The sequence below is a fragment of the Planococcus beigongshangi genome (assembly GCF_016820495.1).
Lineage (GTDB): Bacteria > Bacillota > Bacilli > Bacillales_A > Planococcaceae > Planococcus > Planococcus beigongshangi.
On sequence record NZ_JADHDU010000007.1, the window covers coordinates 1 to 97,358 of the forward strand.

The 97,358-nt window shown below is 45.4% G+C and carries 98 protein-coding genes, 1 tRNA gene and 1 pseudogene; 26 read left to right on the forward strand and 74 right to left on the reverse strand.

Translation table 11 applies throughout. From position 1 onward, the window contains the following. Positions 1–387: 387 nt before the first annotated feature. From IQ294_RS16460 to yiaA, 7 genes are all read right to left on the reverse strand, one after another. Positions 388–1,638 (reverse strand): S41 family peptidase, encoded by a 1,251-nt coding sequence (locus IQ294_RS16460; RefSeq protein ID WP_203334578.1) that lies wholly within the window; start codon positions 1,636–1,638, stop codon positions 388–390. A 65-nt stretch (positions 1,639–1,703) separates the two neighbouring features. Then, positions 1,704–1,919 carry a hypothetical protein gene (locus IQ294_RS13470; protein ID WP_203334579.1) on the reverse strand — a complete coding sequence of 72 codons (216 nt, stop codon included), beginning with the start codon at positions 1,917–1,919 and terminating at the stop codon, positions 1,704–1,706. A gap of 29 nt (positions 1,920–1,948) precedes the next feature. After that, complete coding sequence (locus IQ294_RS13475) at positions 1,949–2,761, reverse strand: hypothetical protein (RefSeq protein ID WP_203334580.1); 813 nt, start codon at positions 2,759–2,761, stop codon at positions 1,949–1,951. 371 nt (positions 2,762–3,132) lie between these two features. Continuing rightward, positions 3,133–3,726: a hypothetical protein gene (locus tag IQ294_RS13480; protein WP_203334581.1), complete on the reverse strand. Its 594-nt coding sequence runs from the start codon at positions 3,724–3,726 to the stop codon at positions 3,133–3,135. Positions 3,727–3,761: 35 nt separating this feature from the next. Further along, positions 3,762–4,271, reverse strand: coding sequence for a YcxB family protein (locus IQ294_RS13485; RefSeq protein ID WP_203334582.1), 510 nt, complete (start codon positions 4,269–4,271; stop codon positions 3,762–3,764). 25 nt (positions 4,272–4,296) lie between these two features. Further along, the gene (locus IQ294_RS13490; RefSeq protein ID WP_203334583.1) at positions 4,297–5,073 is read right to left on the reverse strand and encodes an Ltp family lipoprotein; all 777 of its coding nucleotides are present in this window, start codon (positions 5,071–5,073) and stop codon (positions 4,297–4,299) included. Positions 5,074–5,257: 184 nt separating this feature from the next. Further along, on the reverse strand, positions 5,258–5,719 hold the full coding sequence (gene yiaA, locus IQ294_RS13495) for an inner membrane protein YiaA (RefSeq protein WP_203334584.1): 462 nt from the start codon (positions 5,717–5,719) through the stop codon (positions 5,258–5,260). Positions 5,720–5,978: 259 nt separating this feature from the next. Here yiaA and IQ294_RS13500 point away from each other — a divergent pair, with 259 nt between their 5' ends. Further along, positions 5,979–7,451, forward strand: a complete 1,473-nt coding sequence (locus IQ294_RS13500; protein ID WP_203334585.1) for an aldehyde dehydrogenase family protein — start codon at positions 5,979–5,981, stop codon at positions 7,449–7,451. Positions 7,452–7,518: 67 nt separating this feature from the next. Here IQ294_RS13500 and IQ294_RS13505 read toward each other — a convergent pair whose 3' ends face one another. From IQ294_RS13505 to IQ294_RS13530, 6 genes are read right to left on the reverse strand one after another with little or no spacing between them, the layout of a single operon-like run. Further along, entirely contained in the window at positions 7,519–8,595 is a 1,077-nt protein-coding gene (locus tag IQ294_RS13505; protein WP_203334586.1) for an ABC transporter ATP-binding protein, read from the reverse strand. Further along, positions 8,567–9,415: an ABC transporter permease gene (locus IQ294_RS13510; RefSeq protein WP_203334587.1), complete on the reverse strand. Its 849-nt coding sequence runs from the start codon at positions 9,413–9,415 to the stop codon at positions 8,567–8,569. The genes IQ294_RS13505 and IQ294_RS13510 overlap by 29 nt, the downstream gene beginning before the upstream one ends. A gap of 1 nt (position 9,416) precedes the next feature. After that, a complete protein-coding gene (locus IQ294_RS13515) occupies positions 9,417–10,301 on the reverse strand; it encodes an ABC transporter permease (protein ID WP_203334588.1) in 885 nt (294 codons plus the stop codon). Continuing rightward, positions 10,285–11,532, reverse strand: coding sequence for an ABC transporter substrate-binding protein (locus tag IQ294_RS13520; RefSeq protein ID WP_203334589.1), 1,248 nt, complete (start codon positions 11,530–11,532; stop codon positions 10,285–10,287). The genes IQ294_RS13515 and IQ294_RS13520 overlap by 17 nt, the downstream gene beginning before the upstream one ends. A 46-nt stretch (positions 11,533–11,578) precedes the next feature. Next, the gene (locus tag IQ294_RS13525) at positions 11,579–12,208 is read right to left on the reverse strand and encodes a TVP38/TMEM64 family protein (protein ID WP_238942843.1); all 630 of its coding nucleotides are present in this window, start codon (positions 12,206–12,208) and stop codon (positions 11,579–11,581) included. Between the two features lie 11 nt (positions 12,209–12,219). Continuing rightward, positions 12,220–14,112, reverse strand: coding sequence for an FAD-dependent oxidoreductase (locus IQ294_RS13530; protein WP_238942844.1), 1,893 nt, complete (start codon positions 14,110–14,112; stop codon positions 12,220–12,222). 330 nt (positions 14,113–14,442) lie between these two features. Between IQ294_RS13530 and IQ294_RS13535 the strand changes: the two genes are divergently transcribed. After that, entirely contained in the window at positions 14,443–15,024 is a 582-nt protein-coding gene (locus tag IQ294_RS13535) for a CDP-alcohol phosphatidyltransferase family protein (protein WP_203334591.1), read from the forward strand. 12 nt (positions 15,025–15,036) lie between these two features. Beyond that, a complete protein-coding gene (locus IQ294_RS13540) occupies positions 15,037–16,128 on the forward strand; it encodes an FAD-dependent oxidoreductase (protein ID WP_203334592.1) in 1,092 nt (363 codons plus the stop codon). Positions 16,129–16,415: 287 nt separating this feature from the next. On the opposite strand, the gene IQ294_RS13545 is transcribed toward IQ294_RS13540, so the two are convergent. After that, positions 16,416–17,471 carry an LLM class flavin-dependent oxidoreductase gene (locus IQ294_RS13545; RefSeq protein WP_203334667.1) on the reverse strand — a complete coding sequence of 352 codons (1,056 nt, stop codon included), beginning with the start codon at positions 17,469–17,471 and terminating at the stop codon, positions 16,416–16,418. Positions 17,472–17,612: 141 nt separating this feature from the next. Then, entirely contained in the window at positions 17,613–18,122 is a 510-nt protein-coding gene (locus IQ294_RS13550; protein WP_203334593.1) for a YfiT family bacillithiol transferase, read from the reverse strand. Between the two features lie 388 nt (positions 18,123–18,510). Here IQ294_RS13550 and IQ294_RS13555 point away from each other — a divergent pair, with 388 nt between their 5' ends. Together IQ294_RS13555 and IQ294_RS13560 are read left to right on the forward strand one after the other, a co-directional pair. Beyond that, entirely contained in the window at positions 18,511–18,687 is a 177-nt protein-coding gene (locus tag IQ294_RS13555; RefSeq protein WP_203334594.1) for a sporulation protein Cse60, read from the forward strand. A gap of 26 nt (positions 18,688–18,713) precedes the next feature. Then, positions 18,714–18,896 (forward strand): hypothetical protein, encoded by a 183-nt coding sequence (locus IQ294_RS13560; RefSeq protein WP_203334595.1) that lies wholly within the window; start codon positions 18,714–18,716, stop codon positions 18,894–18,896. 89 nt (positions 18,897–18,985) lie between these two features. Here IQ294_RS13560 and IQ294_RS13565 read toward each other — a convergent pair whose 3' ends face one another. From IQ294_RS13565 to IQ294_RS13590, 6 genes are all read right to left on the reverse strand, one after another. Then, the gene (locus IQ294_RS13565) at positions 18,986–20,911 is read right to left on the reverse strand and encodes an FtsX-like permease family protein (RefSeq protein ID WP_349291367.1); all 1,926 of its coding nucleotides are present in this window, start codon (positions 20,909–20,911) and stop codon (positions 18,986–18,988) included. Then, entirely contained in the window at positions 20,889–21,704 is an 816-nt protein-coding gene (locus tag IQ294_RS13570) for an ABC transporter ATP-binding protein (protein ID WP_203334597.1), read from the reverse strand. Before IQ294_RS13570 ends, IQ294_RS13565 begins: the two co-directional genes overlap by 23 nt. A 101-nt stretch (positions 21,705–21,805) precedes the next feature. Beyond that, a complete protein-coding gene (locus IQ294_RS13575) occupies positions 21,806–22,828 on the reverse strand; it encodes a sensor histidine kinase (RefSeq protein ID WP_203334598.1) in 1,023 nt (340 codons plus the stop codon). A 14-nt stretch (positions 22,829–22,842) separates the two neighbouring features. Further along, complete coding sequence (locus IQ294_RS13580; RefSeq protein ID WP_203334668.1) at positions 22,843–23,520, reverse strand: response regulator transcription factor; 678 nt, start codon at positions 23,518–23,520, stop codon at positions 22,843–22,845. A gap of 346 nt (positions 23,521–23,866) precedes the next feature. Then, positions 23,867–24,154: a hypothetical protein gene (locus IQ294_RS13585; protein ID WP_203334599.1), complete on the reverse strand. Its 288-nt coding sequence runs from the start codon at positions 24,152–24,154 to the stop codon at positions 23,867–23,869. A 126-nt stretch (positions 24,155–24,280) separates the two neighbouring features. Continuing rightward, a complete protein-coding gene (locus tag IQ294_RS13590; RefSeq protein ID WP_203334600.1) occupies positions 24,281–25,030 on the reverse strand; it encodes an SDR family NAD(P)-dependent oxidoreductase in 750 nt (249 codons plus the stop codon). Between the two features lie 131 nt (positions 25,031–25,161). Between IQ294_RS13590 and IQ294_RS13595 the strand changes: the two genes are divergently transcribed. Further along, complete coding sequence (locus IQ294_RS13595; RefSeq protein WP_203334601.1) at positions 25,162–25,797, forward strand: TetR/AcrR family transcriptional regulator; 636 nt, start codon at positions 25,162–25,164, stop codon at positions 25,795–25,797. An 89-nt stretch (positions 25,798–25,886) separates the two neighbouring features. Here IQ294_RS13595 and IQ294_RS13600 read toward each other — a convergent pair whose 3' ends face one another. Beyond that, entirely contained in the window at positions 25,887–26,501 is a 615-nt protein-coding gene (locus IQ294_RS13600; RefSeq protein WP_203334602.1) for a TetR/AcrR family transcriptional regulator, read from the reverse strand. A gap of 16 nt (positions 26,502–26,517) precedes the next feature. Then, positions 26,518–27,267: a GTP pyrophosphokinase gene (locus IQ294_RS13605; RefSeq protein ID WP_203334603.1), complete on the reverse strand. Its 750-nt coding sequence runs from the start codon at positions 27,265–27,267 to the stop codon at positions 26,518–26,520. Positions 27,268–27,520: 253 nt separating this feature from the next. Between IQ294_RS13605 and IQ294_RS13610 the strand changes: the two genes are divergently transcribed. From IQ294_RS13610 to IQ294_RS13635, 6 genes are all read left to right on the forward strand, one after another. Further along, positions 27,521–28,513, forward strand: a complete 993-nt coding sequence (locus IQ294_RS13610) for an MsnO8 family LLM class oxidoreductase (RefSeq protein WP_203334604.1) — start codon at positions 27,521–27,523, stop codon at positions 28,511–28,513. A 132-nt stretch (positions 28,514–28,645) separates the two neighbouring features. Continuing rightward, complete coding sequence (locus IQ294_RS13615; RefSeq protein ID WP_203334605.1) at positions 28,646–29,215, forward strand: TetR/AcrR family transcriptional regulator; 570 nt, start codon at positions 28,646–28,648, stop codon at positions 29,213–29,215. 99 nt (positions 29,216–29,314) lie between these two features. Further along, a complete protein-coding gene (locus IQ294_RS13620; protein WP_203334606.1) occupies positions 29,315–29,662 on the forward strand; it encodes a DMT family transporter in 348 nt (115 codons plus the stop codon). 1 nt (position 29,663) lies between these two features. Then, positions 29,664–29,978 (forward strand): DMT family transporter, encoded by a 315-nt coding sequence (locus IQ294_RS13625; RefSeq protein WP_203334607.1) that lies wholly within the window; start codon positions 29,664–29,666, stop codon positions 29,976–29,978. Between the two features lie 124 nt (positions 29,979–30,102). Further along, entirely contained in the window at positions 30,103–30,282 is a 180-nt protein-coding gene (locus IQ294_RS13630; RefSeq protein WP_203334608.1) for a hypothetical protein, read from the forward strand. Between the two features lie 16 nt (positions 30,283–30,298). After that, positions 30,299–31,228 carry a serine hydrolase domain-containing protein gene (locus IQ294_RS13635; RefSeq protein WP_349291368.1) on the forward strand — a complete coding sequence of 310 codons (930 nt, stop codon included), beginning with the start codon at positions 30,299–30,301 and terminating at the stop codon, positions 31,226–31,228. Positions 31,229–31,281: 53 nt separating this feature from the next. Here the strand turns inward: IQ294_RS13635 and IQ294_RS13640 are convergent, their stop codons facing one another. The 4 genes from IQ294_RS13640 to IQ294_RS13655 form a co-directional block, all read right to left on the reverse strand. After that, positions 31,282–31,830: a DUF7010 family protein gene (locus tag IQ294_RS13640; protein ID WP_203334610.1), complete on the reverse strand. Its 549-nt coding sequence runs from the start codon at positions 31,828–31,830 to the stop codon at positions 31,282–31,284. A 68-nt stretch (positions 31,831–31,898) separates the two neighbouring features. Next, on the reverse strand, positions 31,899–32,714 hold the full coding sequence (locus IQ294_RS13645; protein ID WP_203334611.1) for a TspO-related membrane protein: 816 nt from the start codon (positions 32,712–32,714) through the stop codon (positions 31,899–31,901). Between the two features lie 37 nt (positions 32,715–32,751). Continuing rightward, complete coding sequence (locus tag IQ294_RS13650) at positions 32,752–33,753, reverse strand: YhdH/YhfP family quinone oxidoreductase (RefSeq protein ID WP_203334612.1); 1,002 nt, start codon at positions 33,751–33,753, stop codon at positions 32,752–32,754. Positions 33,754–33,922: 169 nt separating this feature from the next. Continuing rightward, entirely contained in the window at positions 33,923–34,201 is a 279-nt protein-coding gene (locus IQ294_RS13655; protein WP_203334613.1) for a toxin-antitoxin system YwqK family antitoxin, read from the reverse strand. A gap of 190 nt (positions 34,202–34,391) precedes the next feature. Here IQ294_RS13655 and IQ294_RS13660 point away from each other — a divergent pair, with 190 nt between their 5' ends. Beyond that, entirely contained in the window at positions 34,392–35,099 is a 708-nt protein-coding gene (locus IQ294_RS13660; protein ID WP_203334614.1) for an Ltp family lipoprotein, read from the forward strand. Positions 35,100–35,204: 105 nt separating this feature from the next. Here the strand turns inward: IQ294_RS13660 and IQ294_RS13665 are convergent. Together IQ294_RS13665 and IQ294_RS13670 are read right to left on the reverse strand one after the other, a co-directional pair. Then, positions 35,205–35,288, reverse strand: a tRNA-Leu gene (locus tag IQ294_RS13665). A 338-nt stretch (positions 35,289–35,626) separates the two neighbouring features. After that, positions 35,627–36,346 carry a vWA domain-containing protein gene (locus IQ294_RS13670; protein ID WP_238942845.1) on the reverse strand — a complete coding sequence of 240 codons (720 nt, stop codon included), beginning with the start codon at positions 36,344–36,346 and terminating at the stop codon, positions 35,627–35,629. Positions 36,347–36,574: 228 nt separating this feature from the next. Between IQ294_RS13670 and IQ294_RS13675 the strand changes: the two genes are divergently transcribed. Next, the gene (locus tag IQ294_RS13675; protein WP_203334615.1) at positions 36,575–37,813 is read left to right on the forward strand and encodes a dicarboxylate/amino acid:cation symporter; all 1,239 of its coding nucleotides are present in this window, start codon (positions 36,575–36,577) and stop codon (positions 37,811–37,813) included. Positions 37,814–37,894: 81 nt separating this feature from the next. Here IQ294_RS13675 and IQ294_RS13680 read toward each other — a convergent pair whose 3' ends face one another. The 3 genes from IQ294_RS13680 to IQ294_RS13690 all read right to left on the reverse strand — a co-directional run bounded on the left by IQ294_RS13680 (position 37,895) and on the right by IQ294_RS13690 (position 40,919). Continuing rightward, the gene (locus IQ294_RS13680) at positions 37,895–38,209 is read right to left on the reverse strand and encodes a heme oxygenase (RefSeq protein ID WP_203334616.1); all 315 of its coding nucleotides are present in this window, start codon (positions 38,207–38,209) and stop codon (positions 37,895–37,897) included. Positions 38,210–38,374: 165 nt separating this feature from the next. Further along, positions 38,375–39,499, reverse strand: a complete 1,125-nt coding sequence (locus IQ294_RS13685) for a M20 family metallopeptidase (RefSeq protein WP_203334617.1) — start codon at positions 39,497–39,499, stop codon at positions 38,375–38,377. A 28-nt stretch (positions 39,500–39,527) separates the two neighbouring features. Next, positions 39,528–40,919, reverse strand: coding sequence for a YfcC family protein (locus IQ294_RS13690; protein ID WP_432419963.1), 1,392 nt, complete (start codon positions 40,917–40,919; stop codon positions 39,528–39,530). A 306-nt stretch (positions 40,920–41,225) separates the two neighbouring features. Between IQ294_RS13690 and IQ294_RS13695 the strand changes: the two genes are divergently transcribed. Then, complete coding sequence (locus IQ294_RS13695; protein ID WP_203334619.1) at positions 41,226–42,275, forward strand: FUSC family protein; 1,050 nt, start codon at positions 41,226–41,228, stop codon at positions 42,273–42,275. Between the two features lie 221 nt (positions 42,276–42,496). On the opposite strand, the gene IQ294_RS13700 is transcribed toward IQ294_RS13695, so the two are convergent. The 3 genes from IQ294_RS13700 to IQ294_RS13710 all read right to left on the reverse strand — a co-directional run bounded on the left by IQ294_RS13700 (position 42,497) and on the right by IQ294_RS13710 (position 44,591). Continuing rightward, complete coding sequence (locus IQ294_RS13700; RefSeq protein WP_203334620.1) at positions 42,497–43,291, reverse strand: hypothetical protein; 795 nt, start codon at positions 43,289–43,291, stop codon at positions 42,497–42,499. 127 nt (positions 43,292–43,418) lie between these two features. Continuing rightward, on the reverse strand, positions 43,419–44,096 hold the full coding sequence (locus IQ294_RS13705) for an ABC transporter ATP-binding protein (protein WP_203334621.1): 678 nt from the start codon (positions 44,094–44,096) through the stop codon (positions 43,419–43,421). Beyond that, positions 44,097–44,591, reverse strand: a complete 495-nt coding sequence (locus tag IQ294_RS13710) for an ABC transporter permease (RefSeq protein WP_238942852.1) — start codon at positions 44,589–44,591, stop codon at positions 44,097–44,099. On the opposite strand from IQ294_RS13710, the gene IQ294_RS13715 reads away from it, so the two are divergent. Then, a complete protein-coding gene (locus IQ294_RS13715) occupies positions 44,591–45,610 on the forward strand; it encodes a sensor histidine kinase (RefSeq protein ID WP_238942846.1) in 1,020 nt (339 codons plus the stop codon). The two genes, IQ294_RS13710 and IQ294_RS13715, sit on opposite strands and share 1 nt — an antisense overlap. A 76-nt stretch (positions 45,611–45,686) precedes the next feature. Here IQ294_RS13715 and IQ294_RS13720 read toward each other — a convergent pair whose 3' ends face one another. The 3 genes from IQ294_RS13720 to IQ294_RS13730 all read right to left on the reverse strand — a co-directional run bounded on the left by IQ294_RS13720 (position 45,687) and on the right by IQ294_RS13730 (position 48,313). Beyond that, the gene (locus tag IQ294_RS13720) at positions 45,687–46,397 is read right to left on the reverse strand and encodes an ABC transporter permease (protein ID WP_203334622.1); all 711 of its coding nucleotides are present in this window, start codon (positions 46,395–46,397) and stop codon (positions 45,687–45,689) included. After that, positions 46,394–47,239 carry an ABC transporter ATP-binding protein gene (locus IQ294_RS13725; RefSeq protein WP_203334623.1) on the reverse strand — a complete coding sequence of 282 codons (846 nt, stop codon included), beginning with the start codon at positions 47,237–47,239 and terminating at the stop codon, positions 46,394–46,396. Before IQ294_RS13725 ends, IQ294_RS13720 begins: the two co-directional genes overlap by 4 nt. A 138-nt stretch (positions 47,240–47,377) precedes the next feature. Then, positions 47,378–48,313, reverse strand: a complete 936-nt coding sequence (locus IQ294_RS13730) for a LytTR family DNA-binding domain-containing protein (protein WP_203334624.1) — start codon at positions 48,311–48,313, stop codon at positions 47,378–47,380. A 250-nt stretch (positions 48,314–48,563) separates the two neighbouring features. Between IQ294_RS13730 and IQ294_RS13735 the strand changes: the two genes are divergently transcribed. The 4 genes from IQ294_RS13735 to IQ294_RS13750 all read left to right on the forward strand — a co-directional run bounded on the left by IQ294_RS13735 (position 48,564) and on the right by IQ294_RS13750 (position 52,420). Then, positions 48,564–49,280 (forward strand): hypothetical protein, encoded by a 717-nt coding sequence (locus tag IQ294_RS13735; RefSeq protein WP_238942847.1) that lies wholly within the window; start codon positions 48,564–48,566, stop codon positions 49,278–49,280. Between the two features lie 175 nt (positions 49,281–49,455). Further along, on the forward strand, positions 49,456–50,214 hold the full coding sequence (locus tag IQ294_RS13740; protein ID WP_203334625.1) for a hypothetical protein: 759 nt from the start codon (positions 49,456–49,458) through the stop codon (positions 50,212–50,214). Continuing rightward, the gene (locus tag IQ294_RS13745) at positions 50,214–51,440 is read left to right on the forward strand and encodes a glycosyltransferase family 2 protein (RefSeq protein ID WP_203334626.1); all 1,227 of its coding nucleotides are present in this window, start codon (positions 50,214–50,216) and stop codon (positions 51,438–51,440) included. Before IQ294_RS13740 ends, IQ294_RS13745 begins: the two co-directional genes overlap by 1 nt. A gap of 59 nt (positions 51,441–51,499) precedes the next feature. Beyond that, entirely contained in the window at positions 51,500–52,420 is a 921-nt protein-coding gene (locus tag IQ294_RS13750) for a hypothetical protein (protein ID WP_203334627.1), read from the forward strand. A gap of 169 nt (positions 52,421–52,589) precedes the next feature. Here the strand turns inward: IQ294_RS13750 and IQ294_RS13755 are convergent, their stop codons facing one another. After that, positions 52,590–53,081 carry an MFS transporter gene (locus tag IQ294_RS13755; RefSeq protein WP_203334628.1) on the reverse strand — a complete coding sequence of 164 codons (492 nt, stop codon included), beginning with the start codon at positions 53,079–53,081 and terminating at the stop codon, positions 52,590–52,592. Between IQ294_RS13755 and IQ294_RS13760 the strand changes: the two are divergent. Further along, positions 53,072–53,254, forward strand: a pseudogene (locus tag IQ294_RS13760) (amidase); the annotation flags it as partial. The gene IQ294_RS13755 and the pseudogene IQ294_RS13760 sit on opposite strands and share 10 nt — an antisense overlap. A 377-nt stretch (positions 53,255–53,631) precedes the next feature. Here the strand turns inward: IQ294_RS13760 and IQ294_RS13765 are convergent. Continuing rightward, entirely contained in the window at positions 53,632–54,486 is an 855-nt protein-coding gene (locus tag IQ294_RS13765) for a helix-turn-helix domain-containing protein (RefSeq protein ID WP_203334629.1), read from the reverse strand. A gap of 295 nt (positions 54,487–54,781) precedes the next feature. Between IQ294_RS13765 and IQ294_RS13770 the strand changes: the two genes are divergently transcribed. Continuing rightward, positions 54,782–55,279, forward strand: coding sequence for a hypothetical protein (locus IQ294_RS13770; protein WP_203334630.1), 498 nt, complete (start codon positions 54,782–54,784; stop codon positions 55,277–55,279). 80 nt (positions 55,280–55,359) lie between these two features. After that, entirely contained in the window at positions 55,360–55,941 is a 582-nt protein-coding gene (locus IQ294_RS13775; protein ID WP_203334631.1) for a YrvL family regulatory protein, read from the forward strand. Positions 55,942–56,217: 276 nt separating this feature from the next. Here IQ294_RS13775 and IQ294_RS13780 read toward each other — a convergent pair whose 3' ends face one another. The 9 genes from IQ294_RS13780 to IQ294_RS13820 all read right to left on the reverse strand — a co-directional run bounded on the left by IQ294_RS13780 (position 56,218) and on the right by IQ294_RS13820 (position 67,078). Next, positions 56,218–57,435, reverse strand: coding sequence for an ABC transporter permease (locus IQ294_RS13780; protein WP_203334632.1), 1,218 nt, complete (start codon positions 57,433–57,435; stop codon positions 56,218–56,220). Next, the gene (locus IQ294_RS13785) at positions 57,432–58,112 is read right to left on the reverse strand and encodes an ABC transporter ATP-binding protein (RefSeq protein ID WP_203334633.1); all 681 of its coding nucleotides are present in this window, start codon (positions 58,110–58,112) and stop codon (positions 57,432–57,434) included. The genes IQ294_RS13780 and IQ294_RS13785 overlap by 4 nt, the downstream gene beginning before the upstream one ends. Beyond that, entirely contained in the window at positions 58,096–59,289 is a 1,194-nt protein-coding gene (locus tag IQ294_RS13790) for an efflux RND transporter periplasmic adaptor subunit (protein WP_203334634.1), read from the reverse strand. The genes IQ294_RS13785 and IQ294_RS13790 overlap by 17 nt, the downstream gene beginning before the upstream one ends. Before the next feature lie 316 nt (positions 59,290–59,605). Beyond that, positions 59,606–60,322, reverse strand: a complete 717-nt coding sequence (locus IQ294_RS13795) for a class I SAM-dependent methyltransferase (protein WP_203334635.1) — start codon at positions 60,320–60,322, stop codon at positions 59,606–59,608. 48 nt (positions 60,323–60,370) lie between these two features. After that, positions 60,371–61,591, reverse strand: a complete 1,221-nt coding sequence (locus IQ294_RS13800; protein ID WP_203334636.1) for an ABC transporter permease — start codon at positions 61,589–61,591, stop codon at positions 60,371–60,373. Next, complete coding sequence (locus tag IQ294_RS13805; protein ID WP_203334637.1) at positions 61,578–62,477, reverse strand: ABC transporter ATP-binding protein; 900 nt, start codon at positions 62,475–62,477, stop codon at positions 61,578–61,580. The genes IQ294_RS13800 and IQ294_RS13805 overlap by 14 nt, the downstream gene beginning before the upstream one ends. A gap of 248 nt (positions 62,478–62,725) precedes the next feature. Then, a complete protein-coding gene (locus IQ294_RS13810) occupies positions 62,726–64,996 on the reverse strand; it encodes an excinuclease ABC subunit UvrA (RefSeq protein ID WP_203334638.1) in 2,271 nt (756 codons plus the stop codon). A 776-nt stretch (positions 64,997–65,772) separates the two neighbouring features. Next, positions 65,773–66,474, reverse strand: a complete 702-nt coding sequence (locus IQ294_RS13815) for a gamma-glutamyl-gamma-aminobutyrate hydrolase family protein (RefSeq protein WP_203334639.1) — start codon at positions 66,472–66,474, stop codon at positions 65,773–65,775. 277 nt (positions 66,475–66,751) lie between these two features. Further along, positions 66,752–67,078, reverse strand: a complete 327-nt coding sequence (locus IQ294_RS13820; protein ID WP_203334640.1) for a hypothetical protein — start codon at positions 67,076–67,078, stop codon at positions 66,752–66,754. A 223-nt stretch (positions 67,079–67,301) separates the two neighbouring features. Here IQ294_RS13820 and yfkAB point away from each other — a divergent pair, with 223 nt between their 5' ends. Beyond that, the gene (gene yfkAB / locus IQ294_RS13825; RefSeq protein ID WP_203334641.1) at positions 67,302–68,432 is read left to right on the forward strand and encodes a radical SAM/CxCxxxxC motif protein YfkAB; all 1,131 of its coding nucleotides are present in this window, start codon (positions 67,302–67,304) and stop codon (positions 68,430–68,432) included. A gap of 194 nt (positions 68,433–68,626) precedes the next feature. On the opposite strand, the gene IQ294_RS13830 is transcribed toward yfkAB, so the two are convergent. The 12 genes from IQ294_RS13830 to IQ294_RS13885 form a co-directional block, all read right to left on the reverse strand. After that, entirely contained in the window at positions 68,627–68,926 is a 300-nt protein-coding gene (locus IQ294_RS13830) for an AtuA-related protein (RefSeq protein ID WP_203334642.1), read from the reverse strand. Further along, complete coding sequence (locus tag IQ294_RS13835; protein ID WP_238942848.1) at positions 68,927–70,270, reverse strand: acyclic terpene utilization AtuA family protein; 1,344 nt, start codon at positions 70,268–70,270, stop codon at positions 68,927–68,929. 30 nt (positions 70,271–70,300) lie between these two features. Next, positions 70,301–71,590: a CitMHS family transporter gene (locus tag IQ294_RS13840; RefSeq protein WP_203334643.1), complete on the reverse strand. Its 1,290-nt coding sequence runs from the start codon at positions 71,588–71,590 to the stop codon at positions 70,301–70,303. A 410-nt stretch (positions 71,591–72,000) separates the two neighbouring features. Then, complete coding sequence (locus IQ294_RS13845; RefSeq protein WP_203334644.1) at positions 72,001–72,750, reverse strand: DUF2711 family protein; 750 nt, start codon at positions 72,748–72,750, stop codon at positions 72,001–72,003. Positions 72,751–72,874: 124 nt separating this feature from the next. After that, on the reverse strand, positions 72,875–74,395 hold the full coding sequence (locus IQ294_RS13850; protein WP_203334645.1) for a tetratricopeptide repeat protein: 1,521 nt from the start codon (positions 74,393–74,395) through the stop codon (positions 72,875–72,877). Between the two features lie 21 nt (positions 74,396–74,416). Beyond that, entirely contained in the window at positions 74,417–74,653 is a 237-nt protein-coding gene (locus IQ294_RS13855; protein ID WP_203334646.1) for a hypothetical protein, read from the reverse strand. 27 nt (positions 74,654–74,680) lie between these two features. Next, positions 74,681–74,728 (reverse strand): SEC-C metal-binding domain-containing protein, encoded by a 48-nt coding sequence (locus IQ294_RS16525; RefSeq protein WP_203334673.1) that lies wholly within the window; start codon positions 74,726–74,728, stop codon positions 74,681–74,683. 247 nt (positions 74,729–74,975) lie between these two features. Further along, on the reverse strand, positions 74,976–75,158 hold the full coding sequence (locus IQ294_RS13865; protein WP_203334647.1) for a hypothetical protein: 183 nt from the start codon (positions 75,156–75,158) through the stop codon (positions 74,976–74,978). Between the two features lie 586 nt (positions 75,159–75,744). Further along, positions 75,745–76,278 carry a hypothetical protein gene (locus tag IQ294_RS13870; protein WP_203334648.1) on the reverse strand — a complete coding sequence of 178 codons (534 nt, stop codon included), beginning with the start codon at positions 76,276–76,278 and terminating at the stop codon, positions 75,745–75,747. Positions 76,279–76,459: 181 nt separating this feature from the next. Continuing rightward, positions 76,460–78,739: an ATP-binding cassette domain-containing protein gene (locus tag IQ294_RS13875; RefSeq protein ID WP_203334649.1), complete on the reverse strand. Its 2,280-nt coding sequence runs from the start codon at positions 78,737–78,739 to the stop codon at positions 76,460–76,462. A 249-nt stretch (positions 78,740–78,988) separates the two neighbouring features. Continuing rightward, positions 78,989–79,327 carry an ASCH domain-containing protein gene (locus IQ294_RS13880; RefSeq protein WP_203334650.1) on the reverse strand — a complete coding sequence of 113 codons (339 nt, stop codon included), beginning with the start codon at positions 79,325–79,327 and terminating at the stop codon, positions 78,989–78,991. A 353-nt stretch (positions 79,328–79,680) separates the two neighbouring features. Continuing rightward, the gene (locus IQ294_RS13885) at positions 79,681–80,778 is read right to left on the reverse strand and encodes a GGDEF domain-containing protein (RefSeq protein ID WP_203334651.1); all 1,098 of its coding nucleotides are present in this window, start codon (positions 80,776–80,778) and stop codon (positions 79,681–79,683) included. Positions 80,779–81,254: 476 nt separating this feature from the next. Here IQ294_RS13885 and IQ294_RS13890 point away from each other — a divergent pair, with 476 nt between their 5' ends. Then, on the forward strand, positions 81,255–81,641 hold the full coding sequence (locus IQ294_RS13890; RefSeq protein WP_238942849.1) for an FAD-binding protein: 387 nt from the start codon (positions 81,255–81,257) through the stop codon (positions 81,639–81,641). A gap of 116 nt (positions 81,642–81,757) precedes the next feature. On the opposite strand, the gene IQ294_RS13895 is transcribed toward IQ294_RS13890, so the two are convergent. Further along, positions 81,758–82,273, reverse strand: a complete 516-nt coding sequence (locus IQ294_RS13895) for a hypothetical protein (protein ID WP_238942850.1) — start codon at positions 82,271–82,273, stop codon at positions 81,758–81,760. A 384-nt stretch (positions 82,274–82,657) separates the two neighbouring features. Here IQ294_RS13895 and IQ294_RS13900 point away from each other — a divergent pair, with 384 nt between their 5' ends. After that, complete coding sequence (locus IQ294_RS13900; protein WP_203334653.1) at positions 82,658–82,885, forward strand: DUF2188 domain-containing protein; 228 nt, start codon at positions 82,658–82,660, stop codon at positions 82,883–82,885. 778 nt (positions 82,886–83,663) lie between these two features. On the opposite strand, the gene IQ294_RS13905 is transcribed toward IQ294_RS13900, so the two are convergent. From IQ294_RS13905 to IQ294_RS13960, 12 genes are all read right to left on the reverse strand, one after another. Further along, entirely contained in the window at positions 83,664–84,392 is a 729-nt protein-coding gene (locus IQ294_RS13905) for an SDR family NAD(P)-dependent oxidoreductase (protein WP_203334654.1), read from the reverse strand. 755 nt (positions 84,393–85,147) lie between these two features. Next, positions 85,148–86,332 (reverse strand): sodium/glutamate symporter, encoded by a 1,185-nt coding sequence (gene gltS / locus IQ294_RS13910; RefSeq protein WP_203334655.1) that lies wholly within the window; start codon positions 86,330–86,332, stop codon positions 85,148–85,150. Between the two features lie 223 nt (positions 86,333–86,555). Beyond that, complete coding sequence (locus tag IQ294_RS13915) at positions 86,556–87,233, reverse strand: RraA family protein (RefSeq protein ID WP_203334656.1); 678 nt, start codon at positions 87,231–87,233, stop codon at positions 86,556–86,558. Positions 87,234–87,238: 5 nt separating this feature from the next. Next, positions 87,239–87,886, reverse strand: a complete 648-nt coding sequence (locus tag IQ294_RS13920; RefSeq protein WP_203334657.1) for an RraA family protein — start codon at positions 87,884–87,886, stop codon at positions 87,239–87,241. Positions 87,887–88,068: 182 nt separating this feature from the next. After that, positions 88,069–88,713 carry a GntR family transcriptional regulator gene (locus tag IQ294_RS13925; protein ID WP_203334658.1) on the reverse strand — a complete coding sequence of 215 codons (645 nt, stop codon included), beginning with the start codon at positions 88,711–88,713 and terminating at the stop codon, positions 88,069–88,071. Positions 88,714–89,163: 450 nt separating this feature from the next. After that, positions 89,164–89,676, reverse strand: coding sequence for a transposase (locus IQ294_RS13930; RefSeq protein WP_349291369.1), 513 nt, complete (start codon positions 89,674–89,676; stop codon positions 89,164–89,166). A gap of 712 nt (positions 89,677–90,388) precedes the next feature. Then, positions 90,389–91,855, reverse strand: a complete 1,467-nt coding sequence (locus IQ294_RS13935; protein WP_203334660.1) for a TerD family protein — start codon at positions 91,853–91,855, stop codon at positions 90,389–90,391. Positions 91,856–92,203: 348 nt separating this feature from the next. Beyond that, positions 92,204–93,589, reverse strand: coding sequence for a hypothetical protein (locus tag IQ294_RS13940; protein ID WP_203334661.1), 1,386 nt, complete (start codon positions 93,587–93,589; stop codon positions 92,204–92,206). Positions 93,590–93,998: 409 nt separating this feature from the next. After that, a complete protein-coding gene (locus tag IQ294_RS13945) occupies positions 93,999–94,397 on the reverse strand; it encodes a hypothetical protein (RefSeq protein WP_203334662.1) in 399 nt (132 codons plus the stop codon). A gap of 36 nt (positions 94,398–94,433) precedes the next feature. After that, on the reverse strand, positions 94,434–94,664 hold the full coding sequence (locus IQ294_RS13950; protein ID WP_203334663.1) for a hypothetical protein: 231 nt from the start codon (positions 94,662–94,664) through the stop codon (positions 94,434–94,436). A gap of 2 nt (positions 94,665–94,666) precedes the next feature. After that, positions 94,667–95,434, reverse strand: a complete 768-nt coding sequence (locus tag IQ294_RS13955; protein ID WP_203334664.1) for a helix-turn-helix domain-containing protein — start codon at positions 95,432–95,434, stop codon at positions 94,667–94,669. 537 nt (positions 95,435–95,971) lie between these two features. Beyond that, on the reverse strand, positions 95,972–97,358 hold a 1,387-nt coding region (locus tag IQ294_RS13960), incomplete at its 5' end, for a tetratricopeptide repeat protein (RefSeq protein ID WP_203334665.1).

Here is a 97,358-nt window from a genome sequence, read left to right on the forward strand (position 1 = left end):
CGCTTGCCTTCTTTTTTATGCATTTGAAGATTTATCGTCGATTATCATTTTATCAGCGATTTTTGATGGTTTATCAGCGATTTTTCCGGGTTTATCAGCGATTTTCCGGGTTTATCAGCGATTTATCTATAATAGCCTAAATCATTAGAAATCTCATAACCACCAATCCAATGGAACCGAAGAGCACATACAAATAACCAACAATAAAGCTGGTCCTGTTCTTCGATTTTTTCACTTTCAAAAAATACACTCCAAGTGAAATCAATAATAACGTTAACAGAACTGCTATTACTTCAAAAACGATCACGTTGATCCCCCATCCCGTTATAAAGAAAAATCCGATTGCCGAATCGTCAATTTATCACTTTCTGCTTCTGTAAAAACTAATCAAGACCTTTTCACTACCGATGCTTTTACTTCAATCTCCCCCATCACCCACTCCAAATCCTCATCCTCCACCAAATGCCCCGGCGTCCACGGGATATGGACATGCGGCGTCACGCCCGTTTCATTCGTATAGTACTTTTCATGCATTTTCGAAACGCTGTAGCCGAATTCATAGTCGCCATAATCCATCGTGACCACGTTGCAGAAATCCACGATTCCCATGGTTGGCCGGCCGACCACTTGGACTTTCGCCGACTTTTTCACGTTGCTCGCGAATGTATCGCCTGAACTCCCACACGTCACATCCGTTAAGACATAGACGTTTTGCGGAGCGGCCTGCCCTTGAATCGTATAATCCAAATCTTCCTGCACGGTCTGGAAACCTTTGCCTTTATTCTTTTCAAATAATGCAATTTCTTCCTTAGCCCACTTCTCAGTCTCCGCGTCCAGCTCCTGCTCCAGATATCCCTTCAATTCGTTCGTCCAAAGATTGCAGTTCCGCTCCGAATAATTCGTATACATGATTTCATCCGCCTGGAACAGGCTCTTGAATGAGGTCGGCCGGTCGAATACATAGTCGAAGATGGGGAAATAAAACATGTCATTGCCGCCATAATTTACGCGGACGTCAATAATCAGGTTGGCGGAATGGTTCAAATCCTCTTTATGCTTTTCCAGTAAATCAAGGATCGGTTTCTCCTGTGCAAAATCCGTCAGTTTCATATAGACCGTATCAGGGTTGAGTTTTTTCAATTCATAACTTGGTATGTAAGGACTTCGTTCATAATTAGCCAGTGACAGCCCGAACGCCCCACCATCACGAGCCACCAGAATATTCTCCGCTTTGCGCAAAGCCACATTCCAAAATTGCCGCTCAAGAACTGTGTCTTCCAGAACTTTCGAATGGCGATTTCCAAACTCCTCAATCGTCAATCCATCTATCTCAACAATTTGATCACCTTTTTGCAGACGCTTTTCTTCGATCGCTTCCGTCACATATAATTCGTTCTGATGCCGCCGCGCTTTGAATCCAAGGTTCGGAATGACCGCATCTTTGGCATTGAACGATAAATGGCCATCCTTGAAATCCAGCAGATAGGACTGCACCGTCTCAATAAAATCCCGCTCCTCCATATCGACTGTAATCCGGTAATCCTGTGGCCTGTTCACTTCTTGCTTTTCTGCTGCACCCGCATAATCCGTTTTCATGATTTGAATGATGTCATTGAAGATTTCTGTTTTATTGAACACATAAACACTCCATTCGTTATTATTCCAGCACTTCTGTATATAATAAAACTTCTTTGCCCTCGTGTTCAGCTCTTAGCAGATTTCGCTATGAGATAATCATTCACAAAAAAGAACACCAAACCGCCTATCAGGATATAAAAGGATGCATTGAGTGTGAAGCTATTATAGAACTCATAAATTGCATGAGCCAATAAAACCAGTAATAAGAAGGCGAATGTCCGCACACCCGCTTTCCTGGCATAATCGATTTTTTGCTGCCTTGCAGCTTTGGCTATTGTCATATTCCCCACCTGCTTCTGTTTTCTCACTTCTAATCCTTTATCCGTGCCATAAACAAATAACCGATGACCGCCAGAAGACGAACTTTGTCATCTTCCGTAAGCCCATCCGACAGCTTTACGATGTGATTATGGGAATCACTGAAAAGCTCCGTATACTCATGGGGGAAGAATCCTTTGGAGAAAGAGGCCCATTGCCTGCCCTCTTCGTCGCTCCAGCTGAAATTGCCGGAGAAGCCGGAAACTTTTATTGCCAGAAGGGTATTTCCCAGTTCATCGAATAATTCACCTTTGATATGAATGAACGCTTTCAGTTCTTCCTGTATGTATGTGCCGATTTTTCGCTGGTCCCCTTCGAAAATTTTCAGCTCCACCTGTTTCAGCCAGCCTTTTTTCCGGAAGGTGATCAGTTTTTCGCCGGTTTGCGAAAAGAATCCGAAGGTCAGCGGAAAAATTGAAATGAGCTCTGAATTTGCCGCAAGGAGGACACGCATCCACCAGTCAACATCGATCGGTTTTACTTCAGCGATCAGCTCCCCGCTTGGTTCAAACAGCAGAAGTCTCGGGAGAAGCGCCATGTCTTTCTTGACGACCACTTCAGTTACATCAAACAATTCCTTTTCTGACTCAAGAATCGGGATGTCTTTCACTTTATTGTATTGCTGGCGGCTGATGAAAATAATCGACAAAATCAGTCCGACCGGAAACAGGAAGAACAGCAGCTCCCACCATTCGCGCAGCGTTTCCGGAGTTTGCAAGATAAGGAATCCGATCATGACGGCCACTGTGAAAATCAAGAACAGCCTGCTGTGTTTTTCTCTTCTTTTATACATTTCAGCGAGCAAAGAAACGACTCCTTCCCCTAAATTTTGTTGAAGACAATCCAATATTGTAAGATTATTCTATCTTTAATCTTATCATTCACAGACAGTATACGGCAGAAATTTTTAAGAAGATAAAACTTCTTCTATATAACTATAAATGCGAAGAATTGAAGCTTCCTTTCACTTCGGTCGCGGTGATATTTTTTATCGTCGATTCTTGATGATTTATCGTCGATTTTCCAGCGTTTATCGTCGATTCTCCAGGATTCAGCCGATTCCCGCTCCCAGCCCAGACACATATAACAAAAAACACGCCCGCAGCATCATCGCTGCAGGCGTGTCCCTATATAAACTTTAGAATTCAAATCCAGAACGGAAACGAAATCCGCCCTTTATTCCAGCATCGAGGTTCCGCTGATTTTGAAGCCGAGGCCTTCGCGTGAAAAGGTGTATTTGGCGGTTTCGCCATTGGCGCCGGTGCCGACCACCAATTCATATGACGCGAATTTGCGTTCGAACTCCAGGATTTCCAGTTCGTCGAAACCGGTCGGGCGGGGATTTGTGCCATACAATGAAATCGCGTAAGCCGACTCTTTTACAGTGATATCTTCAGCCCTCGACCTGAGGATGTTGGGGCTAAGATCTTCTTCGCCCAGTTCGAACAGCTGATCCACTTTCTCCAGTCCGTTTTCTTTCAAATATTGCTCCGGGTAAAAATGGGAGGGAAACATCTGGTAGCTGAAAAACAGGATGAGCAGCAGAATCGAAGCAGTATGGATTGTGCTGTCAAAACGGCATTTTGCGATGAGGCTGTCCAATTTAATCGCTGCCCATATCGACCCGATGATGATCGCTACAAAATAGAGCGTATCCACGAATGAATTGATTAAAATAAAAGACAGGAAGTAGCTGAATTTCATCAGCAGAAAGAAAATCGTTGCACCTATTAAAAAGATGGACAGCGTTCTGATTGCGTCTTTCACCACAGCTTCTGCACCCCATTTTTCAGCAATAGTCTTTATTACTTAATCTTTCCGGCAAGAAAACTGCCGACGCCTGCGCTGTCTCCGAGTTCCCGTTTCGGGATGATCAGTGCTGACATGCCGCTGTTATACAAATAAAAACCGGAATCATCTTCCCCGTAATTCTCGATGCCGCTCCAGGAAACGCTCATTTCACCTTTCGGGCTGATTTCGCGCAGCCCCTGATCCGTGAAAATCATCGTATGCTCACCCAGCACCGCATCATTTTTGCCTTCCCGCATCATCTTCGTCGCATTCCGTTTGATCAGGCGATAAAAGTACGCCGGATAAAACAGGAACCACAAAACGGCTACAGCAACCAACGGGATAAACAGGACCAAAAACGGCACATCCAGAAAACTGGTAGCCAATACAGCCAGTACGATGTACATGAGCGGCACCAATATCCGCTGCAGCTTCACTTGTTTTTGAACCGCTTGTGAATGTTTCGCATGAAATACGTTGAAATCGATATAATCTTCTTCAGTGAGTTTGTAGTTGAGTTCCATCGCTCTATTGACCCCTATCTCTCTTTTAAAGTCCAGCCGCGTCGACGGCAAAAGTCGCGTCTGCGCTGCTGAATCCTTCATATATTAATTGTTCGATCAATCCCGATCTTGAGAAAGCTGTATATTCCAGGTAATCTTCTGCCATAATAACCGCTTGAGTCGTCCAATCGATCCCCAGTTGTTCGACTGCATAAGTTGCATCGGCATTGCTGAATCCTTCATAAACGAGTTGTTCCACTAGACCGCTCTTCGAGAATGCCGTGTAATCGATATAATCCTCTGCCATCGCGATGGCCTGTTGCTGTTCAAATGATTCGGCATCCTTTGCAGCTTGTGCCTTCGCTTCTTCATCCGCTTTTGCTTTCGCTTCGGCATCCGCCTTTTCTTTCTCTTTTGCCTCTGCATCTGCCCTAGCTTTCGCTTCAGCTTCAGCTTTTTCTTTGGCAGCAGCATCTTCTGCAGCTTTCTTGGCTTTTTCTTCATCTTCTTTCTTCTTAAGTTCAGCTTCCTTCGCTTCCCTCTCTTTTTCCTCCAGCAAAAAGAAAGGTTCTGCCTCTTTTACTTTCGCCTCCAATTCTTTTATTTTGATAGTGGATTCTTCTTCAGCAGCTTCGAGCGCTTCGATTTCTTTAGACAAATCCGCATTCGCTGTCTCGAGCTTTTCAACTTTCTTCTGGTTTTCATCTGTCGAGGCATCCACCTCGGACTGCGACGGGCCAAAACCCGCTCCAATGATTAAAGCGATCAATGCCACCAAGATATATGTCCATCTGCGTTTTATAAATGCCGTGACTTTCTCCATGCAAAATCACCTCTTCTCATTCATCTTTCCTATATAATAGTATACTTGTATTCGGATTCATACATTATTTTACAATAATCACGGTAAACTACTCATCCTTTCCTGAAACTTATCAAGCAATAAGTAAAGCCTTTCCTCACGGGAAAGGCTTTGGCGACAACATCTTCATAAAATTGAGGAAGACTTACGAATCTCCCATTTGCTTCGCTTCCTCGGTATCCCGCACGTTCTTCTGCACCGTTACGACCGCAAACAGGCTCAATACGAATGAAATGCCGTAAAACCCTTTTTCACTCAGCGTGATGCTGCCGGCGTTGAACAGGCCGATACCCATGAGCGCGATTGCGGAAATCAGCGCGAACCAGCTGATGCCGTAATACAGATTGGTGACACGGATGCCTTCATCCCGGTCACGCACTGCTTTTTGGAGCGAAACCGCCGAATACAGCCCGAGTATGATCAACACAATGTAATAGCCCTTTTCATTTAATTCCATGGCAGCATTATACAACCCGATCAAATATGCCGATACCCCAATCAGCAATGCGCCCCACGCCGCACCTTTGAATGCGCCTGTCGGTTCACCGAGCCTGCGCTTTTCCGCCGGTTTCTTCGTGAATACTTCTTCATCTCTGTCCCCTAACATATTATCCAACCCCTGTCTTATGATGTTCGCAAATCAGTGCGCGGCAGCTTCTTTGAATCTTCCATGAGCTTTTACATTTTATTTCATTATTAAGATTATTCTACCATATACAATAGCAGCCGGAACGCATGCGCAACAATTTTTATTCCCCTTCTGTTTTCTCTATTTGTTTAGGCGCACCGTCCTGCCGGGTAAAGTAGCAAAGTATGCTTCCTGACAAATGACGATTTACAAATCGAACAGAATGGAGAGATAGTACATGAAAACCGATTTTTCCAAGATTTATATAAATGGTGAATGGATCGATGGGTCCAGCGACAGCGAGATGAAAAACACGAACCCGTTTACAGGGGAAGAACTTGTGACCATCAAGGCCGCTGATAAAAATGATCTGGACAGAGCTTATAAAGCAGCGGCAGAAGCTCAAAGTTCCTGGGCAACAGAGATGCCGCAGAAGAAACGCGAAGTCATCGAAAAGGCATTGAAAATCATGCAGGAAAACAAGGAACTGATCATCGGCTGGCTTGTAAAAGAAGCAGGCAGCACAGTGGTCAAAGCGACCGTCGAATTCGGTGCTTCGGTCAATATCATGAAAGAAGCGGCTACTTTCCCTTACCGCATGGAAGGAAAAATCCTGCCGTCTGAACATCCCGGCAAAGAAAACCGCGTTTACCGCAATCCGCTTGGCGTCATCGGCATTATCAGCCCGTGGAATTTCCCGCTGCATCTGGCGCTCCGTTCTATTGCACCGGCAATTGCGACAGGTAACGCTGTCGTCGTCAAACCGGCTACGGATACACCTGTAACTGGCGGATTATTATTCGCAAGCATTTTTGAAGCGGCAGGATTACCGAAAGGCGTACTGAATGTCGTTGTTGGACGAGGATCCGAGATCGGTGACGACATCGTCAAACATCCGACGCCGCGCCTGATTTCGTTTACCGGTTCAACGCCTGTCGGCAAAGGAATCGGCGAACTTGCGGGCGGCGCTTTGAAAAAGACCGCACTTGAGCTCGGCGGCAATAATAACTTCATCGTCCTGGAAGATGCCGACCTTGAACAGGCTGTCGATTCAGCGCTGTTCGGTAAATTCTATCATCAGGGCCAGATCTGTATGGCGATCAACCGCATTTTTGTCCACGAATCGATCTATGATCAATTCGCCGATGAATTTATTGCCCGTGCCGAAAAGCTGAAATATGGTAACCCGGCTGAAAAAGATACGCAAGTCGGACCGCTCATCAACCGTGACCAGGTCGATCGTATCCTCAAGGAAATCGATGAGACCGTCGAACAAGGTGCAAAATTGCGTCTTGGTGGTAAAGCGGACGGCAATGTCCTGGAGCCGACCGTCCTTACCGGAGTCACCAATGACATGACGATGGCGGAAAATGAAATCTTCGGGCCAGTCGCCATTTTGATCCCATTCAGCAATGACGATGAAGTTGTGGAAATGGCGAACGCGTATCCATACGGGCTCAGCGGCGCCGTCCATTCCTCCAATATCGAACATGGGACGAATATCGCGCACCGCATCCACACGGGCATGATCCACGTCAACGACCAGCCGGTCAACGACGAAGCGCATATGCCGTTCGGCGGTGAAAAAGATTCCGGTCTCGGCCGCTTCAACGGCGAATGGGTGCTCGAGGAATTCACCACACTAAAATGGATTTCTGTTCAGCACAAGCCACGTGAGTACGGATCTTTTGTTGAGAATACGAAGAAATAAAATTGTAAAGGAAGAGGCGCTGATCCACGGATCAGCGCCTCTTCCTTCTATTATAATATGAAACCTTTTATTCCATCACAAACCTCACGTCACACTGACTGAAGAATACTTCCACCTGCTGCCCCGCTTCCAGTTGTTCCGACTGTCCGCGGAACAACTGACATTCGAGTTCATGATTGCCTGCCTGAACGATAGCTGTATAGAATCCCTGCAGGAATTTCACTTTCAGCACATGGCCTTTGATCCGGATGGCATCGCCCGGTACCTGTATATTGCCGTCTGCCACCTGCAGTGCTTCCGGCCGCAGGATGAGAAAGCGTTCGCCTTCAGGTTCCCCATTTTTTACATCCATCGTGATCGCCCCATCCGCAGAAACAAATCTGCCCTCCCCGATATTGCCCAGGATAATATTTTTTATTCCCAGAAATGCGGCAATTTCGGTACTGACCGGCTTTTCGTATAATTCTGTTCCAGCGCCCACTTGCAGCAAACGACCATCGCGCATGATGCCGATCCGGTCCGACAGTTCGAACGCCTCGTCCCGGTCATGGGTTACAAACAGAATGGTGACGCCGAGTTCTTTCTGGATCCGGCCGAGCAGCTCCCTCATTTCTTCGCGCAGGCCCGGGTCGAGTGCGCTGAACGGTTCATCCATCAGCAGGACGCGAGGATTTGCCACCAGCGCCCTGGCAAGTGCGACACGCTGTTGCTGACCGCCGCTCAGTTCGTCGGGGAATCGGTGATAAAATCCTTTCAGCCCCACTCCATCCAACATCGCTTCGGCTTTTTCGAGACGCTCTTTTTTACCGACTTTTTGCATCTTCAACCCGAAAGCCGTATTGTCGGCGACCGTCATATGCGGAAACAGCAGCGGCTGCTGAAAAACCATGGAAAATCTGCGCGCTTCAGGCGGCGTTGCTGTCAGATCCGAATTGCCGTACCACACCTTTCCGGAATCCGGCTCCAATAAACCCGCGGCCAATTTCAACAGCGTCGTCTTGCCGCAGCCGGAAGGACCCAGCAATGAGAAAAACTCCCCTTCCCGGATCGTCAAGTCGATGGACCGGAGTCCGAATGATTCCGTTTTATTGGCTGCCGTCTTACTGTATGTCTTTTCAATTTGGTCTAAACGAAGTTCCTTCATCGTTTCCAGCTCCCCTCCCATTTACGCTGACGGATTTTTTTCTTCTATAATAACTCTTCAGCGACAAGTCCATTCCGAGCAGCGCCAGAATCGCCATTCCGGCAAACAGGATTGAATAAGCGGAAGCTACAGCCGGATCACCGCCGCTGATAAATGGAAACAGCAGGACCGGCAGTGTGACGACCTGCCCCGAGCCGATGATGAATGTGATCAGGTATTGGCTGAGCGAAATGAGGATGCTCAATGATGCCCCTGCCGCAATTCCCGGCAGGAGATGCGGCAGCACGACGGCATAAAAGCGCTGGAACGGCCCCGCACCCAACATGCGTGCCTGATCTTCCCAGTCGACAGAAAGCGTGCTGTAACTGGTGATTAATGCGCGGACCATATAAGGAAGAGTCGGCGACAAATGGGCCAGTACGACGCCCAACACCGTTTCTGTCAGCCCGAGCCTGAGAAATGTCAGGTGGATGCCCATGACCGAAACGAAAGGCGGAATGATGATCGGCGCAAACAGAATCGCTTCTGCGAGCCATTTCCCTTTGATGCGGTAACGCACCAATGCGTTGGCTGCCGGCACTGCCAGAACGATATTCACAATCGTCACGATAAATGCGATCAGCAGACTGATGCCGATTGCCCGCCATGTGCCTGAACTTCCCCTTAACACATAATCCCATGAACGGAAGCTCAGGGAATCAGGCAATAGGTTCGGCCATTGCCAACCGACTGATACACTCGTCAAAATCAGCGCAAAAAACGGAATGCCGATCAAAAGCAGCGACAGCAGCAGAAGAATCCAAAAAGAGATTTTTTTCATATCACTGCCACCCTTTCAGGACATTCCAGCGTTTGCTGAAATAATAGACGATCAAGCCAAGAATGACAGTCAGTCCAGACAGCACCAGGTTGATAGCCAATGCTTCCGGTCTGTCGGCGAGTGTACCGCTCGTATAGAGCTGATAGGAATGGACAGACAGCATATTCGGATACGTGACACCCAGCAAAAATGGCACTTCGAACGCTGAAAAGGTGAAGACGAAGACGATGAAAACAGCGATCGTCCAAGACGGCATCATGACCGGCAAAGCAATTTCACGGATGAATTGCCGATTGTTTGCGCCAAATACGCGCGAAGCATCGCGCCAGGAACCGTGTATCCGCATCAGTACCGGATATACCATCAAAGACACAAAAGGCGCTTCTTTCCAGGCATAAGTCAAAATGATGCCCCAGCCAAATGGATCATTGACCAGTACCGGAAAATCACTGATCGTATCAATCAAGCCCATTGAAGCAAATAATTTCGAAAACAATCCACTCTGCATGAACAGCAACACAATGACATAAGCGCCTACCAGATGCGGAATGGTTAAAGGAAGCTGGAAGACACGATGCCATAATCCCGCTCCTTTGTTCTTGCCCGAATTATGCAGCATGAACAATGATATGGCGAGCACGCCGCCAAGTAAGCCGGAAATGATGGATGACAGGAATGCCACCCTGAATGTCAGGCCAAGCGATGACCAGAAACTCGACGAATTCCATAAATCCGTATAGGCGTCAAAACTGAAACCGACTTCCCCGATTGCCGGAAAGTAGCCCATACTTTTTAAAAGACCGTCAAAAAGCCCTCCAAAAAACAGGAGGACTATGGTGCCGGTGGCGGGCAGCAGCAAAAGATAAGGTTTACTCTTTTGCCACATTTTCCATCCACCCTTTTTCAATTATTTCGATATAATCCGATGACAATTCAGGCAGACGGTGATTTTCGAGCTCCTCCAGCGGCAGTGTCGCTTCGCCGAGGTCCACGTCATTCATCGCCTGTTGCTGGTCGGCAGACAGTTTCTCAAAAGTCAGTGCTGATAAATCACCCCAGTTTTCCGGTGACAATTTAGCGGTTTGCGCTTCAGGCGACATCAATTCATTGATCGCCACCATCGCCCCTGCTTTATCTGTTGAATTGAACGGGATTGCCAGGAAATGGGTGTTTGATAACGTCCCCACATCCAGCACGAACGTCCGGGTTGAGGCAGGGAAACGCCCCTTCAATACTTCACTGGCCGCAAGCGCCGGATCGTAGCTCATCGTCATGGAGACTTCGCCGCTGGCATAAAGCTGATCCAGTTTCGCAAGGCTTTCAGGATACGTCGACCCTTCGCGCCATAGATATGGTTCGATGTCATTCAAATAATCCCACATAGGCTGGAAGTGCTCTTCCAGATCCTCGATTTCTGCAGCAGGCTGGCCATATTGCTCATGTCCGCCGGTCGTTTCATACAGCACATGGCGGATAAAAGCGCTGCCGGTAAAATCAGGCAATGCCGGATACGTGAACTGGCCCGGATTTTCCCTTATCCAATCCGAAAGCTCCTCCATCGATTTTGGTGGATCCGCCACTTTTTCGGTATCATGGACGAATACGAATTGCGCTTTGCCCCACGGTGCCTGCAAACCTTCGACGGGCTCACCGAAATCCTCCGCAACTTCTGGTGCTTCCGGATCTATGTAATCAACGAAGTTCGGCAATTGGCCTGTAAAATCATCCCATAGCAAGCCGTTATCTTTCGCCGCTTTGAAATTTTCACCGTTGATCCAGATAATGTCCATGCTGCCATCAGTTTTGCCGGCAGTCTTTTCATCCAGTAATTGATTGATGATATCCTGCGCATCGTTCACCGGCACACGCGATAATTTGACGTCATATTCTTCCGCCATACGCGGAGCCACCCAATCATCCAGATAGCGGTTGATATTATCGTTGCCGCCCCACATGTACATATTCACTTCCTGCCCTTCGGCCGATTCGGCAATTTCCTGCCAGTCGCCGGTGAGAAGGTCGTCTGTCCCCTGTTCATCCTCCTGTTCAGATTGAGCCGAGCAGGCTGAAAGAAAGAGCGTCAGCGCAGCAGTTGCCAACAATAATTTATTCTTCATCTTTTCACGTCCTAAACCAAGAGATTCCTTCTTCATTCTATTCTGATTATACATTCACCCAGCGCTTACGGATAATAATTGGGACAATGGTCAGCACAATAAACACGCCGAGCCCCACCAGCAAGACGACCGGGTCTCCCGCTGCAAAACTGCTGCCGAGAAAATTATAGGCGAATGTGCCGGGGATTACCCCGATCAGCGTCGCGAGTGCAAAAGCGGCTGGCCGGACTTTTGCGAATGCGGCCAAATAACTGATCAGATCGAAATTGATGACCGGGATGAGCCGGAACAGCAGCACATACCAAAATCCGTTCTGCTCCAGCTGTTCCTGGATTTTTGCTGTTTTCCCGTTTTGCTCTTTAGTGAAAAACCGGCTTCCCAGCTTGCCGGCAACGGTAAAGGATAAGACGGCTCCTGCCACTGCGCCGGCAATCGTATAAATTGTACCGAGCCATGGACCGAAAATGAGTCCGCCCGCCAGCGACAGCAGCGACGCCGGGAAAAAGACCAGCGGCCTTATGGTATAGATGCCGATGTAGACGGCCGGTGCCCAAATGCCATATGACAGGATATAGTTCCGGATCATTTCAGGGTCCGTTTCAAAAAAACGGCTGCCGAGCCAGATGGCCAATCCGATGCCGATCAGCAGCAATAACCATTTACCGGCTGGCTTCATAGGAATTCTGGTCATCTTCTGCGGTTATGGGAGGCGATGCTCATATAACGGTTTTTCATCTCTTCATAGCGCTTGCGGTTGACTCCGTTATCCGAATAACCGACGCGTGATGCCGAACGGAATTCGATCTGCTGGTTCAGATCATTGAAATAAAACTCGATATCATCTTTGAACTTGAACAGGTTCGACTTCGCGACCGCATGGATGTAGCGGTCGTCATGCTGCACGATTTCAACGCCCTGATAGCCTTTCAGCATTCCCACCAGGCATTTCTCCGATTGCTGGCGGTCGCCCACATACGGGAAGGCCTGTACGAATTTACCTTTTGATGCCGTCTGTGAAGAAACGGCGTTCGGTGTTGACGGCACTTCTTTCAATCGGCCGTTTTCCACGCCAAGTTTCGGCTTTTTATTGTTCTTCACCGCCATATTGGCAATGCCGATCCCAGCAGCAGCCGCTCCTCCGTAAAGGGCGATTTTTTCAGCAGGCAATTCTCCTGCTCTCGCTTTGTTGAATGTTTTTACGACCGGCTGATTCAATAGGTTGTCGACATAGACTTTCTTGCCGATTTTCACCAGCACTTCGCTGTAGGTCGGATAAGGGTGGATGACGCCCGATAATTTGCCCATATTGATATGGAGGGTTTTCAGCGTCTGGATCTGGCTGATGATTTCACCTGCACGGTCGCCTAAAATGCTGGCACCAAGGATGAATCCTTTTTTATCCAAAATGACTTTCACATTGCCGATGCTGTCTTTTTTCGTATTGGCACGGTCGATCTCCGAATAATCATATTCGTAGACGCGGATCTCGTCTCCGTATTTCTCGCGCGCTTCCGCTTCCGACAGACCGGATCTGCCCAGTTCCGGATCTGTATAGGTGCACCATGTCACATGGGTGTAATCGATTTTTTTATTGATCGGCAGAATGGCATTTTGCGTAGCCGTGATTCCCTGGTAATTCGCCATATGTGACAGCTGATAAGGTCCGACGACATCCCCGATGGCATAAATGCCTTTTGCCGTCGTCTCCATATGCTCATCCACCTGGATGCTTTTCTTATCGTATGTCACGCCCGCTCTCTCAAGCCCGTAGCCTTCCACTCGGGCTTTACGTCCGAGCGCCACCATCAAGCCTTCGTTCGTGACCGTCTCTTCCTTGCCGTCTTTTTTGATGATCAGGTCGATTTCCTCCCCATTCTTCGCCGCTCTGACAGCCTCAGAAGAGGTTTTGATCTTCACGCCTTCATCGATAAGCCGCTGTTGGATCATGTGCGCATGATCTTCTTCGTCATTTCCGAGGATACGGCCGGACTTCTCGACAATCGTCACTTCCACTCCGAGACGGTTCAACGCCTGGCCGAGCTCGACGCCGATTGCGCCGCCGCCAAGGATCGTCATCGATTTCGGAAATTCCTTCAAGTTAAAAATCGTATCATTCGTCAGATAATCTACACTGTCTAGCCCTTCAATCGGCGGCACCAGTGGTGATGAGCCGGTCGACAGGATGAATTTCTTCGCTTCGATGCGTTCATTATCCACTTCCACCGCACGCTCATCGATGAATTTCGCATAGCCATTGATAAAATCAATGCCTGCTTCCTGCAGCACTTCCGGCGACTCGCCTTCATATACTTTTTGGATAACATCCCGAATGTCTTTCAGCACTTGCTTAGTATCGACTTTCAGATCCGGGGAATATTTTTTTGCATGATGGACTTCTTCTGCGATATTGATCAGCGATTTACTTGGAATACAGCCTGACCAGGTACATTCTCCCCCGGGAAGATTCTTATCGATCAATACGACTTTCTTAGAGAAACCTGCGGCAGTGAATGCGGCGGTCAAACCCGCTGCTCCTGCTCCAATAATTGCGATATCATATTTTCTAACCATTTCTATCATGTCCTTTCTTTCCTGTTAGTCTGAATCCAAAAACTGCAATGATTCTTTATTACCCTGTTTTCACTTTTTACAATCCGCATCACGCTATTTTTGCAAAAGCATTATAAGAGGGATTGGAAAGGATGTTAGTCTATACTGTTTATTATCTGAACATCCGGATTCAAAGATTCTGTCTATCCATCGCTCCGTCGCCCGAGTATGTCCTGCAGATTACTGGCTCTTACAGGAATCTTCTTTGCAATTAATAGTATAAAAACAGGCCTCAGCGACCAAGCGGAGTGCAGACCGGATGCTTCACTTCAATCCATCTCAATATGAAAAGGTGATTCCATGCTTGATACACATGCCCGAAAACATATTCAGCCTGTCATCGAAAAGTCGGCTGATCTTTTATTGACACGGGGCTTTACGGCTGATGGCGTGACCAAAACGGCGTTCGCCATCGGACTGAGCGCCGGGGTGCTGATTTATCTCGACCAGCCGATCCTTGCGCTCACGGCGCTTTGGATTTCGGGCTTTCTCGATGTGGTCGACGGCACCATGGCGCGGAAAACAAAACCGTCTTCGTGGGGCACGCTGCTCGACATCAGTTTTGACCGCACGGTGGAAATCGGCGTCATCCTGGGACTTGCCTTCCGCTATCCTGGCTCGATGTGGGCGCTGCTCCTGCTCAGTGTCTCAATCATCATCGCGATGACCATATTCCTGACCGTCGGCGCTTTATCGGATATACAAGGCGTGAAATCCTTCTATTATCAGGCAGGACTCGCTGAACGGACAGAGACATTCATTCTTTTCACGCTGATGATTTTATTGCCAGCGTATTTGACGGCAATCACGGTGTTTTTCGTAGCGATTCAGATCATCACGATTTTCCAGCGTATGACTGAAGCGAGACGATTATTGAAGTAAAGGGGCGTTTTCATGAAGACGTTGGTATTCGTTGGCGGCGGACATGCGCATCTGCATTGTCTCGGACAAATAAAAAAAGACCCGCTTCCCGATTGCCGGGTCGTGCTGATTTCCCCTTCGCTCCACCAGTATTATTCCGGCATGTTTTCAGGATTTGCAGAAGGGCTTTACAGCATCGACGATATCCGGATCGACCTTCGATGTCTAAGTGAAAGTGCCGGCGCCAGGTTCATCATGGATCGGATCGTCGCAATCGATCCGGCTGCGGGCCAGCTTACCGGAGCGAACGGCGCCATTTACGATTATGACCTCGTGTCTTTCGATATCGGTTCGGATGATTCCATACCGGAAGAAATGAAAGAGCTTTTGTCGCCGAATAAACCGAATTTCCTGTTTCCCGACCGTTTGCTCCAACTCAGGAAATCGGCTCAGCCCATCATTGTCGGAGGCGGTGCAGCAGGTGTTGAACTAGCATTTTCGATCAACGCCTGGCGGCAAGAGCAGGGGCTGCCGTTGAATACTATTCTGCTGAGTTCTTCTCCGCTTCTTTCCGGCCTCGGGGAGCGGGCGATAAAATCCGCTGAAGCGATTGCCTACCGAAAATCGCTGAATTTTTTCACAGGCTATCAAGTTGAAGTGATTGATCGCGGTTCAGTTGTGACTAGTGAGAGACAGGCATTTCCTTTTTCCGATCTTCTTTGGGCTGCCGGTCCGGCGAGTTTCAGGCTTTTTGAGGATGCCGGTCTGCCGACAGATGAAAAAGGCTTTCTCCTCGTCACGAATACGCTGAACGTGGTCGGCCATCCTGAAATTTTCGGTGCCGGCGATTGCGTGACCTTGGAGCATTATCCCGGACTTCCGAAAAATGGCGTCTACGCCGTCAGGCAAGGACCGGTCCTTTGGAGCAATGTAAAGAGTCGTTTGGCATCTGAAGAACTGGCTTCCTTCACGCCGCAAAAAAGGTTCACTTCCATTCTCTCTACCGGCAACGGTGAAGCCCTTCTGCTCAACGGCGGAATCACTCTGCATGGCCGTTTGCCGATGAAGGTGAAACAGTACATCGATCTTAAATTCATGAAGCGTTATAAAAAAATTTATGAATGAACCGATGCATTTATCAATACTAAAAAGAGGTGGAGAAAATTCTCTACCTCTTTTTATCTTCTTGCAGAAAATAACCTGCCTATCCTTTTTTCTTCTCCATAACTCCACTGCCCCATACTCCCAGGAAAACGATGAATACTGCAACCATGATGCTGATATCCATATTCTCACCTCCTATGGATGGATCCAAATCCGTGGACAAAACATTCTGAAATTTCATTTAATTAATAAATTATAGCATTTAAGACAGCCGTTTTCAATTCATCTACTCCATCCACTTTCTGTCTTCATTGGCCCGGCACAAAAAGAGATTTCTTCAATAAAGGCACGACTTCCGTCGCCAGCATTTCAATATTTTTCTCCACTTGGTGGAACGGTAACCCGCCGACATCGACCTGGGCCATGAAACGGGTGTGGCCATACAATTCGTGCTGACGCAGAATTTTGTCGACAATCTGCTGCGGACTCCCCACAAACAATGCCGTCTCCGGACTCGCCATTTGTTCGAAATCGGCTCTCGACATCCTTGTACCCATGCCGCGCTGGCGGTTCACGTAATTCCAATAGTTGGCGTAATAAGGGAAGAACTCATCTTTTGCCTGTTCAGCCGTTTCCCGGATATAGGTATGTCCGGTCACGCCAACATTCAGGCTTTCCGGTGCATGTCCCGCCGCTGCTCCCGCCTGGCGGTAAATATCCACAAGCGGCTTGAACCGCACCGGGTCGCCGCCGAGAATTGCCAACGCCATGCCGACTCCGAGTCTTCCTGCTCGAACAGCACTTTCCGGTGTTCCGCCAACCCCGATCCAGATCGGCAATTTGCCTTGCACAGGACGCGGCGAGATTTCCGCGTTTCTCAATGAAGGACGGAAATTTCCATTCCATGACACCACTTCGTTTTTATTCAACTGCAGCAGCAAATCCATATGCTCGTCGAACAGCTCGTTATAATCATTCGTGCTGTAGCCGAACAGCGGAAACGAATCGATGAAGGCGCCGCGGCCCGCCAGGATTTCGGCGCGGCCATCTGAAATCAGATCAAGTGTCGCGAAATCTTCGTAAAGACGGACAGGATCGAGCGTACTCAATACACTCGTCGTACTCGTCAGGCGGATATTTTTTGTTTCACGGGCAATCGCCGCGAGCACAACTGCTGGTGACGACACCGCGTAATCGAGCCGGTGATGTTCCCCGACACCGAATATATCAAGGCCGGCTTCATCGGCCAGTTTTCCTGCCTGAATGATTTCTTCCAACCGCTGTTTCGGCGAAATCGTTTTCACGGTTAGCGGGTCCGGCCCCATATCGGCAAGTGAATAGATGCCGATTTCAATGCCCTTCATTTCTGTTGGAGACAATTAAACCACTCCTTTTAGTTACTTTATGTAACTAAGTTTATAATTGTCACCTTTAATAGTCAAGGGTTCGTGTCGCCACATAAAAACCGCCGACGGAATTTCCGGCAGCGGCCCACTCCTTATAATTCAATTCTCTAACGCAATCTTGATATGCGCCAGATGATGCTCTTCGTGCCAGCACAGTTTTGCCAGTTTTGTCGCAACGCTGATTTCCCCGTTTACTTCATGGGTGAAAACGCGGCTCAAGTCCGAGTCGCTCACATGCTTCCCGATGGCGACAATCCGTTCATTCAGGCCTTCCAGAATGCGGATCGAACTTTCCACCGGCAATTCATTGTCCGGCAGCTCTGCCCATTTTTCCTGATCGAAAGCCGGTACTGTCGGGTTGTCATCCGTCAAGGCAAGTCGCAGACGCTGATACATCGTCACCTGCGAGTCCGCGATATGATGCACCAGCTGACGCACGGTCCAGGCACCTTCCCGGTATTTCTTTCCGAGTTGCTCATCGTCCAACCCATCGACCGCTTCCCGCAAACGGGCGGTATAACTACTGATTTTGCCGAGCCATTCTTCAATATGCTCAGGTTCTACGTGTTCAGGAACTTCCAATTTTCCAATAGGGAATTTCACATCCATTGTGCCAACCTCTTTTCCTTATCCGTATTTGTGGGGATCGCATTCACGCTCAATATACCAATCGGGCAGTGCTTTGTAAAATGAAAGGCATAGTCGGGACACGCTACGTTCTGCCATTTAATCCACAATTTTTTGACCGCTAAGAATTATGGTTAAATAAATTTTATCAGCGATTTTTTAAGGTTTATCGGCGATTATTTTCGGTTTATCAGCGATTTTCAGACGTTTATCAGCGATTTCTTACCTTTTATCAGCGATTCTTCAATTTCCAATGAAATTATTATAATACTTTAGTTCAAACACCAAATTACTCCACGGTGCTTTCACGAAACCAATTCCCCGCTCCCCCGTATAATAAGTAAGAAAAATAAAAAAGGAGTCATCCAAAATGAGAGTAAAAACTTTTTATGGCTGGAGCGAGACAGGATTAGACCGCAAAGTGAATGAGTTTCTGGAGAACAGTTCGGCAGAAATCGTCGACATCAAATTTTCCACTCCCATCTTTTTCTTCAGTGCGATGGTCTTGTATAAACCGGCTGATTCCGGAAAAAATATTTCATTCTAAAAGTCTTAAAAAGGGAGGCAACCTCTATGCGCCGTCTGGCCATCATCAGCATGATGCTTTCCGCAACCGTGCTGATCGTACATATCCTATTTGATTTGAATACGATGATGCCCGGATTGTTGGCGCGCATTTCAATCGGCGTCTTCTGCCTCGTGCTGCTTTCAGCCGGCATTTATTTGGTGCCGAAAAAAGAAAGAACCGCTGACTGACATGAATTATACAAAAAAGCACAGAGAACCCGCCCAGCAATGGTCTGCGGAATTCCCTGTGCTTTTTATATTCTTTCAAGCTTCGTTTATTATCTTAACGCCATTTTCACTGTCTTGCGGTAATAGCCGACCGTCAGCAGAGCGAACAGCAGATAAATGGCTGCGAACAAGCCCATCGCAATCACTGCGGGCACGAATATGCTCGTCAGGAAGAACGCCGATAATGCTTTCAGCGCGAAAACCGAATGCAGCAGGCTGATCGCTAGCGGCAGACCGAAAACGAAAGCCTGTTTGCGGATGATGCCTTTCATGATGTCATTCACTGAAAAACCTAGCTGTCGCAAAGTTGAATAGCTTTGTTTTTCCTGCTCCGCTTCCGTCATCTGTTTGAAATACAGAATGCTGCCGGTGGAAATCAGGAACACCAATCCCAGGAAGCCGGCGATGAAAATCATCAATCCATTGGACTGGAGCGCATCCCTGAAAGTTGAATAATAATCTTCGTGCAGGCTGCTTTCCGCGTATTTGGGCTGCTGGAAAAGAGCCGATGCAGTTTCCATGTCTTTTTCCTCTAAAATATGGAAACCGTCAAATTGCTTGATTTCCGCTGCTCCACTTGCCACGAGCTGCGCCTTCAACTGTTCGTAATAGGCATCCTTCACAACTACCTGGGTATAGAAAGATTCCCAGTTGAGGACGTTGCGGTCAGAGAATTCGCCAACTTTGATCATGGTTTTGTCATCACCGTGAATGATCAAATTGACCGGCAGCGATTTTTCATCCAGGAACATGGATAATGAGGCGGTTGTATGCAGACTTGCCTCATTCATGCCCGGTGCCTCCACATCAAGACCCGCTTCCTGCAATTGCTTGTCGCTGATGATGGCAATGAACAATTCCTGGCTGGCTACAGGCAGACTGCCTTCTTCCATGATTCCGTAAACGGAAAGGATTTCCACCACACCCTGCTGATAGCCGATGCCTTTTTCATTCATTTCCCCAGCAAGTTCAGCTGCATCAGCCGGCCGATTTTCAAACATGAAGTCGAATGGCATTTTGGCATCCGTTTCGTATTCCGTTGAATAGTAGAAGGAATAGGCTCCTGCAATCATCGACAAAGTCATGGCTGACAGCACCGTGATGATTGTCAGCGAATTCGCATTGCCTTTCAGACGGTGCATCAGCGGCGCAAGCGACAGGCTGTTTTTCAGGCCAAGGTGCCCTGCGCTCCGTTTGCGGATCTGATACAGAACCCAGCTGAGCGTTACTTTGAAAACCAGATAAGTTCCGAGAACCGTTGATATCAATACAGCAAAAAGACTCAAAAAGAAATTGCTTTCGAACATGATGCCTGACAGCCAATAGCCAAAACCGATCAATCCCACACCGAGCACCGCAAGAACCGCGGAAGATGTATTGCCCGGTTTTTCCGGATGTTCAGCTTTTTTATCGGAGTTGAACAATGACAGGAGCGTATTGCGGTAAACCGTCATGATCATCTGGATGGTCGTCAAAGCGAAAATGACGATAAATACAGCAATGGTCTGCAGAACTGCAACCAGCGAAAATGATACTGTCAGCGCCGTTTCAACTCCGATTAATTTTAATAGGATCAGCAGGAACACGCGTGACATCAGCATGCCGAGCGCGATTCCGATGATCAAAGCCCCGAAGCCGAGCAGTGTATTTTCAATGATCAGCATGCGGGCAACCGTGCTTTTCTTCAGGCCGATCAATTGATAAAGGCCGATTTCACGGCTTCTGCGCTGAAGGAAAATCGAGTTCGCGTAGACAATGAAGATGCCAGCGATGACCAGCAGCAGGATTCCTGCCGCCATGAAGCCGGTGCCGAGCATTTCATTGTCCTGTTCCAGGATTGCCGAATCATGCTGAAGTGTCGCGAAAACAAAATACAGCACAACACTGAGGATCAGGGCAAAGAAATAGAGATAATAATGCTTGATGTTTTTCCGCATGCTGCGGCGGACAAGATCAAAGAGCGTCAATGCTGTCACCCCCGAGCACGGCCTGCACTTTCAGGATCTCCTGGAAAAAGGCCTGTCTCGTTTTGTCCCCTTTATACAGCTCCGAATAGATATTGCCGTCTTTCAGGAAAACGACGCGGCTGCAATAACTGGAAGCGAGCGGATCGTGTGTGACCATCATGATCGTGACGCCCCGTTTTCCATTGACATCCGCAAGTGTCCCGAGAAGCGAAGACGCCGCTTTGGAATCAAGTGCCCCGGTCGGCTCATCCGCAAAAACCATCGATGGCTGATTGATCAGTGCGCGCGCCGCGGAAGTTCGCTGCTTCTGGCCGCCTGAAATTTCATATGGATATTTGTCAGCGAGTTCTGTAATGCCGAGAATATCGGCAATCGAACGGAATTCCGCTTCCGCCACTTTCTTTTTCATCTTGCCGAGTGACACAGGAAGCAGAATATTTTCTTTCACTGTCAGCGTATCGAGCAGATTATAATCCTGGAAGATGAAGCCGAGTTTGTCGCGGCGGAAAGCCGAAAGCTGCGCATCTTTCATCTTCGATATATCCGAGCCGCTGATCAGGATCGACCCTTCTGTCGCGCGGTCGATGGTGGCCAGCACGTTGAGCAGCGTCGTTTTCCCTGCGCCGGATGCGCCCATGATGCCGACGAATTCCCCTTTTTCAACGCGCAAGTCGATGCCTTTCAGCACTTGCTGCACATTGGCTCTCGATCCGTATGACTTGCGGACATTGAACGCCTGCAATACGGTATCTTCACTTACTGACTTTTTACCTTTTACTGCATCTCTTAATTTTGTGATCATTTGAATGCCTCCCTGTTTTCTGTTACCCCCATCTTATAACGTGAAAATACTCAGGTCGTTTGATTTACATGACAAACAGGGAGTCCAATGTGACAATGTCGTCACTTACGGATATGATCGAATTCATTTTCTAATGAAAATGCCATTTCCAGCGTCGTGCCTGCGCCTGGTACTGAGCTTACGTGCAAAGTGACGCCGATTCTGTCGGCAACCATTTTGGCTAAATAAAGGCCGAGGCCCGTCGCCGCGTTATGGATCCGCCCAGTTGAACCCGTGAAGCCTTTATCGAAAATCCGCGGCAGGTCGTGCGGCGCAATGCCCGGACCTTCGTCTTTAATGGAAAGAATGAGATGCCCTTCCGGTTCCCGGCGCGCGGCAATCGTAATCGTTCCGCCTTCCGGACTGTACTTCACGGCATTCGAAAGGATCTGCCGGAAGATGAAGCGGCTCCATTTTTTATCCGTGATGACGGCTTTATCCAGCTCGTCCGTCTCCACTGCGAGATTCTTTTCAAGGCACCAGGACATCAATTCCCTGACCTCGGGCATCACCATTTCCTTCAGTTCCGCTTCTTCAAGCGCATAATCCTGCTCCAGCGTCGGCAGGCGGGATATGTATAATTGCTGGTCGATCAGCAAATGGACGCGCAGCCATTCCGCCTCGACCTTCCGCATCGCGGGATGATCCCGGTTCGAGTCGATGACGAGCTTCATCGCAGTGAGCGGCGCTTTCGCCTCGTGAACCCACGCCGCCGTGTAATCCCCCTGCACGATACTGCTCTGCCGGATCGTGTGAAGCTGCTGCGAGTAGGCTGAAGCCACTTCCGTCAACAGCTCGTTGACCGTTTCGTCCTGTTTGAACCGGGTCTCCGGCAGCGCTTCGATCCAGTCCGTCCCGGCCGACTCTGCAAGTTTCGCCAATTCACGGATATAGGCTGTTTCCTTGTTGTAGCGCCAAATCAGAAACAAGCTGAAGGAAATGAAGAGCAGCGCATTTATATATAATAGAGAGAACAATTCCACTCCAATGCCCGGATCCAGCCACAGCAATCCATTCATGCCTGCCAAAAACAGCAGCACAAACAGGATCCAGCTCAGCCGATCACGCAAAAAGCCAATAATCATCGAATCATCCTTTCCTACAGGCTGAGCGCCACATAGCCGAGCCCTTTTTTCGTCAGGATCGCATCCCCGAGCCCCAGCTCAGCGAGTTTCTGCCGCAGGCGCGTGACATTCACCGTCAGCGTATTGTCGTTGACGAAGCGTTCGTCGTCCCATAATTTGCGGATCAACTCGTCGCGTGACACAATCTCATCTCGTGCTTCCACCAGCACGCTCAGGATGAAAAATTCATTTTTTGTCAATTCCACTTCTTTATCGTCGCGCCGGATGAGCCCGCGCTTCAAATCGATGGCGGCACCGTTCCATTCCATCACATCAGAAATTTCTTCTCCGTATGAATAGACCCGGCGGAGCGTCGCCTGGATTTTCGCCAGCAGCACATCTGCATGGAACGGCTTCTGCACATAATCATCCGCGCCCATCTGCATCGCCATCACCATATCCATCGGGTGATCGCGCGATGACAGGAAGATGATCGGCACTTTGGAATGTGCGCGGATTTCGCGGCACCAGTGGAATCCGTCATATACCGGCAGCTGGATATCCATGATGACCAACTGCGGCTTTTCTTCAATAAAATCGGCGACAACATCCTGGAAATTCGATGGTCCGACCACTTTCAGCCCCCATTTTTCGAGTCCCTCTTTCAAAGAGCCGAAAATTGCCTGATCGTCTTCCACCACAAAAATTTTCATCTCCATATCCCGTCCACACCCCTTCTTTGTTATCATTCTACTGGAAATTCGAGCCAACACGCAATTCGAAGCGGGAATAGAGCCGCGTTTTCGGGTGCGGCGGGTTCTATGAGCGGTTTTGCGGGTTCTATGATCACTCATCGGCGTTCTATGATCACTCGTTTGATTCTATGATCATTTAAACCGTTCTATGATCACTCGTTTGATTCTATGATCATTTAAACCGTTCTATGATCACTCAAACGATTCTATGATCACTCAAACAGTTCTATGATCACTCGCCCGTTTTTCCATCTAAAAAACTCCATCGCCGGAATCGTACATTCCCGGCGATGGAGCTGTTTCATCAATTATTCCAGTTTTCATTTTTCTCGAGTTCACGGTGGGTTTGCGGATAGCCCATCGAAACCCATTCGGACCGGTACGCGGCGTCCAGTTCGCTGAGGCCACTCTCGGCCGGGTCCATCTCGGCGTTCGGGCTTTCCCGCACGTCTGCCGCCACACTGTTCCGCAAATCATGGTCTTCATAAACCCAATATGTGTTCTGGCGCTTCTTATACGTTTTGACCAACATGTACAAACTGACTGCCGTCGCCCCTGTATACAGGATTAACTCCAGCGTATCTTTTCTCATAAAATCTCCTCCTAGGCAAAATCGCTGTTTCTACTGTTTTCCCTTTAGCCAGAGATTTAATCGTAAATAAAAACAAAAACCACGCCTGCAGCATTGAGAAGCAGGCGTGGAAAATGAAATATAAAATTATTTAGCTGTTACGCCGCCGTCCACTGGAAGTTCGATTCCTGTGATATGGCTCGCATCGTCTGACGCAAGGAACAGCATGGCATTCGCCACTTCCATTGCATTGCCAAGTTCAGGCAACGCGATTTGAGACAGGAAGTAAGGACGGAACTGCTCGCTTTCCATATATTCCTGGCTCATCGGTGTAACGATATAGCCCGGGTGGATCGAGTTGACACGGATATTCTTTTTGCCGTAGTCGACTGCCGCCGCTTTCGTGATTGCACGGACCGCTCCTTTGGATGCTGTGTAGACGCCCGCTCCTGACATGCCGATCAGTCCCGCGATTGATGAAATATTGACAATCGATCCGCCACCGTTTGATTCCATCTGTGGAATAACGGATTGCATGCCGAACATGACGCTGTTCGTGTTGATCGCGAAACCTTTCATGAAATCTTCTTCCGTCTGCTCCATGAAATCTTTTGAAACGGAAATGCCCGCATTGTTCACGAGGATATCAAGCTTGCCATATGCTTCCACAGTCTTTGCAATCACATTATCCCATTCGTTTTTGTCCGCAACATTATGTGCTACCGCAATGGCTTCGCCGCCTGCTTCACGAATTTTCGCCGCAACAGCTTCTACCGCTGCCAAATTGATGTCAGTCGCTACTACTTTTGCACCTTCTTTAGCAAATAAACCCGCGGCCGCTTCGCCCATACCTGATCCCGCACCTGTAATGATCGCTACTTTATTGTCCAGTCTCATCCAAAACACTCCCTCGAAAAATATTGATAGTAAGACTATCACTTTATAGTTTTATTATAATCCTTCATGTTCGATTTTACAATCATCCGAACCTAAAAGCGGTATACTGTTCATAAGGAGTGAACCCGTCCATGAAATCAAAACGCCAGGAAAACAAAGAACTGCAACGGCAGAAAATCATTGCGGCTGCGAAAGCATGCTTCAATGAATGCGGTTTGTCAGATGTGCAGATGAAAGATGTTGCCGCCCGGGCAGGCGTCGGAGTAGCCACTGTTTTCCGCTACTTTCCAAAAAAAGACGAATTGATCGTCGCAGTGGCCACCCAGTCACTCGACACGACGGAAGAAGAATTCCGCCGCATTGTGGCATTGCCACTTTCTGCCTTCGAACGGCTGGAAATGCTGCTCGACACGCTGCTCGGCTCCCAGCAGGCCGATTCCTATCAGGCAGGCCGGTTCCGTGAAGCTTTCGAAAGCTACGCTTCCTTCCAAACTGCGCCTTTGCCGGGCATCGAAGATTACCTCAATCGGCAAAATGATATTATGACCAGCCTGGCGCCGCTCATCGAAGCAGGACAGGAAGACGGTTCGATCCGGCGTGATATTCCGGCCAAGCCGCTGCTCATCACCATCATCAACAGCTATGCGAGCTTTATCAACAACGTTGCACTGAAATCGTCCATTTCCTATCTGGATGAAGATATCCAGCCATCCACCCAGCAGCAGGTGCTGAAGAAAATCTTCCTGGATTATTGCCGCGGGGACTGACTGTGGATATCAGACTTTCTTGTACTGCGTAAAAAAAGCCACACCCAGGAAGCTGATACTCCGGGTGTGGCTTTTTCCGTTTATGGAAGTCACTGAGTCGGCCGTACAAGCCCTCGTTTCAATAGGTTCAGCTCGGCTGTATAGTTGGCAATGGATTCTTCATTCGACAGATTCTTTGAAAACTTCTCCACTTGGTTGCGCATCGTGACCGCGAAAACGATTTTCAAAAGATGGATCAACTCTTCGTCATTCGACACATTCAATTGCCCGATATCGATCAGCGCTTCGATTTTCTGCATCGCTTCACCCATATTTTCCGTGATCAGAATTTTGGAGAATGTAGTCTCCGCCTTATCTGTCATATTCAAGAATACATTTCTTCTGAAACCGCTCAGATTCTCTTCTTCCTGTAAATTCTGTTTATAGAATTCGAGAATGGCTTCAAACAAATTGCGATTGCAGTTCAGGAGAATTTCTTCGAGCCGTTTCTTCCTTTCTTTCATCATCCCTTCAAGCAAAAATAGATACAGATCTTCCTTATCCTCGAAGTATTGATAAAAGCTTCCTCGCGGAATGCCTGCAGCTTTCACAATATTAGCAATCGACGCTACAGCGAGCGGGGCACTCGAAAATTCCGATTGAGCAGCAGCAATCAATTTCTGCTGCTTTTCTGCCGGCAAATTATAAAAGGTGACTTTCGGCAAATTTTTTCATTCCTCTCTACTCGTGTGTAAAGTTCAGCCCAGCCAATAGAAAATTCTCCGGCAATTGGAACCGTTCATCGCTTATTTCCAGTGTATGCAAATCTTCATCTGCACCCACCTGATTTTTCAGACGGTTCATTTCCCGATGGATACTCTCCATTTTGCGGTCCAGTTGAGCAGCGGAATCAGCTGCTTCCTTCAATTCATCCAAAATTTCAGACGGGATTTCCTTATGGTATTTATAATAGATCTTATGTTCCAGACTTGCCCAGAAATCCATCGAAATTGTCCTGATTTGCACTTCCACACAGACTTCCTGCACGCGATCGGACAGGAAAACCGGCACTTTCAACAATAAATGAAGACTTCGATAGCCATTCGGTTTCGGATTTTTGATATAGTCCTTAACTTCCAGCACATACAGATCGTCTTGCTTTTTCAGCATTTCGGCAAGTTTGTATATATCGGTTTCAAACGAGCAAGTGATGCGGATCCCCGCCACGTCCTTGATATTCTCTTCAATGACCGGCAGGGAAATTTCCAGCCCTTTTTTATAAAGTTTCTTCAAAATGCTTTCCGGTGATTTAACCCGTGAAGAGACATTCTCAATCGGATTATAATCATGTATAAAATGAAATTCCTGTTTCAGGATATCGATTTTCGTATTCAATTCATCCAGCGCAAATTTATAGCCCATCATAAAGCGCACCAGTTCTTTTTTCAGCCTTTTCATCTCTTGTAAGTCGGTTGCCAATTTAGCTTCCATTTTAAAATCTCCTTTTCCCAGCCATTAACTCGCCGCCGCTTTATTGGTGTGAATGTAAAGGCCAGATTTCCAGCTCGATATGACACCTTGTCACATCTCCTTGTTTATAATATTATATGACACTCTGTCACTTGTCAATTCCACGGGTTTCATTCTATATAGCCCGCTTGAAACAGATAAAATGATTTCGCTTTCCCAGCCTGCTATACTCCTCTATGTGAAAACCTGTAGGTAAAGAAAGGAAGTTATATAGATGAGATTGAGTGTATTGGACCAAGCGCCCGTCACTACGGGCAACACCGGAGAAGCGGCCTTGCAGAAAGCTGTGGAACTCGCCGTTCTAGCCGACGACTTAGGATACAGCCGGATGTGGATGGCGGAACACCACGGTTCAGGCGCGTTTTCGAGCTCCGCTCCTGAAGTCACTGCCGCCTATTTAAGCGCGAAAACGGACAGGATCCGCATCGGCACAGGCGGTGTCATGATGATGCATTATTCGCCGCTGAAACTTGCCGAAGTTTTTAAAACGCTGAGCGCACTGGCGCCTGGACGCATCGATTTCGGTGTCGGCCGAGCTCCCGGAGGCGACCACAATTCCATCTATGCACTGTCTGAAGGACGCCGTGCGATGACCGACGATATGTATGGGAAATTCGACACAGCGCTGAAACTCATCAACGACGAAACGCCGGAAAGCAATCTGTACAATAAAACCATCGCGGCTCCGACGCATATCCAATTGCCGCAAGCGTGGCTGCTCGGCTCGAGCGGCAACAGCGCAATCGAAGCCGGACGCATGGGCGTCGGCTATTCGTTCGCCCAGTTTTTCCAGGGCAGCATGTCGAAAGAAATCCTGAATGCATACCGGAATAATTTCACCCCTTCCGCCTTTATGGAGAAACCGCAAATTTCAGTGTCCTATTTAGTGACTACAGCAGAAACGGCCGAAGAAGCGGAATACGAAGCACTTCCTCAGGACATTTCCCGTCTCATGCTGACGCGCGGCCGCATCATGCCGCTCATGACACCGGAAGAAGCCCAAAACTCTGCGCTGACCGAAATGGACCGCATGCAGATCCAGGCAAGCCGCAAGATCCATTTGGTCGGTTCGGCAAAAGATATCGCTGCACAATTGCAGCAGGAGCAGCAGGAATACGGCTTTGAAGAAGCCATGATCTGCAGCATCCCCCATTCTCAGGAAAAGCGCCTCGACGTCTATCGTTTATTGGCACGGGAGTTGTTTTAAATAGAAGAAATAACCGCCGGTGCCTCTTCCAACAAGAGCACCGGCATTTTCATGCATTGCGTTTAATTGATTTCCAAGACAGCATCCGCTAAGATTAAAACTGAATGACGTTCATTCAGCAGGAGGTTCAGAATGGATAAAAGAGAAAAAATACTTACAGCAGCAATTGCCATCTTCAATAAAAAAGGCATCGAAAAGACGACCGTATCGGATATCGTGCGCGAAGCCGGCATCGGCCAAGGCACATTCTATTTGTATTTCTCATCCAAAATGGCGTTGATGCCAGCCATCGCCGAGGTGCTGGTGGAAAAAATGCATGTAGAGCTCAAAAGCCGCGTGAAGGCCAGTGAACTGGACAAGCAATTGGCTGAAACGATTGATGTCATGTTCTCGTTTACGGAGGAATACCGGGATCTGACGAAATTGATGTACAGCGGACTTACCCAAACCGAACACATAAAAGACTGGGAGACCATTTACGGTCCCGTCTACCAGTGGATGGAAGACCTCTTGTCCACCCATCAGCAATCCGGCGCGTTGCGGCATGATCTGAATCCCACCTATTCGGCCAAAATCCTGATCGGTATGATCGAAGCTGCGGCCGAACAGAACTACCTCTTCAACGACCAGGACCCTTCCCTCATTTCCGATTACCGGGAAGAATTGCAGAGATTTGTGACCTACGCTATTGGCAGGCGCTGATAGTGTACTTTTTTCGACAAAACTGAATGACGTTCATTCAGTCAATAAACAAATCAATTGGCTGTGAATGCACAGCCCATCTTAAAGGAGCACTTTTATATGAACAAAGCTTGGATTTTCGTGGCTCTTACCAGCCTGTTTGAATTGTTTTGGATTTTTGGTTTTAACGTCGCGAGCACCTGGTGGCATTGGGGCATCATCGTGCCGCTCATCCTGCTCGACTTTCTGTTCCTGTCGAAAGCCTGCGAAACGCTGCCGACCGGAACCGTCTATGCCATCTTCGCAGCCATCGGCACTGTCGGCACAGCGTTGATGGACATCTTCATCTTCGGCGGCGAGTTCAGCTGGGCAAAAGGCTTCTTCATCGCCGTCATCGTGAGCGGCGTCATCGCCTTGAAATTGGCAGATGGCCCGTCAGCAGTGCCGACAGATATGGAGGTGGAATAAGATGGGATGGATCTATGTCATCATCGCCGCCGCACTGGAATTGACCGGCGTCATCGGCTTGAATAATTTCAGCAAGAAAAAATCAGTGCTCAATGGGCTCTTGTTTTTTGGCGGATTCGGCGGCGCATTCGTCTTCCTCTACGCTTCCTTCAACCATCTGCAGGTCAGTATCGCCTACGCCGTCTGGATCGGCATCGGCACAGCCGCCGCTGTCATCGTCAACATGGTTTTCTACGGCGAATCCCGGAACATCGGCCGCATCATCAGCCTCATCGTCATCATCATCGGCGTCGTTGGGCTGAAGGCTGTTTCGTAACGGAGCACTTGCCTGCCCGAAGAAATAAATTGAATCATTTGTCCATCAGGGCATTTTAATTATCATTACTGTTGTATTTTTGAAAATATTCAGTCTAAATGATATCCTCAAAAAGAGGGGAGGAATGAAGCATGATACGTTATCAAATCTGAAGAACCTAATTGAATGTGTTTTGGAAGAGGCATTTAAAATCTTTGCAAAAACACATTCAGGAGGAACTTCAAATGACTACAAAAATGAGCTTGAACAGCCTGGCAAAAAAACAACAGGAATTGAAATTTTCGGGGAGCATACACGCATGTAAACATGGCAAGACTATCATGTCAGCAAGCTTTGGATATGCAAACCGTCCAGGAAAAATCCTAAATCAGCCCCACACTCGATTTTCAATTGCATCCGGCAGTAAGATTTTCACATCGGTTGCGATCTGCAAATTGGTGGAAGAAGGAAAAATCACTTTCCAGACGAAACTCACTGATTGCCTGGATATTGATTTTCCGCATTTTGATGAAGAAATCACCATCCATTATTTATTGACGCATACATCCGGTGTTCCGGATTATTTCGACGAAGATGAAATGAATGATTATGAAGTGCTTTGGGAAAGCCTGCCGATGTATCGGATCCGCAGTGTAAAGGACTTTTTGCCTTTGTTTCAAAACGAGGAAATGCAGGACAAACCCGGCAGCCCATTTGAATACAACAATACCGGCTATATCGTTTTAGGCCTTGTTATTGAGCATATCAGCGGCATGAGCTATACGGACTATATCGAAGCAAATATATTCAAGCCAGCCGGTATGACCCATTCTGGGTATTTTTCAATGGACGAATTGCCTGAGAACGCAGCAACCGGGTATATCGAAAAACCGGATGGCACGTGGAAATCAAATATTTATTCCCTTCCTGTAAAAGGCGGTCCCGATGGCGGTGCCTATGTCACTGCCTCTGATATGGGGATATTTTGGGAAGCATTAATGAACGGCAGACTGCTATCAGAAGAAATGACCCGCCTCCTGCTGGCTCCACGGGAAAATGTTACAGAAGATATCTTCTATGGCTATGGCGGATATATGGAAGTAAACGAACAGGATGTCGTGAAATATATCCAAATGGGTTATGACCCTGGCGTGAATTATCGTTCTGTACATTATCCGGATCAGGCTTTAACGCTCATAGTTTGCTCGAATCATGCGGAATATGCCTATGAGATGCTTAAGGAAATGGAAATTTTAACAGTAAATAAATAACGGATAAAAAAGGGCTAATTCTGCAATTAGCCCTTTTTTCTTTGTTTCCTCTCCTATACCATATGGGAAATCACCAGATATACAGCATGCAGCAGCAATAGGATTCCCGTAGCAAAACAGGCAGATGAAGCTGCGGCAGAACTCGGCCCGCTCCCTCCTCTTTTTATTCCATAGACGATTGCCAGGGCCACTGCGATCAGAACCGCCATGACGAGATACGAAAAGGTCTGGTAGAGCCAGGTGTACATGAGAAAATGAACCGCTCCGGCTGCGCTGAAAACGAATGGGATGAGTGGAAAATCGGATCGGATGAAGATGGCGATCAGGAGCGGAATGACCAGCAGCTGGCTCATCGCAATGATGATGACCAGCTCATCCACTATTCCTGTATCCGGCCGATTTTCGAAGGCACCGACCGAAAACATGATCCCAAGCGCGAGCGGCAACGCAAACATCCCCTGGAATAGGGTCGCCAGTGACGCAGTGCGCGAATCGAAGCGAAGCCACATCCATCCGCAAATATTCCAGGTGATTCCATAAGCTATGAGAAAGGGCGCACCGGAGTAATTCACGTCCGCCAATTGCTGGAGCAATTCTTCCATGTGGGTGCCTCCTTCACTACTGATTTACATGAAAATAACCGGCGCCCTCACTTGAGGATGCCGGTCTTTTAATATCTTGTACTTTCCCTCGAGAACAACGCATTTCCGTTCTTGATGAACCGCCACACTGCCGCGATCAAAAAGATGGCGATGCCGGCAATGAGGAACCCTTGAATAATGGTTGCTAATTCCGGATCGACGCGTCCGCTGTTATACGTGCTGTAGATGCCGAAGAACGCCCACGCCAACGGAAGCGGATAGGCCGCGTTTTTATAGCGCGAGATATAGATAAGGGCAAAAGCAATGGCAACTGCCAGGATGATCAGCGTCCAAATCGAAAAGGAGATGCCGAACCCGTTCCATTCCTGCTGCACCAAAAGAAGTGCGGTATTGACGACGGTCGCGATGGTCACCCAGCCGCAATAGAACGTGAAACTGATCCCTGCCAATGTCGATGGGAAATCAAAACGATGCGTATAGATTTTCCCGATGATGAGGAACAATGAAAACAGCATGCCGATGATCAATATCGTGGAAATGAACAGCTGCTCGTATGAGAAAGCCACGATCCAGCCCATATTGCAAAACGACAGCAGGATAAACCAGGGTGAGATCAAGACGATCAATTCACTCACGCGCGTATCTTTCCGTTTAAAGAATTGATAGGCCAGGGTAATCAGCACCAAAGTGTAAATGACGCCCCAAATGGAAAAGGTGAAGGGTGCCGGTGAAATCAGCGTCAAGTATTCATCCGAAATGTCTCCCTGGCTCTGGCCGTTGAAGAACCCGAAAGAACCAAGGTAGTTCACACCCAATGTCGCGAAAAATAAAATCAGATTCACTATCGAGAATATCTTCGCTTTCTTCAACCTGTTATCATACATAGCGGCTTCATCCTTTCAGTCGAAAAATTTTATTCCGTTAAGCTGAGAACTCTTGGATCTTCACGATTGTCCGTCCGAGATGCTTGCCGTTTTTCAGGTCATCGATGACAGCCGGCACATCTTCAAGTGAGATTTCGTTCACGAGCGTCGTCGCAGAAATATTCCAGTCGTCCGCGATCTGTCCCCAGATTGCCGGCCGTTTATCGATCGGCACGTTCACCGAATCGATGCCGAGCAGATTGACGCCACGCAAGATGAACGGCAGAACGGTCGCCGTCAGCTGAATGCCGCCCGCCATCCCGCATGTACTCACGCTGCCGCCGTATGAAAGCTGCGGGATGATGGCGGAAGCCACGTCCCCGCCGACTGTGTCCAAGGCATAATCGTATTTTTCACGGTTCAGCGGCTTTTTCACTTCGCCGAGATCGTCCGGGAAAATGACATTCGTTGCGCCGAGCGATTTGGCCACCTCCACCTGATGGTCTTTGCGGACAAGCGCTGTGATATTCCTATAGCCGATTTTCGACAGGATCTGCAAGGCGACACTCCCGACGCCTCCGGTGGAACCCGTCACCAGGATTTCCGGATCGTTTTCCGGCTTCATGCCGTTTTTCTCCAGGGCCATGATCGACAAAGCAGCTGTGAATCCTGCTGTCCCGAAAATCATTGCGTCCCGCAGACTCAATCTTTCCGGCAGCGGCACTATCCAATCCGCCGGAATCCGCGCATATTCCGCGAATCCGCCAGTATGGCTCATCCCCATTTCAAATCCGGTGACGACCACTTCCTGCCCTTCCTGAAAACGGGGGTCCTCCGACTTCACCACGGTACCGCTCAGATCGATCCCCGGAATCATCGGATATTTCCGGATTACGCCGCCGTTCTTCTGCACCGCGAGCATATCCTTATAATTGAGCGACGAATAGGCGACTTTGATCAGGACGTCTCCGCCTGACAGCGCGTCCTCGCCGATTTGTTCCACACCATACGTAAACTCTTCGCCTTGTTCTTTTATGACAACCGCATTAAATTTTCCCATGTCCATCCACTCCTTCCTCTTCTCTTCCCTTAATCACTCGGAGACAAAACAGTTTTACTTCAAATTCCTGTAAGAAATAAAAAACACACCCGCTGTTTTTCTCCAGAGAGTGTGCCGCATATGGGATTTAGGTTTTGAAGCGAGTTCAGTTTTTTGGCGGTTTCCGGATTTATTGATCCCGGTTCGTCGTCTTGTATTTTTCACCTTTATTGTCATAAGTGATCCATTCGCCGACTGGTTCACCTTTTTCGAAATGCCCGGACCGCTTGAGTGTTCCGTCTATGCGGTACCATTCCCAATACCCTTTCGGCTGGCCGTCAGCGATTTTCCCTTTTGACCAGACGGTTTTTCCGCCGGCATGATATTTGATCGTGTAGCCGTCGATGATGTCGATTTTCTTTTCTTTCACACTTTTCGTTTGGTTCAAATCGCAGTTTTCGTCTTTCATGAGCTGCCTCCTGGATTCTGGCTTTATCTTATTATATATCATTAAATTGAATAAAGACTATTTAACTAATTTATTTTCTGCATAATAAAACAATGTACATAATAAATTGTTTTATTTTATATAATTAGATGTCAATATTTGTAATAACATGTTATAAAGACATAAGACTAGATTGGAAAGGGTGTTTCATTTGGAAAAGAAATTGAAATCCAGAAAACCTGTCTATAAAAAATGGTGGGTTTGGTTAATTGCCATTATTATCGTTGCTGCCATTGCTTCCCCTGGAGATGACACTGAAAAAGCTGTTGATGCTGTTTCACCAGTTGAAACTGAAGCTGCTGACAAGTCAGAAGTCGCGGAAGAAACTGAAGTAACCGAAGCACCCGCGGAAGAAGCGGCGGAAGAAGCGGCGGAAGAAGTCGAGGAAGTTGTAGAAGATGATACACCAAGAGAACATCAAGCTGCTCTGAAAAAAGCGGAAATGTATGCCAAGACGATGCACATGTCCAAAACGGGCATCTATGAACAATTGACTTCTGAGTACGGCGAGAAATTCCCGGAAGAAGCTGCACAGTATGCGATGGATAACCTTGCACATGATTGGAATGTTAATGCTTTGGAAAAAGCGAAGACTTACGCCAGCACTATGTCTATGTCCAAGATTGGTATTTACGAGCAGTTGACATCGGAATACGGCGAGAAATTTACTGCTGAAGAAGCTCAATATGCAATGGACACCATCGAACATGACTGGAATGCGAATGCTTTGGAAAAAGCGAAAACCTATGCCGATACGATGTCCATGTCAACACCTGCAATTTACGATCAGCTAGTTTCTGATTACGGTGAAAAATTCACTGCCGAAGAAGCACAATACGCTGTAGATAATTTGGAATAAAGCTGCCGAAAAGATATGCGATCATTCGCATATCTTTTTTATATGTTGAATAAGTCTAGAAAAACTTAAAAAACCAGCTCCTATAAGAAGCTGGCCTTCTATTGATGCGGATGAAGGGACTCGAACCCCCACGATGTTGCCACCACTAGACCCTGAATCTAGCGCGTCTGCCAATTCCGCCACATCCGCAAAATTAATAGGGGGAAAATCATATCCATTAATATTTTGCCTTCTCTGAAACAAAATGTCAAAAAAATATCCGCGCGGATGTGTTTCATAGTATTTTCCAGCTTACTGGGGTTCCGTGAACGGTTATCAGGATTCTATGAGCACTTTTTGCGATTCTATGATCACTCAGACCATTCTATGAGCACTCGGCGTTTTCACACTCGGCAATCCGCCAAAATTCCAGCTGCTGCATCGATTTTTTATTGTCCCCATATTCAAAACTCCATTCCGAAAGGATTTCTCACCGGAATGGAGTCGCCTGACATTAAATTTCCGCTGGTTACGACAGGTACAAGCAGTTACCTTAAAATCCCCTTTTCTTTCGCTTCCTTCAGCCACATCGGGAATTCGTTCAATAGCTGATCGTATAATTCCGCGTCCGAGATTTTGCTGATGTCATCGACGTGGAAGAAATTCGCGTTGTCGACGACACGTCCGCCCATCGTATCGAGCTTACGCAACACGTCAAAATTTGAGTCGCCGATTCCGACGAACTGCCAAAAGATCGGCTGGTCCGAAGATTCCACGATGAACTTCTTGATGCCTGATTTGCACCCGCCGTCATTGATGAATACCAGAAATACCGGCTCGCCAGAAGGATCCTGCTTCGTATATTTGCGGATGACATCTTCCATCACTTTCGGCTCGTCGTTGCGGCCGAATTTATGGACACCGCTGTTCGACAGGATATTTTTCTCCACGTACCCCATGAACGTCGCTTCGGTCGCGCCGGGAAGGCGGGAGAATTCATTGTCATAGACCCAGACATCCAGCTCGCCGTCGTCATCGAACTGGCTTGCGACCGCCAGCACCCGCTCCACCACTTCCTGCACGACTCCATCGTTGTATAATTTCCGCATGGAACCGGAGATATCCAGCACAATGCCGACTCTGGCCCGCACGCCAGTCAGCTTTTTCTTCTCCAAAACGATCGTTGCCTCTTTTTTCTTCAATGAGATCCCGCTGATTTTCGCTTCTTCTTTTTCCGGCTTTTTAAAAATCTTATCAAATAAACCCATTATCTACGCCTCCTGCAATGTTCTTTTAGAGAATTATACCTGCTTGAAGTAATGAATAACAGTCTTTTCCAGCTGCTTCCATTTTATTTTCGTAATATTCACTGTAAAAAATCCCGAAAATATCCTCCATTAACCGGGACTACTGAAACTTTCCATATTCTTGCCCATCAGTTAAACTGAAATTTATCTGTTTTTCAATTTAAGTAGAGAGAGAAGGTTATCGATAAGATGAAAAAAAGAGGTTTAACATTTAAAGTGATCACTGCACTCCTTCTGGGTGCTGTTGCAGGTCTCTTACTGAATTTATATGCACCCGACGTTTTTAATATAGTGAATCCCTATCTGTTTGTGCCGCTCGGCCAGATATTCCTTGCGTTGATCAGCATGCTCGTCGTGCCGCTTGTATTTCTGTCTCTTGTTCTTGGTGTTGCCGGTCTTGGCGACCCTGCCAAACTGGGGAGAATGGGCATTAAGACCATTACATATTTTTTATTGACGACAACGATAGCCATTTTAATCGCGCTGTCACTGGCAGCCGTGGTGCAGCCGGGACTTGCGGGCGATTTCGATTTGGAAGCAGCCACTTTTGAAGCTGAAGAAGCGCCTTCGATCGCCCAGACGCTGATGAATATCATTCCGAAAAATCCCCTCGCTGCGATGATGGAAGGCAATATGCTGCAAATCATCGTCTTTGCCGTCTTTATCGGCTTGGCGCTGACCACTCTCGGCGAAAAGACGAAAGGCATTTTGAACCTTGTCGAGCAGGGCAACGAAATCATGATGTACCTTGTCGGCCTCGTCATGAAATTTGCCCCATACGGCACTTTCGGTTTGATTGCCACGGCGGTCGGCAGTCAAGGGCTTTCTGCGATGCAGGCGATGGGCTCCTATATGCTCGTCATTTTAGCCGCATTGCTGATCCATGCCGTTGTCACATATGGCGGAACCGTCTTTTTCCTGGCGAAGAAAAGCCCGGTTTGGTTCTTTAAGGAATTTTTCCCTGCGATGACTGTCGCATTCAGTACATCGAGCAGTACCGGTACTTTGCCGGTATCGATGGATATCGCCCAGAACAAATTGAATGTCCCGAAACCGATCTCATCATTCGTCCAGCCGCTCGGAGCGACGATCAATATGGACGGCACCGCCATCATGCAAGGTGTCGCGACATTATTCATCGCACAGGCTTACGGGCTTGAACTCACAACCGCGGAACTGGCCACGGTCGTATTGACTGCCGTCCTTGCCAGCATCGGCACCGCCGGAGTTCCTGGCGTCGGCCTCATCATGCTCGCGATGGTGCTCAGCAGCGTCAACTTGCCGGTCGCAGGAATCGGTCTAGTCATCGGGATTGACCGTCTCCTCGATATGTCGCGGACTGCGATCAACATTTCCGGCGACGCCGCATGCGCTTTATATGTAGCGGAAACGGAGAAAAAACGGGAATTGAAGATGGAAAAAGCTTAACAGTCAGATAGAAGAGACTCATTAAGTGCCCAAAAAAATAAGACCTGCATCCGGAAAACGGATGCAGGTCTTATTTTTCATTTATTTGGATAAAACAGCCGCCACTTCAGCAACGATCAATTCGCTCTTGATGACCGGCGATTCACCTTCGCCGCCGCCATCGCGTTTATGTGAGTTCTTGAAGTCATCGGAGTTGCGCCATACATCAAATTGCTCTTTGGAATTCCAGTACATCATCACTTGCATTTCATCGTAATCTTCGTGCTGTGTAGAAACATTCACTTCCACTTTTTCAAAGCCGTCAAATTCAAATAGACCTTCGTTCTTGATAAATGCAGGTGCCATTTTCATGCCGAAACCTTTTTTCACCTGAATGCGGTTCGTTACTGTAATCATGAATAATTCCTCCTCTTTATCTGATACTGAAAAACTCTGTCACCTAATTCTAATCCTCTTGGACAGCAGTTTGCAATTTCAGGGAAGCCGCGACACGGAATTGTACGATTTTACATAAATCAAAAATCAGCGGGCAAAGTGAATACACTTTGTCCGCTGATCCTGTTAGAGGCTCACAAGAAGTTTCGCAAACAGGGCTGCACGTTTCGGCAGCTCTGAAATGGTGATCTGTTCGTTGCGTGCGTGAATGCCGAGGCCGTATGCGCCCAGGCCGTCAAGTGTCGGAATGCCCATCGCTGCCGTCAGATTGCCGTCACTGCCGCCGCCGACCGATTCTTCGGTCAGCTCGAGTCCGATTTCCTTGCCGGCTGCCTGCGCCAATTCGAACAAACGCGCGGTTTGTTCCGTACGCTCCATCGGCGGACGCGAGATGCCGCCCTCCACCGTTAATTCCGTACCTTCCAGAAACGGCTCGAGCGCCTTGATCAAAGCATCGATGCGTTCCAGCTCCGCATTGGTGGAAACGCGGACGTCCACGCCAATTTCCGCCCGGTCCGATACGACATTCAATTTGCCGCCGCCTTTGAACAAACCGACGTTAACTGTCGTGCCGAGTTCGTAATCGGTCTGCAACTCGAGATATTCGACTGCCCGGGAAGCGGCGCGGATCGCACTTGCTCCTTCGTGATGGTTGTTGCCGGCATGTGCAGATTTTCCAGTAAACCGGATCATATAACGGGCAGAGCCTTTACGCGCAGTCTTCAGTGCCCCGCTGCCAACAACAGGCGGTTCCGTTACGAGCGCATAGCTGCACCCTTCCGCCTCCCTTTGGATCAGGTGCCGCGAGACCGGACTGCTGACTTCTTCCTCGCTGGTGAACAGGAAGACGATTTTCTTCTGCAGCGGGAGGTCCAGGTCCCTGATTGCTTTCAGCGCCCAGATCGCCTGGACCAGACCGCCTTTCATATCAAGGATGCCAGGACCATACGCAAGATCGCCTTCCACTTTATAAACCAGTTCATCCGGTTCCCATACTGTATCGAAATGTGAAAGGATGAGGATGCGCTCCTCCCCTTCACCGAACTCCAGCTTCAGATGATCACCATATGCTTTTTCCGGAATCACTTCCGGACGCTGACCGAGACGCTGTTCCAATAAATCGGAGATGCGCTCTCCGCAGAGATCCGTCAATTCTTTATTGAGTGAAGGTGAATCACTTTCAACGATCCGGCGAATATCTTCGAGCAGTTCTTTTTGATGTTCTTCCATATACTTCAGTAAGTTATCCAATAAAGACGCCCCCTTTTCGTTGTCTCGATCATTGGTAGCCTGTGACAACGGCGATGCCGATCATGATGATCCCGACAACCACCCACAGCCCCACAAGCGGCAGCACGAATTTGAACCATTTCGAATACGGAATTTTACCGACAGCCAGAACAGCCATCAGGATCCCGGAAGTCGGTGCAATGATATTCGTCGTTCCATCACCAAGTTTGAATGCAAGAACAGCCGTCTGTCTTGAAATATCAAGCATATCTGCCAATGGCACCATGAACGGCATGACGATTGCAGCCTGTCCTGTGCCTGAAGTGACGATAAGATTGAACAGTAAGTTGAAGATGAACATTGCCTGTGCTGCCAGGAACAGCGGCAATTCGGCCATCGGTGTGAAAGCGGCATTGACGAGTGTATCAAGTACTTTGCCGTTTTCCAGAACAATGACAACGGCTCTTGCCAGTCCGATGACCAGCGCTCCGTAAACGATGCCCTGTGCGCCTTTGATGAAAACTTCCACGTATTCGTTCATCCGGAAACGGCCGACAATCGCTGCTGCGATCGACATCATGATGAAGATTCCAGCAAGCTCGTTTGTGCTCCATTCAAATTGGAATACACCATAGATAAAGAAAGCCATGAACGCAAGAGACGTCAGCAGCACCAATTTATGGCGGCCGGTAAACGGTCCGAACTCTTCCACTTTCTGCTCATCCAGGCCGTCCGTATCCGAGAATTTGACGATGCTCTTCGACGGGTCTTTACTGACACGCTTTACATAGAGCAGGATATAAGTCATCGTAATCACCAAAAGCATAAAGAATGCGATCAGCCGGAGATGCCAGCCGGAAAACAGCGGCAGTTCCGCGATGGACTGGGCAAGTCCGGTGATGACCGGGTCAAACGTACCCGTCGCCACTCCGACATACTGGCCGAGGTACACCATCGCCACCCCGATAATCGGATCCAGCTTCAATGCCCGCGCAAGAATGATTCCGATCGGTATAAAAGCAATGATGGCATTTCCGCTGATGCCGATAAAATCCATCACCGCAAAAATCATGATAAATGCTGCAACTAAGATATATTTCTGGTTTTTAGCTCTGCCAATCAAGGCGTTGACGCCTGAATTGATGGCACCTGTATGATCAATGACCCCGACTGCACCGCCGATGATCAACACCATGAAAATGATCGGTGCTGAGTCGACCAGCCCTTGCTGAATCGATGTGAACGTCGTCAATATCGAAGCCGGCTGATTTTCGATCCGTTCGTATGTACCACTGATTACAATACTGCGTCCATCCACTTCTTCCCGCTGGAACTCACCGGCCGGCACGACATATGTCAATAATACCGCCAGCAATAGAATCGCGAAAATGATGACAAACGCATCCGGCATTTCAAAACGCTTTTTCTTTACCGTGTCCACATCCATATCCTCCTCATCGGATCTTCCGATTTCTTTTTCATTATTATAGTTCGATAACAATCGTAGCAATTACAAAATTTACTGTCAATTAACATTTTCTGTATTCTTATAATAATCTGATTACAAATTCTTTTTCTTTCCAGTCTTCTTTTTTGCAGGTGCCTTTATTCCTTTAATTGCCTCGGTAATGCTGTCTTCCCATCCATTTTTTTCAGCTCCACTCATATTTTTATAGAATTCCGAAGAAAATGGGTGCTATACTGAATTACACAAAAATATCAGCAGAAGGGAGACTGTGGCGCAAGTATGTTCCGATCTTTTCACTTTAACGGCAGCCGGATCCTGAAAACCGGTTTAGCCATCTTCCTAACCGCTTCGATCTGTCTCTGGTTCGGCTGGCCACCCGTCTTTGCGGTCATCACAGCTATCGTGACGATCGAGCCCACCGTCAGCGATTCCATCAAAAAAGGCCTGGTCCGTTTTCCGGCATCCGCTATCGGTTCAGCATTCGCGGTTCTCTTTATCACCTTATTCGGCAATTCGCCGATTACATACACATTGGCGGCGGTAGCTACGATTTTAGTCTGTTATAAACTTAAGCTGCATGCAGGGCTCCTCGTTGCTACATTGACTGCCGTTGCGATGGTCGAAGTCATCCATGACCATTTCCTGGTTTCATTTTTCATCCGCCTGGGCACGACAACCATCGGCCTCGTCGTCTCCACTGCTGTGAACATGCTCATCTTCCCGCCGGATTACCGGCGCGATATCCTGAAAAGTATCCGCAGCATCAGTGAACGCGCAGGCACGATGCTCGAACACACTTTCCATACGGTGCTCTTCGAAGGCGATGCAGACCTTCGCGAAGGCCGTGAACTTGTGAAGCAGCTCACGACGGAAATCCAAAAGACCGAAAACCTGATCCATTATCAGCGGGATGAGTTCAGTCTGTATTCAAAGGTGCGGAAACGGGAAGCCGAACTTCTGATGGCCGAAAGGCAGCTGCTCTTTTTACATAATCTCGAATTTCACCTGGATGCCCTGCTCCGTATCCCGCTCCATAACCTGAAGTGGTCACAAGCCGAGCGCAACATCATCATGCAGGCTGTGGCTGAATTGGCAGACGATCTTCAGAATTCCGTTGCCTACGATCATGAAACCCATCAGCGCCAATTAAAAATCATCACCGACTTCTTCTGGGAAGACAGCAAAGGCATCACGACCAGCGATGCCGTCCACCCCACCCTGTTTCCGCCCGAATTCAGGATCCTTTACGAACTCATCACCATTTACGATCTGGTGGATAATTTCTTCGATCCGAATAGCGTGAAAGCTGCGCAGAAGTCGGAGGCGTGATCCGCTGAACGCGGATATAATTTTTTGAACACGGATATATTCTCCTGAACGCGGATATAATTTCTCAACGGCGGATATATTCTCCTGAACGCGGATATCCTCCAATGGCGGATATCCGCTCATCCTAGCTTACTTTCAACCGAAAAAGCCCCGCTGAATCTTTCAGCGGGGCTTTTGTCCTTTAGAATTTCGTTGGTTTTATCTGAATGAAGACGGATTTCCTATTTTACGTCACGATAATGATACTGCCAATCAGCACTGTAGGTGCGGACGTCGGTTTCAAATGAAGAACGGCTCCAAATGCTCGACTTGTCAGACGTTTCTGCCGTCTCCACCAGTTTCAATTCGCCTGCCTCCAGCGTCATGACATCCGAATCCACTGTCTTCAGCTCATTCTGTTGCCTATCCTGTACGCGGATTTGCAGTTGGACCTCTTTTTTCGCATCCATATTATTCTTGACGAAAAACGTATTGCTATAAGGGATTGAATGGCAATTCGATGAAGTGGGCCTCATGCATTTCTTTTCAGAACCCATGAACACCACCGTTATATCTTCGTTGTCCTGTTTCTCTTCCGCTGCAGCCAAAGCTGTTTCGATTTTATTGATATAAGAAGCTTTTTCCGCAAATGGGTAAACCCATGCCGTGAAAAATAGCATGGTTCCGCCGAGTCCAACGGCGAGCAGCCAAACCATTTTCGGATTATGCACGGATTTTGGGGCGTTTTTAAAAAGGACACCCACTACAATATTGATGATGGCCACAACCACCAGCAGCACACCCGCAAGAATCAGGGCAATAATGGTTTCCGTGCCGTTCTGGAAAAATGAAAGTTCATATGTATCGGAAAGATAATAATTGACGAGGAAACTGCCAACAACCATTGCCAGAAAAACAGCAAGCGCCAATTTCCATTGTTTCTTCCCTGCCTTGGCGCTTTTTATATTCAGTAAAGAAACAAGCAGCCAAAGGTATGGAACGATAAAAATAAGAATAATAAATGCCGTGTAGCCCATAAAATCCAACCTTTCGTTATCGCTTATATTATACGGGACACGGTCCAAAAAGATTCAAAATTTCCAGATGAAAATTTCAACAAAAAGCACACCCGCAACTTTTCTGCGGATGTGCTTGTGTTCAGTTTCAGCTTTCCAGCGTCAACACGCCGTCTTCCATACGATATACTTTATCGCAGAACTCGAGCATGCGTTCATCGTGCGTTACCATGACAGCCGCTTTGTTGCGGTCTTTCACTTCTTTGCGAATTTGTTTAACGACTTCAAATGCGCGGTTTGAATCCAGGCTTGCTGTCGGCTCATCCGCCAGAATGATGTTGGAATTGTTGACGAATGCGCGGGCAATCGCCACACGCTGGCGTTCACCACCGGATAATTCATTCGGGAATTTATTGAATTTCTGCCCCAGACCCAAATCGGTCAGCAAAGTTTTTGCAAATCCGACTTCCTTGGAAGTGACTTTGCCCTTCATCTTACGCACCAGCAATAATTGATCCAATACGTTTAAATAAGGAATCAGGTTGGCGGTCTGCAAGATGAAGCCGATGTCTGTCAGACGGAATGATGAAAGATCTTTTTCTTTCATTTCGCCGATATTCGTACCATTCACCAGCACTTCACCCGAAGTTGGCTGGAGAAGCGCACCTGCGATTGACAGCAGCGTACTTTTACCGGATCCTGAGGGGCCGATAATCGCGATGAAATCGCCGGGCTTCACAGTCAATGAAACATTTTTCAGCGCATCTACTGTCAAGTCGCCTTCTTTAAATGATTTCGTAACATTTTTTAAAGTCAAACCTGTCATTTATTCCACTCTCCCAATTGCTGTTAATGGATCGATTTTCGTCACTTGACGAGCTGAAATGACAGAACCCAGCACAGAGACGATCAACAGAATCGCCCCATAGATCAAGACCATTTTAAAGTCCAGGTTAAATGGCATACCTTCCGGGAAAACTAGTGCTGTCAGATAGGTCAATGCGATACCCGCAATGATGCTCACCAATGACAAGACAAATACTTGTGAAACGATTGAATTTTTGATGAAACGGTCAGACGCGCCGATCGCTTTCATGACACCGAACTGTGGTGTTTTCTGTAGAATGAATACATAGAAGAACACAGCAATGATGACGGCTGAAATGACGAACAGGAAGGCAAGCATCATATAGATTGTTGCACTTTCTTCCTTATATCCCGGCATCCCCATCACGGCTTCTGATTTCATGAACGTTTCGACTGCATCGTAATTGCTGTTGATCTCTTCGCTTTCGATTGAATCACCTTGCAGTGCAATCATTGTCACCGGGTTTTCCAGGCCATTGTCCGAGCCTGGCGCTCATTGGCGTCCCGCTGCAGATCGAAAATCAGGACTACGCCCTCTTTATGCGACTCAATAATGACACTGCGTTTACAGAAATGCATTATTTGATCGTCGGTTTCCTGCTGATCAGCACCATCATCATCTTCATCGCGATGTTCTTCCTTGCCCGCCAGCTCGAAATACCGCTCAAGCAATTACAGCTCGCGACCGAGCAGATTGCCCAGGAGAATTTCGATATCGAGTTGAATATCAAGCGCAATGACGAACTTGGCCAGCTTGGTACCCGGTTCAAGGAAATGGCACAGCTTCTCGCGGAAAATGATCAACTCAAAAAAGACTTCATCAATAATGTGTCGCACGATTTCCAGTCCCCTCTGCTCAATATCCAGGGCTATGCCACTGTGTTGAAAGATGCGGACAATACAGAAGAAGAACGCATCCACTATCTCGAAGTCATCGAACAGGAAACGAAGCGGCTGTCTGCCTTGACCAAACAATTGCTGCTGCTGAGCTCCCTGGACCAAAAGAATCTGCCGATCGAAAAGACACGTTTTTCACTTGATCAGCAGCTGAAAGAGCTGCTGTTCGCCAAACGCTGGATCCTTGACGACAAGCAAATGGAGCTCGTTTATGAACTCGAACCGATCGAAATCTATGCGGATCAGTATCTGATGGAGCAGGTGTGGGACAATCTATTGTCGAATGCGATCCGCTACAGTGAGCCAAAAGGCAAAATCATCGTGACTTGCGCGCGCGATGCCGGATCGGATTCTGTCGTTGTAACGATCCGTGACCGGGGAATCGGCATTCCGGCAGATGCACTCCAGAAAGTGCAGGAACGCTTTTACCGCGTGGATCCTTCCCGCTCAAATCAAAGCAGCGGCCTCGGCCTTGCCATCGTAGGGGAAATCATCCGGCGCCACGAAGCCGAATTCATCATTGAAAGTGAATTGGGAGAAGGAACGACAGTAATCGTGAAATTACCGGCCCAATAAATAAACCCGCAGCGGCAGTCGATGCCATTGCGGGTTTTTGCGTTGATTGCCATGGAAAAATGAAATTGATATGACCTCAATAATCCTTCAATCGTTTTTTATACAGCACGAACGAAATCACCGTCAGCGCAACCGTCCAAATGGCGATGATGACAAGCGGCGAAGTCAATTCGCTGGTTGCCGCACCTGTTTCCAGTGCAACCATCAATTCACTCAACTGGCTGCTCGGCAAATAGTTAAGCACTTTTACAATCGGGTAATCTTCTTCAAAGACCAAAGCGAATGGTCCCATCGTGAAAATGATCAAGACCGGGAAAACTGCAAGCGACGCTTCGATCAATGACTTGGAATACAGGCCGCAAATGGTTCCGATGGCTGTGTAGAGCAGGATGGAAAGGGCCAGTCCTGCGATCAGCACAAGTATATTCGATGTATCGAATCCGAACAGATAGGTGGAAATCGCCAGCACTGCAGCGGAAATGATGAAGACAAGCGAGCTTTTACCGATCAATACGTCCAGCATCGAAGCAGGCGTCATCATCAGCGAACGGAGCGTATTGCGCTCTTTTTCCTCAGCAATCAGGCAGGCCTGGACGAAACTCGTGAGCATCGCCAGTGAGAAGTTCATGACAAACGCGTACATCACGGCTTGATCACTGCCTTCAGATCGATATAGCAGAGCAAAAAGCAGCGGGAACACAATCATCACTGAAATTGCGTAATTTCTCGAAAATTCTTTGTAATCTTTGATTAAAATGGCTTGTATACGTTTCACTGATACGTTCATACCAATTCACTCCCTGTCAGTTTAATGAAGATATCGCCCAAACTGAGCTCATTCGTGTAGATGCGTTCAATCTGACCCTGGCTCATCCAGTTGGCCACCTGCGCTGCCGAATCGCCGTCCATCGAAAGCCGCTCTTTCTCTCCCGAAGTCAACTCTACAGTCATTGTGCCGTCGCGATGTGTCTTTTTCAGTTCAGCCGGCGCACCGATGGCCCGGATTTCACCCTTGTGCAGAATCGCCACCCGTTCACACAGCGTCTCCGCTTCCGTCATGTCATGCGTCGTCAAAAAGATCGTCGTCCCTTTTTCATTCAGGTAGCGCAGCCCTTTATGGATATGAGCCGTATTCACCGGATCGAGTGCGGACGTCGGTTCATCCAAGAACAGCATTTCGGGCTCATGGATAATGGCACAGGCCAGAGTGACACGCTGGCGCATCCCTTTCGACAAGACGCTGATCCGCTTCTTGCGGTCAGCATTCAAATTGACGAAATCAAGCACCTTTTCAATGGAATATTTTGGAAGTTCGTATAACCGGCGGAACATATCCAGGTTTTCTTCTATAGTAAGGCGTTCATATAAACCGCTGTTGTCTGTGAGGATTCCGAACCGTTTCTTCTGTTCTGTTTTCTGCATCATTTTAGCCGGCTTGTCCAGCACCGAGGCACTTCCGCTCGTCGGATCCAGTTGAGCAGTCAATATTTTAAGCAATGTCGTTTTTCCGGAACCGCTTGGCCCGAGGAAACCGAAGATCTCACCTTTCGGAATTTCAAATGAGACATCTTTCAATGCCTGGTTGTCAGCAAATGTCTTCTGAATGTTTTTGACGGAAATCGTGTTCATATGCGCCACTCCTTTTCGTTGATAGCATAAGCTTATAAAGAAAAAGGAAAGCTCACCGCAGAATCCGGCTAAAATGTACCATTTAATCGCCGAACTGTACCCCAAAAGCGCCCATTTGTCCGAATATTTCCCGGGAAATTATATGTTCAGCAACTTTTTCAGTTCAGCAAGTTTGGTTCTGGATAGTGGCACAATCGAGTCCTGACCCGTTGTCAGGCGCAGACTGTAGCTGTTTTTGGTCCAAGTCACCAATTCCCGCACCTTCTGCAGATTGACGATATACGAACGGTGGCAGCGGAAAAATCCGAAATGCTGCAGACGTTCTTCCAATTCCGCCAATGTCAGCGCACAATTATAGGTTTCACCGCCGACATGTACCAGCGCCATGCTGTTGACGCTTTCTATGTAATCGATTTCTGGCGGATTGAACAGGATCACTTTATCATTCTTTTTCGTCGGAATTTTCTGTACCTTCAAATCTGTCTCTTCGATTTCAACCGGAACCGGCGGCTCGTTCTCCGATTCGGCTATGTCCAGCAGATGCAGCCCGGCGTCATCCAAGCGGTAAATTTCATCACAGCTGATCAGGGCATCTTCCAGGTTAGCGGTCATGATGATGACTCTTTTATCTTCCGACAACTCCTGCAGCATCCGGGCAAACAGCATGCGCTCCTGTTCTTCCAGCTGGAAATACGGCTCTTCAATGACAATCGTCTGCTGTTTTGCATAAAAAATGCGAAGTTGCGACAAATACGCTTTTTTTGAAGAAGTCAGATGGGCAATTTTCATCCTTTTCTGCTCCTCAAGCTGAAATTCTTTGAGCATCACTCCCACCGGCTTGCCATGTCCACTGATGTTTTTCATGAACCGCAGCAATTCTTCCACTGTCAAACGCATGTATTCGCCCTGATCCACTGTCGATAAATAGGTATCCGGGTGTTCGGCCAATTGGGTCAGCAGGATCTTTTTCCGCTGGACATTCGTTTGGATGCCGACCACTTTACGTTTTTGCGCATCGAATTCTAAAGATGGAATTATCTTCTGACCATTTACAATCACTGCTTGTATATTCATATGTGCCTCCTGCATGTCAATAAAAATGGAACTCCTGTCATTTATTGTATCGCTAAACCGGGCTCAGGAGACAGAAGAATTTGGAGAAGAAAGATATTTTGGAAAACCCGGCTATTTTGTGGAAATAAAGCACCTGTAACCTTGCAATATGACTGATGGCTTGACTTAAAACACTGCCAACAGGGTAAAAGATACCAACAGAGTTTTTCAGACAGAAGAAGCTAAAAAAAAAGAGAAAAGGGGTGTCAAGATGAAGATTTTAATGAGTTCGGGTGCCATGGTTCTATTACTGCTGTTGGGAGCTTGCGGCAATGAGGAACTGGAAGAGCCGGCGGTGCAGAGTCCTCCGGGTTCCGACACGGTAACGGGAGAAGATCCGGAAGAAACGGAGCAGCCTGAAGAGCCGGCTGATTCTGATCAAGAAGCTGCTGAAGAAGAGCCGGACAACGAGGCCCTTGATCCGCTGTCATTTTTCATGGCTGACGGTACGACCGCACATTTCGAAGGAGCCGGCAATGAGTTTGCTGCCCTCACGGTTCGCACGGAATACCTGGAAGAAGATTATGTCGCTCTTTACGAGGATAACGGAGGCACGACTTTTTTAAGGGTATACCGCATATCTGATGACCGGGTGGATCTCGTCAAAGAAGAAGGCGAATTCTATGATGACTACGCCCCTGCTACTGAAGAGCTGGACGCATTGGAGGCCATCTCCACTTACCTGGAATTCCCGCTTGAAGAAGGCGGTGCCGTCGGTGACAAAACGGTGATCCAAACGGGCGCAACGGTTGAAACGCCCTATGAAACCTTCGAAGACGCCATCGTCCTTGAAAAACAGGAATCCGAAACCACCACCAACACCTGGTATTTCGTCGAAGGATATGGTGAAGTGAAACGTGAATTTGTCACACAGGAAGAAGGCGAAGAAGAGTTTAGCGTCACTTCTTCGTTGGAATCGATCGAGTAGAGCTTGCCCGTGCAGTAGCTGCGCGGGCTTTGTTATGGTCGGTTTCATAAGTGACTTTAGACTATTTATTATTAAATTTATTATCCGTCTATCCACACTTGTTTACTCTATCCATCCAAAAGTATAGTACATAAGAACGTATTCAATCGCATTATTATAGTAAGGGTGAGATAAAATGAAAAATAATTTATTGTTCGGATCGCTTATTTTAGCGATTCTCACAACTGGCTGGGCCATGCTCTACTGGAATGCGCCTTTCCAATCCGTATCCCTGGTTATCTGTGCTGTTTCTACTATTATTATGGTCATCATCCATGAACGCTTCGTTTTTCTGTATGCCGTTACGGCCTCTCTCTTATTCGGGGGCTTTCTTACCGTCTACGCCTTTACCCGGCAGCAGAATTCAGATGTTCAACTATTATATATGTATGAGCATCTTTTGCTGACAGGTTTCCTACTGCTGTATTGGATTTTGATGAACTCCGTCAAAAAAGTCAGTTATGAAAATTCAGAGCTGAAACAGCAGGTGCAATTACTGCAAAAATACAATGGCACCACTAAACTGCTGACTCAACGGGAGTTCTTCGACCAAGCACAGTGGCTCATGAATTCTAGTGCACGTAATCAAGAAGAAGTATGGTTCGTAGAAATCTTGCTTCTTGATCGGAACAAACGGCTGAAATTAAACATGCAGGAGACCTTTGAAAAGCTGGCTCTCCAGACAATACGCCAGAAGTTCGACTTGATCACGAGCAATTCCGGAACCATTCACCTCTTATTGAAAAACACAGAAGCCGCCGGGGTACAGAAAGTCTTGGAACGCTTCAGCGAAAGAGTCCGTGCTGAACTGAATCTTGTCGAGCTTCCATATACTATAAGAAAAGAACGCGTAGTTGATGAAGATCACCTAGTAAGTTTGTCGGGGAAAAACTGATGACTTCCTTGATAATGATCATTATGGTTTTTTTCTGGTTGTTGCTTATTTTCTACTCGGCCCTGACAATCTCTGGCGTATGGTATCGGATTACATTCAAGGATGCGCCGAAACCTGGCAGCTACCCGAGCGTCGCCTTACTGATTCCCGCTCACAATGAAGGAATTGTCATCGAAGATACGCTCCGTGCAATGGGACGGCTTGACTATAAAGGAAAACTCGATGTCTATTTGCTGGATGACAATTCGAAGGATGAAACAGCAGCGATCGCGCAAGAATTCGCTGAAGTTTTCTCGCGGATCCATTATATTCCTGTTCCACCGGGTTCGCCTTCCGGAAAATCCCGTGTGCTGAATTACGGATTGAGTATTTCCGAATCGGATTATTTTATTGTCTTCGATGCCGACAACGAGCCGGAACCTGATGCAGTAGATAAATTGGTGAGAGCGGCTTTGGCTGAAAAAGATGCAGCTGGTGCGGTCGGTTATGTCAAAACGAAAAATGCCCATACCAATACATTGACTCGGATGATTGCTCTGGAATTCCAGGTGTTTCAGCTTCTTATGCAATGCGGGCGCTGGAAGGTATTTAAACTCGGGTCACTGGCCGGGACGAATATGCTGCTGAAACGTTCAGTGCTGGAACAGCTCGGCGGTTACGATGTATTTGCACTGGCGGAAGATGCTGAGTTGACAGTTCGTCTGACAGCTGAAGGTTATACCCTTCCTGTAGTTCCTTCTTCCCGAACTTGGGAACAGGAGCCGGAACGCGTAAAAACTTTCATTAAACAACGTACGCGCTGGCTGACTGGCAATATCTATCTGCTTGAAAAATCATTGATGGACCTGTCGCATTGGAAAGGGAAAACATTTTTCCTCAGCCTCCAGCATGTTCTGACTTACCTTGTTTTCGTCCTAGTCCTTCTCTTTTCCGATGTTTTTTTCATTATGAGTCTCGCAGGTTTCGAGCTCCCCAACATGGATGCGCCATTATTGATGCTGTGGTTTATGAGTTATATCGTTTACACGAGCCAATTATTAAGCGCGCTTGTCGTTGATCGGAACGTTTCTTTAAAGAATGTGTTTTTTGTTTTCATTATGTATTTCACCTATGCGCAACTCTTCATCATTCTGCTTATTCGGAGCTTCACCGTTTATATATGGAGCCGCATACGCGGAAAAACGATTGCTTGGGACAAAACAAAACGATTTAAAGGGATAGGATGATGAGAACGGAAATCATGTTGCTTTCGTTGTTCCTGCTCCTTTTAGGGGGATGCAGTGAAATGGAGTCTGTTCAAGTAATGGTTGCTGAAAGTTATATGGACGACGAGAGCCTGATCCATGCTTATCCCTCGAATCGGAATTCCGAATATTTATCCGAAAGCATCGGCTTGTATATGGAATATTTATTGATTGTGGAAGATGAAAAGACCTTTGCAGAGCAGGTATTATTATTGAAAGAGCACTTTCTTGTGCAGGATGAAGAATTTTACTTCCTCCGCTGGCGCTTGAACGAAAATGCAACAGTCAATGCGCTGATTGACGATATTCGCATCATTTCCGCCCTGCAGCAGGCCGCTGAAACATTCGGCGATCCCGAATACGAGAAAATGGCATCCCAACTGAGTTTGGCGATATCCAGTTTACAGAAACAAGATGATGCTATTGTTGATTTTTATGATTGGTCAATGGACATTCCTGCCAATCGCCTGACACTCAGCTATTTGGTCGACAGTGAAATTATTGCAGAGACATCTGCAGTATTATTGGAACAACTCGACGCTTCCCAGGTGTTTTTTCCAGAATACTATGACGTCACATCTGGGCAGTATATCCAGGGTGATGAAGTCCATATGATTGACCAATTGCTCATCGCTTTGAATCGGGAAATCAGAGGATTCCATTCGGAAGTTCTCCTGAAGTGGCTCAAAGAACAATGGGACAGCGAACAAAAACTGTACGGGCGATACGACCGGGAATCTTTCAAGCCCAATGTCGAGTACGAATCGCTCGCTGTCTATTCCTATTTGCATGCTTATTTCATACAAGTTGGAGAACAGCGACTCGCAGCTGAAGTCCTAGAGCACACACAGCAGCTTGCGAACAATGGGATACTGGACAATGCGCATTTTTTCGACTTTATCCATTACGAATTGATGCTGGCAAAATCCCAATCCTCCGGAAGCCGGATAATTTCCGAATAACTTATTAGAATGAAAAGAATGCAGCCGATATGCCGATGTATCCGCTGCAGCTATGCATTTAATATAAACAGCAAAAAGCTCACCTCCAGGGTGAGCTTTTTGTATTCCTGAAAAAACCACATCCCGATAACACTTGAGTGTGGTTTTGAATTTCGAACTTATTTCTTATCTATTTTACCGCTTCAACCTTATTTTTCCCCGAATAGAAGAACGACAGAATGAGCGCCGCAATGGCCAATATCATCATGAAATAATAAGCGGTCCCTGTACCGTAAGCTGTAGCCAATTGAAGAATCGATGCGCTCGAAGCTTCAGGCATCTCAGCACCGAGTTCCCCTGCCCGCTTCATAGTCTGCATACTGAAAACGGTGATGACAACCGCCGTACCGATGGAACCGGAAAGTTGTCGCACCGTATTGTTGACAGCTGTCCCGTGGGTGATCAGCTGCTTCGGCAGCGCATTCAGCCCCGCAGTATTCAATGGCATCGAGATGCAGCTTAAGCCGATGCGCAGGAAAATCGTCCGGATCAATAAAAACTGGTACGTTGTTTCTGCAGACAGATCGGTGATGACATACATCGATGGAATGATGAATAATAAGCCGACGATGAACAGCGGTTTCGCACCGACCCGGTCATATATTTTGCCTGTTACCGGCAAAAGCGGGCTACCCGTCCATCACCGTTCCGGCGGGCTACACGGGCAATGGCCATCCTGTTGGCATCACGTTCAGTGCGCAGGCTTTCAGCGAACCCCGTCTGATCGAACTGGCGTATTCATATGAACAGGCGACCCGAAAACGCAAGGCGCCGGACCTGGAATCTTATTGCTGAGTTATGCCAATAAAAAAATCGTATCCGGAAATCATGCAGATTTCCGGATACGATTTTTTCTCTGCCTGAAGATCGCTTTCCTTTATTGCCCTCAGGACGTGATTTAGGCTGAGCAGATTGCTGAGCGCGGATATATTTTTTTGACGGCGGATATAATCGCTCATCGACGGATATCCGCCCAACCAGCCTCTCCCCCATAAAAACCGACCACCCAAAACCAATAATAGATGCTATTCGCAGGCGAAAAGCGATGAAAACCTTAAACACTCCATCACCAGGCCCAACCTATCAGACCCCGAGGCTCATTTCTCCAGACATGGAAAAAGGGCATTCAATAACCATTAAGGTTACTTGATGCCGCTTCTTTTCAAAAATTTCTAGACGAACCTTTTAATCTCGTTTTTCATTATTTTATAAAGGTCGACTTCTTCGATCGCACTAAGTATTTTCAGTCCTTTGTCAATCTGTTTTTGTCCTTCACTTTTCAGATCCAACCCATTCATACAGACTCCTTTTCTGATGTATCCTACCGCAAGCTGTGGGTATACACGCTGTTTTTTACAAAGCATGATCAGCAATTCAGCCATATCTATACCCTCTGTAAACTTTTTTGATTTTATGAACAGCAACATCAAATTAGTATAAACATTTATTTTCAAGTTGTTTACATTGTGGAATCCTTTATATCGATCAATACTTTTAAACATGAAGTTTTTAATATGCAAAGCAGTTTCCAAAGGGAAAAAGAAAAGAATCGAGTTGATCAAGTATAGATCGATCAAGTATAAAGAATCCCGTTTCGACAGATTGCTCCATACTTCCTTTATCGGTTCACTCGCTAATTCAAAATCATTTGATTCCCTTAAAATCACATGAGCGTTCAAAACTATTCGAATGTTTTTGATCATATAGTCATCAGTTTTAGCTAAATACCCATTTACCTTTTCCAATAAAGACTTCATTTCTAAAAGATTATTATAATTTAAGCTGTAAAAGGCTTTGAATATCTCTTCCTTCCCTTCATATCCATAACCATTTTCTATGTACACGAATTCCTCGTAGGACATATCCAGCCTGTTCAAAATGTGTTTGAAAATATCCGTTTTTATCCCTGAATTCAGAATTTCAAATTTTGAATAGGCGCTTTGCGTAATGGCCTGCTGAGCTATATATTGTTGTGAATAACCTTTATTCAATCTGATTTCTTTCGCGGTTGAACCTGTGTTTCCCACTGTCTCCAAACTCCTTTTAGTTGTTTACGACTTATTTTCCATTATACGACATTTTAATTATAGTATGGACATTGTAGGAGGTGAGAAACATGATTGAGGTTCTTATCAGCACTTTGGAACTCTGGTTCATAGGTACAGGAAATTAACCATCTACATATGAAAAAAATTACATGTTTTATGAAAGCCTCAATATTTCTGGAATATTTACAATGTATTAGCAAAATTGCTTGGATAAGCACCTTTCCCTAAGAAGTTACTTTCGATTAAAAATATTACCAATTTGGAGGAATTCGAAATGAACAAGACAATGAAAACATTCACAGCTACAACACTGGCAGGCATCATGGCTTTGACGACTATGGCTCCAGGATTTGCAAGTGCTGATTCTTTGTCCGGAACGGCTGAAACAGTAAATGCAATTGAAAAGAAAGCAGGTTGGGAGCAAACCGGCCCTACAGAATTAGATAAAATAATGCAAAAAGAAAATTTATCTGAAGTTCAATTCATCAGATACGGTAATTTTGTGAAAGCCCAGACAACGGACGAAGTAAACGCTCTCTGGAAAGGCGCCATCGTTAAAAAAGCCGTGAAATATATGGTGGACCATTCCGATATCATCCCTTCAAAGAGTCTCCGAAATATTGTCGACAAATATGGCAATAAAATCATTAAAGCAATTGACACTGCAGAAACTTACACATGGTACGGAATAGCAAAAGCGTTAACCAAAGTCGGAGTGCCGGATAAATATGCTGACGCCATCGCCGATTTTATAGTAAAATTCTTATTATAAAATAATGTGAACTTCCTGCAGACGGCCTGTTACAAAAAAGCGAAGAAAAAGGAAATACTCTTTAAGAAATGGAGAACATCATGTTTAAACAACTATTTTCTTTATTCCCGATTCTTCTTATTTTCGCCATCCTGTTTCTCCCATTAATCTTGATTGATGTCTTCATTATTCATTTTATGGGTGGATCGTATTCGACGTTGAGCTATCTGGTATTATTTCTTATCATATTTTATATAGCCGATTTACTGCTGAATATCATCATCGACAGTTTGCTGAAAGTAACAAGTGATTTCAGTTTCTTAAAAACCAACAGCCATCTAATTTCTGCCGTTTTCGATCTGATCGGCAGTTTCATTGTAATCAGCGTGCTAGATTCTTTATTCCAATCAATAACTCTTTCGATCGTCATTAAACTGCTGATCGTCTTCCTGCATACCTCATTGGTATATTTATTCCATAAAGGCCAAACGGAAAACGATGGACAGGACGCTGCCGATACAATGGACAATAAATTGCCGGCAACTGTCGAATATGAAATTAGCTACCTGTTGCAAAAAGAAAATTTAGTCACCTGCATCGACCTGATCAAACAGAAATATCCGGACATCCCTAAAGCAGCAATAATACAGGCAGTCCGGAAAATTAACAGCGAGAATAAATGACTCCTTTGCGGGGTCATTTTTATTTTGAAGCGAATCGGAATGAACGTGTGTTGTGCCGATAAGCAATGTAATTTGCCGAGCGCGGATATATTCTCTCATCGGCGGATATAATTCCCTGACGACGGATATATTTTCTCATCGGCGGATATCCGCTCAACCAGCCGCTCCTCCTCAACCCGAACATGCCCCAAACCATTTCTCCAGAAATAGAAAAACGGTACCCAATAATGGTTATTGGATACCGTTTCCTTGCGAGCTTCATTTCCTCAACTGTTTTTATTCGTAGCGCAGCGCTTCAATCGGGCTTAGTTTCGAGGCCTTATTGGCTGGCAGGATACCGAAAATGATGCCGATAAACGCCGAGAAACAAAAACCGATCAGGACGACCAGCGGACTGATTGTCGCTTCGAAAGGCAGTAATTGGGAAGCGACGAATGTCGCTGCCACCGCAAAACCGATGCCGATCAATCCGCCGAGGGATGTCAGCGTGACCGATTCAATCAGGAATTGCAGCAAAATCCGGCCACGTGTGGCGCCGAGCGCTTTTCGCAGACCGATTTCGCGCGTACGTTCGGTGACGGAGACGAGCATGATGTTCATGACGCCGATACCGCCGACCAAAAGTGAAATTCCGGCGATGCTGCCGATGAATAGCGTGATTATCGTCAAATAGCTGTTCAGCTCTTCTTCATACTGGGTAAAATCATTGCTGATGTACATGCCGTCTTCCGGCGCTATTTGCTCCGTCAATGCATCCGCCGTCAATTGTCCTGTCTCCGATACGATTTCCGGTGACTCCGCGATGACCGAGACACTTTCGATTTCCCGGTTGCCGAACATCATGGAAACAAGCGCCCTTGGCATGAGCATTTCCCCGCTTGCGAAATCATCATACTGGAGCAATTCTTCAGGAATGGTGCTTTTGTAAACACCGACCACTTTATAAGGATTGTCGGACACTTCTACGATTTCACCGATCACGTCTTCCCCGTCCGAAAAGAATTTCTCCCGCGTCACCGAGTCGATCAGGATGACCCGATTCATGCTGTCGTTATCCCGTGCAAGAAACGGACGGCCTTCGAGCATTTCGATGTTTTTAGCGGCGAAGTATCCTTCGTCCACACCGGTAATCGTCATATCGGACTGTTCTTCGTTATGGACCATCATTCCCCAGCCCTGGTTTATACCAAGAACCGACTGGACACCCGGCACTTCCCGCAGGACAGCCAAATCCTCATCCGTGATTTCAGGCTCTTCCACCCACATCATTTCCGTATCGTCTTCCAGAAAAATCTGTTCGTAATACAATTGAATTTCGTTTTCATCTGTGCTGAACATATCATCGGCAATCTGGTTTTTTGCCCCTTCACCGATCGCCACGATGATGATGACAGCGCCGACGCCGATGATGATTCCGAGCATCGTCAGAATGGAGCGGATTTTATGGCCCCAGATCGAAGACATCGCAACTTTCAAACTCTCCCAAATGCTCACGACAAGTTCCTCCGATCATCCGTAATCAGCCCGTCATGCAGCGTGATGATGCGGTTTGTATAGGAAGCGACTTCCTCTTCGTGAGTGACGATGATGACCGTCCTGCCTTCCTCGTTCAATTCGACAAGCAGTTTCATGATCTGTTCGCTCGTTTTCGAATCGAGGGCGCCTGTCGGTTCGTCCGCCAGAATGATGGAAGGATGATTGACCAGGGCACGCGCAATCGCGACCCGCTGCTTCTGTCCGCCCGATAATTCATTCGGCAGATGGGTCATCCGGTCTGACAGCCCCACTTTTTCAAGCATCTGTCTGGCGCGTTCCCGCCTTTCACGTTTCGGGACGCCCGCATAGATGAGCGGCGATTCCACATTTTTCAGTGCATTCAAACGCGGCATCAGGAAAAACTGCTGGAACACGAAACCGATATGTTCATTGCGGAGACGCGCCAATTCCCGCTGTTTCACCCGCCCCGTCTGTTCGCTGTTCAGTTCATAATTTCCGGAACTCGGCGTATCAAGAAAACCGATGATGTTCATGAGGGTCGATTTGCCGGAACCCGAGGGCCCCATGATGGCAATGAATTCCCCTTCTTCGATTTCCAGATCAATGCCGTGCAGGACCGGTACCATCAGTCCGCCTGTGCCGTAAGTTTTTTTAATATCACTCAATTTCATCAAAAGAAGCCACTTCCATTCCGTCGTACATCATTTCATCCGGCATAATGACAACCAGTTCACCTGCGGCAACACCTTCTGTGATTTCAAGGAACTCATCGTTCATATCTCCAGCCATTATCGGACGTTTCTGCAGCAGTCCGCTGTCCAGCACATAGACATATTCCACGCCTTCTTCATCCATCATGAGAGCCATATGCGGAACTGACAGTTTCTTCTCAGCACCGGACAGATTTACTTCCAATGAAACATGGAAGCCTTGACGAAGTTCCGAGGTCTCATCTGTAATGCCGACTTTGAACGGATACATCGTCACATTGCCTCCGCCGCCGTAATCATCTCCCGCGCTTTCCCCTTCCGGAAACTGGGATACTGACTCGACAAGGCCTTTCCATTCGCGGTCTTTATATACTTTCGGCCGGATGATGACTTCCTGGCCAGGCAGGATTTTCACGGCATCAAATTCGCTCATCGTCCCGATCACATTAAAAGGCTCGCTTGAAATAATGTGGATAACCGGTTCGCTTGTGCCTGTTTCCGACTTTTCGACGTTTTTATTCACTTTCACGACTACACCGTTTATCTTGCTGACGACGCTCATGCCTTCTTTCATCGCTGCCAGCTCATTGATCGCTTCCTGCGCGGATGCAGCTTCTGATTTTGTTCCCTCGTGCTGCATCTCAAATTCCACTTTTTCTTTCGACAGGGCAGTTACATCCTGCTCCGTGAATTCTTCGTTCTTCTTCACTTTCGCCGCCATTTCTGTCAGCCGTTTCCCGAATTCTGTGATTTCCGCCTGTTCAATGTTCAGCCGTTTTTGCACCAGATCCCTTTCCCGAACGGCTTTGCCGAACTCTGCATCGATTTTCGAGACATCATAGGTAAAGAGAACGTCCCCTTCTTTGACTTGCTGGTTTTCTTCCACTAAATATTCGAAGACCTCTCCATTTTCAGGATCCAAATACACTTTCTGCTCATCTTCCGGGACCACTTCCCCCGTCACCAGAATCGACTCGCCCAGTTCCCGCTCTGCCACTTGTTGCACCATCACCGGCATTTCTTCCACTTCGCCGATCTCTTCACTGCTTCCATCAGCAATAAATCCAAAATAAACCGCAGCAAAAATCCCTACCAATGCCACGATCCCCAATGACCAAATCCACGCCTTTTTCTTCTTCATTTCTTTCCCCCGCATTCTCTAATCTATATATTCTTTTTTGGTTACTTGTCCCTCGCGCTTTATATGGATTTATTTAGCAATAAAGTAAACTAGCACCATTACAAATATAACGTATAGATTACAATAATGTTTCAATAATTGAAAATAATTTAAACAAAAGATTTTCTGGACGGAATGACGAGTTTTATCAAAGAATGATAAAGCTAATAAAAGAATAAAAACCACGCCTGCTGTGTGAAGCAGGCGTGGTTCTTGGGTGGAAGTTGGATGCAGGGTTTTGTCAAAGGCGATTTCTTGGCTTGAGAAGCTATCCCCCCTACTTCACCCCATGAAATATAAAAGAATGCGCTTCCTGCTCTGCCTCTTCAAACTCCCAATCCCCGTAAACATGAACTTGTGAAAAGTTGGCCTGCTCCAAAGAATCGCGGATTGCTTCCCGGGTTCTGAATTTCAGTTCCATCTTTTCCCGGACTACGATATCTCCGGTATTTGCGTTCTTCACCGTTTCATAAAAGGTAAAAACATTGTCCGCCATACCGTCATAGGTCGTCCAAATCTCAAGCGGCTCCCCGGTTTCCGGGTTTTCAGCTAGGTCAGGAGTCGTGTCCTTTTCCCATTCCTCCCAAACTTTAGCCAACGGGTTGCGCGTATCAAAGATGAAATGTCCGCCGGGCTTCAAGGCGCGGTACGCATCGGCGACCACAGCTTCCCAGCTTTCCTCTGTCAGGAATACCTGGGCAACATTCGCTGTCATAATGATGGCGTCAAAAGCATTCGCCGGCAAATCCGTGCTGTCCCCGACAATCCATTTCACTGCCCCGGATGACGCTTTGCCTTTCGCCACTCCAATCGCTTCGGCGTTCGGATCGATTGCCGTCACCTCATAATTTGCCGCTGCAAAATGAGTCGTCAGCCTGCCTGTGCCGCAGCCCAGATCCGCTATCGTTTTCACATCGCTCTTTTTGAGCAGCGCCAGGAAAAATTCATCGTCTTTGCCCCAGGCATTTACTTGGTCATACACCAGTGGAATCATCTGTATTCCTGCTTTCTAAAAAAGCCTTGCTCGGGCAAGGCTCCTGAACTATTTTTTGAATGACTTGATCACATCTTTAAATCTGAGGCGGTTGCCATAATTCAAGGCCCCGAATTTATAAATGTGGATGGATAGCGCCGCAAATAATACGACGGTGATCACCATGATCGCGCTTGATATCAACAGGGATGCGATCGGCACGCTTGTCAGCATATACCGGATCGGCATCGTGAATAACGAGATGAACGGGATGAACGATGTGACTTTCACGATCGTATTGTCTGGCGCATTCGTCGCAAATGTAGCAGCGAAATAAGCCAGGACAAACAGGAAGGTGATCGGTGTAACAGCAGAGTTCACATCTTCCACCTTCGAAACCAGACTTCCTAAAGCAGCATAGATGAACAAGTATAAGATGTAACCTAATACTGAGAATAGGATATAGACCAGAACCACATCCATCGTCATTGTTCCTTGCAGCATATCCAGAAGAACATCCGGATAATTCCCTTTATTGAGCGTGAATCCGATCACGACAGATAGAAGGATGGCCGCGACCTGTAAAATACCGGTCAATCCGACTGCGCCGACTTTCCCCAGGATCAATGTCCGCGGGTTGCTGGATGTGATGAGGAGTTCCATCGTACGTGAGTCTTTTTCCCTTGCTACGGAAGTCGCCACATTGGCTCCGTACAAAAGGATCAACAGATACATGGTGATCAGGACACCAAAGGCGATGGCTGTTCCAGAACCGGCATCTTTCCCAAGATACACAGTTTCCTGTTCAATGGGCTGATTCATGATTTCCCGGACCTGCTGGCTGTCTATGCCATTTTCGTCAAACAGCCGATTTTCATTGAGTGTTTTTAATTGCGACTCAAAAGACATCTGTTCAGATGAGAAATTTGAGCTGTCATAGGTGATGTAGGTATAGCGGTTATAATCTTCCACGACAAATCCGGAAGCCACTTCCTCATTCTCGACTGCCTCTCTGAGTTCCTCTTCCGAAGAGTAAGTTTCCTCCCCTAACATCGGGCTGAGGGATTCCCTAAGCTCATCATTTTCATATACCAGCGTATATTCTTCAGCGGCTCCCCCGTCTCCACCGGACTCTTCTTCGGATCCATCCCCGCCGAACCAAACCATGAAAGTGGGGATCGTGGTGATCAGCAGCGCAATGACACACATGATGGCCGTTGTCACGAGCAGGCTTTTCTTTTGGACCATCCCAAGCAATTCGAAGTTAAAAACGGTTTTAAGCTTTAACATGATTATCACCTGTCTTCTCTATGAATATTTCCTGAAGGCTCGGCAAGTAATCCATGAACATCGTCAGTTCGATCCCCCGGCTGAATAAACCTTCGATGAATGATTTTTTCGTTTCACTTGGAGGAAGCGTTAAAATGACGTCTTCTTTTTCGATTGTATAATCATAGCCAGCCAAGAAATCCCGGCTCTGCTGATCAGCAAATCTCAAACGGAGCTTGCCTTCACCCATCTGTTTTCTGATGATATTCAAATCTCCAGCCAACACAATCTGCCCGTTATTGATAATGGCAATATCGTCGCAGAAAGATTCGATATACCCCATTTGGTGGGAAGAAAAGATGATGATCCGGTCTTCTCTTATGTAATTCAATAATGAATCCTGAAAAATCTTCGAATTGACAGGATCCAGCCCTGAAAAGGGTTCGTCCAATATCAAAATATCCGGTTCGCATATAAAAGCTTGTGCAATCTGGACTTTTTGCTGATTCCCTTTTGACAGCGTCTCCAGCTTTTGATCCAGATAAATATCGATTCCAAACTCTTCGGCCCACTTCTTCATGGAATGCTGGGCTTCTTTTTTGCTGGCGCCCCGCAGTTCAGCAAAGTAAACCAATTGATCTTTCACTTTGAATTTCCCGTACATCCCGCGTTCTTCGGGCAAGTAGCCGATTCGGTAGTCAGTCGTTTTAAATTCTTTTCCATCCATCGTGATCGATCCGCTGTCGGCTTTGAATACATCCATCAGAATCCGCATGGATGTCGTTTTCCCGGCGCCGTTTCTCCCCAGGTAGCCAAAAATCTGTCCCGATTTGATCTTTAAGTTGATCCCTTTTAATACCTGTTTGTCATTAAACGATTTGTTTAAATCTTCGATGACTAAATCCATTTTGACACCTCCATAATTTGAATCCGTGCAGATTTCCTAAATTTTCACTTTTTTATATCCCAACATATATCTTAACATAGAACATTCCCATAAAATGGGGGGATTTTAAAATAAAACCGCGAATTTGAGCTGAATGAGACCAGAAAAAAACATCCCCGACGTCGTCTGCAATCCGAACGACAAGCTGGAGATGTTTTCTATATAATCATAACCGATTTTATTTAGAGAGAGTTAAACAGGAATCCCTCTCACCCCTCCACACCCTTCCTCAGCCACTTCGCAGTCAACGTTTTCGACTGCAGCATCTGTTCAGGTGTTCCTTCAAACAGAACTTCACCGCCTCTTTTTCCTCCGCCCGGGCCCATTTCGATGACCCAGTCGCTCGCGGCGATGAAGTTCAGGTTGTGCTCGATGAGGATGACGGAATTGCCTCCATCGACGAGCCCCTGGAAAACGTCCAATAGCTGGGCATTATCCCTTGTGTGGAGACCCAATGACGGTTCATCCAGTAAATAGATCTGCCCTTCTTTTTTCAGCTGGCTGGCGAGTTTAAGGCGCTGCACTTCGCCTCCACTCAACGAACTTGTCGTCTGTCCGAGCGTCAGGTAGCCCAGCCCCACATCCTTTAATGTATCCACTTTTTTGACGATTTTCGGCATTTTTAAGTACTGATTGGTTTCGTCGATCGACAGCTCTAAAATTTCCACGATATTTTTTCCTAAGTGGCGATGGGACAAGGCTTCATCTGAATACCGGGTTCCTCTGCAGGCTTCACAGGTGACTGTCACGGGATCCGCAAACGCCACGTCCGGCATTGTGACACCTTTTCCTTCGCAGACCGGACAGGCTCCAGTCGAATTAAAGCTGAATAAGCCCACCGGCTGTCCGGTTTCTTTTGCCATAATCGACCGGATGTCATCCATGATTCCCATATAGGTGGCAAGCGTCGAACGGCTGGACGTTCCGATGCTGCCCTGGCTCACCGCAATGGTTTCGGGATAGTTGTCTGTAAATGCGCCGAACAATAAAGAGCTCTTGCCAGAACCGGAAACACCGCATACCGAAACCAGAGCGTTCTTCGGGATTTCCACACTTACATTCTTCAAATTATTGGCATTGGCATTTTTAATTGAGAAACTGTCTTCTGCCCTTCTCGGATTTTTATTGATGGTGACTTTATGATCCAAATCAGTGATGGCGGAAGCTTTCTTCAGCCCTTCCTGTGCGCCTTGATAGACCAGTTCGCCGCCGCCCGTGCCCGCTCCTGGACCCAGTTCAATGATTTCGTCCGCCGTTTTGATGACAGCTAAATTGTGTTCAATCACGACGACCGTATTATAATTGTCCCGTAAATCCTGCAGCATATGCGTCAGCATATTTATTTCCTCCGGATGAAGCCCTGCACTCGGCTCATCGAAGATATACGTTATATTATTCAGGCTGCTGCCGAGGTGACGCGCAATTTTCACCCGCTGCGCTTCGCCGCCCGACAAGGTCCCCATTTTCCGCGAAAGGCTCAAATAACCTAAGCCCAGGTCCACCAGCTGTTTGACATTCGGATAGGCCTGCTGCGCGATGGATGTGCCGACCGGATTTTCTATCTTCCCAAGTTCACCCATCAGTTCCGTCAGTTCCAAACGGTCATACTGGGCGATATTGAGGCCGTTGATCTTGCATTCCAGTACTTTTGGATTCAATCCAGAGCCTTCGCAGGTCGGGCACGGTGTATTTGCCGTCACCGCCAGCACATCTTCCTGTGAAACTACTTTCAGTTTCGTGAGGTCCCGGTTAATGTACAGGCGGATAAACCTCGGAAGAATGCCGTCCCATTCGATGTCCCGATTGCCCACTTTGTAATAATATTTACTGAATGCCCGCTCCCCTTCCTTCGGCCCGTAGACCAGAAGATTATATTTATCTTCCGGATAATCTTTGATTGGAAGATCAGGATCGAACAATCCGCCGTCCACCATCCATCTGCCTTGCCATCCAGGCGGCGCCAGCGGTTTGAATCTCACAGCGCGGTCCCGGAGTGACTTCGAGTGATCGATAAGTTTGTGGACATCCGGCGCAACGATTTCTCCGAATCCGCTGCATTCCGGACATTTCCCGAAAGATGAGTCACTCGAAAACTCGGTAGCTGAACCGATCGGCGGGCTGCCAATCCGTGAGAACAACAGCCGGATCAGCGGATCGATGTCCATATACGTGCCGACCGTCGAGCGCGAATTACCCTGGACCGGTTTCTGTTCCACCACGACCACCGGACTCAAATTCTGCATCAAGTCGGCGTGCGGCCGTTCATACCTCGGCATCTGGTGCCGGAGATAAAGCGGATAATTCAACGTCATCTGCCTTCTGCTTTCGGTCGCCAGCGTATCAAATACGACCGAGCTTTTCCCCGAACCCGACAGGCCGGTAAAAACATTTATCTTTTCTTTCGGGATATTCAAATCGATATTCTTCAAATTATTCTCGCGAAGCCCCCGTAAAATGATTTCATCTCTTTTATCCGGCATTGTGAAAGCCTCCTTTTAAATTCGACCAGGAATTTTCCTGCTAATTAAAAGGGTTCCCTGTTTTGGGTGGGCTTACACAAGTGAGCATGAAAAAATCCGCTCTGTGTTGGAGAGGCGGATTTTTGAAGTGCTACTTTGTAGTGGCGCGGTTCACGAGAATTATATTTCAAGCGCCTCCCAGGGAGCGGCACAATTCATGACAATTCCAGTTTCTGCATAAATAATGAAACTCTATCCCCTGGAACCATGTATTAATAGGAATAGAGTATCTTTTATATACAATTGCAGTTAATAGTCAAAATCGTTTAGAATTGTTTCTTTCCCAGGGACGTGCTTTACAATCCGCTTCCGAAAAGGCTTGGGAAAAGCTCAGTTCGTCTTTTTGGAAACAAAGTGTTCATGGTGACATTCTCCTTTTCAATTAGTTTTCGAGTACATGTCAGCAATCAAAAGCCAAAAAACACGAAACACTTTTCTCTAGAAGCAAATAGCGTCCCTATGGCCAGCCTTCTAAAATTCGGGCTTGCCATGTTATGACTTTCAAGGCCCACACTTTCCACCTACCCCCTTTCTGTCTGTAATGGTCTTTCTACTTAAAATTATATTCAAGATTGTTTTCAGGTCAATTGAAACACACATAAAAAAACAGCGATTCTCTGTAAAATTGCATGCAGAAAATCACTGTTTTAGCAGCCCCGATCGAACCCCGCTTTATTGGGAACGACATTATCTCTATACAGTTCATATCGATGATTCTTCATTTACTTCTCCTTCTGTCAGCGGCAGTTTTCGATAAACTGTTCGAAAATCCGGATTGAAATGCCGTCTCCTTTTACTGCCAGCGGCTCTGGATGCCACTGGACCCCGAGAACAAATTTATGCTCTGTACTTTCAATAGCTTCAATAATTCCGTCTGACGCCTTGCCGGAAACTGCAAGCGGCTTCGGCACATCACGTACAGCCTGATGGTGATAACTGTTTACTTTAAATCTCGCCTGCCCTGCAATCTTTGCTAATAGGCTGTTTTCCGGTGTGTCCACATAATGTGACAGATGAGTGTTCACTGCCTTTTGGTCATGCTGCAGCAATGATTCATTGATCTGACTGTAAATATCCTGGTACATGTTCCCTCCAACAGCAATATTCAAAATCTGGATACCGCGGCAAATCCCAAGAACCGGTTTGTCCATCTTCATCATCTCCTGGATCATCAGGATTTCAAAACTGTCCCTGCCAGGTGAAATCATACCCAAATTCGGCATCGGCTCTTCTCCAAACAAGGTCGGATCAATATCTCCTCCGCCGGTTACAACAAGTCCGTCAATCTTCTCCGCCAGTTGCCGTGCATGTTTGTCTATGCCAATCGGCAAAATGATAGGGATCCCTCCCGCCTGAATAATGGATTGCATATAAGCATTTGAAACAGTATGTAAATAATCAAGTTCAACGTTCGAAGTTACTCCAATAATCGGTGCCAAATCGCAGTTCCTCTTTTCTATGTTAGGGTATTTTTTCTGGTTATCACCTTAACGGAAATATACTTGGCCAATCAGCTGCCTTTGCAAAATTACCAACAGCGCTTTCTTATTTGAATATTATTACAAGCATTACTATAGCATTTATTTAGTTAATAAAGCAGAAAATTCCATATTTTCATTCAGCGATTTCCACTTCACTTCTCAGGGAACCATACAATTTATATGGATGAATAAAAAAAAGAACCTTGAGCGAGTCAAGGTTCTTTCTATATATATATTAAGCATATAATTTATATTGTTTTGCCTGGCCATACATACTGTTTTCAGCTGTTACGTCTTTCAATTCTGCAATCACGATCTTGGGACTGGAAGGGCCAACTATTGTGGAGATATAACTGACTTTGAATGTATAAGTGGCCTTTCTGCGGAAGTTTCGATATTCAGGCGAATCCACTGTCGTGGTCCAGTAAAAGACATTGCCATCCGTGTCAGTTAAAGCGACTACCCGATGTTCGTCGTTTTTGAAGCAGGATAAAATCTCGAGATCTTCAGTATATTTTTTTCCTCTTTCATATCCGTTCACTTCTCTGATTGCAAGCACCATCAAAATACACCCCATTCCATAGTGATATGCTTTTACTATAACAGAACCTATGTTCTATTACCAGTCAAAAGATCAAAAAATTATAAATTTCAACCAATAAAGCGATAAAAGGATGATTAAAAATAGTTCACATCCTTTATTGCGCGTTACAATCCGCCCTTGCGCAAGCTTTTCGAAAAGCGCATACTTAATAGTCGAGAAAATGATTAGGAGTTCGGTACATATGAAAAACCTAGCAACAACACTCACCAAAATCACCCCTCAATATGATCCGTGGGAAGCGTATATGGATATTCAGGAGCACGGAAAACTGACCCTGTCCAGCATCGAATTCACCACGACCTATCTATGCAATATGCGCTGTGAACATTGCGCTGTCGGCTATATGCTCGAACACAAGGATCCGGATGCGCTGCCGATCGAGCTGCTCCTTTCGCGCCTGGATGAAATTCCGCATCTCCGAACAATCAGCTTAACGGGCGGAGAGCCGATGTTTTCAAAAAAATCGGTCGCCAATTATGTCCTGCCTCTTTTGAAATACGCCCATGCACGCGGTGTCCGCACCCAGATGAATTCGAATTTGACGATGCCGCTCGACCGCTATATGGAAATCGCCCCTTATCTGGATGTCCTGCACATTTCCCACAACTGGGGCACCATCGATGATTTTGTCGACGGCGGATTTGCCAATATGGAACGTAAGCCGTCACGTGAGCGCCGGGCCGAACAGTTCCAGCGCATGATCGACAACAGCCGCGCACTCGCTGAAGCCGGCGTCATGGTGTCAGCGGAAACGATGCTGAACAAGCGGACACTCCCGCACCTGAAGAGCATACATAAGCAGATCATTGAAGAAATGAAATGCGCGCGCCACGAAGTGCATCCAATGTACCCGAGCGATTTTGCGAGTCAATTGGAAGTGCTGTCGCTCGATGAAACGAGAACAGCGATCCACGAATTATTGGATGCCCGCGATGAAAATGTCTGGATGCTGTTCGGCACCCTGCCGTTTTATCCGTGCAGCCAAAACGACGAAGACACGAAACTCCTGAACCGCATCCACGCCAGTAAAAATGTCACTGTCCGCAACGACCCGGATGGCCGCTCCCGGCTGAATGTGAATATCTTCACCGGCGAAGTCATCGTCACCGATTTTGGCGATACCCCGGCGATGGGCAATATCCAGAGCGATTCACTTCCGGCTATGCTAGACCGCTGGCTGGAACGGCCACTCGCCAAAACAATCGGCTGCCACTGTCCGGCAGCAAAATGTCTCGGACCGAATCTGCTGGTGAAAGATGCTTATTATCCGGACACTGATTTCACTGTTCAAAAAGCGAGAATTACTGTTTAAATTGCTATTGATAATTTAGAAAATAATAAAAAAGATACGAGAGTTCTCGTATCTTTTTTTGATTGAGTTATAATCACTTGATTTCCCCATTACATAAACTTGCTCAAATCCGGGTAACCAGAAACAGACTTGCGCCGTTCATATAAGAGGCATCTTCGCTGACAACCCGTTTCTCGTTGAACACTACATTAAAACTAAATCTCCAAATCCAGTAACTTTGAACTCAGGCTCTTGCCGTGCATGTCCTGGGCAAGTGACTTAGTTACGCCGCCCCCCAGCGCATCGTGCATGACAAAATTGAACGCGCCGAGTTTAGGCAAATCATAACGGATGACTTCGCCATGGACTGTTTCACTAAACCATTCTTTAACGATAGCGGCTGTGACTTTCTCTTCAACCAGGGCATAATCTTCTTGTTTGTAGACAATCAGGGAGATATTCGAAATGTTCCCTTTGTCTCCCGTCCGTGAATGAGCAATTTCCCTTAATTTCATTTAAAGCACCTCGCTGTAAAAAACTTCGACTGAAACGTCTTTTTCAGGAATCAGGATAGAGCCAATCGATACGATATCTTTGATGCTGGTACGGATACCGCCGCCGCCAGCCGGTCCGTTGGTATAGAGGGCTTCCACCTCTCTAGTAACTGCCGCTGCATCTTCAGGCTCCACTGTTCTTGCAGCAACCCGCAGCCGGACTTCTTTAGCAGAATCTCCTTGCCCCAAATCATCTTTATACAATGAATTCTGGCCAATAAGATCATAGCGGATTTCGTCGATTTTGACGTTAGCCCGCTCCAGTCGTTTAGAAACGATATCCTGTGCAAGCTTCGCTCTCTCAACCGAACCAGAACCGCCGTAACTGATTTCAGCTTCTGCCAGATACCCTTCTTTATATCCGATGCTGGTTTTAAAATATCCGCTCTTTTCTTTGCCGGAACCACCGCTTACTTTAACTACATCTTTTTCAACTTGCTGCACTTCCGCCTGCGAAAAATCCGCAATGACATCCGGCGTCAAATAATTGGCCGGATCATGGATTTCATAGAGCAGCTGCTCTTTGACCGTTGATTCGGTAACCATGCCGCCTGCTGTGTCCAATTTCGAAAGAAGGAGTTCTCCTTTTTCGTCGATTTCTAAAATCGGGAAGCCTACATTCCACAATTCCGGCACATCTTTATATCCCGGATCCGCAAAATAACCGCCTGTCACTTGAGCACCGCATTCCATCAGGTGCCCCGCCATCGTGCCAATTCCCATCAGTTCTGCATCATCCATCGACCATCCAAATTCGTGAATTAGAGGTCCCAGGAATAAAGAAGGATCCGATGCGCGGCCGGTTATGACGATATCTGCCCCGTTATCAAAAGCTTCTGCAATACCGGCAGCACCAATATATGCATTGGCAGATACAATGGATGAACGGATATCTTTTATTTTCCGGCCATTTTCCAATAAACTTTCCTCGCTATAGCGATCGATTTCCGAAAAAACGTTATCTCCGACCACTGCTGCAATTTTCAGCCCTTTAATATTTTGTGCTTCGGCAACTTCCTTTATGAGTTTTGCTGCAGCCACTGGATTGGCTGCACCCATATTGGTCACAACTTTCACTTTTTCCGAACTGCACAGAGGCAATACCTGCTCCATTCTATAAGCCAATAATTTGTCATAGCCTTCATCCGGATTTTTCATCTTCCGTTGTTGTGCAATTGCGATTGTGCGTTCAGCCAAACATTCAAAAACGATATAATCCACATTTCCTTTTTCCATAATTTCCAGCGCAGGCTCAAGCCGGTCATCTGAATAGCCGGCACCTGACCCTATTCTGATAGTCTTCATGTTGTATACCTCCGCTCTTTTTCATTCCTATTAAATAATAACACCTGTAATGGCGGCGACGATTGTCATAACAATCGTTGTGCCGAATGCCCATTTAAATACGAACTTCTGGTGATCAGCCAATTCTACACCCGCAAGTCCGATCAATAAGAAGGTCGATGCAGTCAGCGGGCTTAAAGGGAAACCTGTCGTCATCTGCCCAAGTATCGAAGCCTGTCCGATTTGAACCGGATCAAGTCCATAAGCACTCGCAGTTTCTGCAAGAATTGGCATAACACCGAAATAATAAGCATCTGGTGTAAAAATAAGGCTTAGTGGCATCCCGATGATAGCTACCAGAATCCCCATAAATCCACCCACATTATCCGGGATGATATCGACAAGGGCCGTAGCCATTGCTGTAATCATTCCTGTACCTGACAAAATACCCGTGAATATGCCTGCGGCGAAGATAATGGTAACGACTGTAATCATACCGACAGACTGTGTGCGAATCTGTTCCATCTGATCATCAGGTTTTGGATAATTGATAAGCACAGCAACTGCAAACGCTACCATAAATACGATAGGCAACGGCAGCCACACTTGAACCAGTGCCACAATCGTCAATACAGTTAAAAATAAATTGACCCAGAACAGCTTCGGACGTTTCATATTACGCTGGGCTTCAGTCAACTCATCATCATGGTTATGTTCTATATCCTGTACACCTAAGCGTTTCCGCTCACCCTTACCTACTATGTACGCAACAAATAAAATCCAAACAACCCCAGCTAAAAATGCAGGAATTACCGGGTTGAACAATTCAGCTGCACTGACATCGAGCGCACTTGCCGCTCTTGCAGTCGGTCCACCCCAAGGCGTCATATTCATCGTACCGGCGCCCAAAGCGACCATCCCGGCCAAGACGATCCGGCTCATCCCCAACTTATCATATAAAGGCAATAAAGCAGGAATCGTAATCAGGAAAGTGGATGCTCCCGAACCGTCCAGATGGGCAATCATAGCGATGATTACTGTTCCGATCACGATTTTCACAGGGTCCCCTTTCACCAATTTCAACACCCGGGAAATCAGCGGATCAAATAGCCCCGCGTTGTTCATGACACCGAAGAATAAAATAGCGAATCCGAGCATAATTCCTGTAGGTGCCACGCTTGCGATCCCATCAGACATAAATGTCCCCAGTTCTCCAGCAAACCCTCCTATAAGTGCAAAAACAATCGGAACAATGATCAATGACACAATGACTGATACCTTTTTAGTCAGAATCAATCCCAGAAAAACAAAAATAGTTAAGAACCCAAGTAATGCTAACAACTAAACCCCTCCTTTTCAATTATCATATTATTCTACCATTTTATTCAGAAATAATGTTTACTTTATCAGATAATTCACTTCCTTTTGGTGTATAGCAGTAAAATAGATAAAGAGTCCAACCTATCTCTTTGAATCATACAACGCCGATCCGTTTTTCTCAGAAACAGGGGAGAGGCTGTCGAACTTTTTATCCGGCTGGAACCGCTACTAGTTTTTCATTTATGAATACTTAACTTCTCAGATAAAAATACGAAAGCCGAATTCGTTAACCGGTGAGGTTTAAGCTTCGATTCCCAGGGAACGATATAATCCCCAAACAATTTATACGGTTGAATAAAAAGAAAAAACCACAACCGAAATGTTGATGTAACCGGTGTGGCCATGCATAAAGTATAAATTGTAGTGTATTGTCAAAATCCTTTAGAATTGTTTCTTCCCCTGGGAGGTGATTCATTATTCGTATAATCCGCCAGATTATCGATCCGGGTAGTCGCATCACACTCGATGCACTCCAGGAAATCATCCGCAAGCAACGCATCTATCAGTTCGCGGCTGCCGCCAATCAATGAAAAACTCAAATCGATATCCGAATAAAGACACCATGACTTATCCGCCGGCCACCAATAAGTCGGCGTTAAACGCAGGTCATCGCTTGTTGCTAATTCTTCGACTTCTGCCAGTTTGCCGTGGTACAAGGCGTTAACATAATCTTTCGTCTTTAGAAGATCAAAGTAAAAATAGCAGCTGGCTTCTTCGGTAAAGGGCTGCAGCACATGAACCAGCCTTTTCAGACTTTCCGGCTCTATTTCCCCTTCTTCGCCTGAAATGATATAGCGGGGAGATCCGCCCAGCTTATTCATAAACGATGCCGCTGATAACTCTTTCGAAAACTTAAGACCGTATTTCTCAACGAGTCCAAAAAGCCTCAGCCGCTCACCAAGCTGAATGTCATCCGTTTGTTCCGGTGTGCAGTCTCTCCACAGGAGCTGTTCATCTTCAACCTGTGGATCCCGGAACAATGGATGGATGATTTTGCAATAATGGTCAAAGCGTTTTGGCAGGAAGTTTTTCACCCGGCTTCCCTTCCGCTCATCCGTCAGGAAATAGACGGTCTCGTCCCGAATCCACTTGTACTCCTCCAAGCTATCTAACTTCTCCATCTGCTCACTCCTTTTCAATCAGCTGCCACGGATAATAACCTATTTTACCTCTGAAGCAATTCCTACAGATTTTCAACTAGCCATTGAAAATTACATTTAAACTAAAACAGACTTCGAGCTATTTTCACACTAAAAACCCATCAACCTCCGGAATCCCATAAATCAACCAATAAATCAGCTTCGCCTCATCCTTATTCCCCTCCTGCAGACTGAGCCGCCTCGGAAAAGCACCCGGCTTCGTGCTTTCTTTCAGCAGTTTGAAAAGATGCGGATTGCGCTTCTTGATGAATTGTTTCATTTGGCTCCTTTCATGAGGGTTCAAAACGCCGGTATGCAGATCGGAGAGATAGTGGAAATACATGCCGATTCCTGTATTGTCCTCCAAAGCAAAGCTATCCGTAAGTTCACCCGCCTGCTCCCATTTGCCCGCATGGATATAAGCGCTCAGGAGCAGCCATTTCGCGCCCTGGTGGTCGAGCGGATTCTTATCCATGATCTCCGTGAGCTGCTCAATTGCCTTGTCATATCTGCCCCGCTCCATCAGCCAGGCACCATATGAAAATAAAGCACGGAGAAACGGACGGTTCGGCACATAGCCCCAGAGCACGTCGAAACTGTCATCGAAAGTCAGATAACCGGTTTTCAAAGCATTTAAATAATGAAGCTCCTTTTCAACATCGTGCTGCACAAATTCCGCCATCAGCAAATTCGCATCGCCGCTTTTCGGGTTCAGTTCGAGCGCTTCCCGTGCCAGCCGTTCGCGTTCTTTACCATCCTTTTCAAATGCTTCGTAGCAAAGCAGCTGCCCGCGTTCCGCATCGGTTTTCGGCGTGAAATTCTGATTCGGCTGCTGCAGGACTTTATTGACATCATCCACCGATTTGGCGTTCTCAGTACGCTTCATCATTTCCCACAGCCCTCGCTCCGTCAGCCGTGGATCAGTGCCCATCTCGGTGACGACTTCCGGCATTATCTGCGGCTTCACGTATTGACCTTGATGTTCAGGTTGAATATTTTCCTCCCGGTCCACCCGCTCCATCACGAATTCGCCGACCATGTCCCTGTATTTCGACAAGGTGCCAACGGTTGTTCCGAGCTCTTCGGCGATGATCTGCTGTGTCAGAAAAACTTTTTCAAACAGACCAAAGTCGTTTGCGGCTTGCAATATTCCCGCTGCCACTCCTTCCGGTTTCCGCGCCTTCACAGGCACTTCCTTCAGAAACGTAAATGAAATGCCTTCAATTACTTCACTATTTAAACCGTAGTTATCCACAAATCTGTTAATCAGTCCCATGACTTCTTCCTGGAACGGAGTCAGATCCAACTCTGGAATTGATTCCACAAATGGCCGGTATAAGTCCAGCGGATCTCTCACCCCTTTTTTCAGCCGGGCAGCCAGTTCTTCAATGACTGATTGCTGAAAAGCCGGAATCGTAATCAATCCTTCTGCTGGCTGCATAGCCGGCTTGCCGTCACGCAGAGTCCTTAAAAAGACACCGAAAAGCCACTCGCCCCTTTTTGCTCCACCTGTATTAACCATTTGATGGATTTCTCCCGTCACTTTGTCCCGGAGCTGCAGAATCCCATTATCGACTTGTTGAACCTCGACAAGCATGTAGAACGGCTCTTCCCACAGTTCCAGCACGTCCAGCACCCGCTGTCGTTTCTACGCTTTCTTCTGGCGGCCGAGATAGTCTTTCCATATATCCACCCGGTCATGGAACACATACGATTCAAAAGCCATCGCTTCAATCATATCTGTGTTAAAAACGTCCGATAAAACCGATTGCCACATGTTGAAACGCTGAGTCAATTCATGAAACTCCTTCGGCTGCAGCCCCTGTTCCGCAAATCCTATCATAATGGTTTCTAGTTCCGCATCAATCACCTGCTGCAGATCCACCGCTTCTTCCCGGCCGCAGCATTTCTTCTACTTCTTCCCGCTCCCGCACGGACACGGATCATTTCGTCCAACCATGTCATCCTCTCGTTCCTTCAGCTTTTCTTAATCGTAGCGGGGTTTGGTGGGGGTGGCAAGGAGAGATATTGAGGTTCACAGAGAAGTGGACATTTCTTTTCCGACAGTTCCCATATCTCCCCTGTGTCGTGACCAATGATGAGTTAAATTGGTTCTGACATGGGCAGTCGATTTTCTAAATAAAAAATAAGCTTCGGCAGCCTGTCAAAAGGTTGCCAAAACTTATCTTCAATAAGGCTTCGGGCTCTTAGAATAAGCCACCGAGCCCTCCGCCCAGTTTGGATTTCGCCAAATCCATCAATTCCTTCTTCTCGTTTTCATCGATCTTGCCATCGTCATATGCCTGCTTGACTTGAGTGATGATTTCTTTCGCTTCGCTCATGTCAGCCTTGCTGATTTTTTCTTTCAATGCGTCAAAAGTTTGGCCCATTGGAAAAATCCCTCCTCAAATTATCATTCGTTAAGAGTATACCCTCCTTGAAAGTGGACAAACGGGATTTGTGGAAATGGAGTTTTAAAATCGGACAGAAGTAAGGATTGTTTTCCAAGAAACGCGTTATCATTTCCAGCGGTTCCCAGATTGTCCCTGTGTTGCGCGCGTTTATGAATACTTCAGTTCTCAGCAAAAATACGAAAGCCGAATTCGCTAACCCTTAAGGTTAATGGATTCGGCAGTTTTTTCATGCAGTTGCAGTTAATAAATTGAATTGGGGTGGACACAGGGAGGCGATTTTAACCGGAATAAACAGCAGGAAGAAGCCGATCAGAGCCCCGAATGAAAACCATTCTTTCCACATCCATGTTTGGCCATCTTCTCTAACTTCCACTTCTTGTGATTATTTAACCATTCCAGTAAATATACAGAAGTCTTTGCCTGAAATCGTTATGGTTCCAGGCTCTTATATTTTCGTATGCAATTGAAGTGAATAGGCTGAATCGTTTTTTATACAGAGACGTGGTTTTCTAAAAAGGAAGCGATTTTTTTGCAGTAAGAAATGGTCTCTACTTGTAAACTATTAATCAAATAGAAGACTTTCTATAAAGGAAGATTCATTTTTGTAAATCTTGTGCATGAAGTACATCAATACAGTAATGGCAAAGAAAGTGGAGGATGCATCGAAGTCGTCTTCGATAAGTATGAATGATTTTAGGCTGAACTCATCCTTTTTAATAGTAGCAATATGCGCTTTTTCTATTTTAACTTCTATTTCGTTCTGCCAATTCTCTTCAATTCTTATACTTTTTCCATCGATTTCGCCTAAAATGCAAAAGTAAAGCAGATTATCACCCGCTTTGTCCTTAAGCATGTAAGTCGTGTCTTCCATTTTTATAACATAGGTGGCAGTAAGGAAATTTTTAATGCCTCTTTTTTTAATCCCTATCATAGTTGCAGTTCCATCATTCAAAGTGAATGAAAATGAGTGCCCTTTTTCGCACCCTGAAATATCCGTTTTTTCAATGAATCCGACCGTTTTATTATCTTCATTTTCCAAGGACAGTACTTTTCCTTTTTTCATAAATAAAACATCATTAAAGTGATAGCGTCTCATTTTCTTCCCTCTTCTCCTCGTTAATATCTAAAAGTTGGATTAGATGCAGATTACTCTTCGCTTCCCAGGAAACCGCAATATTCCCAAACAATTTATACAGATGAATAAAAAGAAAAAAGCACAACCGGCATGCGGGTGTTGCGGTGTTTGGCGTATATCCCAATTTTCACAAGTCGAATTTTCAACTGACTTCTTCCGCACTCCCTTTCTTCAACCACTTCGCTGTCACTGTTTCTGCTTTCATCAATTCTTCCGGCGTCCCTTCGAATACTACCTGGCCACCTTGTTTCCCTCCGCCTGGACCCAGCTCGATCACCCAGTCACCCGCTGCGATAAAGTCCAGATTATGTTCGATGATGATAACTGAATTTCCTTTCTTTACAAGAAGTTGAAAAACATCGAGCAGTTTTTCATTATCTTTCATATGCAATCCTAAGGACGGTTCATCCAATACATAAATCTGCCCTTCTTTTTGCAGATGGCTTGCCAATTTCAGGCGCTGTACTTCCCCTCCGCTGAGCGAGCTTGTCGTCTGCCCCAATGTCAGATAGCCCAATCCCACTTCTTCCAGCTTTTCCAGCCGTTTCAGGATTTTCGGCATTTCGAAATAAGCGGCAGCTTCGTCTATCGTCAATTCCAATATTTCTGCTATGTTTTTGTGGTGGTAGCGGTGCGACAATGCTTCGTCTGAATATCTTAATCCACCGCATGCTTCACAAAGGACCGTCACTGGGTCTGCAAATGCCACATCCGGAGTTGTGACTCCTTTTCCATTGCAGACTGGACATGCACCCAGAGAGTTAAAGCTGAATAAACCTGGAGGCTGACCCGTTTCTTTTGATAGTATGGAGCGGATGTCATCCATTATTCCCATGTAAGTGGCGAGTGTCGAACGGCTGGAAATTCCAATACTGCCTTGTCCTACCATGATCGTCTCTGGATACTCTTCAGGGAATGCCTCCAATAATAACGAGCTTTTACCCGATCCTGACACTCCACAAATAGAGACTAAGACATTTCTGGGGATATCGATGGTGATATTTTTCAAGTTGTTATTGTTCGCTTTGTTTAACGTAAACCATGTTTCAGTTCTCCTTGGATCTTTATTTATTTTCACCTTGTGGTCCAGGTCTGTTGCAACCTTCGAACCTTTAAGCCCATCGAGTTTTCCTTGAAAGATCACTTCACCTCCGTTTACACCGGCTCCCGGCCCCATCTCAATCAGTTCATCCGCAATTTTTATCACTGAAAGTTCGTGTTCGATGACGATTACCGTATTATGATGATCTTTTAGACTCTTGAGCATATGAATGAGCAGTTCCACTTCTTCCGGATGGAGTCCTGCGCTCGGTTCGTCAAAAATGTAAGTGATATTGTTCAAACTGCTCCCTAAATGGCGGGCAATCTTCACTCTTTGCGCTTCCCCGCCTGACAATGTCCCCATTTTCCTTGATAAACTCAAATAATCCAGACCCAGCTCAGCCAGTTGCTGAATGTGCGGTATTGCCTGCTGTGCGATGGATTCTCCGACAGGATCCGTTATCGCAGAAAGTTCTTTCAGTAATCCTGTCAGCTCCATTTGGTCGTATTCCAAGATATTCAAGCCATTTATCCGGCATTCCAGCACTTCCGGATTCAGGCCAGAACCTTGGCAAGCCTGGCACAGTGAATGGGTGGACATGGACAGGACGTCATCCTGGGATACCTGACTGAGCTTTGAAACGTCTCTATTAATATAAAGGCGTGTGAATCTTGGCAACAGCCCATCCCACTCGTGGGGCTGCGGCCCGTTTTTCGTGTGGAACGGCGCAAAGACTTTTTCGCCTTCCGGAGGCCCGTATATAAAAAGATGAAAATCCTCTTCGGAATAATCTTTTATCGGCTTGTCGGGATCAAATAAACCGCCAGTCACCATCCATCTCCCCTGCCATCCTGATGGGGACAGCGGATTGAACTTCACCGCATGATCGCGGAGTGACTTATTGAAATCGACAAGCTTATTAAGGTCCGGCGCAATCACTTCCCCATACCCGCTGCACACCGGACATCTGCCAAATGAGCTTTGACTCGAAAAGTCCGTGGCGGAATAGATGGATGGATTGCCGATCCGTGAAAACAGGAGCCTGATTAATGGATCCACATCCATATACGTGCCGACTGTAGATCGGGAATTCCCGCCAACCGCCCTTTGCTCCACCACGACAACCGGGCTTAAGTTTCGCATCAGATTGGCGCGGGGCCTTTCATACCGCGGCATCTGGTTCCTGACATAAAGGGGGTAATTCATCGTCATCTGCCTTCTGCTTTCCGCGGCCAACGTATCAAATACGACCGAACTCTTGCCGGAGCCTGAAAGACCGGTAAATACAGTGATCTTTTCTTTCGATAGATTCAAGTCAATGTTTTTTAAATTATTTTCCTTAAGACCTCTTAAAATGATTTCATCTTTTATCTCCGACACTTTACCACCCTTTCCGACTTTATCCACTAAAGGAGTGTTTCGAAACTTTCAAACGCGATTAACCAGCTGCTTTTAACTGGTCCTTCATTCACTATAAATCGTATACACTTCTATAGTAGAGAGTTTCCCTGTATTTCAGAACTTACTCTTCCGACTCTTTAGTTGAACAAGTTGAAAGCTGTTTCATTTTTTATAGGAAAATAAAAATAAACCACACCCGCGATGCAGATGCAGCGAGTGTGGAATCTCTTATTTCCCTTTAAGTTCATGAACCCATACTACTTGATCAGGGTCCCACACAGCACCATGATGGATAGAAGTGAGTGCTTCTTTATAGTCAACTAAATCTTCATAACCTTCTTGTTTTGCGTCTTGCTCAGTTACTTCTTTCAGTTGTTGCGGATAAACATCTTCTATAATGAAAACATAGTCTTTCAGTGCGATTTCATCGCCGGTGTCAGCGTATCGGTCGTTTCTTCGAACTGATGTTTTACTGCCAGCGATAACCTTCCCGATATCATCCTCACGGGATATTAGCTTATTGATATCATACTTTTCCGGCCAATTTTGCTTGTTTTCATAAACCATATAGTATCTCTCCTTTGCTATTTGGTTCTTTTTTCCCTAAAACCCGTACTTACAAACGTTGCAAATTGCCTCCCTGCTGCGTGAAATGGATAGACGGCAGTGCCAAGATCCATTGTTTTCGCAATTTACAGCATTTTGAAGTATAAACTGTAACAGCAAATGAATTACTGTATTTTACATTTACCCAGCAACTCCCAGATTGTCCCTGTGATTCAAATATTTATGAATATTTAAATATTATAACAATTATACAAGCGTTGATGCCCAAAATCCTCACGGTTCTTGGACATCGCTTTTTTAACATTCAATTGTAGTGAATATACTGAATCGTCTTTAACACAGGGTCGCGATTTTTACACAGGGTCGCCTTCTTCAGACATACTATTTTCAGCAGTAACGCGGTTCCGCCCCAACCGCTTAGATTGGAACAGCAGGTTGTCGGCGAAAATATAGCCTTTTTCAATCGAGGGATGGTCCTGGAATTTCTTATAATACAAGCCGAACGAAGCGGTATAGGCAATCCTCACTTGTTCATCATTGAAATCCGCTATGACAAAGCTGTCCGTCAGCTTAGATCTCAACCTTTCAAGGCGTTCATGAATTTCTTCAAACGTGCTGTTCCGGAAAAACAGCGTGAACTCTTCTCCTCCGCTCCGGAACAGCAGATCATCTTCGCGCAAATAACTTTTCAGAAATGCACTGAAATGCCTCAGCACTTCATCGCCTACTGCATGGTTATATGAATCATTCACATTTTTGAAACGGTCAATATCCGCCACCACAATGCCGAAAGTCTCTCCCGGATCGCTGAGTTCTTCCATCTTCAAATCCATGAACGCCCGGTTATTGATGCCCGTCAAAGCATCCCGGTATGCCAGCTCCATATATTTGTCCCTGTCATCTTTATCCCGCAAATTCTGAATGATTGGAAAAATGGACTGGCTGACAAAATAATTCAGCATAAATATCCCGATCAGCAATTCCCACTCCCCGCCCATCAAAAAGATGAACAGGAAGCCGTTGATCAGAGCTGTTTTCCCGAGATCAAGCACGTTCCAATTATTATAGAACTGCATCACTTCTTTGAAAGCGCTGATTTTTTTCACTAAAATAAAATGTACAAGAATAAACGTATCGGTCAGGAAATTGGTGATTAGCACAAGGAGGCCGAACAACAGCCAGAATCCAAAAGGAACATCAGCAAAGTAAGGCGACAGCCATCCATATAAATAGTAGCAGGTGATATTCGCGAAGCTGAAGATTGAAATATTATAGAAGACATGCAGAAACGGTTTCCTATACTCCCGTTTTCTCCATTTATGAATCAGATGGACGGATACATTGTAAACAATTTCATAAATAAATGCTCCGAGCGGTCCGGCGAATAAAGCGACTGCAATTCCATAATTGATTGCGTAATCCAGCTCAGTATCGCCATACTTGATCTTCATTCGCATCTGTGAGTATGCGACAGAAAAGAAGATGAACACGGCAATGGCCATGAAAAAAGCGGTGCCAGATATATCAGTCCTTTGAGAAAAGAAGGCGAAGGAGGCCGCGACTATAAAGAGGGTAAACATATATAAATTCTGCCTATTCATTTGTATCCCCTCGCTGCCTTGCCCTGTGTTGACTGGGCGCTATTTTCTAATAAAATGATTTAAAGTGTTCCACATCAGTTATGCCTGAATTTAATTCTTGGATAATGTCAGTATAGCTAATTTAGCTTATGATTTGTAAGAATTTTCTTATACTGTTCAAGTAGCCGCACAATTTCCAGCAGTTTTTCGCCTGGACCTATGTCGATAAATATAATTCAGTTTTTATTTAGTTGTTAAGAATACCGTTTGAATATTATAGTAATTATCAGAAAGCTTTGTTATTGTAAAATTAAACGCAGCGTCATGACGGCACCAAAAGGAAGTGGATGAAAACCATTATGAAACGCTATTTGATGCTCTTTGTCTACGTCGCTCTTTTATTTCTGTCGGTCCATTATTTTATTGAACAGTCAGCCGGGCCAATCGCAGAAGACCGAAGCCGCTTGCTGCCTGTAAAGATGAAGGCGATAAAAGCGACCGACAGCACGTCCGAAATTCAGCAAGTGGTCCTCGATGCCAATTCGGAAGGAGATCCGATCGCCATTGCCGGCATGCAGCACAGCCAGGGCGGACATACGGAATATCCGGACGGCATCCTTCTTGATATGAAACCGTACAATAAAATTCTGGCATTCGATGCCCAGGAGAAAACCATCATAATATCACTTCCCAGGGAGCGACACAATTCCCAAACAATTTATACGAACGAATAAAAAGAAAAAACCACTAACGAAATGTTGATGTAGACGGTGTGGCCATGCATAAAGTATAAGTTGTAGTGTATTGTCAAAATTGTTTAGAATTGTTTCTTTCCCGGGGACGCGATTTCTTAGGAATCGACTGTTCCCCCTACTGAAAACGCGTATAAGGCATCTGCATAGGCAACCATGGCATTGAGCTCACTATCCTCTTTCTCGAACCCGTGTGTTTTCATTTTGCGAATTAATTGAAATTCTTCTTTTTCTATTAATTTTTTAATTTCATTTTTTAACTGAGTAATTTGACCATGTTTTTCTTTCGAAATTGTTTGATAAAGTTCTTCCTCCAAAATTAGATAATCTACCAGCTCATGAGTATTGCTATAAAATTTATTCATGTCTTTTTGAAACAGGGCTTCTACTGCGCGATTATATTCCTTCGCAATGCCGTCATTAATTTCTGGTCTATTTGTTGTTTTCATAAAATCCTTACTATATTTAAAAATAACGACATCTGCCATTCCTTCGTTGTTCAGCTGCTTGTATTCTTCTTCTATATTTACAACTTCTTCACTTGAAGCTTGTGTATTCTCTAATTGGATATTATCTGTTGAATTGCTACATCCTACTAAAATCGCACATATCAAAACTCCGCTCCAAAACATCTTTTTAAAAGTAATCCTCTCCTCTAAAGCTTTAAAATTACCATACCTTATAATCATATAACTAACAATACATTCCATTTCCGATTATAATAAATCTGCTAAATACTTATCATGAACTATAAAAGCCGTTAATCGAGTAACGGCTTTAAAAAGAAAATTCTATTGAAACATCCCTTCCAAGGGAGCTGTATAATTCCCAAACAATTTATATGGATGTATAAAATGAAAAAACCAAAACCGAACTATTGATGCGAAAGGTGCGGCCATGGATAAGGCATAAATTGTTGAGTATTGTCAAGATCGTTTAGAATTATTCTTTCTCTTGGATGCGATTTCCAATGGTAAATTCCGAAAGGAGGTGAAAAAATGCCTAATAAACCAGTTCATACGGTTAAGAATCCCACTGGAGGTTGGGATAATAAACAAGGTGGAGAAGTAATCAGCCATCATCACAAAAAAGTCACCGCTGTTGATAGAGGAAGACAAACAGCGAAAAAAGATTCGACTGAACATCGTATTCATAATATGGATGGAAAAATAGCGCAAGCAAATAGTTATGGAAACGATCCAAATCCTCCAAAAGACAAACGCTAAACTTAATACACCAGCGATGTTATCAATCATCATCGCCGGTGTATTTCTTTTTATATTTTTAATATTCGCTTCCCAGGGAACCGTACTATTCCCAAACAACTTATAAGGATGCATAAAAAGAAAAAAGCACAACCGAAATGTTGATGTAGCTGGGGCGACTATGCATATAGTATAAATTGTAGTGTATTGTTAAAATCGTTTAGAATTGTTTCTTTCTCTGGGACGCGATTTTTTAACTTCTCTTCTTTTTAGTGTTTTTTTGAAGAGACCTAATTTATCAAATAAACCCAACACACACGCCTCCTGTATGGTTCTTTTTTCAAAAGTATACCTGCTGACCACCGGAATGATAGCCCTTTTCCAGTAACTCCTAAACATTTCCTGTACTCCCCACGATTTATACAGCTGACTAAAATGAAAAATCACACCCGCAGTGTTGATTCAGCGAGTGTGGCAATGTATAGATGATAAATCGAAATGTATTGTCAAAATCATTTAAAATTCTTTCTTCCCTATTGGAAACTTCCTCCAAAACTTAAAGCAGCCCCCAAAACAAATACATCTGTGAAGTAATTAGATAGAGCAAACCTCCGATTGAAACTACTTTAAATAATTGTCCGGGTGAAATGTATAAGATAAAAAGCGGGGCTGTCCAAGTCAGCAACTCCAAGATGTACCTGACATCGAAATACTAAAAGCCGAACAGCCTTGTCTGGTACTCCAACGAGTACCAGACAAGGCTGTTAATAAAAATATTATAAATAAATTGATTTGGTCTTTACTGTACCGAATATGCGCCATCAATAGGCAGAATAGCTCCCGTTATAAATGAAGCTGCTGGAGAAGCCAAAAATGCGACTGTTTGTGCAACCTCAACTGGTTCTCCGAGACGTTTGAATGGCGTGCGATCAATAATTGGTTGAACAAAATCATCTTCCAAAGTGGCTACTAATGGCGTGTTGATCCAACCTGGAGCTACAGCATTAACTCGGATACCATCTTTTGCATAGCCGATTGCCAATGACTTTGTAATTTGATCGACTCCACCTTTAGAAGCGCTATAGGCTGGGCCATAATCCGCACCGAAAATTGCTAGCATCGAGGATACATTGATAATTGAACCAATCTCTGATTTAGCAAGCAATGGATGTGCAAGCGTGCTGAAGTGGAATACCGCGTTCATATTAATATCAATCACTTTCTTGAATGTTTGCTGATTATATTGATCCGGCAGATTTACTCCTGCACCGTTAAACAAGATATCCAATGACTCAAGTGATGCCATGAATTTTTCAACAGCTGGTTCATCAGTTACATCCAGTTCAACCGGAATAATATCCAATTCATTAGGTATATTCAACGCTTCTGATTTCAATCCTGCCGCATATACCTTTGCTCCCAATTCCGCTAAATAGAGTGCGGTTGCTTCTCCAATACCTGAGGTACCGCCCGTTACAAGAGCTGTACGTCCTTTAAATAAGTTTTCTGCGAATGTTTGAGTTGTCATTTTTCTATTCCTCCGCTTCTATAGTTAGTCCAAGAAATCAGATTTCTTAGATAAATTTAATTATAAGGAACTTCTTGCACTAAAGCTTGTTCACTGCTCAGGAGGGATGAGACATACAATGGAAGACTCGCAGTAACTATTGCAGAAGGACTAATGCGTTTCTTCTTTTTCAGTAATGAAATGGATGGAATTCTAAGTAATAACTGCTCAAATTTCATCATCTATTCTCTGAAATAAGAGTTTCACTTCCCAGTGGTCAAGCCCCTCTTTTTTTGACACCAACTAATTGTGTATCAGCTAGCTAATTTTTTCGCATTCAAATAAGCGGCCGGCGTCAAATAACCCAGTCTTTTTTGAGTGCGTTCGCCATAGAACTTCGCTTCCCTGGGAACCGTACAATTCCCAAACAATTTATAAGGATGCATAAAAAGAAAAAAGTACAACCGAAATGTTGATGTAGCTGGAGCGGCTATGCATATAGTATAAATTGTAGTGTATTGTCAAAATCGTTTAGAATTGTTTCTTTCCCTGGGAAGCTATTTTTCAAAATACATTCGATTTCGGCACAAACCTTGATATGACGGCATTCAAAAGACCGCTAATTTAGGTTCGAATTAACGGTCTAATTGATGCTTTAATTATCGTTTTGCGTCCCTCAACTGAACGGGTTACTCCTATTGGTTCAGGCTTTTTTTCAATTACATGTTTCGCTAATAAACTTAATTCCCTTTGATACAAGGGCGCAATTTAAATTTTCAGCTAAATACATTTATAAATAACGTAATTATTATCGGATTAAAAATGTTTATAAAAACGACTGTAATTACTGGCAACACAAACCAAGCATTAGGTGCGGGACCATTTTTTTCAATGATTGCTGACATATTCGCTATAGCATTAGGCGTCTGCCCAAGCCCAACTCCTATATGCCCAGCGGCCATTACCGCTGCTTCATAATTTTTACCCATTGATCTAAAAGTTACAAAATATGCATAAATCATCATGATAATTGTCTGAACCAATAAAATAATTATCATTGGCAATGCTAATCCAAATAATTTCCAAATTTCCAATGACATCAAAGCCATTGTCAAAAATAAATTTAAAGATATATTTCCAATAATATCAACTTCTTTCATACGAACAGAAATCAGTTTGACATCAGCCAAAATACGAACAATAGTACCCCCAAATAAACATCCTACATAATAAGGAAACGTTAAACCCGTAAGATTTAATAAATATGAAATTATTGAACCACCCGCAGCTGCAATTAGCACCAACAGAACGCTATTTAAAACGTTAGCTTCAACCAAAAGAACAGATTCTTCCTTTTCTTCAGCTAAATGTTTTCCACTAGCTTGAGTGCTACTCAGTTTATATTTGTCGATAAGTCTTTTTGCAACTGGACCACCTACCACACATCCAATCATCAAACCAAATGTGGCTGAAGCGACTCCGACTACGGTTCCTCCATCTGCTCCTAAAGCTTCTAACGTAGGTCCAAAGGCTGCACCTGATCCAACTCCTCCTGACATCGAAATGGAACCCATAGCAATGCCAAGAAGTTTATCAAGGCCGAACAAGCTAGCTAATGAAACCCCAACGAGATTCTGGATTATTAAGAACACCACTGCAACTACCGCTAAAATTGCACCCTGTTTTCCACTTTTCTTAATAAGCGGCAGGCTGACTGAAAAACCAATACAGGTAAAAAAGATATTCATAAAAAAATCTTGCAATGAGGCATCTAAACTTATATTTATTATATTAGTCTGATAACCAGCAAATACCAACAAACTAAATAGAATTCCCCCAATAACAGGAGCAGGTATAAAAAAGTTTTGTAAAATTTTCACTCTACTTTTAATCCATTTTCCAATATAAAATACGATTACTGCCAAACCGACACTTTGAAGAATATCAAATGTTATCTGCATACTTCACTCTCCTCTTTAAGTCATAAATATTTACTCTTCTTAAAATGATAGCGCTATCAAGTTGTGTAAAAAAGTGCTCTATTCCAAAGTTGTTAGTGAATAACTTAACTATGTATACTCAGCAAGCTAAAGAAAAGCACTTATATTGATAAAATCAGATTTACAGTTTTTTATTGACTTACATTATTACTAGTAAAATATTATTGATTTGATTGAATATTCGTCAATCTATAAACTCACATCCTTTATCATTAAGCACTTTATCCACCCAAGTTCTATTCCAAGATCCATTCTTGATATCTTTCATCATTTTTTCTTCTTTTTTTACAGTTTCTTTAGCCATTTTTAATATTTCTAGAGCATCTATGGCATCAATTACAACTACGCCATCACTATCGCCGACAATAATATCTCCAGGTTTTACTGTCACTCCTCCACATGAAATAGGAAAATTTATTTCCCCCGGTCCATCTTTATAGGGACCAGCCGGGGTAACACCTGCTGCATAAACTGGTATAGACATTCCTCTGATATCTCCCACATCACGAATGGATCCATCAATTACAAAACCTGAGATTCCTCGTTTCTGCGCCCAAGTAATCATTAACTCCCCGATCAATGAATTAGTAGTGTCACCTTGAGCATCAACTATAATTACATCACCCGGTTGTGCCATATCAATTGCTTTATTAAGAAATAAATTATCACCTGGTCGAGTTTTAATTGTGAAAGCGGTTCCAATTAACGGGATATTGTTATAAGGTCTAATATTCGAACTAATACAAAAGGTCCTGTTCATGTTATCCGCTATATTGGCAACCGGAATTCCGGCAAAACCCTCTAATAAATTCTTTGATGGTCGTTTAAACTGTCTTTTTATGCGATATCCTATATTAGCCATTCCTATCATTCTCCTTTTTGTAAATGATGATAATTGAAGTGTTTTCGTGCTTCATCTAAGCGCATCCCATTTTCAATGGCATCTCTTATTCTGTCTTCTGCATTTGCAATTCTTTTTGCTTCGTCGAGTACTTGCTGTTCAATAATTTTAGGAACTACGACTACGCCGTCCGCATCGCCAACAATAATATCTCCTTTTTTTACAATGACGTTTGAAATATTAATCGTCTCACCGACAGTCTCAATCTGTACCCGTCCTTTCCCCGTTCTCATATACCGGTTTGTGCTAAATACCGGATAATCTAAATGGATACTACGATGTGTATCACGGCATACGCCATCTATTACTGTTCCAGCAATTCCACGCCTCTTTGCAACTCCTGTCAAAATATCTCCCCACACTGTACAATCAAGTCGACCGTTATTATCTAAAACAACCACGTCACCAGGTTCAACATCGTCAATAAAATCTCCAACTGTCCCTGGTTCTAAGTCAACCGGGCTGTACTTTACGGTGAAAGCCCTTCCAACTATTTTCCACTCAGGATTAATCGAACGAACTCCAAAACATTGTCCAAATACACCAATTTTATCTAGAGCATCCGATATAGTAGAAGTATCTAATTCTTTAAAAGAAGTAATAATCTGTTCCACTGCTATCACCCTTATCTTTTTTATTTACTGCCTGTATTAAAATGCGCCTTTCATTGACCTACTACATGAAAAAAGTTATTGAGCAGGCTAAATTTCTACCTCCTAAATCGTGACGCCCATTCGTATACACTCGGTCGACAATCTACACCAAAAAAATAAAGACGATAAACACACAAGTTTTTTTACTTTGTGTCTCGCATGCTTATCATCTTCGCAGCTTCTAAAGTACTGTGCTTCACATTTAATAAATGGCTTCTAAGACTGTCTTCACACGCCTTAAGATCTTGTTCTTTTAGACTGTTTATAATATCAAGATGTTCTTTTTTAGACTTTGATAACCGGGTTGGTTCAATAGCTGCAACTCTTCTGAAACGTTCTATTTGGTAACCTAAAGTATTTAAAAATTGCTTTAACCTTCGGTTGCCTGCTTTATCCATTATAAGTTGATGAAGACTAGTATCAGCTTTATGATATTCTTCCTTTGAGCTATCTGAGTTCAATGCTAAAAATAATGTTTCTACTTCTTTTAATTCTTCTTCGGTTATTTTATCCCCTGCCGATTGCAAAGCAAATATTTCTAACATAATTCTTAGACTAAAGATTTCTTCTACATCGTAAGGAGTTATTTGCGACACAAAGGTCCCCCGAGAATGATATTGAGAAACCAATCCATTCGCAACAAGTTCTTTCAGAGCTTCCCTGACTGGAGTACGGCTAACATTCATTTTAATCGATACTTCAGACTCAATAATGGGCGTACCAGGTAACAATTCATTTGAAAGAATTGCTTCTAATAAATATTCATATACTCGATTTTTATGGCTCATATGGATAATAGCTCCAATACATATTCAATTTATTTTGGTCGACACATTGTCGACTGAAATATATAATATCACATTATAAAAATTCCATCAATATTATATATTGCGATATTTCAGAAATCTATCAAATTTTAGTGATAAAGTTTATTGGAGTTGTATCCAGGCAGAGGAGGTTCAGGTTTAGTATAACGTTTAAGTGAGTCTTTCAACTCTCTATTAAAGAGGATTCATCATCTCACTGAAAAGAAACTGCTCCAATAAAATTACCCTCAATAATTCTAAACTCTTCATTGAAGTTCTATACTTTCAAAAATATGCTTTTAACTTACTTTCATTCCTAAGGCGGTAAAATTCATGATAATCCCAACTACTGAATAAATAGTAAAACTCCATCTACTTAAACCTTTTGTTCATGAGGATGGAGTTTCTTTAGTATGCAATCGACGTGAATTGTCAAAATCGAGTAGAATTTTTTCTTTCCCTGGGAAGCGATTCAAGTTCATCTTTCACGACATTTGGCAGATCCGGTGTGTAAGCCCGTAGTGTTTCTGTTTTGAAATCATGACGAACACGTACCAGAAAATCAATATTCTGTTCCATCCAACCGCCCTTCTTTGTTTTGTGACCGTATCCGCGGTCCATAATATACAGCGCACTATCGACATCAATAATGTGATTCACAGCATCCACGTCTGCGATATTGCCAATGGACGGAATCATTTTTTCCGGAAAGACGCTCTTCGTCGAGACAACCACCAGGCGAATGTGCAGCTTGATTCCGCTGGACACCTTCGAAACGGCTGTCCAATTCGATGCGCTATCCGGCAATTTGATGCAGGTCGCATCAATGAGGCGAAGAATCCCGACCTGGGGTTGATGCCTTCTGCGTGTCGCTGCAGAACCCAGTAATTGCGGGCTAAACGTCCCAACAGATCGGCTAGATGAGCCGTATTCAAATCGATCAATCGACGACTAACTTGTGAATGACTAATGGATTTCAGGTTCAATTCTTGTTGTAATGACTTTTCAGGACCAATGTTCAAGACAATGACCCGATGGGATTCCCACTTGCTAATATTCGCCATGATCATGAGTTAGACCAGCGAAAAATCGGTTAACTTTTTCGCGTCATAATTGAACAGCGGGCAAGCCAAAGTATTGATGGGCAGGAGTTTTAAATATTGACGAAAGACTTTCTTTTCGTCTTCACTTCTCATAAGGAAGCTCCTTTCTGTAGGATTAAAAACTGGTTTAGTCGTCAGTTTCATTCTACGCTTGGAGCTTTCTTTTTTATATTAATCTGATTCCTTTTTGGATAGTTCTTGCAGGAGAACCTTTCCTTGTAAGCTATGCAACGCTAGTGGGTAACTTCGCTTCCCAGGGAACCGTACAATTCCCAAACACTTTATAAGGATGCATAAAAAGAAAAAAGTACAACCGAAATGTTGATGTAGCTGGGAGCGGCTATGCATATAGTATAAATTGTAGTGTATTGTCAAAATCGTTTAGAATTGTTTCTTTCCCTGGGAAGCGCTTTTTAATCTTCCGCAATCGATGGTTTAACTTTACGCAGATGTGGCTCATTCGCTATGCAATAATCAGGGAGGCGATTTTCAAGGTGTAATTATTTTACTAATAGAAACTAAAAAGAACAGGGAAATCCCTGTTCTCCGTTTTTTCATGCTAATTGAACTCCAAAATTGGTGCATAATTGCTGAATATCAGACTGATAACCGTTTCCGACTGCAGTGAACTTCCAATCTTCGTTATAACGATAGATTTCCCCAACTATCAGACAAGTCTCCGGACCACCACCATTGGCCAAATCAAACTGGAACATTTCCTCCCCGGTTTCTGCATTCGTTATCCGGATAAAGGCATTGTTCACCATGCTGAAATTCTGCTCTCGATTTAAAGCATCGTAGATAGTTACAATAAACACGATTTTTTCCACTTCGCTTGATACTTTATCCAGTTCCACTAAGACCGTTTCAGTATTATTTACTGCATTATGACTATCCTTCAATAAATTCGTGCTGCCATCTGGCGATTGAGGGTTGTTGTAGAATATAAAAAATTCTTCCTTCGGCACCTTTTGATTTTCATTCAAAAGGAATACATGAACGTCAAGATCGAACTCTGTTCCTTGCTGGCTGCTGACATCCCAGCCTAGTCCGACTTTGAGTTTCGTCAGCGGCGTGTCCTCCATAGTTAAGGAGACACGCTCACCTTTTCGTAATGACGGCCTCTTGATTGGAGCAGGTGTCGTTTCAATTTCCACTAATTTGGTCACCGGTTCTTCTGATTGAAGGGCTGACACTTCCGGTTCTTTCTCAGAAGACTTCTCTTCTTTCACTTCCGAATCGGCTGGTGTTTCAGGTGCTGTTTCTTCAGCCGGCACAGTAGTTGGGTTATCCAATTGTTCTACTCGCTCATTGGACATAATGATGGACTCGTCGATAATGCTCAAATCCAATCTGTTCGCTCCTACCTGCTTGGCAATTGCCGTCGCTTTTTCAATCACTTTCTTTGTAACAGCATGCGGGTAAAAGTCTTTGACAACCAATTTGATGAACTCAGGCGGAAGTTCTTCAAGTGTCTTCTTAAATGAGGTGAGCAGTTTATCCCGGAAGATAATTTCCTCAGTGGCTTCTCGAATGCTGTTTGCTGATATCTTCGTGTAACTGAGTAAATTCAAGAAGTAAAAATCATAATCCGTAAGATTTAAAACATCTAAGGAGTAAAAGGGCTCGATATCCATGAGATTTTCATAGTAGAAGTCCGTAAAAAAGTGATAATTTCGTCCGTCTGTAATGATTCCCAGTTGTACTTCCGGTGTGGAATTATAGTATTTCTGCAGTTGATGGTAATGCCTTTTAATATTGGTGTTTAAAGGCTTGGCCTCAATGATAATTTTAAAGTCACCCAAATCCAGCGCATAATCCACTTTGTCATTGTTCCCCCGCAGGTTGGCCGGCTTGAACTCATGCTTCAAGACATTCGGATCCGTTATGTCGTATCCGAGTGAAGTGAGGAAGGGAAGAATAAGAAAGTGCTTCGTTGTCTGTTCATTAAAGGTCATTTCTTCATCGGTGAGAATCTTCTTTAAATTATCAATTGATTTTTGTGCAGAAATATCGAGCATATGCCTCTCTCCTTTAGTTTTACTTGTTCCTACTTACCATCTTAACCCATTGTAACATTTCTCCGGCAGAGGTAATTAATGTCAAGCTATTTTATATTAACAATCCCAAAGAAAAAGAGAGGGATTAGATTAACGGGTTCCGTTTCCTATCGCAAAACATAAAAAAATGATTCTGGTTATTTCTTTTCCAGCAGCTCCCAGATGTTCCCTGTGTTGCGAGTAATTATGAATACTTAAGTTCCCAGATAAAAATACAAAAGCCGAATCCGCTAACCCTTAAGGTTAATGAATTCAGCAATTTTTTCACGCAATTGTAGTTCGTAAATTTGATTTGTCTAATGAGACAGCTTATGACCCACCATCGGTTACTTGTTCCGCTGGCAAATAGTTTCCGCTGACCACATCCAATTGCAGCAGGCTGCCATCCGAGTCGATTTTATACGTACCAACAGCCATCTCGCCTTGTCCTACTTCAATAATCAGGTACCCATTTTCATCGAAAGACATATCGTAGCTATGTGTCGAAAAATCAATTCCTTCATTATAAGAAATCAAATCAAGCGTTTCATCAACCGTCATCTCCGTATGGCCTTTTCTGCTGCCATCAGCTGTTTCGTCCTGGACTTCTTCATCCGGTTGATCTGCAGCATCATCAGAAGTGGACTCCTGCTCATTTTCACTCTTTTGGCTGGAGGCAGTATTTTGTTCGCCTGCAGAAGCAGCATCACTTTGACTAGCCTCCTTGGTTTGGATTTGATCATTTATGGCAAGCTGGTAATAGTCGTTATTGAACCATACCGATAAAATGCCTTCCTTTTCCTTCAACTCTTTTGGGACTTCTACGAGATACAAAACGACCGCTTCATTTAAAGAAGGAATCGAGGTGATGTTTGCGTAACCTAAATCGGAACCATCTGCTTCCAGCAGGGTCGGAAACCCGCTGTATTCATAGTATTGCTCGTAAATCACTTTAGCAGCGAAAACAGAATCAGCTGGCAAGTCGGTCGACTTTAAGTTTTCCACCGTTGTTTCCAGCACCAAGTACATATTTGATTGGGCATCAGGCTCGTAATAAGTCGAAAATGACCCTGGATTTGGCGGCGCGACTTTATCCGTATAATAGACATTATCCAGCGTCAAATCCGCATATTGAGGCACTTCGATCGTTTCCCCTATAGCTAGAACTGGCTGGCTTTTAGCATACTCATCCATCGTAGTGGTTGTTGTATAAACCTTCCCGTCAATTTCCACATCTATCTGAATCTCTTCTGTTCGCTCAAAATCCGGAACTTCAGCAATATAATGGACAATTGCACTCTTCAGTGGCTCGATCGTTTCAAACTCACCCGTTCTCAGCATACTCGCATTACTGTATTCAACCTGCTGAAACGTCGAATACTCATGATCGCCAATTGTATAGGTAATATTCAACAGCTCTTCCGGAACTTTTTCGGCCGTATTCAAGTTCTTTACATCAATTATAATATCTAGGTAGGTAAATTCTGGATCATCCACCTCTAATGTCGTGATGACAGATCCGGGGTTCGGTGGCGTGATCTGGTCACCGGCTGCAAGATGAATCACTTCATATGCCGTGACCTTTTCAATTTCGCTCCGCTCATTCAAGTTAAACTCCAATACCTCTTGTTCCACTGCTTTTTCCGGTTCTTCTTCGACGGCGCTGCAAGCCCCTAGAAGAAGTATAATCGCCAGCCCTACTACTTTCAGTTTCATCTTTTCCATCCTTCGCTCAAAAATCCCAGTCATTTCAGGAGAATCAATTACCAGTTTCCGAGCATTTTTTATTAAAAACAATTCATTTTCCCATAAATTCGGCTTTTTGAGAAGTGAATTTTAATAATGTCACTTTGTTGGATTCCAGAAAGCTTTCTAAAAGTGTTTTGTCCAAGCCTCCGAAGTGACTTTAAGCAGAGACACGGGTCATTTCTTCCGACCATGGCCATCCCCTCGTTCTTTCAGCTTTTCTTTAATTGTAGTGAGGGTTAACTTCGTTTCCCAAGGAACCGCACAAAAATACGAAAGCCGAATTCGCTAACCCTTGAGGTTAAGGGATTCGGCAATTTTTTCATGCAATTGTGGTTAATAATTTGAATTGGGTTTGAGACAGGGAGCAATTTATTAACTATATCGGACTTATCCGCTTTTTATATGCATCAAAATGCTTTCTTAAAAAGCTTCTAAATGCTTCTGACCCAAAGTCATATGACTCATTTTCATGAAAGGTGAAATGAACTGCCGCAAACAATTTGGGGTCATCTGTCACCTTAACGCCATTCCTTCCTCTTTGATGCCCATATGTTATACCCAATTCGGTTATATCGTCGAGGTGTAGTTCACCCTCCAAGTGATCCATTGATACAGACAAACTAGTCGGGTTCTCATCTATTTTCATCCAGCGTTTTTTCTCGGTTCCTACATTAATACTGACTCTATTTGGGTTAGTTGGGCTGACATTCACCTTAACGCCAGGAAATTGATTAATTTGTTTTAACAATTCTTCTTTAAATTCATTTCTTTTCATTACGCTTAACCTCCATTTACATTTAACTTCAATCTATTACTTCCTATGAATCTGATGGTTAAATGCTTCTACAATTAAAGCTTTCAACTCGAATAGCTCATTAGGATGGAACTTTTCTAAATCTAACGTTACCCCTCTACCTATTCCGTGCTTTGAGCCTTCAACCCGCGGAAATACTTGGACCTTTCCTTGCTCCCGATAAACTTTAATGACGTTCTTCTCCGATTTTTTAATGACAGGATTCTCCACTTCCCAATACTTAGTCATCTTTACTCCACCTTTCCATTGTTTCTGTTTTCGACTATTGCTTCTGCCAAATCCAGCATAACCTTATATACGCTTAGAACAGTCTGTGAATCTTCCGGATCACCGAAATGTTCTTTTATAGTTTTTAAAGCCTCCGCAGGTGTTTCTTCTATAAAAGAATTTACATTAGAAATTATGAGATCAACCCTTTTTTTATTTTCGGGAATAAAAACATGCAAAGGGGATTCTATTTGCATAAAGTCGATATAGGACACATCTCCGGATCTGCGAAAGAAGTCTTGAATGTTACTTACTGCTTCCACGTATAGAGTCGGGCCATGATCATTAGGCATCACTGACTTAATATACCGTTCAATCTCCATTGATCCACCTGCTTGAATATTTTTCAATAGATCTGAAGCGGTGACCAGCAGATAATGATTAATGGGACTGTTTTCTTCATATAGATCCGCGTCAATAACTGCAAGCATGACTTCTGATGTTGGCAAACTCACACCATGCCTTCTCTTATAGAGTAATCGTGCCACTTCATTCGAAGGTACCATCCAGTTTTTCCATTGTTTGATTGCATTCAATTTTCCATTCCTTACGTACTGTCTTATTGTGACGATTGACATTGAAGTCACTTTCGCTACTTCTTCCAAGGTGTAGAGATCATTATTTCTTATTTGCATTGGCAACTCATTCACTATGAAATCTTCTAGATTAAAGTAACGACTCGATATTTCTTGGATCCCCAACAGAATTTCTCTTTGGCTTTTTGTAAACATTTTATTTCCCCCTAATCGCTTATCATTTATATTCATTTATTATCACTTATATTCATTTATATATTTTTTATATTTATCTGTCAATATCAAAACCTTAAAATATATTGGATCTACAAATTTTCATTGGGTAACTCCGCTTCCCACGGAACCGCACAATTCCCAAATAATTAATATGAATGAGTAAAATTACAAAATCATAGCTGAAATGTTAGTGTAGACAATGAGATTATAGATAAATTATAAATTGTAGTGCATTGTCAAAATCGTTTAGAATTCTTTCTTTCCCTGAAACGCGATTCTCAATCTAACAATAAAGTGAAGAATTACAGCCAGGAAGAAGCGCAATTTCTGAATAAGAATTATGAAATTTAACTTCTCTGATAAAAATACAAAAGCCGAATCCATTAACCCTTGAGGTTAATGGATCCGGCAATTTTTTTGAGCAATTGTAGCTAATAAATTGAATTGGAGTAGATACAGGGATGCGATTTTAGAGTTTTTACACAGTCTTGTGATTTACACCCATGCCCCTAACCCTCACCCCATAAACCCATCAACTTCCGGAATCCCATAAATCAACCAATAAATCAGCTTCGCCTCATCCTTATTCCCTTCCTGCAGACTGAGCCGCCTCGGAAAAGCACCCGGCTTCTTGCCCTCTTTCAGCAGTTTAAAAAGATGCGGATTGCGCTTCTTGATGAATTGTTTCATTTCGCTCCTTTCGTGAGGTTTCAGAACGCCGGTATGCAGATCGGAGAGATAGTGGAAATACATGCCGATTCCTGTATTGTCCTCCAAAGCAAAGCTATCCGTAAGTTCACCCGCCTGCTCCCATTTTCCAGCATGGATATAAGCGCTCAGGAGCAGCCATTTCGCACCCTGATGGTCGAGCGGATTCTTATCCATGATCTCAGTCAACTGTTCAATTGCCTTGTCATATCTGCCCTGCTCCATCAGCCAGGCGCCATATGATAATAAAGCCCGTAGGAACGGCCGGTTCGGCACGTAGCCCCAGAGCACGTCAAAACTGTCATCGAAAGTCAGGTAACCGGTTTTCAAAGCATTTAAATAATGAAGCTCTTTTTCAACATCGTGCTCCGCAAATTCCGCCATCAGCAAATTCGCGTCGCCGCTTTTCGGATCCAGTTCGAGCGCTTCCCGTGCCAGCCGTTCGCGTTCTTTGCCATCCTTTTCAAACGCTTCGTAGCAAAGCTGCTGTGCCCGCTCAGCATCGGTTTTCGGCACGAACTTCACATTCGGCTGCTGCAGGACTTTATTGACATCAGCTACTGATTTGGCGTTCTCAGTACGCTTCATCGTTTCCCACAGCCCCCGCTCCGTCAGACGCGGATCGGTCCCCATCTCTGTGACAACTTCCGGCATGATCTGCGGTTGCCGATGCTGGTTTTGATGGTTGGGTTGACCATTTTTATCCCGGCCCACCCATTCCATTACAAACTCGCCGACCATGTCTCTGTATTTCGACAGGGTGCCAACGGTTGTTCCGAGCTCTTCCGCGATGATCTGCTGAGTCAAGTAAATTTCTTCAAACAGCCCGAAATCACTTGCCGCCTGCAGTATTCCCGCCGCCACGCCTTCCGGTTTCCGCGCCTTCACAGGCACTTCCTTCAGAAACGCAAACGCGATGCCTTCGATCGCTTCATTTTTCAAACCGTAGTCATCAATAAACCCGCTGACCAGCCCCATGACTTCTTCCTGAAACGGAGTCAGGTCCAACTTTGGAATCGATTCCACAAAAGAGCGGTACAAGTCCAGCGGATCGCTGACCCCTTTTTTCAGACGGGCAGCCAGTTCTTCAATGACTGTCTGCTGAAAAGCCGGAATTGTGATCAGCCCTTCTGCCGGTTGCATAGCCGGCTTGCCGTCACGCAGACTCCTTAAAAAGACACCGAAAAGCCACTCG

Excerpts from the sequence above, each read along its gene's own strand:
- IQ294_RS13470 (WP_203334579.1), bottom strand. The coding sequence starts at position 1,919 with ATGACAATAGCCAAAGCTGCAAGGCAGCAAAAAATCGATTATGCCAGG.
- IQ294_RS13485 (WP_203334582.1), bottom strand. The coding sequence starts at position 4,271 with ATGGAACTCAACTACAAACTCACTGAAGAAGATTATATCGATTTCAAC.
- IQ294_RS13490 (WP_203334583.1), bottom strand. The coding sequence starts at position 5,073 with ATGGAGAAAGTCACGGCATTTATAAAACGCAGATGGACATATATCTTG.
- yiaA (WP_203334584.1), bottom strand. The coding sequence starts at position 5,719 with ATGTTAGGGGACAGAGATGAAGAAGTATTCACGAAGAAACCGGCGGAA.
- IQ294_RS13500 (WP_203334585.1), top strand. The coding sequence starts at position 5,979 with ATGAAAACCGATTTTTCCAAGATTTATATAAATGGTGAATGGATCGAT.
- IQ294_RS13505 (WP_203334586.1), bottom strand. The coding sequence starts at position 8,595 with ATGAAGGAACTTCGTTTAGACCAAATTGAAAAGACATACAGTAAGACG.
- IQ294_RS13510 (WP_203334587.1), bottom strand. The coding sequence starts at position 9,415 with ATGAAAAAAATCTCTTTTTGGATTCTTCTGCTGCTGTCGCTGCTTTTG.
- IQ294_RS13515 (WP_203334588.1), bottom strand. The coding sequence starts at position 10,301 with ATGTGGCAAAAGAGTAAACCTTATCTTTTGCTGCTGCCCGCCACCGGC.
- IQ294_RS13520 (WP_203334589.1), bottom strand. The coding sequence starts at position 11,532 with ATGAAGAATAAATTATTGTTGGCAACTGCTGCGCTGACGCTCTTTCTT.
- IQ294_RS13525 (WP_238942843.1), bottom strand. The coding sequence starts at position 12,208 with ATGAAGCCAGCCGGTAAATGGTTATTGCTGCTGATCGGCATCGGATTG.
- IQ294_RS13530 (WP_238942844.1), bottom strand. The coding sequence starts at position 14,112 with ATGATAGAAATGGTTAGAAAATATGATATCGCAATTATTGGAGCAGGA.
- IQ294_RS13535 (WP_203334591.1), top strand. The coding sequence starts at position 14,443 with ATGCTTGATACACATGCCCGAAAACATATTCAGCCTGTCATCGAAAAG.
- IQ294_RS13540 (WP_203334592.1), top strand. The coding sequence starts at position 15,037 with ATGAAGACGTTGGTATTCGTTGGCGGCGGACATGCGCATCTGCATTGT.
- IQ294_RS13545 (WP_203334667.1), bottom strand. The coding sequence starts at position 17,471 with ATGAAGGGCATTGAAATCGGCATCTATTCACTTGCCGATATGGGGCCG.
- IQ294_RS13550 (WP_203334593.1), bottom strand. The coding sequence starts at position 18,122 with ATGGATGTGAAATTCCCTATTGGAAAATTGGAAGTTCCTGAACACGTA.
- IQ294_RS13555 (WP_203334594.1), top strand. The coding sequence starts at position 18,511 with ATGAGAGTAAAAACTTTTTATGGCTGGAGCGAGACAGGATTAGACCGC.
- IQ294_RS13560 (WP_203334595.1), top strand. The coding sequence starts at position 18,714 with ATGCGCCGTCTGGCCATCATCAGCATGATGCTTTCCGCAACCGTGCTG.
- IQ294_RS13570 (WP_203334597.1), bottom strand. The coding sequence starts at position 21,704 with ATGATCACAAAATTAAGAGATGCAGTAAAAGGTAAAAAGTCAGTAAGT.
- IQ294_RS13575 (WP_203334598.1), bottom strand. The coding sequence starts at position 22,828 with ATGATTATTGGCTTTTTGCGTGATCGGCTGAGCTGGATCCTGTTTGTG.
- IQ294_RS13580 (WP_203334668.1), bottom strand. The coding sequence starts at position 23,520 with ATGAAAATTTTTGTGGTGGAAGACGATCAGGCAATTTTCGGCTCTTTG.
- IQ294_RS13585 (WP_203334599.1), bottom strand. The coding sequence starts at position 24,154 with ATGAGAAAAGATACGCTGGAGTTAATCCTGTATACAGGGGCGACGGCA.
- IQ294_RS13590 (WP_203334600.1), bottom strand. The coding sequence starts at position 25,030 with ATGAGACTGGACAATAAAGTAGCGATCATTACAGGTGCGGGATCAGGT.
- IQ294_RS13595 (WP_203334601.1), top strand. The coding sequence starts at position 25,162 with ATGAAATCAAAACGCCAGGAAAACAAAGAACTGCAACGGCAGAAAATC.
- IQ294_RS13605 (WP_203334603.1), bottom strand. The coding sequence starts at position 27,267 with ATGGAAGCTAAATTGGCAACCGACTTACAAGAGATGAAAAGGCTGAAA.
- IQ294_RS13610 (WP_203334604.1), top strand. The coding sequence starts at position 27,521 with ATGAGATTGAGTGTATTGGACCAAGCGCCCGTCACTACGGGCAACACC.
- IQ294_RS13615 (WP_203334605.1), top strand. The coding sequence starts at position 28,646 with ATGGATAAAAGAGAAAAAATACTTACAGCAGCAATTGCCATCTTCAAT.
- IQ294_RS13620 (WP_203334606.1), top strand. The coding sequence starts at position 29,315 with ATGAACAAAGCTTGGATTTTCGTGGCTCTTACCAGCCTGTTTGAATTG.
- IQ294_RS13625 (WP_203334607.1), top strand. The coding sequence starts at position 29,664 with ATGGGATGGATCTATGTCATCATCGCCGCCGCACTGGAATTGACCGGC.
- IQ294_RS13630 (WP_203334608.1), top strand. The coding sequence starts at position 30,103 with ATGAAGCATGATACGTTATCAAATCTGAAGAACCTAATTGAATGTGTT.
- IQ294_RS13635 (WP_349291368.1), top strand. The coding sequence starts at position 30,299 with ATGTCAGCAAGCTTTGGATATGCAAACCGTCCAGGAAAAATCCTAAAT.
- IQ294_RS13640 (WP_203334610.1), bottom strand. The coding sequence starts at position 31,830 with ATGGAAGAATTGCTCCAGCAATTGGCGGACGTGAATTACTCCGGTGCG.
- IQ294_RS13645 (WP_203334611.1), bottom strand. The coding sequence starts at position 32,714 with ATGTATGATAACAGGTTGAAGAAAGCGAAGATATTCTCGATAGTGAAT.
- IQ294_RS13650 (WP_203334612.1), bottom strand. The coding sequence starts at position 33,753 with ATGGGAAAATTTAATGCGGTTGTCATAAAAGAACAAGGCGAAGAGTTT.
- IQ294_RS13655 (WP_203334613.1), bottom strand. The coding sequence starts at position 34,201 with ATGAAAGACGAAAACTGCGATTTGAACCAAACGAAAAGTGTGAAAGAA.
- IQ294_RS13670 (WP_238942845.1), bottom strand. The coding sequence starts at position 36,346 with ATGGGTTTATTTGATAAGATTTTTAAAAAGCCGGAAAAAGAAGAAGCG.
- IQ294_RS13675 (WP_203334615.1), top strand. The coding sequence starts at position 36,575 with ATGAAAAAAAGAGGTTTAACATTTAAAGTGATCACTGCACTCCTTCTG.
- IQ294_RS13680 (WP_203334616.1), bottom strand. The coding sequence starts at position 38,209 with ATGATTACAGTAACGAACCGCATTCAGGTGAAAAAAGGTTTCGGCATG.
- IQ294_RS13695 (WP_203334619.1), top strand. The coding sequence starts at position 41,226 with ATGTTCCGATCTTTTCACTTTAACGGCAGCCGGATCCTGAAAACCGGT.
- IQ294_RS13700 (WP_203334620.1), bottom strand. The coding sequence starts at position 43,291 with ATGGGCTACACGGCATTTATTATTCTTATTTTTATCGTTCCATACCTT.
- IQ294_RS13705 (WP_203334621.1), bottom strand. The coding sequence starts at position 44,096 with ATGACAGGTTTGACTTTAAAAAATGTTACGAAATCATTTAAAGAAGGC.
- IQ294_RS13710 (WP_238942852.1), bottom strand. The coding sequence starts at position 44,591 with ATGATTGCACTGCAAGGTGATTCAATCGAAAGCGAAGAGATCAACAGC.
- IQ294_RS13720 (WP_203334622.1), bottom strand. The coding sequence starts at position 46,397 with ATGAACGTATCAGTGAAACGTATACAAGCCATTTTAATCAAAGATTAC.
- IQ294_RS13725 (WP_203334623.1), bottom strand. The coding sequence starts at position 47,239 with ATGAACACGATTTCCGTCAAAAACATTCAGAAGACATTTGCTGACAAC.
- IQ294_RS13730 (WP_203334624.1), bottom strand. The coding sequence starts at position 48,313 with ATGAATATACAAGCAGTGATTGTAAATGGTCAGAAGATAATTCCATCT.
- IQ294_RS13735 (WP_238942847.1), top strand. The coding sequence starts at position 48,564 with ATGAAGATTTTAATGAGTTCGGGTGCCATGGTTCTATTACTGCTGTTG.
- IQ294_RS13740 (WP_203334625.1), top strand. The coding sequence starts at position 49,456 with ATGAAAAATAATTTATTGTTCGGATCGCTTATTTTAGCGATTCTCACA.
- IQ294_RS13745 (WP_203334626.1), top strand. The coding sequence starts at position 50,214 with ATGACTTCCTTGATAATGATCATTATGGTTTTTTTCTGGTTGTTGCTT.
- IQ294_RS13750 (WP_203334627.1), top strand. The coding sequence starts at position 51,500 with ATGGAGTCTGTTCAAGTAATGGTTGCTGAAAGTTATATGGACGACGAG.
- IQ294_RS13770 (WP_203334630.1), top strand. The coding sequence starts at position 54,782 with ATGAACAAGACAATGAAAACATTCACAGCTACAACACTGGCAGGCATC.
- IQ294_RS13775 (WP_203334631.1), top strand. The coding sequence starts at position 55,360 with ATGTTTAAACAACTATTTTCTTTATTCCCGATTCTTCTTATTTTCGCC.
- IQ294_RS13790 (WP_203334634.1), bottom strand. The coding sequence starts at position 59,289 with ATGAAGAAGAAAAAGGCGTGGATTTGGTCATTGGGGATCGTGGCATTG.
- IQ294_RS13795 (WP_203334635.1), bottom strand. The coding sequence starts at position 60,322 with ATGATTCCACTGGTGTATGACCAAGTAAATGCCTGGGGCAAAGACGAT.
- IQ294_RS13800 (WP_203334636.1), bottom strand. The coding sequence starts at position 61,591 with ATGTTAAAGCTTAAAACCGTTTTTAACTTCGAATTGCTTGGGATGGTC.
- IQ294_RS13805 (WP_203334637.1), bottom strand. The coding sequence starts at position 62,477 with ATGGATTTAGTCATCGAAGATTTAAACAAATCGTTTAATGACAAACAG.
- IQ294_RS13810 (WP_203334638.1), bottom strand. The coding sequence starts at position 64,996 with ATGCCGGATAAAAGAGATGAAATCATTTTACGGGGGCTTCGCGAGAAT.
- IQ294_RS13820 (WP_203334640.1), bottom strand. The coding sequence starts at position 67,078 with ATGGTGCTTGCAATCAGAGAAGTGAACGGATATGAAAGAGGAAAAAAA.
- yfkAB (WP_203334641.1), top strand. The coding sequence starts at position 67,302 with ATGAAAAACCTAGCAACAACACTCACCAAAATCACCCCTCAATATGAT.
- IQ294_RS13830 (WP_203334642.1), bottom strand. The coding sequence starts at position 68,926 with ATGAAATTAAGGGAAATTGCTCATTCACGGACGGGAGACAAAGGGAAC.
- IQ294_RS13835 (WP_238942848.1), bottom strand. The coding sequence starts at position 70,270 with ATGAAGACTATCAGAATAGGGTCAGGTGCCGGCTATTCAGATGACCGG.
- IQ294_RS13845 (WP_203334644.1), bottom strand. The coding sequence starts at position 72,750 with ATGGAGAAGTTAGATAGCTTGGAGGAGTACAAGTGGATTCGGGACGAG.
- IQ294_RS13865 (WP_203334647.1), bottom strand. The coding sequence starts at position 75,158 with ATGGGCCAAACTTTTGACGCATTGAAAGAAAAAATCAGCAAGGCTGAC.
- IQ294_RS13870 (WP_203334648.1), bottom strand. The coding sequence starts at position 76,278 with ATGAGACGCTATCACTTTAATGATGTTTTATTTATGAAAAAAGGAAAA.
- IQ294_RS13880 (WP_203334650.1), bottom strand. The coding sequence starts at position 79,327 with ATGGTTTATGAAAACAAGCAAAATTGGCCGGAAAAGTATGATATCAAT.
- IQ294_RS13885 (WP_203334651.1), bottom strand. The coding sequence starts at position 80,778 with ATGAAGATCAAGTATGGCGATACTGAGCTGGATTACGCAATCAATTAT.
- IQ294_RS13890 (WP_238942849.1), top strand. The coding sequence starts at position 81,255 with ATGAAAACCATTATGAAACGCTATTTGATGCTCTTTGTCTACGTCGCT.
- IQ294_RS13900 (WP_203334653.1), top strand. The coding sequence starts at position 82,658 with ATGCCTAATAAACCAGTTCATACGGTTAAGAATCCCACTGGAGGTTGG.
- IQ294_RS13905 (WP_203334654.1), bottom strand. The coding sequence starts at position 84,392 with ATGACAACTCAAACATTCGCAGAAAACTTATTTAAAGGACGTACAGCT.
- gltS (WP_203334655.1), bottom strand. The coding sequence starts at position 86,332 with ATGCAGATAACATTTGATATTCTTCAAAGTGTCGGTTTGGCAGTAATC.
- IQ294_RS13915 (WP_203334656.1), bottom strand. The coding sequence starts at position 87,233 with ATGGCTAATATAGGATATCGCATAAAAAGACAGTTTAAACGACCATCA.
- IQ294_RS13925 (WP_203334658.1), bottom strand. The coding sequence starts at position 88,713 with ATGAGCCATAAAAATCGAGTATATGAATATTTATTAGAAGCAATTCTT.
- IQ294_RS13935 (WP_203334660.1), bottom strand. The coding sequence starts at position 91,855 with ATGCTCGATATTTCTGCACAAAAATCAATTGATAATTTAAAGAAGATT.
- IQ294_RS13940 (WP_203334661.1), bottom strand. The coding sequence starts at position 93,589 with ATGAAACTGAAAGTAGTAGGGCTGGCGATTATACTTCTTCTAGGGGCT.
- IQ294_RS13945 (WP_203334662.1), bottom strand. The coding sequence starts at position 94,397 with ATGAAAAGAAATGAATTTAAAGAAGAATTGTTAAAACAAATTAATCAA.
- IQ294_RS13950 (WP_203334663.1), bottom strand. The coding sequence starts at position 94,664 with ATGACTAAGTATTGGGAAGTGGAGAATCCTGTCATTAAAAAATCGGAG.
- IQ294_RS13955 (WP_203334664.1), bottom strand. The coding sequence starts at position 95,434 with ATGTTTACAAAAAGCCAAAGAGAAATTCTGTTGGGGATCCAAGAAATA.